Here is a 115,343-nt window from a genome sequence, read left to right as displayed (position 1 = left end):
GCGCCGCGGCCAGCTGGTCGCCGCACTCGCAGTGCTGGGAACCGAACGCGTCGCCGGTCAGGCACTCCGAGTGCAGCCGGACGAGAACGTTGTCGGCACCGATCTCCCCGTACACCAGGGCGACTTGCTCGTCACCGCGGTCGTGGTCCAGGTAGCCGATCGCCTGGAATTTCCCGTACACGGTGGGCAGCGGGGTATTCACAACGCGTTCCGCGCCCGAACGCCGCGGGGACTTCTTGCCGAGGATGCCGATGTTTTCTGTCATGATCTGATTCCTAAGCAGAGACGAAAGGCCGGGAAAAGATGAGTGGTTCGGGCGCGCGTTCGGCGGCATACGGGGTGGTGCCGGCAGACACCACGGAAGACGTACGGATGCGGGGGGCGAGCGTTTCAACTCAGGTCGCAGTCCTTCCCGTCGGCAGCTTCGAACAGCATGGCCCCTTCCTTCCGCTGGCGACCGACACGCTGATCGCCTGTACCGTGGCGCGGGAGATCGCCGCCGCGTACCCGGTGCACCTCCTCCCTCCGGTGACGGTCTCCTGCTCGCACGAGCACGCGGCCTGGCCGGGAACCGTCAGCATCTCCGCCGTGACCCTCCATGCGGTGGTCCGGGACATCGCGGCGTCGCTGCGCCGCTCCGGTGTCGACGCGCTCGTCGTGGTCAATGGGCATGGCGGCAACTATGTGCTGGGCAACGTCGTACAGGAAGCCTCCGCGCGCGGCGAGACGATGGGACTGTTCCCGGCTGCCGAGGACTGGGAGGCGGCGCGGGAGGCGGCGGGAGTGCGCACCTCGCTGCTCACCGACATGCACGCAGGGGAAATCGAGACCTCCATTCTGCTGCACGCTCATCCCGAATTCGTCCGTCCTGGATACGAGTCCGCCGATTTCACCGCGGACGACCGTCGTCATCTGCTCACCGTGGGAATGTCCGCCTACACCGAGTCGGGCGTCATCGGCCGTCCCTCCCTGGGTTCGGCGGAAAAGGGGAAGGAACTGCTGGCGAGCCTCACGGAATCGTTCGGCGCGATTTTCGCGCTGCTCACGTCCGCCGACGGCTCCGAGGACGTACGCGGGTAGCCGCGCAGCCCGCCGTACCAGCGGGCGACGAGGACGACGGCGCCGGGCAGGCTCGCCACGAAGCTGAGCACGCCGTACACGACGGCGACGGCCACTCCGCTGCTCGCGCCGAGCCCGGCGGCGCCGAACGCCCAGGCGGTGACGCCCTCGCGGGGGCCGAAACCGCCGACGTTCAGCGGCAGGCCCATGGCGACCAGGGCGAGGACGGCGAGCGGGAGCAGCACCGCCACGGAGGCGGCGGAGCCGGCGACCCGGGCCGAAACGACGAACATCGCGACGTGCCCGGCGAGGATGATCGCCGAGGACAGGGCCACACCGGGTCCGGCCTGACGGGACAGCAGCCCCTCCCGCAGCTCGCCGAGGCCCCTGCGCAGGGCGCCGCCGCGGCGGGAGGCCGCGCGGTTCATCCGTACGGCGAGGAGCACGGCGAGCGCGCCCGCCGCGGCCAGGGCCGTCGGTACGGCGAAGGTGCGGACGTCGTCACGGACGGGCGACGGCAGGGTCAGCAGCACCGCCGCGCCGAACACGGTCAGGGCGACCTGCCCGGCGACCCGCTCCAGGACGACCGCCTTCACCCCGCGCCGCAGGTCACCGGCGCTCTGCCCGTGCCGGACCGCCCGGTGCACATCGCCGAGAACCCCGCCGGGCAGGGCCGCGTTCAGGAACAGCGCCCGGTAGTAGTCGGCCACCGCGGGACCGAAGGGCAGCCGGATGCGCAGCCCCTTGGCCACCAACTGCCAGCGCCACGCGCTGAACACGGTGGTGACCACGCCGATGCCCAGCGCGACCAGCAGTGTCACCGTGTCGATCCGCCGCAGCCCGTCGAGCAGCACACCGGTACCCAGCCGCCACAGGAGGGCGCCGAGGATGACCACCCCGGCGACGGTGCCGAAGTGGGTCCGCAGAGCACGGGAGTCGAAGCGGCGGGCGGTGCGCTCCGCGGGCCCGGGTACGGAGCGCTCCGCGGCCTCGGGGGCGGTGCGCTCCGCGGCCTCGGGGGCGCCGTCTCCCTCGGGCAGGGAGGCAGCGCGAGGCTCGGACTCGGGGGCAGTGCGCCGCTCGGGCACGGAGACGACGTGCCCCTCGGACTCGGAGGCGGGGCCCTCCGCGGCCTCGGGGGCGCTGTGTCCCTCGGGCAGGGCAGCAGTGCGCTGCTCGGACTCGGGGGCAGTACGCCGCTCGGGCACGGAGACGACGTGCCCCTCGGGCAGGGAGGCAGCGCGACGCTCGGAGACGGGGGCAGTGCGCTGCTCGGACTCGGGGGCAGTACGCCGCTCGGGCACGGAGACGACGTGCCCCGCAGGCTCGGAGACGACCTGTCCCGCGGGCTCCGGGGCAGTGCGCCCCTCGGCCTCGGAGGCGGCGTGCCCCGCAGGCGCGGAGGCGCGTGCATGCGTGGCCTCCGCGACAGGCGGCTCCAGCAGTGCCGTCACGGCCTCCGGGGCCGACACCGCGCCCGCCTGCCCGCTCATGACGCCCCTCCCGCCGGCCGCGGCAGCGCCAGCAGGTCGCTGTGGTGGAGCACCACCTGCAACTCACCGGCCTCGCAGGCGGCCAGGCGTTCGCGCAGATAGCGCTCGGCGGGCTCGCGCAGTTCGGGTCGCTGCTCGACGGCCGCGCCCACCCAGCCCCGCAGCCACTGGGCGGTCAGCGCGGACTCCTCGGGGCCGAGCCGCCACGGGCTCGGATGCACCCGCACCGTCGCCCCACGCTCGGAGAACGCCTCGCAGGCCACCGTGATCGCGTCCGGACCGAGCAGGCCGGTACGGCGCTGGTGGGCGTTGAACGCCTCGGCGATCTCGGCGTCCAGCGAGTCGGACGGGGTGAGTTCGACGCGTCCGGCGACGGACAGCGTGAGCAGGGCCGGGCAGTCCGCCCCGACGCAGGCGGCAGCGAGGGCGTCGATCTCCTCGCGGGTCAGGACGTCCAGCAGGGCCGAGGCCGTCACCAGGGAGGCCCCGGCCAGCGCGTCCGGGGTGAGCAGGGCGACGTCGCCGCGCCGCGTCTCGACCGAGACCCGGCTGCCGTCGGCGCCGGAGCGCGGGGAGGCCGCGGCGGCGAAGTGCAGCAGGTACGGGTCGCGGTCGTGCAGGACCCAGTGCTGGGCGCCGTCGAGGCGGGGCGCGAGCCAGCGGCCCATCGAGCCGGTGCCGCAGCCCAGGTCGTGCACGACGATGCTGCCGGTGCGACCCGGCAGTTCGGCCAGCCTGATCCGCAGCGGGTCCAGCAGGTCCTCCGCCCGGGCGGCGGCGTCGACCGGTTCCCGCAGCTGCAGCCACTCGGGCGCGTAGCGGGCCGGCTCCTCCTGCCCGCCTTCCCGCAGCCGTACGGTGGCCCGCTCGCCGGGGCGGGCGACGGGCCCGGCGCCTGCGATCACGCCGGACGGGTCGTCGGGCCGGGGTGCCGGGCCCGGCACCCGCTCGTCGCTCGGTCCGGGCTGGGCCGGGATCTCTCCGGTCACGGTGCTGGTGTCGCTCATGCCGCCCTCCTCGGTGCCTCGGGCAGCCGGCCGAGGACGCCGGCCAGGCTGCGCGCGGTGGTCGCCCAGCCGTCCAGGGCCGCGCGGCGGCTGCGGGCGGCGCCCTTCAGACGGCGGCGTACGTCGGGTTCGCCGAACCAGCCGCGCAGTTCGGCGGCGAGTGCGGCCGGGTCCTCCGGCGGGACGAGGATGCCGGGGACGCCGCCGTCGGGAGCGCGGCCGACCGCCTCGGGGACACCGCCGACGTCGGTCGCCAGCACCGGGATGCCGCGGGCGAGGGCCTCGGTGATCGCCATGCCGTACGTCTCGGCGTACGAGGTGAGGACCATCAGGTCGGCCGCGGCATAGGCGGCGTCGAGTTCGGCGCCGGCCTGCGGTCCGGCGAGCCGCAGCCGGTCCTGGAGGCCGTGGCGCCGGATCAGCTCGCGCAGATGGGCGACGTACTCGGGGTCATGGGTCAGCCCGCCGACGCAGACGCAGTTCCACGGCAGGTCGGTGACCGTTGCCAGCGCCTCCACCAGCCGGTGCTGGCCCTTGCGCGGGGTGACGGCGGCGACGCACACCAGCTGCGAGACGCCGTCGGTGCCGGGCGCGAGGGGCGCGATGTCGGCGCCGGGGGCGGCGACGTGCACCCGTTCGGGGGCGAGACCGTGGTGGGAGACGAGGCGGCGGACGGCCCAGTCGCTGGTGGCGATGACCGCGGGCACGGCCCGCAGCACCTGCCGCTCGCGGGCGTCGAGGTCGGCGGCCACCGCCGCGTCCAGGCCGGTCTCGTCGCCGAGGGGCAGATGCACCAGCACGGCGATCCGCAGGCGTTCGGCCTCGGGGACGACGACCTCGGGGACGCCGCAGGCGACCAGGCCGTCGAGGAGGACGACGGTGTCGTCCGGCAGGTCCCGCAGGACGCGGGCGAGCACGTCACGGTCGGACCGGCCGGGGCGCGGCCAGTTGCCGGGCACGGAGTGCCGCACGGCCTGCCAGCCGAAGCCGGGCAGGTCGAGGCAGACCCGTCGGTCGTAGGCGTTGCCGCCGCTCGGCGCGGCCGGGTCGTCGACACCGCCCGGCATGACGAAGTGCACGGTGCGCAGGGACATGGGGATGATCCCGAGGTTCTCGGAAGGGGCGGGCTGCTGGGGCACGTAGGCGAGCCGTACCTTCGCCACGGTCGTCTCGGTCACAGACCACGCTCGTAACTCGCCCAGGCGATGTGCGACTCGTGCAGTGTGACGGCGATGTTCTTGAGGCCCTTGGCGCCCTCGCCCAGCGCGCCCTTGTGGATGCGTTCGGCGAGCCGGTCGGCGATGACCTTGGCCAGGAACTCCGTGGACGTGTTGATCCCGGCGAACTCGGGCTCGTCGTCGAGGTTGCGATAGTTCAGCTCGGCGACGACGGCGCCCAGTTCCTGCGTGGCCAGGCCGATGTCCACGACGATGTTGTCCTCGTCCAGCTGTTCACGGCGGAAGGTGGCGTCCACGAGGAACGTGGCGCCGTGCAGTCGCTGCGCGGGCCCGAACACCTCGCCGCGGAAGCTGTGAGCGATCATGATGTGATCGCGGACGGTGATGCTGAACAACGGACGACCCTCCAGGTGCGGCGCGTCTGGTGCCCCCCGCGGTTGCCTGCGAGGGGATGCCGTGTAGTACGGCTCTTCGCTTCCCCGTGTTCAGCCTCCTCTCACTCTTTTCTCAGGTCAGGCCGTTGCCGGTGTAGTTGATGCGATGGCACAGGGCGGGGATCTCGCCGGCGGCGAGCTTCGGCATCAGTTCCGGCAGCTCCTCGAAGGCGCTTTCGCCGGTGACGAGGGCGTCCAGGGCCGGGTCGCCGAGCAGGTCGAGGGCGAGCGCCATCCGTTCGGCGTAGCCGCGGCCGGCACGTGCGGCCGGGGAGACGGTGCCGACCTGGCTGCTGCGCACGGTGAGCCGGCGCGAGTGGAAGGCCTCGCCGAGCGGCAGGGCGACGCGCCGGTCGCCGTACCAGCTCAGCTCGACGACCGTGCCTTCGGCGGCGAGGAGTTCGAGGGAGCGGGTGAGGCCCTGTTCGGTGGCGCTGGCGTGGACGACGAGGTCGCAGTCGCCGAGGGCGTCGCCGGGTGCGGCGAAGTCCACGCCGAGGGCCTCGGCGGTCTTCGCGCGGGCCGGGTCGGCGTCGACCAGCTGGAGCCGTACGCCGGGGAAGCGGGCCAGCAGCGCGGCCACCGAGCAGCCGACCATGCCGCCGCCGACCACCGCGATCCGGTCGCCGATCTGGGGCGCCGCGTCCCAGACGGCGTTCACCGCGGTCTCCACGGTCCCCGCGAGCACGGCCCGCTCGGCGGGCGCCTCCTCGGGTACGACGGTGACGGCGCTCACCGGAACGACGTAACGGCTCTGATGCGGATACAGGCAGAACACCGAGCGCCCGACGAGCTCCCGCGGCCCCGCCTCGACGACGCCCACGTTCAGGTAGCCGTACTTCACCGGCCCGGGGAAGTCGCCTTCCTGGAACGGCGCCCGCATCACCGCGTGTTGGGACTCGGGCACCCCGCCGCGGAAGACCAGGGTCTCCGTGCCGCGGCTGACTCCGGAGTACAGCGTGCGGACCAGTACCTCGCCCTCGGCCGGCTCCGTGAGGGTGACGTCACGGATCTCGCCGTGCCCCGGCGAGCGGAGCCAGAACGCGCGGGCCGAGTGGTTCATCGGCATCCTCCTGAACGATAGGGAAGTTGTTCACGTACCGAGAAGTGCACAGGCCGCGCACAGTACGCGGCGTTGATCGACTCTGTCACTCGGCCGGAGGAATGCGCGGTGGCCCTGAACAACACGTTTGACGCAAGGCTTCAGCAGGAGACCGCCGTGGGAGCGGGCGTCCAGATCCTGCTGCTGGCCCTGCTCGGCACGGCGATCGGCATGGGGCCGGCCGGCTGGCTGACCGGGCTCACCTTCGCGTTCGCCACCTGGGCGGTCCTCTCCCGCGCTCTGCACCGCTCCCGGCTCAGTTCCTTCGGTCCCGCCAACCGGGTCACCCTCGGCCGGGCCACCCTGGTCGGCGGGGTGACCGCGCTGGTCGCGGACTCCTTCGAGAGTTCGCCGCCGGTCACGCTGCTGGTCGGCCTGACCGCGGTCGCGCTCATCCTGGACGGCGTGGACGGCAAGGTGGCCCGCCGCACCGGCACCTCGAGCGCGCTGGGCGCCCGCTTCGACATGGAGGTGGACGCGTTCCTGATCCTGGTGCTGAGCGTGTACGTGTCCATGCAGTTCGGCCCGTGGGTGCTGCTGATCGGCGGCATGCGCTACGGGTTCGTCGCCGCGGCCCGTGTCGCCCCCTGGCTGAACGCCCCGTTGCCGCCGTCCTTCGCGCGCAAGACGGTCGCCGCGCTCCAGGGCATCTGCCTGCTGCTCGCGGGCGCCGATCTGCTGCCGCGGGCGGCCAACCTGGCGGTCGTGCTGCTGGCCCTGGGCTCGCTGGTGTGGTCGTTCGGCCGGGATGTGCTGTGGCTGTGGCGGAACTCGCGTACGACGGTCGCGGAGGTGCCGGCGGAGCACAGGGTGCTGGAGCTGGCAGGGCGCTGAGGGCGCATACGGAAGGGCCCGGACCGTTCGCCGGTCCGGGCCCTTCCGTATGCGGTCAGGACCGTGCGGACCGGCTCCGTACGATCGCGAACGCGGCGGCGGCGAGACCGAGCACGCCGACCACCAGTCCGGCGACGCCGAGGCCACGGGCCGTGGAGTCGCTCGAGTCGGCGGCCTTCGAGGTGCTGCCCGAGCTGCTCTTCGAAGCCTCCGGCGCCGTCTTGTCCCCGCCGGCCGTGAGCTTGAGGACGGGGGCGGGGTTCTCCGGCTCGTCCCCGCCGGCCGACTCCTCGATCCAGCGGGCGACCTTGCCGTCGGAGTAGGTCTGCAGCGTCTTGAACGTCAACTGGTCGGTGTTGTCCGGCAGCTGGCCGAAGGCGACATCGAAGTCCTCGTACTGTCCGGCGCCGATCTTCCCACCGGTCCAGGTGATCGCGGAGACCGCATCGGTGATGGTGCCGTCGTCGGTCTTGACCGGCGTCTTGAGCTTGGTGGTGGTCACCTTGGCGGTCCAGCCGTCCTGCGGGTGGACCAGCACACCGAGCACTGGATGGTCGGTGGGCAGGAAGACCTGCACCTTGGTGGTGGAGGCGGTGTCCTCCTCGTTGGGCACACGGAAGGTGAGCAGGCCGTCCGTGGCTCCCTTGGCGTAGCTCTCCGGGTGGACGGTGACGTGCGCGGAGGCGCCACCGGCCGCGGCAAGCACTCCGGCGGCGGCGAGGGCGGTGACGGCCGCGGCGCGGCGCAGAGTGGTGCGTGTCGAGGTCATGTGCTTGGACATGGGTGAGTGGATCTCCGTACGACTGAGGGGTGTTGATCGGTCAGCTCGGGTACGGGATCGGGGCCGGTGGCCCGCGCCGGCTGACGGCGTGCCGCAGCGTCGGCCGGCGGACCGGCCCGGGGCCGGCGGGGAGACAGAGGGTGCGCCCGGCGGGGTCGGGCAGCGGGGCGACCCGCCACCAGGCGACGAGCCCCGGCACGAACGCGACCGCACGCCGCAGCAGCGCCCACAGCGCGGCCTCGCCGCGCCGCAGCCACCAGGAGGCGACGAGGGCGGCGAGGAGGTGGGCAAGGGTGGCGGGTGTGGCCATCTCGTGCGCGTGGGCCAGGGCGGCCGAGGTGAGCGCGGACACCGTGTGTGCGTGCGCCACGGCGTCGTCGTCCAAGGAGCTCATCGGGATACCGTGCGCGGACACGACCGCGTGCGGATGCGCGACGTCGAAGGCGATGTGCAGACCCGCCTGCGTGGCGAGCATGAGCGCCCCGATCCCCGGCAGGTCCCGCTCCCGACCTCCAAGCAGCCACCCGGTGACGAAGACACCTAGGAATCCGGCGCCGTCCGCCCACACCGGAGGCATGTCACCGGTGGCAAGCCCGTGCCCCGTGGCAGCCAGCAGCACACACACCGCGGCGAACACCGCGGCACGCAGACTCCTCACTGCCGGGGATGCGTTCATGCTGAGGGATCTTCCCACGACCGGCGCATACGTGCGGCGGCGGTGTCGTGTTCAGTCACCCGCCTCTTGGAAGTACCAGGACCGCCCCGGTATGGCGGCGAGGACCAACCAGGGCACTGCATCGAGGAGGGCGCCGCCAGTTGGTTGATCAGCGGACGTGCCCGCCGCTCCGCGGACCTGGAGCAGCGGACACGATCTTCACTGAGCCGAACCACCTGGGCCCGGCCATGTGGTCAAGCGCCCAGTGACAGACACTGCCGGAGCAACGATTCCAGGCGCAGCCGGCCGCCTTCCTCCCGATCGAAGACCTGCAGGGCGTCGAGGCAGGCGAAGACCCATCGGGCTTCCTCTTCGTCACCGCCGGACTCGTAGGCGATGGCCGTCACGATGTCCTCCGCGTCGGCCGGGTCACCCTTGAACTCGTTGTCAATGGCCTGATACCCCGCGGCAAGCGCCGGATCCGTCCGCACACCCGTCGCTTTGACGAAGGCGTGGGCCTCCGACCTGTCAGTAAGCAGGCGGGCCAGACTACTCAGGACCTTGTCGGGGTCACCCAGCTCGCGGTAGAGCCGATGCGCCTGGTCGACGAGCCAAGGCCACCCACGGGTTAGGGCGTGAAGCCGCTCAAGGCGCTCCTCCGTGTTGAACCCTTCGCCCAGGCGTTGTGCCCAGCCCCGCAGGCTGTGTCGGTCGTGGCGGCGCAGTACGACGGGAGCCGCAGGCATCTGCTGATCGCCGGTGAGGAGAGCGCGCCACAGGTCCAGCTGACGGACGTCGGTCACCAGCACGACAGCCCGGGTGACGCCCGGAATGGTGGGCAGCAGGCGGTTCGCGAGTTCGACTGCGTCACGGCAGGTCTCCGGCTTGGCCGGGTAGCGCGCGAAGTCACTGATGATCACCCGTCGTTCACGGGGTTGTCCACCCAGCAGCTCCTGCTTGAAGACGCTAGGCCGGCCGATCGGCGGCAGGGTCCAGCCGTCGATGCGCTCGGTGACCGTACGCAGCGTGTCACCCACGTCCATCACGCCCGTGGCCGGTGTGCCGAGTACGACCCTCGTCTGATTCGTCCGCTCACCGAGCACGTCGTCGAGCTGGGTGATCGTCAGCGGAGCGGAGCGCCCGTCGGGCAGTTCGGGCCGTCCTTCCAGGACGATGCTCTCCTCCAGCTTGCAGTCCCGTTCGGCCCTCAGCAGACGGGCCTCCACCTCGTGGGGGGTGCCGATCATGCGCAGAGCGTTCGGGCCGCGAAGGTGCCACCCCTGGCCATCATGGTTGGGCGCCAGGATGCCAAGTCCCACCATCTCGGAGAGGTAGGCCCTGAATCCCTCGGTGTCGAGCCGTTCGAAGCCCTTCCGCCACCAGGTCTCGCACTCCTCACGTAACTCTGCGTCGCTCAGCCGCATTTCCAGGCCTCGGTGCCGCGCGTGGTACGCCAATACGTTGGCGATCACGTCGTACCGGTGGTCCAGGCTCAGCGTGTCCTTGAAGGCGGCCGAGATGCCCGTCCTGAGGGCGGCGTCCGACTCCACCGTCTCGATGTCGGCGACCGCCACGGTGAAGGGCGGTCCGTCCGCTCCGCGCCGCGCCCGCTTGCGATGCATCACCTCGACCAAGCGGTGTCCGAACATCTGCAGCAGGAAGGGCTGATACGAGCAGAAGCCGAGCACCCGGTTCACGAGGTCCACGTCGTCGAACTCGAAGCCGAGCGCCCGCATCGGCTCCACCAGAAGGTCGGCGGCGAACTGCGGGGCCAGCGGCCCGATGACCTTGGGCGTCTGCGCGAGGTGCCCGAAGGGGCCGTTGCTCGCCAGTTTCGAGAAGCGCTGGACGGAGTGCAGGCCCGCGAAGACGACCTTGGCCCGGTCCTTGGTGTCGGACCCGAGTCCTTTCAGCTTCTTGGTCTGGTCGAATCGCGGGGCGTCCGCCTCGAAGAACTGGTCACATTCGTCGAGCAGAATGAGCAGGCGGCGCCGGGAGTCACCGTCGAGCCACGTTCGGATTCCCGTACGCACCCGTTCGGAGTGGTCCCTCTTGGGCGACTTGCGGCCGCCCTGCTGCCGGCCCAGCACCTGGACATCGGTCAGTTCCCGGTCCAGGACGCTCCACAGTGCCTCCGGACCGAGGGAGCTTCCCTTGCCGATGTTCTCCTGGTCCAGGTTGATGTACACGGACTGGTGGAATCCGGAGCGCTGCTCCATGAAGCGTTCCCCGGCATCGCTGAGCAGTGCCGACTTGCCGAGGCCCCGGCCGCCGAAGATGACCTGGGTGCCGCGCGGGTCGAGGATGCTCTGGCGTTCGGCGTCCCGTCCATAGAACATCTCCCTGCCGATCCGTCCGCGCTTCTCCCTGATGTACGGGTTGACGCCGGAAAACGGCAGGAGGGTCTGCGTGGCTGTGCTGACCTGCCGGTTGCCGCGGGCCGCCAGATAGGCCAGGGCCGCGTCATCTACGACCAGCATCGGCTGCAGGCGGTCGCTTCCCGCGGCGAGTTCCGCGCGGGCCGTCGGGCTCAAGGTGCCGAAATAGAAGACCAAAAGACAGGTCCCGCTGGGGTCTCGTCCTGCGAGACTCATGACCACTTTGGCAGGCGGGCGGCCCCAGACCATGAGCACGCGGAGGGTTCCGCCCTGTTCCTTGATCTGAGAGCCGTAGGCGGGCACCTTGGCTCGCCCGTTGACCTCCACGCCGGTGGCTTCGAAGAAGCGGTACTCACGGCGTTGCTGCGACAGTTCGTCCAGCCAGCGGCCGGTCTTGGCGTCGTATCCCAGGAGCTTGAGCGCCGGGAGCAGCTTGAACCGGGAAATGCTCCCGCGGTCCTTCTGCTCCGTGGCGCCCAGCTCGCGCCAGTCGCTCAGGGCGTCTGCCGCCAGTGCCGCCTCGTCGCTCGACAGGTTCCCGTAGTCGAGGACGTCGACGGTGGGGTGCTTTCCACCCGAGCGGACCAGGTCGACGAGTTCCTGGTCGACTCCCTTGGACAGGCCCTTGGGAACCACGGGGAAGAACTCGATCAGGTGGGACTCGCCGGCCTCGATCTCCGGTACAGGTTCACCGATCTCCAGGAAATAGACGAGGTCTGCCGCGGTCGCGAGCCCTCCCGTGTTCAAGTGCCGCAACACCTGCGCCCGTTCCTCGTCCGTGACGTCCAGGGCGTCGAGCCGCGCCCGGATGCGGGCGGCCGCCTCCTGGCGGTAGGCGGGCAGGTCGGCTCGCACCGTTACCAGAGCCCGACGGACGTCGCTCAGGTCGTGCCGGTCCGGATCATCGAGGCGAGCATAGGCGTCCGCCAGCAGCTCCTGCAGTCGCAGGTCCTGATCGTCCGTCACCGCTCCATCGGCCTGCGCACGATGAACCTCGGCCACGAGGTCTGCGTGCTCCGCGGCCAGGGAGGCACGCCTCGCGGTCTCCCGCTCGTCGGCCTCCGCCCACGTCGGCGCGCCGACCATCGCGCCGTCCTGCCCCGGCAGCGCTCCCTGCTCCGCGAGCTTCATGATGACGCGGGCCGCGCCGAAGGCATCGTGGGCGAACCGTTCGTCGAGGGCCTCCTCCCATCCGCGGTCGACGGCCGTCAGAAGCCGGTCGACCGGAGGCCGCTCGGCGAGCGTGTCACAGACTTTCAGCAGCTCTGCGTCCAGGACGAGTTCCGGGTCGGATGCACGGCGGCCGAGGGCTGCCGAGCGGGCGTCGCCAGACAGGAGGGCAAAGAGTTCCTCCATGGAACTGCGTGCCGCCCACGTGGCCGGCGCAGCCGTCGTGCCGGGCCTCCTGGCGAGCGTTTCGAGTTCCCGCATGACGGTGGCCCGATGACCCAGCACCGCTTGGCGCAGGGCCGAGATCTCCTTGGTGGCTCGGTGGGCGTCGGACCGCTCGGTCCCGCGCGCCCTGTCGACCGTCAGGCACCATTCCCTGGCCAGCGCCACTGCCCGCTCGACGACATGAACCAGGTCCTGCCGTCCCGCTCCCTGCAGCGGCTTACCGCTGGATGAGCGAAGCTTGCGGTCCATGCGGTCGATCTCGCTGTTGACCTCGGACAGCTTCGACAGGCGCTCAGCCTTTCCCCGGGTGTCCGGCAAGGCGTCGCGGTCATCGGTGATCACGGCCTGGAGCATTGATCCGAGCAGCCCGTCATGAGCCAGCCACCGCTTGACAATCTCGGTCGCCCGGGCGAATCGGAGACGCTGCGGAGCGGTGAGCGTGACGCTCTGCTCGCGCAGTGCCTTCAGCCGTGCCTCCGTCTCCGACACGTCGGCGATGACAACGAGCGGGGAGGCGATCATCAAGGCACCGCTGAGCGCACGGTCCGCCACGGCGGCCGCGACCTCGCCGAGCGCGTCCGGCAGCCTGGGCACCATGTCCTTGAGCTGGGCCCCGGCCACATGGTCACCAGTGACCAGGGCGGCGCGCAGCAGGGCGGGCAGCAGAATGAGTTCACTGGCCTCGAAGTCGCGGCCGCCCATAGTGGCCTGCTGGGTGAGCAGCTCCGCGACCAGCCGGGCACAGGGGCCGGTACCGGCGGTGAGCAGAGCTGCTGCACCTGCCATACGGAGGGCGGCCACCTGCGGCTCGGGACGGCCGGCGGCTCGCGCCACATGGTGGGCGAGTCCGAAGCGCCGCTCGGCGATCAGGCGTGCCAGGGCATGCTCGGCCGCTTGCCCGGTGTTCCCGAGGGCCGTCGTGTCTTCTGATGTCTCGCCCGCCTGCTGCCTGCCGATCACGACGCTGGGAGCGCCGGCATCCGTGGCCTGGTGGCTCTGTCGCTCCGCCGCGCCTGGAACCGCGGGGGCGGTCGCAGTGTCCTCGGTCGGTGAAACGGGCTGAGGGATCTTCGCGTCCGTGACGGTGGTGCCGGGTGCGGCGGAGGGCGACGCTTCGTCGACCGCGGCACTCGAGACGCCAGGTTCAGGAACTTCTGCGGGACCCTCGGTGGTGTTGTCGACGGCGTGGCTGCGAGTTTCGGGGCTCACCGCGCCGTGCGCGTCGAAGGGGGCGGCTGCGGACACGGCGTCGTCATCTCGTTCCCTGTCCGCGCCGCACTGGGCAACGGCGGCGCTGTCCGCGGCTGCCCCGTTGGGATACGGGCCGTCGGCCCCGACACTGTCCCTGTTGGTGCCGGGATGCGGCTTGCAGGTCTCTTCCGCCCGGGTCGAGGTGGAGTCGGTTCCTGCCTCAGCCCGGTCGGGCAGGGTGAGTTCGTTCGCCATCACTACCGCGGTGGCACACACGGGCAGCACTCGGACGACCCGTTCCTGAAGGGCCAGGATCTCCGCGGCGGCATCGGCCTGGCGCCCCAGGCGGATGAGTTGGGCCAGCGCGGCGAGCGCACCGCTCTCCTGTGTCTCCGTGTCTCCCCACTCCGGCGTGTGAAGAAGATGCTGGGCGCACTCGCGTACGGCTTCCGCGGCGGTGACGGCGGGGCTGTCCGACGCGCAGCCGATGGAAAGGAGTTCCCGGAGCACCTCCCGGGCGGCGCGGTCACGGTCGCGCATCTCCCTGAGGGCGTCGGCGGCCCGTGTCATGTCCTCAAGGCGGAGTGGCACCGTGGTGACCCCCGCAGCGGCGAAGGCGGAGCGTACGTCACCGAACACGTCCCGGAGCCCGGTCAGGGGTGTGAGGTCGGTCTCGGCGGGTGGGCGGCCGTCCTCGATCGCCGCGGTCACCCGCCGTGCCGCACTCGAGGCCTCGGCGACAGCGGTGGCCAGCCGTCGGCACGCGGTCTCCGGCTCGGTGACGCTCTCTTGCGCGGCCTTCTGCTGGGCGGACACCTCCGGGACACGAATGTCCTGAGCCGACGGCGCGGCGGCCGGCGCACCGGCCGGTTCCTGCTGCTCGTGGTCTCCAAAAGTGAAGCCCGGATGCGCCTCGACGACCGCTCGCGCGGCGGAGCGGATGGCGCCGAGGTGCTGCTCGTCGATCCCCAGTTCGGTCACCGCTCCCAGCCAGTCCTGGTCCGCGGCCCAGGCGAGGACGTGCGCGTCGGCGACCGATGCCTGGCACCAGGCGAACATCGCGGTCAGTACCAGCTTCCTGCCCCACTTGGTCACGGGATCGGAGCCCTGGGCCTCGGGGAGTGCGGCTGCGCCGACGTCGTTCATCACCGTCTGGGTGAGAGCCCGGGCACCGCATGTGCAAGCGTGCTGGCGTGTCTCGCGCCGCAGCCTGCCGAGCACGTCCCGGCACAATGCGTTGCCCGCCCGCCGTGGGGCCGCCATGCGGATGGCCAGGCTGCCGAGGAGATCCTGACGGTCCTTGGGGCGCAGCGAGTTGAAGGCCAGTTCGACCATGCCGGCCGTCAGCTGGTCCAAGGCGGCCCTCGTCGGCTGCCCCAGTGCGTTGAGTGCCGTGGCCAGAGCCTCCAGGCTCTCGACCGACACGCCGGGCGGGGACATCGGTGGCCCCGCGACAACGTGGTAGCGGTCCTGCATGGATGGGCGCCTCCGTTCTGTGGTTGGGTGGTTCGCCGGACACCGGCTGTCCCGCGCGGGAGGTGTACGGCCGTAGGTGAAGCTCTTCGGCTCAGCGACCGCGGATGTGCTCGGTCACGAAGGTGTAGCCGTCGGGCAGTTCCCAGCCGTCCGCCTTGCCCAGCCTGCGGCAGTGGTCGCGGAAGGCGGCTCGCTGAGCCTCGCTCGGCGAGCGGCCGGGAAGCAGGCGACGCAGATGGCCGGGAACGTGCTGCAGTCGCATCGGCTCGGCTGCGAGGCCCGTGGCTCCCCACGGCCGGGTGACGCGCACTCGGGCGGGCCGGTAACCGATGAGCGGGATCCGCCGCTCCCCCGGCCGTGCCGGGAACTGCGGCTGCCCCGTGGCATCGCGGCTGCCGGTGGCCGGCTCGAGCAGTCCCTCGGCAAGCAGATCCGCCGCAGCGCGGTCGAGTGCGGCGGCCTGACTCCGAGGCGGTCGCTGCCCGTAGGCGGCGACGGGCAGGTTGGCTCGGTCGAGCAAGGCATGGCCGTCCGTCGTCAGCAGCCCACAGCGGCGCACCACGCGCATCACCATCTGTCGGGGCGAAAGGCCCGCGGCGGAGTCGCCATGGCGGTCGCTGCCCGGGACGTCTTCTCGGGTGAGTACGAGCGGGTCATAGCAGTGGCCCGTCGTGCGGTCGCCGACCCTCACCCGGTGGTCGAGTGGGATCGTCCTGATGCGAAGCACCTGCCTGCCCCGGGACCAGTGGAGTTCGAGCAGCAGGCCGGGAAAGAAGTCGGCGGGCCAGGTGACTCCCGTGAGGCGGCCGAAGCCGTCGCCCAGCTCGGCGACCACGTGCTGAAGGGCTTCGTTGTCCTCCACCGTGCCGCCGAGGTGGAGGAATTCGAGCCGCACTGTCGACTCGCGTCCGTACGTCTCCCGCAGTTCTTCGGCGACGAGCGGATGCAGGGGGAGGCAGGCATCGATCAGATGAGCCAGGCGCAGGGGCAGCCGCCAGACGACTTCAGGGCCACCACTCCGTACCAGCTCACTCGGCCCGAGGGTCTCATCATCCGCAAGCGGCGCATCAACGGGTTCCAACTCCGGCTCCGGCTCCGGCTCCGGCTCCGGCTCCGGCTCCGGCGAGGATGCCGATGGCGTCGTGGACGCCCATCCCCGGCCGACCGGGATCATCGGGTCGGTCGGCTCCTCCGCGTCACCCGGGAAGTGGGAACGCCAGACGCCTCCTCCTTCGAAGGCGTCGTCGAGTGTGACCCGGGTGCCGTTCGCGAACAGGCCCTGTTCACTGTCCCGCTGGACCACGTCCGCGAGCGTCACGTTCGCCCGGCACACCGCCGCCGCGTAGTCCACGCCCTTGATCAGTTCCCCGGCCCCGGGGAATGCGCGCAGCCGGGGCCCGACGGCCGTGTAGACAGTGACCGGTGCGGCCAGTCCGTAACGACGCCGCGCCGGTACCGCCGCGCGCTCGACCGCCGCTGCGAGGGTTCTGAGATCGTCGCCGCCGAGTGGACCGGTGCCGCGCCAGCACGAGGCCAGCGACTCCCGCGTGATGGCGTACGGGCCCCACATACGCAGCCGCTCGCTGGAGGCGAGCACCCGGCCCACCGTGTCGAGGAGTCGGAGCAGGCCCGCGCGAAGCCCGTCGTCGTCCCCGCCGTCCACCAGCATCGTCAACGACACGGGGACGAATGGACTGAGAAGTTGCGCCCGCGCCGTGGTCAGCAGGTACTCGGCATAGGCCTCAAGGTCGGTGCGCCGGGCCGCTTCCCGGGACGGGTAGCAGGCGTCGACGACCACGTGCCCGTCCTCGTTGATCCATCGCTGGTGGGTCCGTAATCGCTGCAGCTGGGCCGGCGACAGGCTCAGGCCAGGACCGAAGGCGTGCGGGTCCGGGACCAGGAGTTCACGACGCGCCGGGGACTCGCCCGAACCCGGCTCGCCCGGTCCCTCGGCACCCGCAGGTGCACCGGACACCCAAGCCGGTATTTCGCCCAGGTCGCCGATGCCGGGGTGGGCGCCCTCCTTGTAGACGATCTCGGCGTAGAGCGGGTCGGATCCCGTGGCAATGCGCGCCATCGCCCCTACCGGGAGGGCCGGTCCACACTCGCCGAGGGCGACCGTGGGGAAGTCGTCCAGCCGCAGAGGGCTGCGGCCGTACCCTTCGCCACCGAGGTCGTAGCCGAAGTAGACGGCGTTGAAAGCGACGGCGGCGTGCACTGGAGCCCGGCGAACCGCGACGACAGCTTCCAGGTACCGCCGCAATCGATCGCGTTCGATGGCAGGCACAGCCTCGTAGTCCTCCGCCATGGCGGAGGTGAGCAGCGGATGCTCCCCGTAAGGATCCCCCGCGTCTGCGATCAGGCCGCCCAAGCCCGTTTCCTCGGCGTCCGTCGGTCCGCCGCGTGTCCTGACGGCCATTGATGCCCCTGGTTCCCCACCCATGATGCCTCCAGCGCACCCACAGGTTGTTGCTACCACCTGCGACGCCTTACGCAGGCTATGCCCGCCTCGACCTTGATGACCATGCTTTGGTCATATTCGCGAAAATCATCGAATCGCCCGCCGGTGGGCGCCCCAGGCGAGCTTCCACACAACGCAGCCTGTTGCTTGCTCTGCATCGGACGGCCCGCTCGGGCGGCCACTCCCAGTCGGAAGCGTGACCAGATAAGCATGGCAGTGAAAGCATTGTCAAACACATTTACGGATTTGACGAGTGCTGTAGGTTGTTAACTGTCCGCTAGCGAGAGGCCCAGGACTTCCGCCATGCCCCAGCCATCCGCCCAGGTGACCGCCGCCGAGATCTCCCGCATCGCGGGGGTCACGCGCGCCACGGTCAGCAACTGGCGCCGTCGGCACGACGACTTTCCGCAGCCGTCCGGGGGCACGGAAAGCAGCCCGCTGTACGACCTGGACGCTGTGCGCGTCTGGCTCGCCTCACGCGGCCACGCCTCGGCGGCGAGCCCGTCGGAGGAACTGCGTACGACACTCCGCCTGCACGCGCAGACCAGCAACGGCGGCACCTCGGCCCTCCTGCTCCTAGTCCTCGCGGCAGCGGGCCACTCGGCGGACGATCTGACCGCCGCCACGGAGCTGTCGGATGCGGACCTCATCGCCCACGCGGAACTCGACGCGGCGGCTGCCGCAGAGGCCGTACCGGGCGTTGACGCCATCCACTTCAAAGCCGTCGACGCAGCGGTGCTGCGCGCGCTGTACGCCTGCGTACGAGACGAGGGCGGCCAGGCAGCACTGGGGGTGCTCGCAGAGCGGGGGCTGGAGGACAGCGCCGCGTCCGGCGCCTACCAGACGCCCACGCAGCTTGCTGATCTACTCGCACTCCTGATCCCCGGCAACCCGGCCCGCGTCCTCGACCCCGCCTGCGGCAGCGGCACCCTGTTGGCGGCCGCCGCCCGCCGCGGCGCGCGCGACCTGTACGGCCAGGACAGGCTGCCCGTACAGGCCCAGCGCAGCGCGGTGAGTCTGATGCTGACCGCGCCGGAGGCCACGGTCACCGTGCGCGCCGGCGACAGTCTCCGCGCGGATGCCTTCCCCGACCTCGTCGCCGACGCGGTGCTGTGCAACCCGCCGTACGGCGACCGGGACTGGGGCCATGACGAACTGGCTTACGACCCCCGCTGGGCGTACGGCGTACCACCCCGGGCCGAGTCCGAACTGGCATGGGTGCAACACGCGCTCGCCCATCTCACCCCCGGCGGTTACGCGGCGCTGATCCTGCCGCCCGCCACGGCCGGGCGCGCGTCGGGGCGCCGCGTACGAGCAGAGCTTGTACGCAGTGGGGCGCTGCGCGCCGTGATGGCTCTACCGGTCGGCGCGTCGGTGCCGCTGCATGTCGGACTGCAGATCTGGGTTCTGCAACGGCCCGAACCGGGCGGCGTGGAGCGCAAGTCGGTGCTGTTCGTCGACGCGGCGGAGACGGCCGGGACGGGTGCAGGAAGCTCTGATACGGCGGGGCCGCGCACACGGGGTGGCAGTCGCTCCGTTTACCTGGACTGGCCCGCGATCACGGCGCAGGTCTCACGGTCTTGGCAGGCGTTCGCGGAGAACCCCGACGCGTTCGAAGGCGAGCCCGGGCTCTCTCGCATGGTCGGTGTGGTCGACCTTCTGGACGACGTGGTGGATCTGACACCGGCGCGCCTGGTGCGCGCATCTCGGGCGGAGGTCGACCCGGCGGAACTCTCGGCGGAAGTGGACGCCACGCGCCGAAACCTCGTAGGGGCCACCAAGTCCTTTACACGGGTGGCAAGTTACGAGGGTTGGACTTCGGCAGGCGCCGCGGCGCGCGAATGGCGGACAGCGACGGTATCGGACCTCGCGCGAGGCGGCGCGCTGACCCTGCTGCGGACAGTGCCGGAGGGAGCGCGGGGCCGAGTGGAGGACGAAGGCGCAAACCTTGCCGACCGCGTCGTCCTCACGGGCTCGGACATCGCGAACGGATCGGGACCGACGGGAAGCGCGGCCGAGTTGCACGCCGACACGACGCCTGTGATCGCCGTCGGGGATGTGCTCGTACGGGCGGCTGCGAGCGGAAGCGGGCCGATGGCCCGGGTGGCGGCCGAGGCGGAGGCCGGCGCGCTGCTCGGCCCCCAGGTCCATCTCTTCCGACCGGATCCTGCCCGCCTGGACGCCTGGTTCCTGGCCGGATTCCTGAGCGCGGAGGACAACATCGCGGGCGCTTCGACAGGCAGCACCGTTCTGACGGTCAGCCCTGGTCGGCTGCGCGTGCCGCTGCTGCCGCTGGAGGAGCAGCGGCGGTACGGGGAGGCGTTCCGGCGCGTGCATGAACTCCGGGCGGAGGCGCAGCGGGCGACGCGGCTGGCGGAAGAGACGGCGGGGCTGCTGTCGGGCGGGCTGACCGGAGGCCAGCTGCTCCCTTCAAGGGACGCCGACGCAGCAACACACTCACGGGGTGGCGATTCGCCCCATTAGGCACACGGACCTTCACACATCGACCACACTTGGACGCACCCGCGCCGCTGAGCGGCGCGACAGGGGCGGGACACGTTCGGAAGGAACTCGGGGATCGAATTGGACAGCAGCAAGCACACGGAGTTGGCGAACCACGCGTGGTCCGTCGCCGACCTCCTGCGCGGCGACTACAAGCAGTCCGACTACGGCAAGGTCATCCTGCCGTTCACGGTGCTGCGCCGCCTGGAGTGCGTCCTGGAGCCGACGCGCGACGCGGTCGTCGAGACCGTGGCGAGGTTCGAGGGCCAGGACATGGACACCGACCGCTTCCTGCGGCGCGCCTCGGGCCACGCCTTCTACAACAAGAGCGACCTGACGCTGCGCAAGATCGCGGCCGACCCGCAGAACGCGGCGAAGAACCTCCAGATCTACGTCGGCGCCTTCTCCGACAACGCCCGCGAGGTCCTCGACAAGTACGAGTTCAACCAGCAGGTGCGCAAGCTCGACGGCGCGAACCTGCTCTACCAGGTGATCGGCAAGTTCACCGACCTCGACCTGCACCCCGATGTCGTGTCCAACCACAACATGGGTTACGTCTTCGAGGAGTTGATCCGCCGCTTTGCCGAGCAGTCGAACGAGACGGCGGGTGAGCACTTCACCCCGCGCGAGGTCATCAAGCTGATGGTCGAACTTCTCGTCGCACCAGACGGGGATGCACTCACCATGCCTGGCGCCGTCCGCACAGTCCTGGACCCGGCTTGTGGCACGGGCGGCATGCTCAGCGCGATGGATGACCACATCGCAGGCCGGAACGAGCACGCCACGGTCGAGGTGTACGGCCAGGAGCTCAACCCCGAGTCCTGGGCAATCTGCCGCTCCGACCTGATGATCAAGGGGCAGGACCCTGACCACATCGCCTTCGGCAACTCCTTCTCCGACGACGGCCACGCGCGGCGCAAGTTCGACTACATCCTTGCGAACCCGCCGTTCGGCGTGGAGTGGAAGAAGGTCAAGGAAGAGATCGAGTACGAGCACAAGTCGCTCGGCGACGCCGGCCGCTTCGGTGCGGGCCTGCCGCGCATCAACGACGGCTCGCTGCTCTTCCTCCAGCACATGATCTCGAAGATGAAGCCGGTGGACATCAACGGCGGAGGTGGCTCCCGCATCGCCATCGTCTTCAACGGCTCCCCTTTGTTCACGGGCGCGGCCGAGTCGGGCGAGTCCAACATCCGCCGTTGGATCCTGGAGAACGACTGGCTCGAGGCGATCGTCGCGCTCCCGGACCAGCTCTTCTACAACACCGGCATCTCCACGTACTTCTGGATCCTGACCAACCGCAAGGCACCCGACCACAAGGGCAAGGTCGTGCTCCTGGACGCACGCGACTACTGGGTGAAGATGCGCAAGTCGCTGGGCGACAAGCGCAAGGAGCTGGGCGACGGAAAGAACGGCCGCCCGAACCACATCGCCGAGATCACGCGGCTGTACGCGGAGGCCATCCACGTCGCGCAGGACCCCGAGCACCCCCTGCACAACAAGGTGAAGGTCTTCGCCAACGAGGACTTCGGCTACCAGCGCATCACGGTAGAGCGCCCGTTGAAGCTCCGCTTCGAACTGACGGAGGAGACGTTGGCGGCGCTGGCGGAGGCCAAGCCGGTGACAAAGCTGGAGGGGAGCGAGAAGTTCGTCGCCGCACTGCGTCCGCTACTCGAGACGATGTGGCCGACGAAGTCCGAGGCGTTCATCGCCCTCAAGGACGCGGTGGTCGAGGCTGGCCTGACGTGGCCGTCGGGCGCGCCGTTCGCCAAGGCGGTACGGGAGGCGATCGGGGTCCGCGACCCCGAGGGCGAGGTCCAGAAGGTCAAGGGCGCGCCGGAGCCGGACTCGGACCTGCGTGACTACGAGAACGTGCCGCTCGGCGAGGACGTGCAGGAGTACCTGGAGCGGGAGGTACTCCTGCACGTCCCGGACGCATGGATCGACCAAACGAAGACGAAGATCGGCTACGAGATCCCGTTCACGCGGCACTTCTACGTGTACGAGCCGCCGAGGCCGCTGGCGGAGATCGACGCGAACCTGAAGGATCTGGAGGCGGAAATTCAGAAGCTGCTGGGGGAGGTGACGAAGTGAGCGGAAACCGAGTCGCGCCATGGCTCGCAGGTTCTCGATGGCCGACCGCGCCAATCCGTCTCCTAGCACGGCTGGGCTCTGGGCATACTCCGAGTCGGAGTCGCCCTGAATACTGGGAAAATTGCACCATCCCATGGGTCACGTTGGCTGATGTTTGGCAGCTTCGAAACGGGACAACCAGCGTCATCACTGAGACCAAAGAGAAGATCAGCCCATTGGGCGTGGCCAACTCGTCTGCAGTGCAACACCCAGCGGGAACCGTGATCCTTTCTCGCACGGCATCTGTGGGGTTTTCGGCAATCATGGGGCATGAAATGGCCACAAGCCAGGACTTCGCGACGTGGACCTGCGGGCCGCGACTGGATCCCCGATTTTTGCTTCACGCGCTCCGCGGGATGAGACCTGACCTCAAACGCATCGCAACAGGGTCAACCCATAAGACGATCTACATGCCAGACATCGAGCAGCTTAGAGTTCCGCTGCCCCCTCTGGAGGAGCAGCGCCGCATCGCCGACTTCCTCGACGCCGAGACTGCCCGCATCGATCGGATGGCCTTGGCAGCACAGCGAGGACGCGACCTTCTGGCCGAACGTCGCTGGACCACGGTTCACGCTCTCGTGACTGGTGCCGATCGTTCCGTTCCTCATTTCGATCCTAGGCTTGGCTGGGCTGGAAAAATTCCTGCGAATTGGCCAGTAGTGCCACTCAAGTTCGTCGCTAACCTGGGCAGCGGACACACTCCAAGCCGAAGTCGGCCGGATTACTGGCAGAACTGCACAATTCCCTGGGTCTCCCTGTTCGACGTGGGTCGAATGCGAGATCCTCGGCAGACTGCCCTCACTGAGACCGCGCAACAGATCAGCGAATTGGGCATGGCTAACTCCTCAGCCTGCCTTCACCCTGCGGGCACGGTGGTCCTATCCCGCACCGCGTCAGTCGGCTTCTCAACCATCATGGGCGTTGACATGGCCGTGAGTCAGCACTTCGTGACCTGGACATGTGGCGATTCACTGTTGCCGAAGTACCTGCTTCTGCTGCTCCGCGCCATGCGGCAGTACTTTGAGAGCGTCCAGGTAGGCACCACCAACGTCACGGTCTTCATGCCCGACCTCCAGTCGATCAGGATTCCTCTCCCAACGCTCCAGGAGCAGAAAGCGATCGTGGATCGCATTGACGTCACGACTAGCGGGATCGACGCCCTTGCTGATCGGTTCGACCGTCAGATCTCCCTACTCAAGGAACGCCGCCAAGCCCTCATCATCGCAGCCGTAACCGGCCAGTTCGACGTATCCACCGCCAGCGGACGCAACGTCACGGACGGAGTCACCGCGTAGCCATGAGCCCTGTTCACAGTGAGTCCGCCTTCGGTGACGCCATAGTCGCCGCCATGATCGAGCGTGGTTGGCGCGAGGCGCGGCCCGAGGACTACACGGCCGACCTCGGCCTGGACACCAACGAGCTGTTCACCTTCATCGGGGCCACCCAGCCCGACGAGTGGTACGAGCTGGTCACCCTCTACGGCAACGATCACGATGAGGCCCAGCGCGGGTTCGCCCGCCGTCTCGATCAGGCCATTGCCACCGATGGCCTCCTCGACATCCTTCGCAACGGCGTCAAGGACCGCGGAGTCCGCCTCCGCGTCGCCTACTTCAAGCCGAACCTCGTCGCGCACGACTCCGTCCTCGACGGCTACCGCGCCAACCGCCTCACCGTCGTCCGCGAACTTCGCTACGCGACCAAGCAGGCCGACTGGGGCAACGAGCTCGACCTCACGCTCTTCCTCAACGGAATCCCCGTCGCCACGGCCGAGTTGAAGAACCCACTCACCGGCCAAGGCGTGGAAAAAGCCATAGGGCAGTACCGCACCGACCGCGACCCCACCGAGCTGATCTTCACCCGCCGCGTGGTCGCGAACTTCGCCGTCGACCCGGACCTGGTGTTCGTCGCCACCCAGCTCAAAGGCCCGAAGACCCGGTTCCTCCCCTTCAACACCGGCTCCAACGGCCCCGGCCAGCCCGGCGGTTCCGGCAACCCGGCCCCCACCGCCTTCGGCACGTACGCCACCTCCTACCTCTGGGAGCAGGTCTGGCAGCCGGACAACTGGCTGGACCTCCTCCAGCGGTTCGTGCACCTGCACAAGTCGAAGACGCCCGGCGGCGGTACGACCAAAACCCTGATCTTCCCCCGCTTCCATCAGTGGGACGTGGTCAAGAAGCTCACCGCCCACGCCGCCACCCACGGCGCGGGCCACAACTACCTCGTCATGGCCTCGGCTGGCTCCGGCAAGTCGAACACCATCGGCTGGCTCGCCCACCGCCTGAGCGACCTGCACACCCCCACCGACCCCCGCGAACTCGACCCCGAGACCCTCGCGAAGGGGCTCAAGACGGGCGTGCCGGTCTTCGACAAGGTCATCGTCATCACCGACCGCCGCAACCTGGACGCCCAACTCCGCGAAACGATCGGCAGTTTCGAGCAGACCGCCGGCCTGGTCGTGAAGATCGACGAGAAGTACGGCGCGAAGGGCGAACAGCTCGCCCGCGCCCTCTCCCGCGACACCGGGAAGATCGTCACCGTCACGCTGCACTCCTTCCCGGCGCTCCTCGACTACCTCCAGCGCAACCCCACCGAGATCCAGGGCTCGACCTTCGCGATCATCGTGGACGAAGCGCACTCCTCCCAGTCCGGCGACGCCGCCACCGCCGTACGCGCCGCCCTGCGCGACCTCGGCCTGGACTCCGACTCGGACGACGCGGGCGCGACCACCCTCACACTCGACGAGAAGCTGGAGAAGAAGGCGGAGGAACGGTCCCAGGCCGCGAACCTCTCCTACTTCGCGTTCACGGCCACCCCGAAGGCCAAGACCCTCGAACTCTTCGGCACGGCGCAGACCGTGAACGGCGAAGCAGTGCACCGCCCCTTCCACACGTACTCCATGCGCCAGGCCATCGAGGAAGGCTTCATCCTCGACCCGCTGCGCACCTACGTCACGTACAACACGTACTGGAAGCTGGTGAACCAGAACCCGGACGAGAAGGAAGTCGACCCCTCCAAGGCCAACAGCCTGCTCGCCCGGTACGCGCTCACCCATGAGTCGACTGTCGCCCAGCACGCGCAGGTCATCGTCGAGCACTTCGTCTCGCACACCCGCGGGCGGCTCGGCGGGCGCGCCAAGTCCATGGTCGTGACCGCCTCCCGGCAGTCCGCCGTCGACATGGCGCGCGCGATCAAGAGCTACATCAAGGACCGGGACTACGACACCAAGTTCCCCGAACTGGGTGTCCTGGTCGCCTTCTCCGGATCGCTCACCGTCGACGGCGAGGAGACCACCGAGTCGAAGGAGAACGGCGGGCTATCGGAGAGCGCCCTGCCCAAGGCGTTCGCGTACACCCGTGCCGACGACAAGACCGTCCGCGCGGGCGGTGCGGGCCAGCAGGAGTACAAGATCCTGGTCGTCGCGGAGAAGTACCAGACCGGCTTCGACCAGCCGCTCCTCACGACGATGTACGTCAACAAGTCGCTGACCGGGATCTCCGCTGTGCAGACCCTCTCCCGTCTGAACCGGACCGCCGAGCGCAAGACTCAGGCCGACCTGGCCGTCCTGGACTTCGTGAACGACGCCGAGGACATCCAGGAGTCGTTCCGCCCGTACTTCGAGGAGGCGATGACCCTCCCCTCCGACCCGAACCTGCTCTACACCGCACAGAGCCGGGTGATGCGGGCGCCGATCCTGTCCGCGCAGGAGATGGACGAGTTCGCCGCAGCGTACTTCGCCGCCAAGGAGAAGGCCGCCGGCTCGCAGTCCAAGTGGGAGAAGCTGCATGCCGAGCTGTACCGGCTCCTCTCCCCCGCCGTGACCCGCTTCGAGGCCCTTCGCGACAGCGACGACGAGGACGACGTGGAGACGGCGGAGGACTTCCGCGCCGACCTCAACGACTACGTCCGCAAGTACGGCTTCCTCGCCCAGATCGTCCCCTACCGGGACGCCGAGCTGGAGCGGCTGCACCTCTACGGCCGCTACCTGCTCACCCGGCTGCGGGGTCGCACGGACGGCGGTGTGGACATAGGCGAAGTCAACCTCAGCCACCTGCGGGTGGACAAGACCGGCGAGTACGACGTATCCCTCTCCGCCGAGGGGCCGACGACGATGCAGGGCTTCGGCGACGGCTCGGGCGGCGCCAAGGAAGCGGAGAAGTCGCTGCTCTCCGAGTTGATCGAGAAGTTCAACGAGCGCTTCGGCACCGAGTTCACCGAGCAGGACGTCATCCGCCCCTTCGAGGAGGCCATGGCCGAACCGAAGGTGCGGAAGGCGGCTGTCGCCAACAACGACGTGGACAACTTCGGGCTCGTCTTCGACAACGTCTTCGCCGACAAGATGGCCGACCACATCGACACCATCGCCGGCCTCGGCCGCCAGTACTTCGGCCCCGACAAGGGCTTCAAGTCCAGCCTGGACCGCAGCGCCCGCAAGGCCGCGTGGCGGATGATCCGCCGCGAGGAGGGTGTGGACGAGTAGGAAGCATGAGGGCCGTGCCTCTCGCCCGTGGGGCGTGCGGCACGGCCCTTGCCGTGCTTTCGTTCAGAAGGACCGGCCTGCGGCCAGCCCGATGAGCCCGGCCCATGCCTCAACTCCAACGACCAGCACGGGACCGACGGGCCGCTTCGAGTCCCGTACGAGGATGGCCTCCTGGGACGCGGCGACCTCAACGCACTCGCCGCCGTTGCCTGTGCTGTAGCTGCTCTTGATCCAAGCGGCCCTGGGCACAGCTGCGTTGCTGTGCTGCACGCTCATGTCTCTCCCATCAGTTGCTCAATGAACGCCGCCGATTCGCTTGGTGACAGCGCCTGTGATCGGAGGATGCCATAGCGTGCTTCGAGCGTACGGACATACGCAGCGTCGGTGTAAAGGCGACTGTGATCCTGTACTTCGACGTACGCAAGGCGCTGTCCCTTATCGGTGTCGATCAGCGTGAAGGGGCCGCTCAACGCGGCGTTGTCCTCACGCGCGATCGGCATGACCTGCACCTCCACGTTCCTAGACTGGCCGGTGAGCAGGACTTGTTCCAGCGTCTCGCGCATGACTTTCCGTCCACCGATCGACCGTCGCAGTACTGCCTCCTCGACCACGAAGCTCATGAGTGGGGCCGGTCGTCGGCTGAAGACCTCCTGCCTCACCATGCGGGCCTCCAGACGTTGCTCAATCACCTCTTCCTCCAGCAGCGGCCGTTGCATCTGAAAGACGGCCCGCGCATAGTCCTCCGTCTGTAACAGGCCTGGCACGGCGTACACCGCGTAGAGGTTCAGGGCCGCGGCCCTGGCCTCCAATCGGGCCATGTCCCGAAAGAACGGCGGATACTGTGCCCTCGCCACCTCCTCCTTCAGCGCCTTGAGTACTCCCCCGGCGTCGAGCACCTCGTCCGCCAGGTCGATGAACCTCGGCTGTGGAATGCGCCGCCCCTGCTCGAACGAAGCGATCGACTGGGCCGAGTAGCCCACCAGCTTCCCGAACTCCGCCCGCTCCAGCCCCGCCCGGACCCGTAACAGCTTCAACTGCCGCCCGAACGCTGCCACCACGCCCGTCCCCGGCTGATCCTCCGGCCGCATCCCCGCATGCTCGGTGTCGTCCCGCTCGTCCTGCATCGGCCTCACCGTTCTCCCGCCTCAACGCCCCGCCCTGCCCATCGACACGCAGCGCGCCACGTACACGCACAGCCTCATCGCCTCCACCCGACGGCGACGGCGCGTCACCACTGATTACGCTACGCCGTCACGCCCCACCGCGGAGGCACGACCGACAAGACCTCCCCCTCCATTCGCCCCGCCTGGACCCGCATGGGCCGAACTCGCCCTCATACACAGGAGATAGCCTGCAACCCGAACGGTTGATCAAGGGGGGCCTGTGACGTCATCGCCGGAGTCCGCGGAGCACCACACCGACGAAGAGGATGGCTGGGCGGACGAGGATTGGGAAGAGGATGATGAGCCGGTCAGTGAGCAGCGGCAGCGCGTGGATGCCGCCATCGAGCTCGCCGAGAAGGACGCTTCCCGGGGAGTCCCCTTACTCATCGGCATGCTCACGGACTGGGACCTCGACGAGGACGGCTCGCACGAACTGCGTGCCGAGGTGATGAGCCACCTGATGCACATGGAAGGGGCGCCTGCTGGAGCTGCCAACTGGGTGCTTGCCGAAGGTGGAACAACGTACGAACTTGACATCGTGCACGGGTACGCGAGCCACCCGCCGTACAAGAAGGGGCCCCTACTCACTCCTCAGGAGCGCCGCCGACGCAGCATCGAGGCGCTGGAGCTCGTCGTAGCGGCGCAGGGCCTGGCCGAGAACGTGCGATGGGCGGCGATCAGTGAGTACCTGAACCTCGCCGGGTATACGGGATACGTATCGCTGACGGCCCTCGCACCCGATATCGACGTCCGGACAGCGGCGTCCGGGTACTCGTCCGTGCCTGATGAACTCCTCTTCGGACTGTCCACGTACGTCGCTCAGGACAGCTCCCATCCCATGCACCTCCGGATCGACATCGTCGAAAGGCTGTGGGACGACGACCCCCTTGGCGCGGGAACGGCACTCGCCGGTGTCCTTCGCGATCTCACCACCGAAGGCCCCGAGGTGGGGACGCTTCTGCGTGAGCTCTTCCGCGGCGACACGCAGACGTTCCACGCGTTGATAGCGGAACTCGCAGAGAACGAGGACCTGCGCAGTGCGAGGCGCTTCGTTGCCGCGACCCTCGATTCCCTGGACGCCGCGGACCGCCTGCACTCGGCAGGTGGCCTGGGCCGCCAGCTTCACGCCTGGGTGCGGGGCGCGATCGCGGAGCAGTGGGGCACCCGCAGTGACGGCTCTCAAAGTGCTTGCCTCGATGACGACGAGGTTGCCTTTCTGACGGACCTGGCCTCCAGGTATCACGAACTCAGACGCGACATGGGTGCCCCTTCCGGTGAGTCAGCCAGTTGCGACCAGTTGGCCCTCCCTTTCGAAGCCGAGCTGTTCCCACCCGAGTGGCGCATCTTCGACATGGGCCCCGTGCCCGACTTCGCTGTCTGGCAGGACGGCGGTGTCCGAGCCGTTGTACGCGTGAAGCCGACGCCGACGCCGACACCGAACACGCGGTCATGGCAGTTTGCTGTTGCGGACGCTCGGGGCAATGAGCTGTCCGTGTTCACAGGGGAGCTGTGCGAGCGCGAGGACAACCGTTTCACGGTCGACTTCCCGGTCGGACTGCTGGACCGGTCGGAGTGGGCACACCTGTTGCTCCAGGGGCTCAACGCTTTGAGCACGTACGCGGGCGGTTGACGCAGCGCACCGCGTACGCCCACAGCCCCGCCACGTACAACCGCATGGTGACGGCGCGTCACCACTGGTTACGCTCGGCCATCGCGCCGCACTGTGGAGGCATGACCAGCGAGACTCTCCCTCCCCACCACACCACCCAACTCACCAACCCCGCATGCAACTTCTCGATGCTGTTCAGCTCCACCGCGCGCGGTGCACGCCTCGCCCGCCGCCTCGCCGCGCACCGATTCGACGCATGGGGCATCCCGTACGGCAGCGACCCGCACGACGCGCTCACACTGATCGTCGGCGAACTGTGCGCGAACGCCGTCCGCCACGGCCACGTCCCCGGCCGCGACTTCCGCCTTCGGCTGACCCGCGACACCACAGCCGTACGCGTGGAGGTCACCGACACCCGCACCGAACGGCTCCCGTCCGCCCCAGCAGCGTCCGGCGCCCTCAGCGAGGGCGGCCGAGGCCTGCTCCTGGTGACCCACCTCGCTACCCACTGGCACTGGCACCCCCGCCCCGACGGCCCTGGCAAGACGGTCTGGGCCGAGTACGACCTGCCCACCGGAAGCTGACCAGTCGGCCGAACATCCGCGTCCGTTTCGCACCGCATCGACTGGACGCAAGATCTTCACAGCCGTCAGACTTGCCCCCTGACCACGACAGCGCGCTCGTATCCGGGGGGCAACGTGCCGAAGCAGGCGATCTCCGACCGCTACGAGCTCCTGGAGGAGCTCAGCAGCGGTGGCATGGGGGACGTGTGGCGCGGCTACGACAGCGTGCTGGACCGGCCGGTCGCCGTGAAGCTCATCCGGCAGGCGTCGGTCACCTCCCCGCACCTGGCCGAGGAGTTCGCCAAGCGGTTCCGCCGCGAGGCACGCATCACCGCCCGCATCCAGCACCCCGGCGTGCCGCAGGTGTACGACGCGGTCCTCGACGAGTCGTACGAGCGGCTGTTCCTGGTGATGGAGCTCGTCGACGGCGTACCGCTATCCGCCTACATAGGCCGCGACCGGCCGCTGCCTGTCAGCTGGGCGGCGGCCGTGGCCGCGCAGGTGGCGACGGTCCTGTCGCACGCGCACGACGTGCCGGTGATCCACCGCGACCTGAAACCGGGGAACATCCTCGTCGCCCGCGACGGGACCGTGAAGGTCCTCGACTTCGGCATCGCGGCGATCCTGCGTACCGACGTCACCAAGCTGACCGCGACCGGCAGCCCCCTCGGCACGTACCAGTACATGTCGCCGGAGCAGGTCCGTGGCGGACGTATCACGCCGCAGACGGACCTGTACGCCCTCGGCTGTGTCCTGCACGAACTGCTGGGCGGGCGGGTCGTGTTCGAGGCGGACAGCGAGTTCCTGCTGATGTATCAGCACGTCAACGCCGCACCCACTCCCTTGCGTCAGCTGCGGCCGGACGTACCCGAGGAGTTGGAGGAGCTGGTCCTGCACCTGCTGCGCAAAGCTCCCGAGGCGCGGCCCGCCGACACGCAGGAGGTGTACGCGCGACTGCTGCCGTTCCTCCCCAAGCCCGGCGAGAAGTCCGACGCGGCGGAGGCAGGTCCCTCCGGGGCCCCCGATCCGACGGCTCTGTTCCGCCATCCCTACGCGCCCCGGCCGCGCGCCCAGGCCCCGGCGTCCGCCGACCGCACGCCCCCCGTAGCCGTCCCACCACACGGCGCGCCGGTGCCCGTACCCGCCCAGCTGCGCGAGGACATCGAGGAGGCCTACGCCCACTCCGACGCCCTGCTGGAGGAGGAGCGCTTCGCGCAGGCCGCCGAGGTGCTCGGCGAAATCATCGAACCCGCCGCACTCGCGCTCGGCTCGGAGAGCAAGCAGGTCCTGGCGCTGCGTCGGCAGCGGGCCGCGATCCGGCTCCTCGGCGGCGACTACCGGGCCGCCCTGCCCGAGTTCGAGGTCCTCGCCGACGCGTACGCCCGTATCAACGGTCCCACTGGCAAGCATGCCCGCGCCTGCCGAGCACAGGCGGCCCGCTGCCGCGCCGAACTCGGCCAGGTCACCGACGCGCTCGCCACGCTCCAGGGGGTGCTGAACGTCGTACGATCGGTGGATGGCGACGCCAGTGAGGAGGCCCTGGAGTTGCGCAGGGACATCGGCATGCTGCTGCTCGCCCAGGGGAGGGCGGCTGACGCCAGCGAGATTCTGACACCACTTTACGAAGACCTGTGCGTGGTGTTCGGACCCGGGGACGAACTGGCTGCGGAGATCGCCGAGGCGCTGGCGGTCATCCGGCTCGGCCTCGACGGTCAGACGCCCTGACGCCGTTGCAGTCGCCGTGACGTACGAAGATCAGGATGGTTTGCGGGCTGTTCGCCCTCGGCCATGGGAGGGGAAACAGAATCGTGAACGCAAAGGACACCAACGGCGCCACCCCGAGCGTACTCACCCAGGTGCGGCAGGTGGGTACTGCCCTCGCTCAGGTCTACGGCGGCCTCCTCGACGTCGGTGACCTGGCCCAGTACTCAGGGGAGGATTACGACAACCGCCTGCATTCCCGGGCCTTGACCGCACAGGCCGTGCGGATCGTGACCGGTTTCAGTCCGGAGGAAGCGGCCGCCACCGTCATCGACGGACATGCGGACCAGGGCATCGACGCCATTGCCGTCGTCGACGGACCCAACCCACACGTGTACCTCGTTCAGGGAAAGTGGAGTCCGCAGGGCAAGGCCGCCGCCGACCGCAAGGCGGTACTCGAACTCCTCGCCGGCCTACGCCTCATCGACGACGAGGACTTCGTCCCGTTCAATCCGCGTGGCCGACAGCTCGCCGAGTACGCCAAGTCCGTCATGGACCGAGGGCCTGTACCCGTCACTCAGGTCGTCGTTCTAATGCGGCCCGACGAACCGGGAGAGGGATTCCGTCAAGCACTGGTCACGGGCGAGAAGCCGTTCAACAAGTACGGGGAACGGCTCGACCACGAGATCATTCTGGCCCCCAGGATATGGGCATCCATCCGGAAGGACCTCACGCCTGACCCCGTGCAGCTCAGCGCCACGCTCTTCCCCTGGTTCGGAATCAGCTCCCCGTACGAGTCGTACCAGGGGGTCGTCATGGCCGAAGAGATTGCCCAATGGGCCAAGAGCGGATCGAAGCTCTTCAACCTCAACATCCGCAACCCACTGGGCCGCACGCCCATCAACAGCGCCCTGGTCGAAACACTCACCCAGGAACCGGCTCACTTCTGGTACTTCAACAACGGAATCACCGTGCTCTGCGATTTCGTCGAAAAGGCGCAACAGAGCATGCTCGCGCCTCAGCATCGCCCCCTGACCCTCACCCTGCACAACGCCAGTGTCGTGAACGGCGCGCAGACGGTGCGGTCCGTCGCCGAGGCACTGACCGCCGATCCGACCGCGGCCGAGGCGCAGATCGGCGTACGGATCATCGTCACCGGCAAGGCCGAGAAGTTTGCCAAGGAAACCACCAAGGCCACCAACCGGCAGAACAGCGTGGGCGCCCGCGACTTCATCGCTCTCGACCCGGTCCAGGCCGCGATCATGGACGAGATGCGAGCCGAGCTCGGCCTGGAATACAGCGTCCGCCGCAGCGAACTGGACCCGCCCGAAGAATCCGGCTGCTCGGTGGTCGAGGCTGCCTGCGCTCTGGCCTGCGCCCGGACCGACAGTCAGTACGCGGCAAGGATCGCGCTCTCGCTGGAACCCCTCTGGGAGCGGGGCTCGCAGGGTGTCTACGACAGTCTCTTCCGCCCGCAGCCCGGGGTCTATCTCTTGTGGAACGCGGTCCAGGTACTGCGTCAGGTGCGCCGCAGCCTCCTGCAGCTCCGCGGCCGCTACGAGGGGCGCGGCGCGGCTTTGGCGGATCACGGCGTATACCTGCTCACCCATCTGGTGTTCCGACTGCTCGACACCGAGGCCATCGGCGAGCCGGACACCAAGCTGAGCTGGGCCAAGGATGCCGTCGAAACGACGAAAAAGCTCGTCGAGCGGCTGCTGCCGATCACCGTTGCCACGCTCGACGAGCTCTTCACGGAGCGTTCCCAGATCCGGGCGGTGTGCTCCGACGCCGTCCGCTGCCGCGACCTGACCGAACGAGTGGTCGCCGTCATGACCGGGCAGGAAAACGGCCGTACCCCTGACACCTACCGACGGGTCCGTCCTCAGCGCAAGCGCCGTCGGCCCAACGCCGTTCAGGTCCTCGTCGACAAGCAGGTCCTGAGCGATGGAGATCCGCTCGTGCTCAACGCCGCGTACCCGGTGGAAGCCGAGGCGCTGCGGGAGTGGCTCGCCGAGGACGGGCGCCGTGCCCTGGCCTCCTGGGTCAACAACCGCTCCAAGCCGATCCTCTGGGCTGCCGACGGCAAGCAGTACTCGCCCTCCGGACTGATCACCCACATGTGGGAGCTGGCCGAATGGGCTGAGCGGCCCGTCGCGAATCAGGGCACTGCCCGGTGGGTCACCAAGGCAGGCGAGACACTCGCCGATCTGGCGTGGCGGACCCTCAATGATCTGGAGGAGCCGGACGCGGACGAGACCGACGAATAGAGAGAGCAACAAGACATGCCGCACCTCGCCTTCGACATCGGTTTCTGCGCCCAGCTCGGCAAGCTCCAGGGCACGGTCAAGCAGGGCGTCTTCGACGCCTGGGAGAAGTTCGAGCGCCTCAGCCTGGACCAGCTCTTCAAAGACCCGGGACTGAAGCTGGAGTCCCTGAAGCGGGCCAAGGACCCCCACATCCGTACGATCCGCATCGACCAGGGGACGAGGGGGGTCGTCCTCGCTCCCGACAGCGGCGACACCTTCGTACTGCTGCGCGTCATGCCGCACGACAAGGCGATCGACTGGGCCGTCAAGCAGAAGGCGAGCATCAACGCGGTCACCCGGGCCGTGGAGATCCGCGACATCCAAATGCTCGAAGAGCTGACGCCGGCCTACGAGCGGATCGCGCCCGCCCCCGACCTACGACTGTTCGCCAAGTTCTCCGACGGCGACCTGGCGGCGCTCGGCATCGACGAGACCACGCTGCGGCAGGCCCGGGTGCTCACCAGCAAGGAGCAGCTGGAGGTGTTCGCACCGTACTTCCCGCAGGACCAGCGGGAAGTCCTGGAGTACCTCGCGGAGGGCTTCTCCGTGGAGGAGGTCTGGCGCGACGTGGTGTCCATCAACCTCGCCACGGCGACCACCGATCCGGTGGACACCGGCGACTACTCAACCGCCATCCGCCACACCCGCACCCGTATCGCCCTCGTCACCGCCTCCGACGAACTGCGCGGGATCCTCGACAAGCCGTTCACGGCCTGGCGGGTCTTCCTCCACCCCTCGCAGCACAAAGTGGCCTACCGGCCCAGCTACTCCGGTCCCGCCCAGGTCACCGGAGGGCCCGGTACCGGCAAGACCGTCGTCGCGTTGCACCGCGTCAAGCACCTGCTGGCGTATCTGCGCGACGGCGACCGCATCCTGCTGACCACGTACACCAACGCGCTCGTCGCCGCACTGCGCAGCGGGCTCGCGACACTCGTCGAGGACGAGGAGCTGCGCGACCGCGTGGACATCACCACCGTGGACGCACTCGCCGGCCGGATCGTCTCCACCTCGCGCCGTCCGCTACGGAGCGGGGAGGAGGAGGCCCGCTGGGCGCGGGCGGCCGAAGCGACCGGCTTCACGGGGAGAGCCCAGTTCCTCGCCCAGGAGTACAAGCACGTCGTGCTGGCCCAGAACCTGCGGAGCCTGGAGGAGTACGAGGCCGCCGACCGGCGCGGGCGGGGCAGTCGGCTCCCGTCCGCGGACCGGGCCTTGGTGTGGCGCGCGGTCCAGGAGTTCATCGACCAGCTCCGGGCGGACGGCCTGCGCACCTACCTGGGAACGTGCGCGGAGGCAGCCGACCTGCTCCAGCAGAAGGGACCCCTGTATCGGCACGTCGTCGTAGACGAGGCCCAGGACCTGCACCCGGCCCAGTGGCGCCTGCTGCGTGCCGCGGCGCCCACGCGCCCGGACGACCTGTTCATCGCCGGCGACCCCCACCAGCGCATCTACGACACGAAGGTCTCCCTGAAGGCCCTCGGCATCAAGGTCGCGGGGCGCTCCACCAAGATGCGGAAGAACTACCGGTCCACGCACGAGATCCTCAGCTGGTCCACCGCCCTCCTCGTCGGCCGCCCCTTCGAGCTGCTGGAGGACGACGCCCGCAACGAGACCCTCCTCGGCTACCGGTCCGCGCTGCACGGCAACGGCCCCGAGCTGCTCGCGGCGGACTCGGAGGAGGCCGAACTCGACGCCCTCGTCGAGCGTGTGCGTGCCTGGACCACGAACGGCGTCACCGCGGGGGAGATCGGCGTTGCCACCCGCTTCAACAAGGGTGTCGAGAAGGCGATCGCGCGGCTGACCGCCGCCGGTGTCCCGGCGGTGCACCTGCGCGCGGATGTTCCGGAGGACACGGCCGCCGTCCGCGTCGGCACCATGCACTCCGTCAAGGGCCTGGAGTTCCGCTGCGTCGCCGTCACCGGCGTCACCGCCGGCGCCCTGCCGTACCCGAAGGCCGTGACCCCCGTGGAACTGGACCGTGCCCAGCACGAAGCGGACCTCATGTCCGAACGCTGCCTGCTGTTCGTGGCCTGCACACGGGCGCGGGACAGCCTGTATGTTTCCTGGACAGGAACCCCCAGCCCCTTCCTGACGGAAGCGGGCGCCGCGGCCTGACCTCCTGCCCATCCTCATCGGCCGGACGTCGGGGATCCTCACCGTCAGTGGCGTATCGTCACGTTTGCGTCATGAGTGAAAAGCTGTGCGAGCAGCCCGCGCCGATCCGCCGCACTGGCCCCGGCCATGACAGCCGGGCACCGCGTGCCCTATGCATCACCGCATCAAGGTGACTGGGCGGACCGCGAAGGCGCGTACTTGCGATGATGCAGACCGGTGGGCGTCGGGGGCTTCCCTCCTGCGCCCACCGGCCGTCCGGGCCCCGGCTCAGGCGGCCCGGCGTGCCTGGGCGCGGTGGGCGCGGATGATGTCCGCGTACCGGTGTCCGCTGCCCTTGATCGTGCGCACCTGGGTGCGGTAGTCGACGTGGACGAGGCCGAAGCGCTTGGCGTAGCCGTACGCCCACTCGAAGTTGTCCAGCAGCGACCAGGCGAAGTACCCGGCGAGCGGGGCACCCTTGCGGGCCGCAGAGGCGCAGGCGGCGAGGTGCCGCTCCAGGTAGTCCTGGCGCTCCGGGTCGTCGACGGCGCCGTCGGGGCGGACCACGTCCGGGAAGGCCGAGCCGTTCTCGGTGACGTAGATCCTCCGTGCGCCGTACTCCTCGGTGAGACGCAGCAGCAGGGTCTCGATGCCGTTCGCGTCGATCTCCCAGTCCATGCCGGTGCGCGGGACGTCCGGGCGGCGTACGGCACGGACGCGCGGGGCCGGTCCGGCGGGGTCGTCGGCGACGTACGCCGGGAAGTAGTAGTTCAGGCCGAGCCAGTCCAGCGGGGCCGCGATGGTCTCCAGGTCGCCCGGCTGCTCGGGGAGTTCGACGCCGTAGGTCTCGACCATGTCGGCCGGGAAGCCGCGGCCGTGCACCGGGTCGAGCCACCAGCGGTTCACATGGCCGTCGTGCCGGCGGGCGGCCGCCAGGTCCTCTGGGCGGTCGGTGGCGGCGTGCACGGTGGAGAGGTTGTTGACGATGCCGACCTGCGCGTCCGGGGCGGCGGCACGGATCGCCTGTGTGGCGAGGCCGTGGCCGAGGAGCAGGTGGTAGGAGGCGCGTACGGCCGCGGTGAGTTCGGTCCAGCCGGGGGCCATCTTGCCCTCCAGGTGACCGATCCAGGCCGAGCAGGAGGGCTCGTTGAGGGTCGCCCACGACTTCACGCGGTCACCGAGGCGCTCGGCGACGGTCGAGGCGTACTCGGCGAACGCGAGGGCGGTCGCCCGCTCCGGCCAGCCGCCGCGGTCCTGGAGCACCTGCGGCAGGTCCCAGTGGTACAGGGTGACGGACGGGGTGATGCCCGCCTCCAGCAGTGCGTCCACCAACTCGTCGTAGAAGGCGAGGCCCTTGGGGTTCACGGTGCCGTCGCCGGCGGGGATCACCCGCGGCCAGGCGACGGACAACCGGTAGGCGTTGGTGCCGAGTCGCCGCATCAGGCCCAGGTCCTCGCGCCAGCGGTGGTAGTGGTCGCACGCGACGTCGCCGTTGTCGTCGTTCGCGATCTTCCCCGGAGTGTGCGAGAAGGTGTCCCAGATCGACGGTGAACGGCCGTCCTCGGCGACGGCCCCCTCGATCTGGTAGGCCGCTGTGGCCGTGCCCCACAGGAAGTCGTGCGGGAGTGCGGCGAGGTCGATGCGTTCGGACACGGAAGTCCCTTCGGAATACGGGGTGTCGGTCACTTGACGGCGCCCGCCGTCAGACCGGCGACGAGATAGCGCTGGAGGAGGAGGAACCCGGCGACCACCGGCAGGCTCACCACGAGGGAGGCGGCCATGATCTGGTTCCAGTACACGTCGTTGAGGGTCGAGTAGCCCTGGAGGCCGACGGCGAGGGTGCGGGTGGTGTCGTTGGTCATGACGGACGCGAAGAGCACCTCGCCCCACGCGGTCATGAAGGCGTACACGGCGACCGCGACGATGCCGGGGACCGCGGCCGGCACGACGATCCTCAGCAGCGCGCCGAGCGGGCCGCAGCCGTCCACCAGCGCCGCCTCGTCCAGGTCTCGCGGCACCGAGTCGAAGTAGCCGATCAGCATCCAGATCGAGAACGGGAGGGAGAAGGTGAGGTACGTCAGGATCAGGCCGCCGCGGGAGCCGAACAGGGCGATGCCGGTGGCGTTGCCGATGTTGACGTAGATCAGGAAGAGAGGGAGGAGGAAGAGGATGCCGGGGAACATCTGCGTCGACAGCACGGTCACCGTGAAGACCCGCTTGCCGCGGAACTCGTAACGGCTGACGGCGTAGGCGGCGAACACCGCGATGACCACCGAGCAGACGGTCGCCGCGCCCGCCACGATCAGCGAGTTCACGAAGTACTTGGCGAGCGGGACCGTCGACCAGATGTCGATGTACGGCCGGACGGTCAGCCCGCTGGGCAGCCAGCGGAACTTGCCCGTGACGTCCGCGAGCGGTTTGAGCGAGCTGGAGACCATCACGTACACCGGCAGCAGCACGAAGCCGGTGAGCAGGGTGAGGAAGATCCGCCGGGACCACAGGAAGGAACGGGGCGGCGCCATCGGGGAGCTGGGGTCAGACATCGGCGGCCCTCCGTCCGCGCGAGGTGAACAGGAGGTACAGGCCGGTCACGACCAGCAGGAACAGCAGGAGCAGGACGGACATGGCGGATCCGGTGCCGAAGTTCCAGGTGACGAACGAGGCCTGGTAGATGTGCACCGAGATGAGGTCGGCGGCCTCGGGGGCGGCCTTGCCGAACATCACGTACGGCGTGTTGAAGTCGTTGAACGTCCACAGGAACAGGACCAGGACCAGCACCTGGTTGACCGGGCGCAGGGAGGGCAGGGTGATGCGGCGGATCTGCTGCCACATCCCGGCACCGTCCAGCGCGGCCGCCTCGTACAGCTCGCGCGGGATGTTCTGCAGTCCGGCCATCACGATGAGGAAGGCGAACGGCCAGCCCTTCCACACGGACACGGTCAGCAGGGCGTAGAAGCTGTTGTCGCCGATCAGCCAGAAGGAGGGCTTGCCGGTGAGGTGCAGCTGGTCGTGCAGGACGTGGTTCACCAGGCCGTTGTCGTGCTGGAACATGAACACCCAGGTGATGACGGCCGTGTAGACGGGCAGCGCGTACGGCACCAGGAACAGGGCGCGCAGCAGACCGCGGCCGCGGAAGGCGTCCTGCATGAAGACCGCGGCGGCGGTGCCGATCAGCCAGCACAGGCCGACCGACAGCAGGGTGAAGCCGACGGTGACGAGGAACGAGTGCAGCAACGCCTCGCCCACCGGCGCGTCGAAGTCCACGGACAGCTTGTAGTTGCCGAGGCCGGACCAGGGGGCGGTCCCCCAGTCGCGGATGTAGAACTGGGTGAGTTCCTTGAAGCTCATCACGATGCCGATGACCATCGGCACCAGATGGACGAGGAGTTCGAGCAGCAGGGCGGGCAGGAGCAGCAGGTACGGCAGTCCGATGCGACGGATCCGCCCGGCGCGGCGGCGGTTCTCGCGCGCCGCGCCGGGGGAGGTCTCGCGCACCGGCTCCTTCAGAGCGGTGGTGGTCATCGTGCTCAGGCCGCCGGCATCTGCTGCTGGGCCTTCTCCAGCTTGGCCTTGACGGAGTCGGTGGTCACCGCGCGTCCGGCGGCGGCGTCGGCGAACAGCTCCTTGACGGCCGTGCCGACCGTCGTCTCGAACTGCGACTCGGCGGCGACCTGCGGCAGCGCGACCGCGCTGGTGGCGAGGGTGCTCTTCAGCACCGCCGTGGCCGGGGAGTTGAAGGCCGCGTCCGCCTGGGCGGCCTTGACCGGCGGGACGGTGCTGTAGGCCGTGTTGAGGATCTTCTGCTCGCCGTCGCTGGTCATGAACTTCACGAACTTCGTGGCGCCGTCGAGGTTGTGGCTGTTCTTGAAGACCGCGATGTTGATGCCGGCGACCATCGAGTTGGCCTGGGCGCCGGTGCCGGGCGTGCCGGACTGGACGGGCACGGGGGCGATGCCGTAGGCGTCCTCGCTCATGCCCTGGGACTTGAGGTTGGCGGCGGCGGACTGCCACAGCAGCATGGCCTGCTTGCCCTTGGCGAAGTCGCTGACGGACTGGTTCTGCGCGTACTCGGCGTCGCCGGTCGGGATGACCTTGTCCCTGGCCATCAGGTCGACGTACTGCTTGACCGCGTCGACCACCTTGGGGTTGGTGAAGTCCGGCTTGCCGTCGGCGGTGAAGAAGTCGGCGCCGTGCTGCTTGGCGAAGACGAAGACGTGGTGGATGTTCTCCGACACGTTCGAGCCCTCGGCGCCGAGGACCGACTTGCCCTTCGCCCTGATCTTCTTGCCGTCGGCGATCAGCTCGTCCCAGGTGGCCGGGGGCTTGGAGATGCCGGCGTCGGCGAAGATCTGCTTGTTGTAGTAGAGCGCGTACGCCATCGAGTACAGCGGTACGGCGGCCGGGTCCTTGCCCTGGGCACCGGTGGATCCGAGCGCGGAGTCGACGAACCGGTCCCGGCCGCCGATCTTGTCGAAGTTCTTGGCGTCCCACGGCAGCAGTGCGCCGGTCGCCTGCAGGGAGGCGCTCCAGGTGTTGCCGATGTTCAGCACGTCCGGGCCCTGGCCGGAGGTGGTCGCCGTCAGAATCCGGTTGAGCAGGTCGGACCAGGGCACGACCTCCACCTTCACCTTGATCCCGGTCTGCTTCTCGAACTTGTCGAGTTCGGGCTGGAGGACCTTCTTGTCGACGGCGATACTGGCGCCCTGGTTGGAGGCCCAGTAGGTCAGCGTCTTCGGCGAGTCGTCGGACCCGCTGCCGTTCGACGAACCGCCTCCGCAGGCCGTGGCCGCGAGAGCGAGAGACATGGTGACGGCGCCTACGGCCGCGGCTCGGATGCTGCGCATGGCTCCAGGTGTCCCTTTCCGGGAGTCGAGGACCCCGAGGGGCCGCTCGCGGAAGCCGACACCCGTTCGACCCTCGAAGCCCCTCATGGCTTAATTTAGGATGTGAGTTAAACCTCAAGAGAATCGCTCGTCAAGGGATCCGGCAACGGCATCCGCCTCCGGCGAGCCACAAATACGCGCGAACCAGGGAGGTCGGGTGGCAGGGCTGGGCGGCCGTACGGTGCGTGACCTGCGGCGGGAGAGCCGGAGCGCCGTTCTGCAACGGTTGTATTTCGACGGCCCGATGAGCCGGCAGGCACTCGGCCCGGCGACCGGGCTGAGTTCGGGCTCCGTCAGCAACGTCGCGGCCGAACTCCTCACCGACGGCCTGGTGGAGGAGGCGGGCAGCGTCGGCTCCGACGCCGGCCGCCCGCGCAGACTGCTGCGGATACGACCGGACAGCGGCCGGCTCATCGGGGTCGACGTCGGCGAGACCCGGGTACGCGTGGAGCTGTTCGACCTCGGGCTACGTGAACTCGCCCGCGCGGAACGCCCGTTGGGTCCACGTGGATACGACGTCGACGCCGTCGTCGGCCATGTGCACGAGGGCATGGCCGAGGTGCTCCGCACGGCCGCGCTCGCCCCCGACGACCTCCTCGGCGTCGGCATCGGCGTGCCCGGCATCATCGAGGACGCGGGCGACGAGGGCGCCGTCGTCCACGGCCAGACGATCGGCTGGGACGCGGTCCCACTGGAGCGACGGCTCCGCCTGACCGGCCAACTTCCCTCCCACATCCCCTACTTCATCGACAACGGCGCCAAGACCCTGGGCCAGGCCGAGATGTGGTTCGGTGCCGGCCGCGGCGCCCGCAACGCCGTGGTCGTGCTCTTCGGCTCCGGCGTCGGCGCCTGCGTGGTCACCGAGGAGGCCGCCCAGGGACGGGCGGTGGAGTGGGGACATCTGACGGTACGGGTCGGCGGGCGCCGGTGCCGGTGCGGCGCCCGGGGCTGTCTGGAGGCGTACGCGGGCGCGGAGGCGCTGGTGGCACGCTGGCGGGAGGCGGGCGGGCAACCGTCGCCCGGGGCAGGCGAAGAGAGGGCCCTCACCGAACTGCTCGCCGCAGCCCGCCCCTCGAACGACAGCCCGCCCGACCCGGTGGCGGCGGCCGTCCTGGCCGAGACGGCCGAGTACCTGGGCGCGGGCCTGTCCGACCTGATCAACCTCTTCCAGCCCGAACGTGTCCTCATCGGCGGCTGGGCGGGCCTGCAACTCGGCGGCACCTTCCTGGACGAGGTCCGCGCCCACGCCCTCGCACAGGCACTCCGCTTCCCCGCGGGCCGGGTCGGCATCGAACTCGGCCGACTCGGACCGGATGCGGTCACCGTGGGGGCGGCGGTCCTTCCGCTGGCGGCGTTCTTCGCCCGGGGCGGCCAACGGCCGAGGCCCGCGGCGCGGCCGTTGAAGGCACCGGCCTGGCGGGCGACGGTGGACGGACGGCTGGCATGAGGGGCCCTGCGGGGGTTGAGCAGACTTCGCGTTCCGGCCGAGTCGGCACCGGTCGGGGTTCTGCGTCGGCCGGTGTCGATGGGCAGCCCGGTGGGAACCGGTGGAGCGCGCCTCACCGCCGCAGCAAGGCGGCGTCGTACGACCGCCGAGTGAGCAGTTCGCCGCGCCGTCGACCGGCAAACCGCCCGGCGCGCCGCCGGCCCAGCGAGGTCGGCCGCCCCGCCGGCGCCGCCTCGGCCCCAGGGGATGCACGGCATTCCCGGACGACGGCCCCGGGCTGCGGCACCCGTAAGACAGTGCCGAGCGCGCGGCAGCGCGAGTCGGCTGCTTCCAACCGCGTCGCCCGGCACGGCGTGGCGCGAACCCCGCAGGACACCTGTCAGGGCTCCTCCGGCCGGAAGTCCTGTAGCACGTCCCCGCCCGGCTGGACGATTCCATAGCTGTCCGCCGGGACCTCGATCCAGGCGCCGGGCAGGTCGCCGAGGGGTTCCGAGACCACCAGGCGGGTCTCGTCCGAGACGTCTCTCAAGAAGTCGGTCTCCGGGTGCAGGGCGCGTAGGTCCTCCACACTGGCGCTGTAGTACAGCGACCTCGGCGTGCCCTCGCTGGCGTACCGGAAGGCCAGGAGCCGTTCCCCGTCGGCCACCGCGATCGTCATCTGCAGCGGGGCCTTTACCCCGTGCTCCCGGGCGATCCGCTCGACGAAGCCCGTCATACGGGCGACGGCACCGGGCGGGTCCTCCTCCAGTCCGAACGTGAGGGCCAGGTAGAACATCGCCTCGGAGTCCGTGGTGCCCTCGATCGACGCGAAGAGCTCCGGGTCGACGGCGAGGAGAAGAGCCCGGCGGAATGTGTGGAAGCCCGCGATGGAACCGTTGTGCATCCACATCCAGCGGCCGTAACGGAACGGGTGGCAGTTGGTCTGCTGCACTGCCGTACCGGTGGAGGCCCGGACGTGCGCGAAGAACAGGGGGGCGCGGACGTGTCCGGCGATCTCCCGTAGGTTGCGGTTGCTCCAGGCCGGGCCGATGTCGTGGAACACGGCCGGAGTGCGGGCGTGCTCCTCGTACCAGCCGATGCCGAAACCGTCGCCGTTGGTCGTCTCGACGCCCATCCGCGCGTGCAGGCTCTGGTCGATCAGCGAGTGTTTCGGGCGGTACAGGACCTCGTCCATGACCAGAGGAGTTCCCGAGTAGGCAAGCCAGCGGCACATGGTTCACGCCCTTCGCAGGTGATCGCGGTGGCCGACGGTCATGCCGCGTCCGAGCGTGCCCTGGATCTTCTCGAACGGGAGGCCGAGCTGTTCCGCCGTGCCGATGTTGAGCAGGCAGGAGGCCGGTGCGGCGTCCAGGGCCACCAGGGCGGCGATGCGGGCGGGCAGACGGCTCTCCGCACCGAGTCCGGACCGCTCGAAGGTGTTGAGTGTCATCCAGACGATCGTTTCGAACACAGGGGCGTTCGCCTCGGCGAGAGCGGCCACGCCAATCGCGCCCGCGATGTCCTCGGTCATCTTCGCCTCACGCCTTCCGGGCCACGGACCACCGGTGTCCGTCTTCCACCTCACCGGGCTCCGCGAGTGAGCGCATCGCCCGGCGAGGGTGATTTTCCGGCCGTCCGGTGACAGCCCGGGGACCGAGGACCGCCACTGTGTCCTCGGAGCCCGGGGACCGAGGACCGCCACTGTGTCCTCGGTCCCCGGGCGCCTGTCGTTCCGCTGCCGAGGTCGCGGGCCGGCCGGTACCGGCACGAGGGCCGCGTGGTGCGCCCCTCGTGCCGGTGCGGCCCACCGCACCGAGGCAGGACTACCGAGCCGCTGCCGGCTGCGGTGCCGGCGCGTAACCTGCCGGCCGGGTGGTGAACGTGCCCCGCCCCTGGGTCCGGCTGCGCAACCGAGTCGCATAGCCGAACAGCTCGGCCAGCGGCACGGTCGCGGTCAGCACTGCCGAGCCGTTCCGGCTCTCGGACCCGCCGACCCGCCCACGCCGAGCGGCCAGATCACCGAGCACGCCGCCGACCGCCTCCTCCGGCACGGTGACCGTGACCTCGGCCACCGGTTCCAGCATGGCCACCGCGCAGGCCCGCAGCGCCTCGCGCAGTCCCAGCCGGCCGGCGGTCCGGAAGGCCATCTCGGAGGAGTCCTTCACATGGGTGGAGCCGTCGGTCAGCGTGACCCGCAGCCCGGTCACCAGATGCCCGCCCAGCGGCCCCTCGGTCAGGGCGTCCCGGCAGCCGGCCTCCACGGCCCGCACGTACTCCTGGGGCACCCGCCCGCCGACCACGACGGACCGGAACTCGAAGCCGGTGGCGCCGACTTCGGCCCCGAGCGGTTCGACGTCGAGGACGACATGCGCGAACTGCCCTGCCCCGCCGTCCTGTTTGACATGCCGGAAGACCAGCCCGCTCACCCCGCGCACGACGGTCTCCCGGTGCGCGACCCGCGGACGCCCCACGACAACCTCCGGTCCGCCGTCACGGCGGATCTTCTCCACCGCGACCTCCAGATGCAGCTCGCCCATCCCGGACAGCACGGTCTGCCCGGTCTCGTCGTCGGTGCGCACCACCAGCGAGGGGTCCTCCTCCGCCAGCCGCGCGAGCGCGGTCGCCAGCCGCCCGGTGTCGGTGCTGCGGCGCGCCTCGACGGCGACGGACACCACGGGCTCGGCGACCACGGGCGCCTCCAGGAGCAGCGGGGCTCCGGGATCACAGAGTGTCGAGCCGGCCCGCGCCGACTTCAGGCCCGCGAGCGCGACGATGTCACCGGCGACCGCCCGGTCCAGCTGGACGTGCCGGTCCGCCATGACCCGCAGAATCCGCGCCACCCGCTCGGTGCGCCCGGTGCCGGGGTCCCACACGGTGTCTCCCTTCCCGATCGTGCCCGAGTAGACGCGCACACAGGTCAGGCGCCCGATGCCGGCCGCGTTCACCTTGAACGCGAGCGCAGCGAACGGTGCTTCGGGGTCGGCGGGCCGCCGCTGTTCGGTGTCGCCGTGGACACCGCGTACGGCGGGCACGTCCAGCGGCGACGGCAGGTAGGCCACCACCGCGTCCAGCAGCGGTTCGATGCCGCGGTTGCGGTAGGCGGAGCCGCACAGCACGACCACGCCGTCTCCGGTGCGGGTGAGGTCCCGGAGGGCGGCGACCAGGGTCGGCTCGGTCAGAGCGGCCTGCGCGCAGAACTCCTCCAGCGCGGCCGGATGCAGCTCGGCCACCGCCTCCTCCAGCACCCGGCGTCGCCGCAGGGCCTCCTCCGTCAGCGTCTCGGGAACCGGTCCCTCCACCGCCGTACCACCGCCGCCGTCCCAGAGCAGGGAGCGCATGCGCACCAGGTCGACCACACCGGTGAAGCCGTCCTCGGCCCCGATCGGCAACTGGACGACGAGCGGGGCAGGATGCAGCCGTTCCCGGATCGAGGCGACGGCCCGGTCGAGGTCGGCGCCCGCACGGTCCAGCTTGTTGACGAAGGCGATTCTCGGCACGCCGTGCCGGTCGGCCTGCCGCCACACCGACTCGCTCTGCGGCTCGACGCCGGCGACCGCGTCGAAGACGGCGATCGCCCCGTCGAGGACGCGCAGCGAACGTTCGACCTCGTCGGCGAAGTCGACGTGGCCCGGGGTGTCGATGAGGTTGATGCGGTGGCCGTCCCAGCCGCAGCTGACGGCGGCGGCGAAGATGGTGATGCCACGGTCGCGTTCCTGCGGGTCGAAGTCGGTGACGGTGGTGCCGTCGTGGACCTCGCCGCGCTTGTACGTGGTCCCCGTCGCGTACAGGAAGCGCTCGGTGACGGTGGTCTTGCCGGCGTCGACGTGGGCAAGGATGCCGAGGTTGCGGACGGCGGCGAGGGTGCTGAGGTTGGTACGCACGGCCCATGGCCTTTCTGCGGATCAGGAAAAGGGGCAGCGCGATTTCCCGTGCTCAGGAGCAGCCGGACCCGGCCCGGCCGCCCACCACCGGGCGGGTGTGGGCTGTGCCGTGTGAGCTGGTGGTGAACCGGGTCAGAGCGTCGTCACGGGCATCCGGTGCCGGCCGCGCAGCGGGCACCGGACGGACGAGGACACCAGGATCACCTCGGACCGCGACGGGGGGACGACGACGGCGGTACGGTCACGCACGGCCGGCTCCCCTCGGTGTCAGTGGTCACGAAACGCGCGGCCGAGATGTGTCGACGCCGCGCGGTGCAGGGTGAGTCTAGGGAAAGCGATCAGGAACCGCGTACCGATTTTTTTACGCGCCGACCGGTCCCAGCGCCCGGGCAAGCCGCAGCAGCCATTCCTGCGCCGTGCCGCGCACCCACGGATGCGTCTGCTGGAACGCGGCCCAGTCCACGTCCCACCGCACGACCGCGGCCGGGCGCAGAGCGTTCGTCTCCGCACACGCCGCACGGCGGAAGACCGAGCTCAGCAGCCTCGGTGCAAGGGACGCCTCCTCCCCCTCGGCGAGAAGCACCGCGTCGTACAGGTCCTTGCCCTGCGCCCGGCCGTCGTCCCGGCTGTCGGTGTGCAGCCACAGCAACTTCCAGGCCAGGGACAGCTCCCGGCTCGCGGTCCGCACCGCGCTGGGCGCTCCCCCGTCGCCGCGCGGTATCAGGGTCCACACCGGGGGCTCGGGAAGCGGCTCGTCGCGGGCGAAGTCCAACCGCAACTCGCCCGCGGGCGCCCCTTCCCTGCGCCAGGGGATGAGCAGCCGTACCCCTGGCGTGTCGTACTCCGTGTACGTCCACGTGCCGTCCACGCGCGCCTTCTCCGCGTCGAGGAGCACACCCGGGGCCGCCCACGGCCGCTGCGCCACACGTTCGAGCAGGTCCAGGTACGGAGGGCCGGATTCCACGACGTCCTCGTCGGGCAGCCAGTGCAGGCCCTCGGGCGGGAGAACAGGCCGATGTCCGGCGGTGTCGAACTCCTCGTACGTCCACATCTCGTACCCGGCCGCGCCGTCCGCGGCCTCCGGCCACTGCTGCACCGCGTCGAGCGCGTCGACGTACGGATACGGGTCCAGCGGATCGGCCCCGGCGGCGTCCTCCAGGACCACCCAGTCGAGATCGGCGGGCTCGCGTGCCGCGGCTCCCACCCAGGCCGGCATGACCATGCTTCCGCGCAGGACCAGGCTTCCGCTCCAGGGAGCGTCCGCGATCAGACCCAGCACATGATCCAGACCCGCACGCCGGCCCACCGACTCGTCGCTTCGCTCCCCGTTCACGGGGCAGACCGTAGCGTCCACCACCGACAACGGTGTGTGAGGGGCACGTCCGATCCGCGTGGACTGCGCCACAATTCCCTCCCTTAAGGAGGGATGAATGCGTAAAAGTGGTTGTTTGCAGGTGGTTGCACTCCTCCGTAACCAGCTCCAGGGAATCAACGACCAGCGGCATGGGAGAAGCGTTTGATCACGGTACGTAAGCGACGCACCGGGCAGATGGCTACGGCCGGCGCACTCGGCGGCGTACTCGCACTCACGGTGCTCGGCGGTACCAGCAACGCTGCCACCGGCGACAACAACCCCGGGACCCCCCAGAAATCGCAGGCGCCGGCAGCTCAGCCGGCCGCCCAGGACGCTTCCGACGCCCGAATAGAGATCACGCCCGGGGACGGTGCCCACAGGGTCGGGGTCGACGACCCCGTCGTAGTCACCGTCAGCAACGGCAAGCTCACCAAGGTGACCATGACCGCCACCGCGACCGGTGCCGAGATTCCGGGCACCGTGTCCGCGGACGGCATGTCCTGGAAGCCGAACGGCCGGCCGGCGCCGGCTACCCGGTATCAGGTCGCCGCAGAGGCCGTGGACGCCAAGAACCGCCCCGCCAGCGGGAGCGCCACGATCACCACGGTCTCCCCGGCCAACGACTTCATCGGACACGTCTCCCCCCAGAACGGCTCGACCGTCGGCGTGGGCATGCCGGTGACGGTCAACTTCGGCAGGGCGGTCGTCGACAAGGCCGCCGTGGAGTCGGCGATCCAGGTCAGCTCCAGCAGCGGTCAGCGGGTCGTCGGTCACTGGCTCAGCGACAACCGCCTGGACTTCCGCCCCGAGAACTACTGGAAGCCCGGCTCCACCGTCACCGTCGGGCTCAACGCGAACGGCATCCGGAAGACGGTCACGTTCAAGATCGGCCGGAGCCAGATCAGCACCGTCGACGCCAGGACGAAGCAGATGACCGTCGTGCGGGACGGCAAGACGATCAGGACCATCCCGATCTCGTCCGGCAGCCCCGAGCACCCGACGTACAACGGTCAGATGGTCATCTCCGAGAAGTTCAGGCATGTCCATATGAACGGTTCGACCGTCGGCCTCACGGAGAAGGACGGCAAGCCCTCGTACGACATCAAGGCCGTACCGCACGCCATGCGCCTGACCGACTCGGGCACGTTCATCCACGGCAACTACTGGGGTGCCGACTCGGTCTTCGGCAAGGTCAACACCAGCCACGGTTGCGTGGGCCTGAAGGACGTCAGGGGCGGCGGCGACGACAAGCTGCCCGCCGCATGGTTCTTCGACAACTCGATGATCGGTGACGTCGTGATCGTCAAGAACTCCCCGGACAAGACCACGGTGGCCCCGGGCAACGGCCTCGGCGACTGGAACATGCCGTGGACCGAGTGGGTCGCGGGCAGCGCGACCGGCTGACGCCACGCCGCTCCAGGCACTGAATCTGCATGACTTCCGCCAGGCGGCGGCCGACACCATGTCGGCCGCCGCCTGCGGCGTCAGAGCCGATCGCCGACCGTGCCGAGACGACCCGCCTCGGCACACGCCGGCTCCCTCACGCACCGCACCTCGCAGGTCACGATGAGCGAGGAACAAGCGTCGCGGACAGGGTGGGCGGCACCCTGGAGGAGAAGGGGTGACGGCAGGAGAGGAGGCGTGATGCGAACCAGCGACGAGATCTATCACCGGGTCCGCTGGGACCCGCGGTTCGACCCGGCCCGGTTCGTGCTGGGGATCAGCCAGCGCCGGGGTGCCTTCAAACGCGTTCCCCTGACGTCCTTCGTGCCCGGCGGCGACATCCCGTGGCACCGGGTGATGTTCATCGAGGCGGACGGCGAGGTGATCTGGGACCGGGCCACGGGCGTGGACCGCATCGACGCCTCGGGCGCCGGCCGGGGGCCGGCCCCACCAGCGGAACCGAGTTTCGACACGCGCTTCGGCAGGGGCGACCCCGCCGCCGTCCTCGGCGTGGCCCCGACCGCCCGCACGGCGGTGGCCTGGATCCCGCCGGCGGAGCTGTGGCCGCCGATCCAGGACATCCGCCGGGATTACGATCCGCAGATCCACCGCTGGCCGCCGCACGTCAATGTCCTCTTCGGCTTCGTGCCGGAGTCCGACTTCGAGCGGGCCGCCCCACTGCTCGCCGCGGCGATGGGCGAGACGCCGGTGTTCACCGCCCGGCTGGACGGGATGCGCACCTTCCGGCACAGGGCGTACTTCACCGTGTGGCTCGACCCGACAGCAGCCGGCGAGGGCCCGTGGGCCGAGCTGCACCGCGTGCTGCAGCAGCGGTTCCCTCGTTGTCGTGGGCCCAACGAGGACTTCACCCCACATCTGTCCCTGGGCCGGACCCGGGATCCGCGGCGAGTCACCGCCGACTGCGCCACCCGGCTCGACGCCATGACGGCGACAGTCTGGGAGCTCGTTCTGCTCTCACGCAGGGGCACCGGGCCGATGCGGCCACGGGCCACGGTCGCCCTGCGCACGGGCGAGGTCCGCCGGCTGCCCGCACCCGGCCCCGAAGCGCCGGGCCCGGAGGACACGGCATGGCTCTCCGAGATCACCGACAGGTGAGGCCATGGTCAGGTGGGGCAAAGCGCCGCCAGGGATTCAGGTCGCATGGGAGGAGTGGTTGAGCCGCCGTTGACGAGCAGGCAGTGCGGATCCACCCCACCAGTCCGGACTCGCCGCGCAGTTGGTCCTGTCCCTGAGCCACCGTAGTCCCCCGGGTCGGGAGCTGTGGGAACGCCTGGCCGACGGAACAGCGAAGTACCGGAAGAAGCCTGACGGCAGCGGGGGCTGACCCCCGCTCGGCTCGCCGCTCGACGGAACTCCTCGTGGCGGCGTGGCGATTGGGCACCAGCCTGCTGGACGACGGCCACGGGTACGGGCACGGGCACGGGCACGATGCTGTCCCCGTGCTGGTGGCCCTGTCCACACTCGCAGACCTGTGACGGGCGCTTCGGAATGAGTGCAAAGGACAACGGTTCGATTTCTGTACGCGCCAGGGGCTGACACCGGGGTACTGGTGCGCGATAACGTGCGCGCTCGGCCCGATCATCGCACTGTCCAGGGACTTTTATGCCAGATCCTTCCATGCCGCCGGACGACCGGCCGGCGTCGCCCGTGACCTCCCGTGCGACGGCCGAGTCGCGAGCCGGGTCCTTGAGGCGGCGTCTGGTGCTGTCGTCCGTGCTGCCGCCGGGCGTGGTCGCCGTGACCGCTGCGGTGGCCACCGCGCTGGTCCGTGATGGCCACCTGAACCGGGCGGACCAGGGCGCGGTGTTCGGCGGCTTGGTGCTCATCAGCACCATGGCGGCCGGGATCGCGGGCATACGGGCTTCGGCGGAGGCAAGAGCAGTCACCAGGCACTGGGCGGAGCTGTCCCGCGCAGCCGACCGAAACCGTGCCGAGCTGGCCGAGCTGACCCGTACCACAGCCGAGGGCAGGGCCGAACTGGAGTCGCTGTGCCGTCGGTTGCAGGCCGGGGAGCGGCCTGTGCGGCGCCGGTCGGAACTGCCGCCGCAAACCGGCCCGGACGAACTCTCCCGCCTCGGATTCGAGATCGCTGTGGCCCGGCACGAGGCGGAGGCAGCCCTGCTGGAGACCGCCGCCTCTGCGGTCGGTGCGGAACACAACTCCCGGCTGGAGCAGTTCGAGGTGTTCGCCAACCTGGCGCGCCGCCTGGAGTCCCTGGTGCACCGCGAGATCGGCCTGCTGGACGACCTGGAGAACGAGGTCGAGGACCCCGACCTGCTCAAGGGGCTGTTCCGGGTGGACCACCTGTCCACCCGGATCCGCCGCTACGCCGAGAACCTGGCCGTGCTCGGCGGCGCGAACACCCACCGTCAGTGGACCCGCCCCGTCGCCCTGACCGACGTGCTTCGTTCCGCCGTCGCCGAGATCGACCAGTACGCCCGGGTCAAGCTGGTCCCGCCCGTCGAGGGAACGGTCAGCGGCCACGCCGTGGTCGACGTCGTCCATCTGCTGGCCGAGCTGGTGGAGAACGCGACGGTCTTCTCACCGCCCCACACCACCGTGCACGTGCGCGTGGAGCCCGTCGCCGCGGGGGTGGCGATCGAGGTCGAGGACCGGGGCCTGGGCATGTCCCCGGCCGAGCGCAGCCAGATGAACACCGTTTTGAGCGCACCCGACAAGGTCGCCCTCGGCGAGCTGCTGCAAGACGGCCGGATCGGCCTGTACGTGGTCTCCGTCCTGGCTCAGCGGCACGACATCGCCGTGCAGTTGCTGAGCAACGTCTACGGCGGCACTCAGGCCGTCATGGTGCTGCCCGAGGCACTGCTCGGTCCGCAGCCGACAGCTCCCGCGCCGGCGCTCCACACCGTCCCGACCCCTGACGCGGAGCCGCAAGACCCGGTGGAGCCCGAGGCGGCGGACCGGCGGGCGATAGAGACGACCGTAGTTGCGGATCCACGCGTGTCCGATTCCGAACCCGAGCCCGCCCGTGTCCCCTCCGACGGCGAGGACGACCGTCCGCGGCTGCCTCAGCGCCGCCGCCAGGACCACGCCGCCGAACTGCCGCCCCCGGTCCGCGGCGCCGGTGCGTCCGAGGACATCGCACACGACCCGGGCCTGATGGCCGCATTCCAGACCGGACTACGCAGGGCCGACGAAGCGGAGACGCCCTGATGGCCGAGGCCGCCCTGAAGGCCCGGAGTCCGTGCAGCAAAACGTTTCCTTCTGCCGAACAGGAGTACACGATCGTGGCGAGCGAAGACCTTTCCTGGCTGTTGACGGGTCTGGTGAACCGGGTGCCGCACACTCGAAGCGCCTTGTTGCTGTCCTCGGACGGGCTGGTGAAGGCAGCGGAGGGGCTCGACAAGGACGCCGCAGACCAGTTGGCCGCGCTCGCCAGTGGGCTGTACTCGTTGGCGCGCAGCGCGGGACGGCACTTCGACGACGGCGGTGACGTGCGACAGATCGTGACGGAGCTCAGCACCTCGCTGCTGTTCGTCTCGTCCGCCGGGCACGGCGCGGTGCTGGCCGTGCTGGCCGGACGCGATGCGGACGCGGCGGTACTGGGCTACGAGATGGGGATGATGGTGAAGAGCGTGCGCCCGCACCTGGCCACACCGCCCCGGCACCCGGTGGGGTGACCGATGACGCCGGTCCTCCCGGACGGACCGCAGATCGACGAAGCGGCCGGGCGACTGGTCCGTCCCTACACCGTGAGCGACGGCCGGACCAGGGCCACGTCCCACTTCACGCTGGTGACCACGGTGCGGGCCACCGGCGCCCAGACGCAGGGCGCTTTCGGCCTGGAGCATGCGCAGGTGCTGGCGCTGTGCGAACAGCCGGTGAGCGTTGCCGAGGTCGCGGCCCGGATGCAGGTGCCCGCCGCCGTGGTCAAGGTACTGCTGTCCGATCTGGCCGAGGGAGGCGCGGTGGTCGCAGGTGATACGCCCCCGGCGCCCACGGGCCACTGCGCACGACCTGATCGAGACCTCCTGGAAGCGGTACGCGATGGCCTCCTCAAACGACTGTGACCCGCTGCCCGCCGAAGTCCTGCCGGTGGGAGTCAAGGTGCTGATCGCCGGCGGGTTCGGCGTGGGAAAGACCACCTTCGTCAACGCGCTCAGCGAGATCGAGCCGCTGAGCACCGAGGAGATGCTGACCGCCGTCAGCGCGGCCACGGACCGGCTGGAAGGAGTGGAGAACAAGGCCACCACCACGGTGGCCCTGGACTTCGGCCGGATCACGCTCAGTGCGTCCCACGTCCTGTACTTGTTCGGCACGCCCGGGCAGGAGCGCTTCTGGTTCATGTGGGACGAACTCTCCGAGGGAGCGCTCGGGGCAGTGGTTCTCGCCGACACCCGCAGGCTGGAGCACTCCTTCGCGGCGGTGGACTTCTTCGAGCGGCGCGGCATCCCCTTCGTCGTCGCCGTCAACGAGTTCGACGGGGCTCACCGCTACCGCGGGGAGGAGGTGCGGACCGCGCTCGACCTCAGGCAGGAGGTGCCGGTGGTGCTGTGCGACGCCCGCGTCCAGAACTCGGGCATACGCGTGCTGCTCGATCTGATTCAGCATCTGATCACAACAAGGAGTTCCCATGGCAGCGACACCGACCAACCCTCCGTCCGGGCCTGAGTCCGGGATCGCCCTGCGCCATCTGCTCCTGCCTCCGGAGGATCCACAGGTGCGTGCCCGGTCCGAGCGGCTGCGCGAGCTCGGCATCGATGCTCGTCCGGATGCCGAACTCGACGCCTTCGCACGGGAGCTGGCACGCCGTACCGGCGGCTGCTACGCCGGGGTCAACTTCTTCCTCGACGCCGACCGCCAGTACTTCGCAGGGTTGTACAGCGCTGCGCAGGACACCACGGCCCACGTGGGGCCGCCGCTGCTGGAGGATCCGGTGCCCGGCCGCGTCATGCCCCGCGACATCGACATGGGCATCTGCCCGCACGTGGTCAAGCGCCGCCGGGCGCTGGTGCTGGAGGACATCCGGGACTTCCCGAGGTTCGCCGGCAACCCGGTGGTCGACGCGATCGGCGTCCACTCCTACCTGGGCGCACCGCTGATAGACAGCACCGGCGTGGTGCTGGGCACGATCTGCGTGGTCGACCAGGACCCACAGCCGTGGGGGCGCAAGGGGCTGGAAACCATCAAGGCCATGGCTGCCGAACTGGTCGAGCGGCTGGAGGAGTCGGCGCACCGTCGCAGCTGACCGACGCTGCCGGCTCGCACGCGGCCGCCCCGGAGAGTCCCCGGCGCGGCCGTCCAGCACCCGACCGCGGGTCCCGTACGCCTACTCTGCCACGCTCGCAGATTTCGACCAGCTATCGGACCACTCATACAAAAAGCCTGGTCAGAGCACTGACCAGGCCTTGTGAAGAAGAAGTGTCCGAGGGGGGACTTGAACCCCCACGCCCGATAAAGGGCACTAGCACCTCAAGCTAGCGCGTCTGCCATTCCGCCACCCGGACCAGGTGTCTGTCGCCTTGCGGGGGCTGTTCCCCGCGGCGACATGGACAACAATACCAAGGTTTCGGAGTGCGTTTCACCTGCATATCCGTGCGGTCAGCGGTGACCGGGGCGCGACTGTGCGCCCCGGCCGACGGGGTGCACGCGGAGTGACCGGGCGTGCGCGGAGCGGCTGGACGTGGTGGTCAGGGCATCAGCTGGTAGTCGGGGAAGTTCCCGGGCAGCCGCTCGCCGGCCGGGCCACGGGTGACGGCGCGCACGAGCAGTTCACCGCCGACGAACGCGCCACGCCAGGAGGCACCGAACCCGCCGAACAGTTCGTCGCGGTCCCCGCGGGAGCGGGGCGTGCCGTGGCCGACCTTGAAGGCACGGATCTGCGGCGCCAGCCTCTCGAACGTGGCCCTGTCGTCGGTGGAGAGCGTCGCGACCAGGGCGCCGTTGGAGGCGTTCATCGCGGCCAGCAACTCCGCCTCCGTGTCGACCAGGACGATGGTGTCGACCGGGCCGAAGGGTTCCGCGTGGTGGAGCGGGGAGGAGCGGGGCGGGTTGAGCAGGGTGACCGGGTGGACGTAGGCCGAGGTGTCCTGGCCGGGCAGGAAGCGGGCGTCGGCCTCCTTGCCGCGGTACAGGGGGACGGCGCCGCGGTCGACGGCCTCGGTGACCTGGTCGCGCAGGTCCTTGGCCTTGGCCGCGTTGATCACCGGGCCGAAGTCCAGTTCCGGGCAGGGGTCGTCGCTTCGCTCCACCGCCAGGGGGTGGCCGACCCTGACCCTGCGGACCGCCGGCAGGTACGCGGAGAGGAACTGGTCGAAGAGGTCGCGCTGGACCACGAAGCGCGGGTAGGCCGTGCAGCGCTGTTTGCCGTAGTCGAAGAGCTTGGGGACGACCGCGGTGAACGCGTCCCAGTCCGAATGGTTCCAGATGCCCCAGGTGTTCAGGCCCTCCTGCTCCAGTACGTGCCGTTTGCCGAGATCGGTGACGGCCGTGGCGACGGCGGCGCCGGTGTCGCGGCCGCCGACGAAGGAGACGCAGCCGATCTCGGGCGCGCGCACCAGCGCTTGCGAGAGTTCGCCCCCGCTGCCGCTGACCAGGGTGATGGGGATTCCCTCACGGGCGGCGAGCGCGCAGGCGAGGGTCAGGCAGGCGACCCCGCCGTCGGTCGGGGTCTTGGCGATGACGGCGTTGCCCGCGAGTGCCTGGACCAGCAGGGCGTGGGCGAGGACGCTCATCGGGTAGTTCCAGCTCGCGATGTTGGACACCGGGCCGTCCAGCGGTGCCCGGCCGGCGATCATCGGCTCGATGCCGTCCACGTACCAGCGCACCCCGTCGATGGCCCGGTCGACGTCCGCCTGGGCGAGCCGCCACGGCTTGCCGATCTCCCAGACGAGCAGCAGTGCGAGGAGTTCACGGTGGTGCGTGAGCGCGTCGAGGGTGGCGGCGACCCGGGCCCGGCGTTCGGCCGGCGGGATGTGCCGCCAGGCGCGGTGCTGGTCGAGCGAGGCCCGCACGGCCTGCCGGGCGGTGGCCCGGTCCAGCCGGGGCGGACCCGCGATGGGGGTGCCGTCGACCGGGCTGATGGCGGGCAGCGCCCGGCCGTCCGCGTGCCAGGCGGCGTTCCAGAGGTTGAGGACGCGGTCGTCCCGGAACGCCTCGGGCGCGGCGGCAAGGCAGCGCTGCCAGGCCTCGGCCCAGGACGTTCCGGCCTTGAGGGTGAGGGTGGGTGCCATTCGCATACTCCGCTCTCGGTGCACGGTCGAGAGGAAAGGGCCGCGGGACCTTCCGGGGACCCGTGGGCCTTCCTTGGAAGGGTGGTGGCGGGGGCAGGAGGTGCGGGGCCGTCCGGCGCACGGCTCGCACCGTCGTACGCCGGACGTCTTGCGCGGGAGCCGCGGCAGTGCCCGAAGAAGCTACCGACGGGCCGGGGATGCCGACAGTCACCGTGCACCGACTATGAGTGAAGTCACCCGGAGACGATGGCGCCCGCGCGGCCCATGGTCCGGCCCTCGGGTGCGGTGAACCCGGCGATGTAGCCGACGACCGGCTTGGTGACGTGGTCGCGGATGTAGGCGGCCGCGCGTTCCTCCGCGTCGCCGCCGATCTCCCCGATGAGGACGACGAGTTCGGTGTCGGGGTCGTCTTGGAAGGCGGCGAGGCCCGTTGGACTGACCGATCTGCCGGGCGGTCGGCTCGGCCGCCGCCGGGTCCGCGGCGAGCTTCGCACCGCCCACCTTGCCCCGGCCGCCGGTCTTCACCTGCGCCTTGACCACGACGCGGCCGCCGAGCCGGTGCGCCGGCTCACGGGCCTCCTCGGGCGAGTCGGTGACCTCCGCCGAAGGCACCGGGGTGCCGTCGACGTACGCCACGAGCAGGTGGCCGCCCACGCCGCCTTCCGCGCGGAGTCGCCGATGCTGCTCATCGGCGGTCAGGTGGCGCTCGCCCAGCACAAGACGGGGTCCCTGCTGTGGTCGGCGCGTGGGGCTGCAACGGGGCGCATGCCGACCAACTCCGCTCCGCCCAGCGTGTGTTCCCCCTCTACGATCTGCTCACCGATCATCGGAGGGGGAACATCGCACCATGGACAGGGACACGGACACCACGCCCGCGCCCAGAGGCACCGAGGAACCAGGACGCCGGGTCACCAGCCTGGAACTCTTCTTCGACCTCGTCTTCGTCTTCACACTGACCCAGCTCACCGTGCTGCTGGCACACGACCTGTCGTTCGCCACGGCCGCCCGTGTCGCGCTGATCCTGGTCGTGCTGTTCTGGATGTACGGCGCCTACGCCTACCTCACCAACCAGGTGCCGCCCGACCGCCCGTCGCGGCGGCTGCTGCTGATGCTGGGCATGGCCGCGTTCCTGATCTGCGCACTGGCGATCCCCCGGGTCTTCGACGACACCGGCGTGGTCTTCGGACTGGGCTTCCTGCTGGTGGTGATCGTGCACACGGCGCTGTACACACGCAGCCACGGCTGGGACTCCATCTGGTACGGCGTACCGAACGCGCTGGCCGCCCTCTCCGTGACGGCCGCGGGCGGCACCGACGGCCTCGCGGCGGACGGTCTCTGGCTGCTGGCGATCGCCCTGCAGTTCGTGACCCCGTTCGTCGCCGAGCACGGACCGGGCCGCAGGGACGGGCGCAGTGCGGCAACGCTCCGGGTGCAGCTGGGCACCCTGGACCCGGCACACTTCGTGGAACGGCACGGGCTGCTGCTGATCATCGCCTTCGGCGAGTCCGTGATCTCCATCGGCGTCGGCATCGGCGATCTGCCGCTCACGCCGGGCCTGTTCGGCGGGGCGTTCCTGGCGCTGGCCCTCGCCGTCGCGCTGTGGTGGACGTACTTCGTACGCGACGAGGAGGGTGCGGAGGCCGTGTTCCGCGCGACACCGGCACCGCAGCGGTGGCGCCTGGCCATGAACGCGTACTACTACGCGTTCCTGCCCATGCTGCTGGGCATCGCCTTCCTCGCGGCCGGCGTGAAGAAGACCCTCGGCCACCTCACCGAACACCCGCACTGGGGCCCGGCGCTGGCCCTGGCGGGCGGTGTGGCCCTGTTCCTGGCCGGCGACGCGGCCTTCCGCGCCACCCTGAAGCTCCGCCCGATCCGCTTCCGCGCCGCCGCGTCCCCACTCGCCCTGCTGACGTCCCTGCCGGCCGCCCTTCTCCCGGCCTACGCCGGACTACTGCTCCTGGTAGGGGTGTTGACGGCGATGCTGGCGGTGGAGGCACGTTGCCGGACGGCGACGGGCGAAGCCGCATCGCCTGCTCCGGATCCGACTCGGATCGCACGGTGAGCCACCCGCGGCCGCCGGCACCGCCTGGAGCTGGACGCCCCCTACCGCCGGTGCGCGGGGCGATGCCCCTGGGCCGCCGTGTCCAGGAAGATCCAGTGGTCGTCCGGCAGGCCGGCGGGCGCCGGTGGGGGTACCGGGCGGGTTTCCTCGTGCCAGGCGGAGCCCACGGCGGCCGTGGCGATGCCACGCCAGAAGCGGGCGGCGCCGCTGTTGGCCTGCTGGAAGGCGATGGCCCATGCTCCCGGGCGGGAGCGCAGGAGCTGGAGAGCGGCCTGCCGGCCGACGCCGCGCCTGCGCAGGGCCCGTACGACGAAGAACGCGGAGATCGAGGTAGAGCCCTCGGGCAGGCGACGGGTCAGGACGAAACCGCCCGGGGCCGTTCCGTACCGGATCAGCAGGGCCTCCCGCTCCGGATCGTCGAAGAACTGCGGCAGGCCGCGGAACCCGAACCTCCCGTCGGCCGCCGGGAGATGGCCGAGGAACTCCGACATGTCGTGACGGTACAGCTGGGTCAACTGCTCGATGACGGGCCGCAGTTCGGCAGTCGCGTGGAGGAGTGTGACGGGCGCGGAGTCCGTGGTCGGTCCCATCCGGGGATTTTCGCACGCGCCGCCGACTGCGCTCAGGACGCATTCTGTTCGTGGTACGAGCGGCGGGTGTGCTCCGTGTGTTCGCGCATCAGGTGGGTGGCGCGCTGTTCGTCGCGGGCGGTGATCGCAGTTATCAGCTCGCGGTGTTCGATCCAGGACTGCTTTCCGCGCTGCCCGGCCACCGGCGTGTAGTACCAGCGGACCCGGCGGTCGACCTGGCCGGCCAGTTCGGCGAGGACGGTGTTGCCCGCCAGTTCCATCACCTTGGTGTGGAAGGCCGAGTTGAGGGCGACCGCGCGGTCCACGTCCTCGGCCGCGACCGCCTTCTCACCCTCGGCGCACAGCTCCTGCAGTGCTTCGATGCCCGCCTTGTCGGCGTTCTGGGCGGCCAGTCGGGCCGCCTCCGCCTCCAGGAGGGCGCGGACCGTCAGGAGTTGGTCGGCCTCGTTCCGGGTGGGCTCGTGGACGAACGCGCCCTGTGCGGGACGCAGGTCGACCCAGCCCTCGGTGTTGAGCCGCTGCAGCGCCTCGCGGACCGGCTGACGGGAGACACCCAGGTGTCCGGCGAGCTCGCTCTCCACGAGGTGCCGGCCGGGCCGCAGGGCGCGGGTGGTGATCAGCTCCAGCAGTGCCTCGTAGACACGGTCGCGCAACGGGCCGGGCCGTTCCAGCTTGGGTACGGCTCCCTGCGGCAGTCCGGTCGGCAACATCGCGGTCCCCTCCAGGCTGTTTGCAGTACACGATGGACTGCCCACCATGAATTGTCTTTCGTCTACAGTCCGCGGTGCACAAAAGCCAGGAGGAGTGGGAGTCGAGCGGGTCACACCGCCCCGTGCGCCCCAGCGGACGGCGTCACGGGCACCGTACGACCTGCCCCGCGTACGACAGGTTGCCGCCGAAGCCGAACAGCAGCGCCGGGTCGCCGCTGCGGACGGCACCCTGCTCGAGCAGCTTGGACAGGGCGAGCGGGATGCTGGCGGCGGACGTGTTACCCGATTCGGTGACGTCGCGCGCGATCACCGCGTTGACGGCGCCGAGCTTCTCCGCGAGCGGCTCGATGATGCGCAGATTGGCCTGGTGCAGCACGACCGCCGCGAGGTCGGCGGGTGCGACACCGGCCTTCTCGCAGGCGCGCCGGGCGATGGGCGGCAGCTGGGTGGTGGCCCAGCGGTAGACGCTCTGCCCCTCCTGCGCGAACCGCGGCGGCGTGCCCTCGATGCGCACCGCGTTGCCCATCTCCGGCACCGATCCCCACAGCACCGGCCCGATCCCCGCCTCCTGACCCGGTGCGCACGCCTCGACCACGGCCGCCCCGGCCCCGTCGCCGACCAGGACGCAGGTGGTGCGGTCGCTCCAGTCCGTGATCTCGGACATCTTGTCGGCGCCGATCACCAGCGCCCGGGTCGCGGCGCCCGCTCGTACCGTGTGGTCGGCGGTGGCCAGCGCGTGGGTGAAGCCGGCGCAGACGACATTGACGTCCATCGCGGCCGGCTGCGGGATACCGAGCCGGGCGGCCACCCGGGCGGCGGTGTTCGGGGAACGGTCGATCGCGGTGGACGTGGCCACCAGCACCAGGTCGATGTCCTGGGCCGTGAGCCCCGCAGCGGCCAGGGCCTTGGCGGCGGCGTGCGCGGCGAGTTCGTCGACCGGTTCGTCCGGGCCCGCGATGTGCCGGGTCCGGATGCCCACACGGCTGCGGATCCACTCGTCACTGGTGTCGACCATGCTCGCCAGGTCCTCGTTGGTGAGTACCTTCGCGGGCTGGTAGTGGCCGATGGCGGCGATGCGCGAGCCGTGCATGTCGGGGATTCCCCTCGTTGCCGTGGGTAGCGGGATCCACCAGTCTGATCAGTGACTCACGAGTACGACGGCAGGTGAAGCCACAGGAATCGGGCGCCCGAGTTGTCGGCTTCCCTCAGACACTCGGACACCCGAGCACTCTCCCCGTGAACGGCTGTGTCACCTTCTGGACCAGCTCGTACACCCCGTGCGCGAACCGGCGGTGCTGCTGGGCGGGGCGGCCGGCGGCTTCGCACGGCCCGGCGAGCTGGGCGTCCCGCTCACCTTCGCCGAGTGGATCAAGGAGTACGAGGCGCCGCCGACCGAGTCGGCCTGTGTGTACTGCGGGGAGCTGCATCGAGGTGTGCCCGACGGGGGCGCTGTCGTTCAAGTCGGAGTTCGACCTGCGGGCGGCGGGTACCTGGGACGAGTCGAAGCAGTCGCAGACGACCACGGTGTGCGCGTACTGCGGAGTGGGCTGCAACCTCACGCTCCATGTGCAGGACAATGAGATCGGGAAGGCCACCTCACCGCACGACAACCCGGTGACCCACGGCAATCTCTGCATCAAGGGCCGTTTCGGCTACCAGCACGTACAGAACCGGGGCTGATCAGAACATGGGACGAGTCACGGAACGACGCAAGGTCCTCCGCATCCGGGACGGCGCGGTCTCGACCCGGCCGGACACTCTCGTCGCCGAGGAACCCCTGGAGATCCGGCTGAACGGGAAGCCGCTCGCGATCACCATGCGGACCCCGGGCGACGACTTCGCGCTGGCGGCCGGGTTCCTGGTGAGCGAGGGGGTGCTGGCCGCCGCGTCCGACCTGCAGAACATCGTCTACTGCGCCGGCGCGACCGTGGACGGCTCGAACACCTACAACGTGGTCGACGTGCGGACCGCCCCGGACGTCGCCCTGCCCGACTTCACCCTGGAACGGAACGTCTACACCTCGTCCTCGTGCGGGCTGTGCGGCAAGGCCAGCCTGGACGCCGTGCGCACGACCGCGCGCTGGCCGATCGCCGACACTCCCCCGGTCCGGGTCACCCCCGAGCTGCTGGCGAGCCTGCCCGACCGGCTGCGGGCGGCCCAGCGGGTGTTCGACCGGACCGGGGGGCTGCACGCGGCCGCCCTGTTCACCGAGGACGGCGAGCTGCTGGACATACGGGAGGACGTGGGCCGGCACAACGCGGTCGACAAGCTGGTCGGGCGGGCGCTGCAGAACGACGGTCTGCCCCTGTCGCGGACGGTCCTGCTGGTCTCGGGCCGGGCCTCGTTCGAGCTGGCGCAGAAGGCGGTGATGGCGGGGATCCCGGTGCTGGCGGCGGTGTCGGCACCCTCGTCGCTGGCGGTGGACCTGGCCGCCGAGACGGGTCTGACCCTCGTGGGTTTCCTGCGGGGCACCTCGATGAACGTGTACGCGGGCGAGGACCGCGTCGCCCTGCGGGCCGCGGCCGCCCAGGGCTGACCGGTTCCCGCGGCACGGCGGCGGGGCCCCGGACGGCGGGGAGCGCCCCCTGCGCCGCAGGGGCCCCGCCTCAGCCGGCCGCCTCCGCGTGCGCCTGGGCGGCGGTGACGACGCCGGCGATCAGCGGTGAGCGTCGGCGCGCCTCCCAGGCCAGCAGCACCTCGTCGGGCTCCGCGTCCGAGACCGGCACGTAGGTGATGTCCGGACGGGAGTACTGCAGGGCGACGGACTCCGGTACGAGCGTGATGCCGGCTCCGCTCGCCACGCACTCGAACTTCTCCTCGATCGTGCGGATCGGCACGTCGTCGGGGCCCGGGTGGGCGTAGCTGAGCCTCGGCTCGTCCGCCAGGTCGGCGAGGAACAGCTCCTGCTTGTCGGCGAGCCGGTGGTCGGCGGGCAGCATCGCCACGCGTGCCTCGCCGTACAGCGGCAGGACGGGGGCGGGCTGCTGGTGTGAGGGATCAGCGGGGCGTGAGGCGCACCTGGGCGGCGGTCACGACCGTGCCGAGCCTCGGGAAGTCGAGCCTGACCGAGGCGTCGTGCTCGGCGGTGGTGAACGCGGCCATGGCGTCCTCGACGAAGACGAGGTCGTAGCCGAGGTCGGCGGCGGCGCGGGCGGTGGACTCGACGCCGAGGTTGGTGGCGATGCCGCCGAACAGCAAGGTGCGGATGCCGCGTTCACGCAGCCGCTCGTCCAGGTCCGTGCCCTGGAAGCCGCCGATGGTGCGTTTGACGATCTCCAGGTCGCCGTCCCTGGACAGCCCGGCCGCCAGCCCGCTGCCGGGCGGCTGTTCGGCGACGGCGGGGCGTTCGACCCGGATCAGCACGACGAGTGCGCCTGCGGCACGGAAGGCGGCCGCCAACTCCTCGGCGGTGGCGAGCACTTCGGTGCCCTTGCGGGGTTCCAGGGGCAGCGCGACGATGCGGTCCATCAGGTCGACGAGGACGAGGGCGGTGCGCTGCGGATCGAGCACGGGAGCTGCGGTCATGACGGAACGTTAGCCGCCATCAGCCGTCCGTGCCGGAAATCCGGATCAACAGGCCCATGAACTGATCGCGTTCTGCCGTCGACAGCGGGGCGAGCAGTTCGTCGTTGGCCTCGCGGGCGGCCTCCTCGCAGCGGGTGAGCAGGCGGGTGCCGTCGTCGGTGAGGGACACGGCGTTCTTGCGCCGGTCCTTGGGGTCGGGGGCGCGTACGACGAGGCCGGCGGACTGCAGGTCGTTGAGGACGCCGACCAGGTCCTTGGGATCGAGGCCCACACTGCGGCCGAGGTCGGCCTGGGCGACGGGGGCGAGGTCGCGGACGGCGGAGAGCACCACGTGGTGCCACATCTTCATGCCCTCGGCCGCGAGGGCGTCGGCGACCAGGGAGCGGCCGCGGGCGGCGGCCCGGCCGAGGAGCCAGCTGGGCAGGGCGCGGATCGCGGGGAGGGGGGCTTCGGCCATACGTGCACCCTACCGAAGAATCATTGGACTTCCCAACGATCCCTCGCTATCGTTGGGCCTTCCAATGAATTCATGGGTGTTCCCAACGACCACCCCGGCTCCTGGAGGTTGCGATGCGTCGCGTCCGGTACGAGTCCACCGGCAGCCCTCTGTTCCTGGAGGAGGCACCCGTCCCCGAGCCCGGCCCCGGGGAACTGCTGGTGCGCTGCGAGGCGGTCGGCGTCACCCTGCCCATCGTCCGCAAGGTCACCGAGGCCGCCGAACCGGTCCCGCTGGGCGGCGAGATCGCCGGTGAGGTGACCGCGGTGGGCGAGGGCGTGACCCGCTTCCGCCCCGGCGACCGGGTCACCGGGCTGTGCTTCGGCCACGGGTACGCCGACTTCGCCCTGCTGCACGAGGCCATGGCCTCCGCCATACCCGACGGCGCCACCTGCGTCGACGCGGTCGCGCTGGTGCGCAGCGGACTGGTGGCGCTCGGCGCACTGGAATCGGCGCGCCCGGTACGGGGGGAGGCGGTACTGGTCACGGCCGCGGCGAGCGGGGTCGGGCATCTCGCGGTGCAACTGGCACGGGCACGGGGTGCGGGCCGGGTGGTGGGCGCCGTGTCCGACCCGGCCAAGGCGGACTTCGTCCGCGCGCTGGGCGCGGACGACTGCGTCCGGTACGGCGACGACAGCTGGGGCGAGCCTGTCGGCTGCGTGCTCGACGCGGTCGGCGGTGATCTGCTCACCCCCGCCCTCGCCGCACTCGCCCCGCACGGCCGGCTGGTCGCCTACAGCTCGGGCGGCGGCACGATCCAGGCCTACGACCTGCTGGTCGGCGCCAAGTCGGTGATCGGCTTCCAGATGGCGCTGATCGCCCGCGGCCGGCCGGAGCTGTACGAGCAGTGGCGGCAGGAGCTGTGGCAGCTGTTCACCGGCGGCACCGTGAAGCCCGCCGTGCACGGCGAGTTCGCCCTGGAGGACGCGGCGAAGGCGCACCAGGTGATCGAATCGCGGAGCAACCTCGGCAAGGTGGTGCTGCGGCCGTGAGTCCACTGAAGTAGCTGCACGCTTCTTGTGAGGCACCCGAGGCCCCAACTACCGTCTGATACGCGCATGTTGGACGTCGGATGTCCGGATGTCCAGATGTCTCGACGCATGAAGGGCAGGTCGCGCCATGCCGTCAGGAATCCGCACCCGTCTGAGAAACTGCCTGGCCGCCGCCCTCACGGCGGCCGCGCTGCTGGTGCTGCCGCACCCGGCACACGCCCAACCCGCTGCAGATCCGCCCGAGTTCGAGCAGCAGGTCCTCTTCAAGGCGGCGCAGGACCCCGGCTACGCCTGCTTCCGGATACCGGCGATCGTGCGGACGACCGACGGCACGCTGCTGGCGTTCGCCGAGGGCCGGGTCCTCAACTGCGGGGACGCGGCCGACATCGACCTGGTGGTCAAGCGCTCCACCGACGGCGGCCGCACCTGGGGCCCGCTGCAGGTGGTCAACGAGGGCGCGGGCGACACCCACGGCAACCCGGCGCCGATCGTGGACCGCGACACCGGCCGCATCTGGCTCGCGGAGACGTACAACACCGGCCGCAAGGACAGCGCCAGCTGCTCGGTGCCCTGTGACCGCAGCCCGCATCTGCAGTACAGCGACGACGACGGGAAGACCTGGTCCGAGCCGCGTGATCTGAGCCCCGAGATCCTGCCCGCCGACTGGAACTCCTGGTACGCGACCGGCCCCGTGCACGGCATCCAGCTCACCCGCGGCCGCTATGCCGGCCGGCTGGTCTTCGGCGTCAACACCGAGACGTGGGACGGCAGCCGGGTCAGCGCCAACCACGCCGCGCTCATCGTCAGCGACGACCACGGCGGCCACTGGCGGATCGGCGCCACCGACACCTGGCCGATCGCCGCCGACGGCACCTTCCGGCAGAAGCCCTCCGAGCTCACCCTCGCCGAACGCACGGACGGCTCGGTCCTGGTCAGCGGCCGGGAGCAGGACGGCACCGACCTCGGCCACCGCACCCAGGCCGTCAGCCGGGACGGCGGCGGCAGCTTCGCCGCGCCCTTCCGCGACCTCCCGGACCTCTACACCCCGCAGGTGCAGGGCTCGATGCTGCGCGTCGGCGACCGCATCCTGCTGGCCTGCCCCGCCGACCCCGACCGGCGCCGCACGATGACGGTCCGCTCCTCCTACGACGGCGGCCGCACCTGGGACAGTGTGGACCGCGGCACGGTCGTCACCACGGACTGGTCCGGATACTCCGACCTGGTGCGCGTCGACCACGACACGCTGGGCCTGCTGTACGAGGGCGGGGCGGTCGACGCGCGCGACGAGATCCGCTTCGCCCGCTTCACCGAGGACTGGCTCGCCCCGCGCCGCGGCCCCGACCCGCACACCGCCGATCTCGCCCCACGCGCCCGCCCGGCCGCGGTGCTCGGCGACGCCGAGGAGACCGACGGCGTGTTCGACGGCGCGCTGGAGTTCGACGGCACCGACGACGCCGTACGCCTGCCGTACCGCTCCGGGCTTCCACTCGGCTCCGGCGACTTCACCGCGTCCCTGTGGTTCCGGTACACGGCCACGACCGGCGAGCAGCCGCTGCTCTGGATGGGTGGCATCGGCACCACCCAGCCGCAGGTCTGGGTGCGCGGCGAGCCCGCCAACCACCGTGTGCAGGGGCTGATCACCGTACGCAACGGTGCGGCGGCTCCGCAGACCGCCTTCGTACGCACGGACACCGCGTACAACGACGGTCAGTGGCACCACGCCGTCCTCAGGCGCGGCGGAGGCCGGCTGTCACTGTCCGTCGACGGCACGCAGTCCGCCGTGGCCGACGTGCCGGGTTCGGTCAGCCGCAACTCGCCGTTCGGCGTGCACATCGGTCAGCGCATGGACAGCCGGGCCTTCTTCGCCGGAGCGATCGACGAGGTCCACGTCTGGAACCGTGCCCTGACCGACGAGGAGCTGTCCGACCCGAAGGTGCTGCGGTCACCGAAGGACACGGTCCTGTGGCTGCCCCTCGACCGCGTGAGCGGAGGAGACTCCTGACTCCTGGGACCCCTGGGCGGGATCCTCCAGATCGTGGGAGCGCCGCTTGGCGATGACCGCGCACACCATCAGCTGCATCTGGTGGAAGAGCATCAGCGGCAGCACGGCCAGGGAGGCGTGGGCGCCGAACAGGACGCTCGCCATCGGCAGCCCGGCGGCGAGGGACTTCTTCGATCCGGCGAACTGGATGGCGATCCGGTCCTCCCGGCCGAAGCCGAGCGCCCGGCCGCCGTACCAGGTCAGGACCAGCATGACGGCCAGCAGGGCGGCTTCGACGCCGAGCAGCGCGGCCAGCCGGACGGGGCTGACCTGGTGCCAGATGCCCCGGGTCATGCCCTCGCTGAACGCGGTGTAGACGACCAGCAGGATCGAGCCGCGGTCGACCAGACCGAGGCTCTTCTTGTGCCGGGCGACGAACCCCCCGATCCAGGGGCGCATCACCTGCCCGGCGAGGAACGGCACCAGCAGCTGGAGCACGATCTTCACCACGGAGTCCGCGGAGAACCCGCCGCCGTCGTTGCCCAGCAGCCCGGCCGCCAGCAGCGGGGTGACGAGGATGCCGACCAGCGAGGAGAACGAGCCCGCGCAGATGGCGGCAGGCACGTTTCCGCGGGCGATCGAGGTGAACGCGATCGACGACTGGATCGTGGACGGCACCAGGGTGAGGAAGAGCAGCCCCTGGTACAGCGGCTGGGTCAGCACCACCGGCACCAGTCCGCGTGCGGCCACACCGAGCACCGGGAAGATGACAAAGGTGCAGGCCAGGACGGTGACGTGGAGCCGCCAGTGGCGCAGGCCGTCCAGCGCCTCACGGGTGGAGAGCCGGGCGCCGTAGAGGAAGAACAGGAAGGCGATCGCGGCCGTGGACGCCCCGGAGGCCACGTCGGCGCCGGTGCCCCGGGCCGGGAGGAGCGCGGCGAGGCCCACCGTGCCGAGCAGCAGCACGATGTACGGGTCGATCGGCATCCAGCTCGGCCAGCGCAGGCGTTTCACGGTGCTCCACTTGCAGGTCGTCACGTACGTGCAGGAGCCCGGAGGGCCCCTCTCCATCGTCCTCTCCCGGGCACCGATCGGGAATCCCGCATACCACTCTGACTGCCATCGTCATCTGTGATAATCGGCGCTACGCTTCCCACGTGTACGACCCCACCCAGCTGCGCACGTTCCTGGCGGTGGCGCAGACGCTCAGCTTCACGCAGGCCGCCCGGCGGCTCGGGCTGCGCCAGTCCACGGTCAGCCAGCACGTGCGCCGGCTGGAGGAGGCCACCGGCCGCCAGCTGTTCTCCCGGGACACCCACTCCGTGGATCTGACCGAGGACGGCGAGGCGATGCTGGGCTTCGCCCGCCGGCTGCTGGAGGTGCACGAGCAGGCCGCGGCCTTCTTCACCGGCACCCGGGTGCGGGGCCGGCTGCGCTTCGGCGCCTCGGAGGACTTCGTCCTCACCCGGCTGCCGGAGATCCTGGAGGGCTTCCGCCACGACCACCCGGAGGTCGACCTGGAGCTGACGGTGGAGCTGTCCGGCACCCTGCACGAACGGCTGGCGGCGGGGAAGCTCGACCTGGTGCTGGCCAAGCGGCGCCCACAGGATCCGCGCGGCGAGCTGGTGTGGCGCGACGACCTGGTGTGGATCGGCTCCGAACACGTCCGTCTGGAGCCCGACCGGCCGGTTCCGCTGATCGTGTATCCGCCGCCCGGCCTCACCCGCGCCCGCGCCCTGGAGGCGCTGGAGGAACAGGGGCGCGACTGGCGGATCGCGTGCACCAGCGGCAGTCTCAACGGCCTGATCGCCGCCGCCCGCGCGGGGCTCGGCGTCATGGCCCACTCCCGGCGGCTGATCCCGCCGGGGCTGTTCCGCGTACCGGACCGTTCGGGCCTGCCGGAGCTGGGCAAGGTGGACTTCGTCCTGGTGCACGGCCGGCGGCGGGGCGCGGCCGACGCCGCGGCGGACGCGCTGGCGGCGGCGGTCCTGGCGGGCGGGGACCGGCTGCACCGGGGCCGGACCGGCGGGCGCTGACACGTCGGCCGCCCGGCCCGGTGCGCTGATCCTGGCCCTGGTCAGGACACCCGCGGCACAGCAGACCGGAGTGACGGAATCCGCCTCCGGGACGCTGAAGCAGAAGACGACGGTGCCCCGCACCCGAGTCCTCCGGCGGCGGCGATGGGCCGTAACCGGGTCGTACAGATTCGGTGGAGATTACGGCGCCGAAACTTACTGAACCGTAAGTATTCTGTCCGACCCTTCCGTATGTGAGCGTATTTTCCGGGCACCGACCGTGGCGTTGGTGAGCATTGGTCGATTTCGCACCCCCTCCCGCCTCGACTGTGGGTGGGGTAGCTTTCACGGCGCTGTGCGGAGCGTCATAGACACGGGGAGCGAGGGTTTGCGCGAGTTCACCACCCCTCCGTTGGCGTCGGCGCCGCCGGTGGGCGGCCTGGCCGATGCCGTCTTCGAGCATGCCCGGACCGACCCCCTGCACATCGCGCTGGGCCGCAAGGACGAGTCGGGCCAGTGGCGGGACGTGACCTCCGCCGAGTTCCGCGACGAGGTCCTCGCCCTGGCCAAGGGGCTTCTCGCCCGTGGAGTCCGGTTCGGCGACCGGGTCGCGATCATGTCCCGCACCCGCTACGAGTGGACCCTGTTCGATTTCGCGCTGTGGACGATCGGCGCCCAGGTGGTCCCGGTCTACCCGACGTCCTCGGCCGAGCAGTGCTTCTGGATGCTGTACGACGCCGAGGTGTCGGCGGCGGTCGTGGAGCACGAGGACCAGGCGATGACCATCGCCACGGTCATCGACCGGCTCCCGCAGCTGCGCGACCTGTGGCAGCTGGACGCGGGCTGTGTACAGGAGCTGTACGACGCCGGCGCGCATCTGGACGACGAGGTGGTGCACCGGCACCGGCAGGCGGTCACCCCGGACTCCGTCGCCACGATCATCTACACCTCGGGCACCACCGGTCGCCCCAAGGGCTGTGTCCTGTCGCACGGGAACTTCATGTACGAAGCGGACACGATGATCGAGCGGTGGCAGCCGGTCTTCCACACCAAGAAGGACAACGAGGCGTCCACGCTGCTGTTCCTGCCGCTGGCGCACGTCTTCGGCCGGATGGTGGAGGTCGCGGCGTTCCGCGGACGGGTCCGCTTCGGGCACCAGCCGCAGCTGCACGCGGCCGCGCTGCTGCCGGACCTGGCCGCGTTCCGGCCGACGTTCATCCTCGCGGTGCCGTACATCTTCGAGAAGGTGTTCAACGCGGCCCGGCGCAAGGCGGAGAAGGACGGCAAGTCGGGTCCGTTCGAGAAGGCGGTCGAGATCGCCGTCAAGTACGCGGATGCCGTCGAGGCCAAGGCCTGGGGCACCGGTCCGGGGCCCTCGGCGGCCCTCAGGATGCAGCACCAGCTCTTCGACAAGCTCGTGTACGCGAAGGTCCGGGCGGCGATGGGCGGGCGGATCCGCAACGCGATGTCCGGCGGCTCGGCGATGGACCGCCGGCTGGGGCTGTTCTTCGCGGGCGCGGGTGTGCAGATCTACGAGGGTTACGGGCTGACCGAGTCGACGGCGGCGGCCACCGCGAACCCGCCCGAGCGCACCCGCTACGGCACCGTCGGTCAGGCCATCCCGGGCGTCACCGTGCACATCGCGGACGACGGGGAGATCTGGCTGCACGGCGGCAACATCTTCCAGGGCTACCTCAACAACCAGAAGGCCAGCGACGAGACCCTGCACGACGGCTGGCTCGCCACCGGCGACCTCGGCTCACTCGACGAGGACGGCTATCTGACCATCACCGGCCGCAAGAAGGAGATCCTGGTGACCTCCGGCGGCAAGAGCGTCTCCCCCGGTGTCCTGGAGGAGCGGGTCCGCGACCATCCGCTGGTCAACCAGTGCATCGTCGTCGGCAACGACCGCCCCTACATCGCCGCCCTGGTCACGCTCGACCAGGAGGCCGTGGAGCACTGGCTGCAGATGCGCAACAAGCCGAAGCTGACGCCCGCCCAGCTGGTGCGGGACGCGGACCTGGAGACGGAGGTGCGACGGGCGGTGGTCGCCGCCAACACCCTCGTCTCGCAGGCCGAGTCCATCCGTACCTTCCGCATACTGGCGCAGCCGTTCACCGAGGAACACGGCCTGCTGACACCGTCGCTGAAGCTGAAGCGGAAGGCGATCGAGAAGGCGTACGAGAGCGAGGTCGAGGCCCTCTACCGGGCCTGACCCCAGGTCAGCTGATCGTCACCTTGAAGATCTTGTCGGATCCGTCCGCCGCTCCCCCGTTGTTGTCGCAGTTGGTGGTGGACAGCCACAGCTGGTCGGCGCCGGGCACCTTGGTGACGGTGCGCAGCCGGCCGTAGGTCCCGACGTAGTAGGCGGTCGGGGTGCCGACCTTCTCGGTGTCCCCGCTGATCGGGATGCGCCACAGCCGTTCACCGCGCAGGGACGCCATGTAGACGACGTTGCGGACGATGGCGATGCCGCTGGGCGAGGCCTCGGAGACGTTCCAGGTGGCCTTGGGGTTGGTCATTCCGGCGACGGAGCAGTTGCCTTCGCAGGTCGGCCAGCCGTAGTTGGCGCCGGGCTTGATGAGGTTCAGCTCGTCCTTGGAGCTGTTGCCGAACTCGGCCTCCCACAGGCGCCCGTTGCGGTCGAAGGCGAGGCCCTGCGGATTGCGGTGGCCCAGGGAGTAGACGTAGTTGCCGAAGGGGTTGCCGGGGGCCGGCCTGCCGTCGGTCGTCATGCGCAGGATCTTGCCGTTGAGGGAGTTCTTGTCCTGTGCGAGGTCGGGCGTCTGGGCCTCGCCGGTGGAGACGTACAGATAGCCGTCGGGGCCGAAGGCGAGGCGGCCGCCGTTGTGGTAGCGGTTCTTCTTGATGCCCTGGAGCAGCACCTTGTAGTCGGTGAGCGTGGTGCCGTCGTAGGTCATGCGGACGACGCGGTTGCCTTCGGACGCGGTGTGCATGAAGTAGACGTAGTGGTCGGTGTCCCACCTGGGATCGACGGCGACCCCGAGCAGCCCGCCCTCGCCGTTGGTGGTGACGGCGTTCGGGACGGTGCCCACCTGGGTCCTGGTGCCGTCCTTGGTGACCTTCCAGACCCGGAAGTCGTCCCGCTCGGTGACCAGCGCGGTCTTGCCGTCGGGCATCCAGTAGGTGCCCCACGGGATCGTCCAGCCCGTCGACAGCGTGGCGACCGAGGAGGGGACACCGCCGTCGGTGGCGCAGGCCTTGGTGGTGAAAGTGACGGTGTTGCTCGGCTGCGAGACGTTCCCGGCCGCGTCGCGGGCGACGACGTTCAGGGAGTACGGGCTGTTGCAGGCGAGACCGGTGAGGGTGGTCGACGTACCGCCGGTGACGGTCTTGTAGACGGTGGTGTCGCTGCGGACGTCGTAGGCGGTGACGGCACGGTCGTCCGTCGACGCGCCCCAGCTGAGGTCGGCCGTGTTCGCAGTGATGCCGGCCGCGGACAGGGTGCCGGGCGTGGTCGGCGGTGTGCCGTCGGAGCTGGGCTTCGTCGTGCAGTCGACCACGGGGCTGGCCGGGGAGGTGTTGCCGGCCGCGTCCCGGGCGATGACGGTCAGGTTGTAGGTGGTGTCGGGGGTGAGCCCGGTCAGTGCCTTGCTGGTCGCGCTCCCGGGCGCCTCGCTGATCTTGTTGCCGTGCTCGTAGATGTCGTACGCCGCCACGCCGACGTTGTCGGTGGACGCGCCCCAGCCGAGGGTGAGGCCGCTCTCGCCGATGTCGGAGCAGCCTGGCCGGCCGGGGCGGGTCGGGGCCTGGGTGTCGGTCGCCGCGCCGACGCCGATGCGGTCCAGGTTGGGACCGCCGTCGGCGGAGGTGGCGGTCGCGCGGATCGTGTTGGACCCGGCCGTGAGCGGCACGTCGACGGTTCTGGTGGCCCAGGTGTTCCAGTCGGCGGTGGCCGGGAAGGAGACCGCGGGCGCGGCGACCGTGCCGCCGACGGAGATGTCCATCGGGCGGTCGGCGGAGGTGCCGTTGGCGTAGCGGAGGGTGACCGCCGCGGTGCCCGAAGCGGCCGCGTTCACCGTGAACTCCACGTAGGAGCCCTTGACGTTGGTGTAGTCGACGAAGCCGGTGCCCGAGTAGCCGGTGTGGTTGGTGGCCACGGTGCCCTGGGAGATCCGGGCGTCCTCGGCCTGGTAGTCGGTGGCCGCGAGGGCGGTGCCCTGGCTCAGGCCGGCCAGGGGCAGTGCGAGGGCCGCGGCCAGGCCGTACGGCAGAACTCTTCTGAGACTCATGGGTGTTCCCCTCAGCCTGTATAGGTGGAGTCGGCCGGCGTCACCCGGATCAGCCGGGTCTCGCCCGGGCGCAGGGTCGCGCTGTAGGAGTCGGCGAACACACCCTTGTGGGAGCCGGACCAGAGGTCGGTGACGTCGCCGGGGCCGGTGAAGCCGACCTGGGACCAGTTCACAGCGACCGTGGCGTTGCCGGAAGTTCCGGTGTTGAACAGCGCCACCACATGGTCACCGTTGTTCTCGCGTTTGCTCCACACCTGTTTGACACCGCTGTTCACCAGGCGTTTCGCGGCCACGCCGTCCTGGTCGACGCCGATCAGCCGGTCATTGGTGAGCATCGCCTTGTCGACGGGGTCGAGGTGGGTGAGGTCGGTGCCGAGCAGCAGGGGCGCGCCCGCCATCGCCCACAGGGTGAAGTGCGAGCGCCGCTGGTCGGCGGTGAGCCCCACCTGGTCGCCGTTGCCGATCTCCAGGGAGTCCAGGTCGTTCCAGCCGCCGGGTCCGGCGTACGGCTGCCAGTCGGCGGCCGAGGTGAAGCGGGCGGAGACGTGGGACCAGTCGGTGAGCGGATAGCCGCTGCCGTGGGAACCGGGTCCGCAGTAGCACTCCACGTCGCCCTGGGTGCGCCAGCTGTTGGCCAGCTGCCGCCACGTGGATGCGTTCGCGATCGGCAGGTTGTTGGAGAGGGCGAAGGTGATGGGCCGCCCGGTCGCGCGCAGCGCCTTGTCCCAGGCCCGGACGTCGGGGATGTCCTGGCTGCCCACGCCGTCGATCTTCAGGTAGTCGACTCCCCAGGACGCGAACTGCTTCGCCCACGAGTTCACGAACTCCTGTGCGCCCGGCTTGGAGTGGTCGATGTAGTACATGTTCTTGCAGTTGTAGTTCTTCTCCGTTTTCGAGGTGTCCGCGATGTCCTTCGCGTGGTACGGCGTGCCCTCGATCGGGGTGTTCCTGGTGACGGCGTTCTTCGCGATGCCGGGAGTGACGTAGAAGCCGAACTTCAGGCCCTTGGAGTGGATGTGGTCGGCGAGCGCCTTGATCCCGCCGGGGAACTTGTCGCTGTCGACGGCCCAGCGGCCGTAGGAGTCGACGACGAAGCCGTCGGAGTCGCACTTCTGCCAGAAGTCGTCGAGGTTGACGTACACGAACCCGTGGTTCTTCAGGCCGCTCGACGCGAGCGCGTCGGCCTGGGCTCTGATCTTCGCCTCGGTCGGCAGGCGGCGCACGAAGCTCCAGCTGCTCCAGCCCATGGCGGGGCGGAGGGACTGGCCGTTGTCCGACTTGGTGCTGAAGGCCGACGGTGTCGCGTACGAGGTGCCGATCCACGCCTCGTCGATCCGCAGCCGCTTGTAGCGGGTCGAGTCGGAGAAGGCCGCCCAGGTGGTGTCGACCTCCAGGCGGACGTAGCGGGCGTCGGCCGCGGTGAGGTCAATGCCCTGTATTCCGCGGCGACTTGGCAGCCGACCGGTCCTGACCGGGCTCCCCCAGGTCGAGCCGTCGTCGCTGAGGTACACCTTGTAGTCCTTGATCCGTGCCGACTGCTCGGTGTCCGAGCGTGCGTAGGCGACGGAGTCCTCGCGCTGGTTGAGTCCGATGTACTGGACCTTCCTGGCCGAGCCGAGGTCGAAGGTGAGGCTGACGGGCAGGGTCTTGCCGTTGTCCCAGTAGGTGAGGTGGTCTCCGTCGGCCGCGGCGGCGCCGGTGTGACCGCTCGCCGAGGCGCTCGCGGTCACCCTGACGCCGGTGAGGATGCCCTGACGGCCGGCGCAGGTGACCTTGAAGACGGTGTCGTACGGGTCCCAGTCACCGAGCCCGGTCAGCGTCAGCACACCGCCGGACTGTGACCAGGAAACCGGCTTGCCCGTACGGAGGTTGGTGACGGACGCGATGCGGTAACCGTTGTCACGGATGCGCAGCGTGCTGGTGCTGGGCGGGGTGAGGACGTGGATGTACTGGCGGTTCGGGTCCGTCCTGCCGATCGTGGTCACGCCGTGGGCGCCGTCGTTCCAGAAGCCCGGCTTGAGGCCGCCGTACATGTAGCCGCCGCCCTCCGTGCCGTGCAGGGACTCCCAGATGGGGTCGAGGTAGCTGCTCGCGAAGTTGTTGAAGGCGGCCTGGTTGGCCGGGAACTTGCCGTTGACCTGGGCGGTCTCGGCCATCAGGGCCTTGACCGAGGAGCCGGCGTTGGTGACGAGTCGGCCGAGGGTGAGCCCACGGTCGACCGACGGGTCGGAGCCGTCGTACCACCAGGCACCGGTCGACGGCAGCTTGAAGTCGGCCTCGGTCAACCGGGGTTGGGCCGTGTAGACGGCCTGTGGGTAGTCGTAGGCGGGCGTCATCCCCGTCTTCTGCTCATTGCTGATCATGTCCATGATCGGCGTGTCTTCGTTGTTGTTGCTGAGCGTGTAGTTCGGGCGCTTCTGGTAGATCTGCGCGTAGAGGTTGTGGCTCTCCCAGTACGCGTTGTCGTTGTCGATCCAGAAGCCTCCGAGGTCGGGATAGCGGTCCATGACCTCGAAGAAGTTGTCGTAGCTGAACTGCCCGAATCCGTCGCGGGTGGTCAGGTCGACGTTCTTGCCCTTGTAGGCGGAGTAGGCGGCCGAGTCGAGCCACTCGTGGCCGCCCTCCGCGTGCCACTGGGGATCGTCGGTCATGTAGAGGATGACCTTCATGCCCTTGGCCTTGGCGGCCGTGATCAGCTCACCGAGGAAGTCCCGCTCGGTCGAGCAGGAACCGGGGATCTTCGACGGCCAGGGGCGGGCGTAACCCAGCCGGCTGTGGAACGTGGCCAGGACGAGGTACTGCGTGTGCAGTTTGCGGGCTTCGTTCACCCAGTAGTCCGGGGTCCAGCCGCCGCTGGTGACGTCGTTCTCCCAGGCGCCGCAGCTGGTGTGGGCGGGGGCGGTGCGCAGACCCCAGTGCAGGAAGAGGCCGCCGACCGAGGCCCGGAGGAAGTCCTGGCGGGGGTTCTCCACATCGAGGGGCCTGGCCGCCGTACCGCCGCAGTTCTCGGTGGACCCGGTAGACGAGATGCGCAGGGTGCCGCCGGAGGTGGTGCGGCTGTCCGTCAGGCAGTAGCCGGTGACGTTCTGGAAGCCGGCGTCGTACGGGGAACCGGTACCGCGCTGGGCGGTGAGGCGCGTGAAGCGTATGTCGCTCGCCGCATCGGCGATGACCGCGGGACGGCCGTCGTCGGCGGCGAACTTCACGGAGCTGTCGGTGAACCGCACATGGTCGGCGTTGTGCAGGTACCAGCCGTAGGCCGGCCGGGTGCCGATGCTCTTGGGGTTGTAGTCGTCCGGGTCGTTGCCCGGCACCGCGGTGGACATGGTGCCGTGGCCGCCGGGCACGGTGATGTCGACGTGGTTGAAGGTGATGCCGCTGATCCGGTGGCCGGTCTCGCCCCACAGGGTCGGGCTGAAGGAGGGGCTGTTGCCGGTGGCCGTGATGTCGTCGTACGTCACGTCGCTGATCGAGCCGACACCCGGGCTGTTGCCGCAGCGCTTGCGGGTGCCGATCTTCTGCATGATCGGCGAGTGGACGTTCCGCATGGTGATGTCGCGGTAGTGGACGTCGGAGATTCTCGCGCCGTCCATGGACACCATGCCGAGGCCGGACTTGTCGGCGCCGTCGATACGGATCTTCTCGAACCGGTAGTCCGAGAAGTCGCCGCAGGTCTCGGAGCCGAACATCAGGGCGTTGCAGCACCGCGCGGAGAGGTACGAACCGCTCACCCGGACGTGGCCGTTGGGGAGCTTGGCGCCGAGGGCGTAGTCGCTCTTGAAGACGAGCGCGTCGTCGTTGGCCCTGATGTTCGCGCCGGTGACCGTGACGTCGGTCGTGGAGATGATGTTCCAGCCGTCGCGGTCGCCCGCGGTGTCGATGGTCAGGTGGTCCGACGTCACGTTCTTGCACCCGTTGACGAGGGCGGCGAAGTGGCCGCCCCGGCGCAGGGTGAGGCCGTCACCGATCCGCAGTCCGTCGCAGCGGGTCAGCGAGAGGATCTTGTCGGCCTCGCCCGGCTTCGGGTTGCCGGTGATCAGGTTGCCGGCGCCGTCGATGACCCCGCCGCCGACGAAGCCGATGTTGGTGAGCCGGTCGCCGTAGATCATCGCGTTGTGGAAGTGGCTGTGCCCGTAGTCCTGGTACCTGTCGTAGGGGTTGGACTCGGGCGGATCGTAGGTGTCCGCCGAGGAGCCCTGGATCGTGGCGCCCGTGTCGACCTGGAGCGTCACGTTGCTCTTCATGTGGATGGTGTTCTTGGACCTGTAGGTGCCGGCCGGGAAGCGGACCGTGCCGCCGCCGGCCGAACTCGCGGCGTTGACGGCTTTGTTGACGGCGGGGGTGTCGTTGCTGGAACCGTCGCCCTTGGCGCCGTAGTCGCGCACGTCGAAGACGGCGGCGGCGCGGGGCGCGGGCTCGGGGGCCGCGAGGGCGGCGGGGTGGGTGAGGCCGAGGACGACGGCGACGACGAACAGGACGATCGCGGCCGCACCTCTGCCGCCCGGCGCGGCGCCGAGCACCGCTCTCCTGAAGGTGCTCATGACTCTATTCACCTCGCAGTTGCTCGTTCATGATCAGGAAGGCGCCCAGGCCGTGGAAGTCGTTGACGGCCCGGGTACGGGCGGCGTAGTACGCGTAGTCGCCGACGTTGGTGCCGACGGAGATGTCGGCGAGGCTGGTGCGGCCGTCGGCGCCGACCGAGATCTTCGCCAGCACGCCCTCGTAGCCGCGCCGGGCGACAGCCGCGTAGCGGGGGTCGAGATACCCCTGCTGGACACCGCGCGAGAGGGCGTAGGTGAACATGCTGGAGCAGGACGTCTCGGTCCAGTCGTCGCTCCTGCTCCCCTTGTCCATGACCTGGAACCAGCGGCCGCTCGCCGGGTCCTGGTACCGCTCCAGGCCTGCCGCCAGCCGCCGGAGGATGCCGAGGAGCTGGGGCCGCCGGGAGTGGTTCGCCGGGATCGCGTCGAGGACACCGACGATCGCCATCGCGTACCAGCCGACCGCGCGGCACCAGTGCTCAGGGGCGAGCCCGGTCCGCGGGTCGGCCCAGCTCGCGATCCTCGACTCGTCGTACGCGTGCTTCAACAGGCCGTTGCCGGCCTGGAGATGGCCGCCGTAGACGGCGAGCTGCCTGGCTGCCTCGTCGTTCGTGTACGCGCTGTCGCCGAACTCCCGGCCGTACTCGACGAGGAACGGGGTCACCATGTAGACGCCGTCCGCCCAGAGCTGGTGGGCGCGGCTGCTGTTGTCCGCGTGCCAGAAACCGCCGTCGCCGGTGCGCGGGTAGGTGGCGAGGCGGTCGCGGATCTTCTTCGCCGCCTTGCGGTAGCGGTCCTGGCCGGTCTCGTGGTGCAGGATCACCAGGAGGCGGCCGGCCTGCATGCTGTCCAGGTTGTCGAAGGACTGGCCGATGGAGCCGTCGCTCTTCACGAAGCGGTCGACGTAGCTCTTGATGTAGGTGAGGTAGCGCGCTTCGTGGGTGCGCCGGTAGGTGAGGTACTGGCCGTACAGGTACAGGCCGACCGGGTACGACCAGCCGCCGATACCGGTCGGCGTGTAGCGGGCCATGGTGGAGTCGACCACGGCCGTGGACCAGTCGGGGGCGGCGGCCGGCCGGGGCAGGGCGGGAGCCGGGGCGGCGGCGGCCGGGGGCACGGCCGCGGGGAGCGCGGCCAGGCCGGCGGCGGCGAGCGCGAGTGCCGTCAGGGCCGCGCGCAGGCGTCGGCGTCTCATGTTCCTTCCTCTCCCTGAACTTCTCGCTGGACTTCTCGCTGGACTTCTCGCAGGGCTTCTCGCAGGGCTTCTCGCTGAACGTGTCGCCGGTCTTCTCGCGGGGCTTCGCGGTAGGCGTACGCGAGCCGCCTGGGCGCGCGCACGAGATCGCGTACGAGGGAGTGGTCCGGGGCGTGCCTGCAGGCCGGGTCGGTGCGGGCGGGGTCGCCGGTGAGGGCGTGGGCCTGGCAGCGGCAGCCGCCGTGGTCGGTGGTGCGCAGGGCGCAGTCGCGGCAGGGCTCGGGCATCCAGGACTCGCCCCGGAAGGCGTTGAAGGCCTTCGACTCCCGCCAGATCCGGTCCAGTCGGTGCTCCAGGACGTTCGGCGGGTCCAGACCCGGCAGGCTGATCGCGGCCGGGCAGGGCAGAACCGTGCCGTCGGGGGCGACGGTCAGCGAGATGCGCCCCCAGCCGCCCATGCACGGTTTCGGGGTGGCATCCAGCAGATCGGGCGCCACCCAGACCAACTCCGGTGTGCCGTCCAGCCGTTCGCGCCAACGGGTGACGGTCGAGCGGGCCCGTTCGACCTGGCCGGGGGTGGGGAGCAGAGCGGCCCGGTTGCGCAGCGCCCAGCCGTGGTACTGGGTGTGGGCCAGTTCGAGCCGGTCCGCGCCCCAGTCCACGGCGAGCCGGATCAGCCCGTCCAGGGCGTCGAGGTTGCCGCGGTGCAGGACGGCGTTGATGCCGAGCGGCAGTCCCGCCTCGCGGACCAGCCGGGCCGCGCGCTCCTTCACCGCGAACGCCTTTACGCCCGCGATGCGTTCGGCGGCGCCCGGGTCCGCGTGCTGCACGGACAGCTGCACACTGCGCAGCCCGGACTCGACCAGCCCGGCCAGTCGCCGCTCGCCCAGGCCCACTCCGCTGGTGACGAGCTGGGTGTACAGGCCCGCCGCGTCCGCGGCCGCCACCAGCTCGGGCAGGTCTCGGCGCAGCAGCGGCTCGCCGCCGGACAGATGGGTGTGGACGACCCCGAGGTCACCCGCCTGCCGGAACACCCCGGCCCACTGCTCCGTGGTCAACTCCACTGACCGACCGACCAGTTCGACGGGGTTGGAACAATATCCGCAGCGCAGCGGGCAGGCGTGGGTGAGTTCGGCGAGCAGGGCCCAGGGCGGAGCGACGGCCGTCATGTCAGCCAGCCCTCCTTGCGCAACCCGGCCAGGAAGTCCGGGACTTCGACGGCGACGGGTGCGCCCGGGTACTCGGCGGACAGTTCGGCGACGATGCCGGCCACGGTCCGGCTGCCGTCGCAGCGCCCGAGGACGGCGCCCGCGCGGCCGTGCAGGACGACCACCCGTTCCGGCACCAGCAACAGATCCGTGTCCCGCACCGGGTCGTACCGCAGCAGGACGCCCCGGGCGAGGGCGGGGCGCCAGGCGGCCGTGTTCCGGCGGGTCGCGGGAAGCGGCTGGACGGCCGCGGGAGGCGACCGGCGCGCCGCGGGACGCGAGGAGTTCACGAGGTGCCCCCGTCCACCGCGTCCAGCAGCGCCCACAGCACCTCGCACTTGAAGGTGAGCGCGGCCACCGCCCGTTCCTGCTCCGCACGGGTGCGGGCGGTGGCGAGGACCAGGGCGAGGGCCTCCTCCCCGTCGCGGGCGCCCTGGGTGACACGGGTGCGGAAGTAGGCGAGACCGGCCGGGTCGATCCACGGATAGTGACGTTCGAAGGCGGCGATGCGGGTGCGCATCAGGTCCGGCGCGGACAGCTCGGTCAGGGAGGCGGCGACGGCGTCCAGCGTGGGGCGCAGCCGGCAGAAGGTGACGTAGGCCTCGACCGCGAACCGCACGCCGGCCGGCACCCGGGAGGCGTCCCACAGCTCCTCGCGGGAGAGGCCGGCCGCCTCGCCGAGCCGCAGCCAGCGTTCGATGCCTCCCTCGCTCCCCGGGCCGCCGTCCCCCGTGCCGTCGTGGTCGCGGATGCGGCGCAGCCAGCGGCGGCGCTGCTCGGGCCGGTCGAGCCCGGCCAGGATCAGGGCGTCCTTGACGGGGATGTGCCGCTGGTAGTGGAAGCGTGCGGCGATCCAGCGGCGCAGTTCGGCGGGGGTCAGTTCGCCGCGGTGCATCCGCAGGTTGAAGGGGTGCCGGTCGTGGTAGCGGGCCGCGGTGACGGCCCGCAGCCGCTCGGTGAACTCGGCGGCCGGCCAGAGAGCACCGGAGGGCGGGGCGGTGCCGGGGACGTCGGTACGGGGGACGGCCGGGGCGTCCCGGAGGGGCGGAACGGTCGTACTCATGAGGCTTGCGGCAGCTCGGGGGCGCGGCGGTCGGCGAGCGCGTAGGCGGTCACTTCGAGCGCGGTTTCCACAATCCGGTAGCCCGGGCTCCGCCAGACCCTGTCATCCGATGTCTCCGGGTCCTGGGGGGCCGTACGGGGGGTCGTGGGCAGGGTTTTGTTCATGTGCGCGTACCCGCTTTCCTGAGGGTGGGGGATCTCAGAGGGCAGACAGCGGCCATGGTCAGAGGGCCGTTCACATGCTTGCACCGGGTTCAGCGACACGTCCGGTGGCGCGATACAGAGTCCCGGGATGAAGGGCCGCGGTCAATGGTCCGAACCGATAACGTCGGATGCGTTTCCGGCCAATCCGGGGTTCCGCGGACTGACTCACCGGTCAGTCGGCACGGATTCCGCGGTCAGGAATGCAGGTCGGCCCGTGATCGTTGACGATGGGAGTACCACCTGTCGACAACCGAAGGATCAAGAAGCTCGTGAGCAGCAAGGTCCCCCCGATCATCCTCAACAACGGCGTCGAGATGCCCCAGCTGGGCTACGGCGTCTGGCAGGTGCCGGACGACGAGGCCGAGCGGGCCGTCGCCACGGCACTCGAGGCCGGGTACCGCAGCATCGACACAGCCGCGATCTACGGCAACGAAGAGGGCACCGGCAAGGCCATCGCCGCGTCCGGCCTGCCCCGCGAGGACATCTTCGTCACCACCAAGCTCTGGAACAGCGACCAGGGGTACGACTCCACGCTGCGCGCGTTCGACGTGTCGCTGGAGAAGCTGGGTCTCGACTATCTGGACCTGTACCTGATCCACTGGCCGCTGCCGTCCCGGGACAAGTACCTCGACACCTACAAGGCGTTCGAGAAGCTCTACGCCGAAGGCCGGGTCAAGGCGATCGGCGTCTCCAACTTCCTCCCCGAGCACCTGCAGCGGCTGATCGCGGAGACCTCGGTCATCCCGGCGGTCAACCAGATCGAACTGCACCCGCACCTGCAGCAGCGCGCGGCGCGCTCGTTCCACTCGGAGCAGGGCGTCAGGACCGAGGCCTGGTCGCCGCTCGGCCAGGGCAAGGGCCTGCTGGAGGTGCCGGCCGTCGTCGCCATCGGCCAGAAGCACAACCGCACACCGGCCCAGGTCGTGCTGCGCTGGCACATCCAGCTGGGCAACGTCGTGATCCCGAAGTCCGTGACGCCGTCGCGGATCAAGGAGAACATCGAGGTGTTCGACTTCAGCCTGGACGACGAGGACCTCGCGGCGATCAGCGCCCTGAACGAGGACCGCCGCCTCGGCCCGGACCCGGCCACCTTCGACATGGGCTGACACCCGCCCGCCGAACGGCCGTTCGCCCTGCTGCTCAGCGGGGCGGACGGCCGTTCGCGTGAACTCCCCGGCAGGAGCGAGCCGTTCGGACACCGGCGCGGAAGCGGTCGGCCCACCGGACGGGTCAGCCCACGTGCACGACCGTGTGCACGTCCGTGTGCACGACCTCGAACTCCTCCAGGCCGACGACGTCCACATGCGCCTTGGCGACACCTTCGTGCCGGGCCGCCGCCTGGTCGGCCCGCGAGGCCACCATCGATTCGCGGTCGACGAAGAGGGCGCCGACCTGGCCCGTGCCGCGCTCCCGGTCGACGAGCAGGCCGGCCGCGGCCAGGCCCGACAGCGCCTCCAGGCGCGGAGCCACGGTCGACAGGAACGTGTCGGTGACCAGGTCGATGTCCGCGGGGTCGAACTCCACCCGCGTGATGCGCAGGCCGCCGCCCATGCGTGGTGGCTGGAGGGGGTGGTACACCACCGCCTCGAAGTTCTCCACCGTCAGCGTGCCGGCGAACGGCCCGAGCATGGCCTGCCTGCGCGACCGCATGACCTCGTCGCTGTTGTGCCGCGCCTCGGCCGTGCCCCACCAGCTCACGCCCAGCAGCTTGCCGAGGTCCCGGTCCACGAAGACCCCTGCTCCGCAGTAGCCCGGACGTTCCTGGAGCAGCTCGCGCCCTTCCGTGTTCAGCGCCTTGATGGCCGTGTCGATCCTCGCGGGGTCGCCGGTCACATAGATGGTGCGTACGAACATGACGATTCGCCTCCCAGTTCGACATGACCAGTGTTGCCCGGGGGGCAATTCACTGCATCCGGTGGCGAAGTCGCCGCAAACGGCCCAGCCTGCGCGACTTCCCCGCAGGGGCTTGACGAGGACATGCGGGAGGGGCCACCTTGTACGGCACCCGGTAAGGAAACTTTCCTAACAGAAGGGTCCCCCACAGTGCGTCTTCGAACACTGACCCTCGCCGCGGCCTCCGGGGCCGCCCTCCTCGCCGCCGGAGTGCTGCCCGCCAACGCCTCGGGCAACCCGGCACCCGCCTCCGCCCAGGAGGGCTCGGTGAGCGCGGCCGACCTGCTGGCCAAGGTGACGTCCTGTTCGCAGATCTCGAACGGCAAGTACAAGACCGACGACGAGACCTCGGCGACGGTCCCCGTGTGCGGCAAGAACGGCGCGGTGTTCTGGAAGGCCGACATGGACATCGACTGCGACGGCCAGCGCACCACCAACTGCAACGAGAACCGCGACCCCTGGTACCAGGACGACACCGCCTTCCACCAGTCCGACGGCAAGCCGCTGAAGGCGGAGTCCCTGCCGTACGTCGTGGTGCCCAGCTCCAGCAGCATCTGGAACTACTCCGGCGCGGGCATCAAGGGCGGCGGTGTCGTCGCCGTCATCTACAACAACAAGGTCGAGTACGCCGTCGTCGGCGACACCGGCCCCACGAAGATCATCGGCGAGGCCTCGTACGCCACCGCCAAGGCGCTCGGCATCGACCCCGACCCGGCCACCGGCGGGGCCGACTCCGGCGTGACCTACATCCTGTTCAAGAACTCCAAGGTCTCCCCCATCGAGAGCCACAGCGCGGCCGTCTCCCTCGGGGACCAGCTGGCCAAGCAGTTCCTCGCGAACAACTGATGCCGCCAGTACGTCAGTTGGGCTGTCCCAGCGGACGTACGACCACGGTGTTGACGTCGACCCCGGCCGGCTGCCGGATCGCCCAGACCACCGAGTCGGCGATCTGGTCCGCGGTCAGGAGATGCCCCGGGGGCAGGCTGCCGAGCCCGTCCCAGAACGGGGTCTCCACCCGGCCGGGGGCGACCAGCGTGACGCCCACACCGAACTCCGTGACCTGGCGCCGGGTGTTCTCGGCGAGCCCGGTGACGGCCCACTTGGTGGCGCCGTAGAGGTTGCCCGGCGTGTTCACGAACCCGGCGACACTGCCGATGAGGACGATCCGGCCGCCCGTCTCCTTCAGCGCGTCGACGGAGGCACGGACGAGCAGGGCGGGGCCGAGGACGTTGGTGAGGACCATCTCGGTCCATCCCGACGGGTCGCCGTCGGCGACGGAGTCATGGGTGGCGGAGCCGGCGTTGGCGACGACGGCGTCCAGCCGGCCGTACGCCTTGAGCGTGCGGTCGACCGCGTCCCGCACGTCGTCGAAGGCCGACGCGCTGCCGGGGACCGTCAGCAGTTCGTCGGGGCTGCCCAGGCTGTCGGCGAAGTCCCGCAGCCGCTGCTCCCCGCGGCCGGTGACCGTCACCCGGTACCCGGCGTCGAGCAGCTGCCGGGCGACGGCGGCGCCGATACCGCTGCCGCCACCGGTGATGAGCGCGACCGGAGCGTCGTTCATGGTTTCCCCCTGTGTCTCGGTGAAGGCCCGCAGTCCATCACTTCGAGCGTTCTCCAAGTCAAGTCCCGTCACAGGTAAGGCAGTACGGCACCGAGGGGAGGTGGCGGCGGGCGCTCAGACCGGCCGTACCGCCGTGTGGACCGTGTACGCGCCCAGGACGAACACGTCCGGCCTGCGGTGCACGCTCGCCGGATCGGCCGGGTCGAGCAGGCGGTCCAGGGTGGCCAGATCCTCTGCGTCCAGGCTCCCGTCGGCCGCTTCGCGCAGCCGGGTCAGGGAGGCGGCGACATAGTCGCGGGCCCGGTCGGTCGCCGGGGCCGGGAGGTCGAGCAGGAAGCTGCGGGTGCGGGTGTGCTTCAGACCGACGGAGGTCAGCAGGGCCGACCAGTCCTCGGTCACGGCCACCGAGCCGGGCAGGTCGGCCCGCATCCGCGCGAACCACTCCGCCTGCACCACGTCCAGCCGCTCCTGGAGTCCGGGGCGCCCGATGCCGAAGTCACGGGGCAGGAAGCGGGAGGGGAGGCCGCCTTCGAGGAGGGCCAGGGTGCCGCCGGGGGCCACCCGGGCAGCGAACGCGGCGAGCGCGGCCCGCTGGTCGCCGAGGTGGTGCAGGCTGCGGCTGGCCCACAGCAGATCGGCCGGGTACTCCAACTCGTCGAGCACACCCGGGAGTTCCCCGGCGAGGATGTCGAACCGGTCCGCCACGCCCTGTCGTACGGCGCGGTCACGGGCCTGCTCCAGCAGCGGCCCGGTGCTGTCGACGGCCACGATCCGGGCTCCGGGAAAGGCCTCGGCGAACAGGCAGGCGACGACACCCGGGCCGCTGCCCGCGTCGACGATCAGCCCCGGCTCGGTCACCTCCTTCGCCAGCCAGGCCATGGCCCGCTCGTAGACGGGGGTGAACAGCTCCGCCTGCGTCTCGAGGTGCGGAGCCATCTCGGCCCAGTCGATGTCGGTGTCGTGTGCGTGCCCGTGCCCGTGCCGGTGGTCGCGGTCGTGCTCGTGGTGGTCGTGCGCCATGGTGCCCAGCCTCTCGTCGGTGTGCGGTCAGCGTGCGGCGGCACACCGGCCGAGGGCCAGCGGTGTTGCCGCTCCGGCAAAAACCGGATGCGTCCCGGCAAAGGGTCCGGTGACGCCGGGCCGCTGGACGACGGGCCGTCCCGGTGGCGGGGACGATCCGCCGGGGCCCGTCCCGCAGGACCAGCCCCGGCGGTCGCTCACCCGGTCAGGACAGCGGCGGGTAGGCGTTCTGCATCAGCTGCTGGAACTGTGCGCGCAGCCCCATGCCCCCGTCGACTCCGCTGATCGCGGCGATGCGGTCCAGCCAGACGCCGGTGGGCTGGTTGGAGACGCGGCTGCCGCCCGGTTCGGCTGCGGCCTTCGCCGCCCCCGCTGCCGCCGTCGTCGACGTTGCAGGTGACGCCGTCGAGGGTGAACGTGGTGGGTACGGCGTTGGTGCCGCTGCAGGAGCCGTTGAAGCCGAAGCTGACCGAACCGCCGGTGGCCAGCGTGCCGTTATAGGTCTCGTTGTTCGCGGTGACGGCCGTGCCGCTCTGGGTGATCCTGGCGTTCCAGCCGCTGGTCACCTGCTGGTTTCCGGCGTACGACCACTTCAGCCTCCTCGCCCCGGCGGCCGGAGTGGCCCGCCGCAGGTCGCGGTGATCATCGTAGGGGCTCTGCCGCAGTAAATCCGGCATTACTGCGGCCGTTGCGAACGCGTCTCCGCGATCGAGCATCCGCCCGAATGCGGTTCTGCTGTGCGGACTTTGCTTACCTGGGTCATGCCCCCAGGTCCTCCGTCACGGGCAAGCACTCGGCGAGCAGGTCGACGACGTCGCGCCAGGCGCGCTGCGCGTGCCGTGGGTGGTAGCCGACGCCGGGGGGTGCGGGGTGGTCGACCGGCGGGTGGTGGAAGGCGTGCAAGGCGCCGCCGTAGACCGCGAGGCGCCAGTCGACGCCCGCGGCCTGCATCTCAGCGGTGAACGCGTTCCGTTGCGCGGGCGGCATGATCGGGTCTTCCGACCCGACCCCGGCCCACACCGGGCAGCGGATGCGCGCCGCCTCGCCCGGTCGGCCCGTGGTCAGTGCGTTGACTGTCCCGATCGCGCGCAGGCTGACGCCATCACGCCCGAGTTCCAGCCCGATGGCGCCCCCGGTGCCGTAGCCGACGGCGGCGATCCGGTCGGGGTCGGTCCGCGGTTCGGTGCGCAACACGTCGAGCGCCGCATGGCCGATGCCCCGCATCCGGTCGGGATCAGCGAGCAGTGGCGTGCAACGGGCCAGCATCTCCTCGGGGTCACCCAGATAACGCCCGCCGTGAAGGTCGAAGGCCAGCGCTACATATCCCAGTTCGGCGAGAGCATCGGCCCGGCGGCGCTCGACGTCGCTGAGCCCCATGCCCTCTGGTCCGAGCAGCACCGCAGGCCGGCGGTCGACACCGGCCGGGAGCGCGAGGTGCCCGATCATCGTCAAACCGTCGGCCGGGTACTCGACCGTACGCGTCGCAATCGTCGTCATGAGACTGGACTGTAGTGATCGTCGAGCCCCGGTCCGGCCGCTGTTCTGCCGCTGGCAGAACAGCGCGGGTGTCCCTCTGGAATACGGCGAGGGCTCACAAGAACCGTCACAATCCCCGTTCCCACGACAGCACTGTCGGATCACCTGCCCAGGCCACGGTGTTGGAGGCTGACCCTCGCGGCAGGATTCTGGCGTATGCCGGGCCCGCTCCCGTGAAGGGCGTCACCAGCTGGTTCACCTCACCGTTCAGGCGGCCTGGCCGAGACCGGCGGCGATCGGATCGATCTCCCATCCCTCCTCCAGCAGCTGCCGCACGATCTCCGCGATGTCCAGGGCGTTCGTCGCCGCGGTCACCCGCCGGCGCAGCGGCGCGTCCGAGAGGTGGCGCAGCAACTGGACAGTGCGGATCACGCGGCCGACCTCACGGAAGGCGGCATAAGACTCCGCAATGACCTGGGTCGTCGTTCAGCACCGTGTGCGTTTCAGGTGACGGATGCTCAGCGATGGCTGGGCCCGCCGGTCAGTCGATGCCTTCGATGATGCGGAAGTCGCGCTCGTAGCCGTCGGGGAGGGCCACCAGCGCCTTCTGGTATGCCTCGCTCTCGTATGCCGCGACCGCCTGTTCAAAGCTGTCGAACTCGATCAGAACGGCGCGTTGCGTGATTCCGGCCTCGTGGGCGACGACTCGACTGCCACGGGACAGGAGGCGCCCGCCCGCAGCCCGGACAGCCGGACCCGCCAGCTCGTCGTAGGCAGTCAGCCCCTCAGGGTCGGAAATGGCGGGGTAGACACTGACCCAGTAGCCCTTGGCCATGGAAACCTCCTGTGTTCGGCCGGACACGTCTGACTTCGAATTGACATTCAGATCGATCGATCCCGGCATGCGCAGGTTAGGACTTGATGTGCGGTCGAGGGAAAGACCGGTACGAGATAGACTCAGAACGGATCGTTATCAATCGGCAGGGAGGGCACGTGGCGCCGGATACGGTGAGCCTGCGGTACTTCCTGGTGCTGGCGCAGGAGTTGAACTTCACCCGCGCGGCCGCACGGATCGGTATCGCACAGCCCGCACTCAGCGCCCGGATGCGCCGATTGGAGGCGGAACTCGGTACAGCCCTGCTGGTCCGCAACACGCGTAACGTCGTATTGACCACGGCCGGTGCGGCTTTGGCGGAGTCCGCGCCGCCCGCGCTGGCGGCGCTGGACCGGGCGTGGGACACCGCCCGGAGCGCGGCGGCCGGTGAACTGGGCACGCTGCGCATCGGATACAGCCTCAGCGCCGGGGCCGAGACGGCACCGGCCCTGGTGGACAGGCTGATTCGCGGCAACAGCGGACTCGAGGTCGGCGCGGTCCCGATGGCGACACCGGAGATCTCCCCCGCGGTCGCAGACGGCCGCATCGATGCCGGGATCACCCGCGGTGAACAACCGGGCCGTGGCGTGCGCCGGTTCCTGCTGCGGCGTGAGCGCGCCGGGGTCCAGCTGGCGCAGCACCATCCGCTGGCCGAACGCCCGGAGATCGAGATCGCCGACGCGGCCGCGTATCCGCTGCGACTCCCGGACCGTGCGGCCAACCCCGTGATCCACGATCAGCTGTCCGCACTGTTCCGAGACACCCGACCACCCCCCCGATTCCACACGCTCGCAGTCTCTTTCGACATGTCTCAGCGCGACCTGCGCGACGGGGTCACCCTCGCCCCGGCCGGAGAAGCCGCGGCCACGGCACAACCGGCCGGTCTCACCTGGCGGCCGCTGCGGGGCGCGCCCAGCCTGACGTTCCACCTGGTCCTCCCACGCGAGCAGTCACCACTGCACCGCCGCATCCGTGCCGTCGCCAAAACCCTGGCGCACGAGCTGCACTGGCTGCCGGACTGACGCGCAAGAGGTCGAGCGAGACGGACGTCTGCGGTGGCGAGGCGGCAGGATGCCGAACGGCTAGCGGCGCCGGGACCGCTCCGTTCGAACGGGCAGGCGCTCCCGGCGGCGACGCGTCAGGTGGGGCGGTCGTAGGGGAACTGCGCCCGCGGACGCCCGTTCGTGCCCGCGGTGTGCGCGCGGGTGCCTGCGCCGACCGCGGCCAGGCCCTGGAGGACGTCGTCGTGGGAGACCGGCAGGAGTTCCTCGAAACGGCCTCGGCGCAGCGCGGCCAGCCGTGCCTCCCGGGCGACCATCGCGATGCCGGCTCCCGACATGCCGTCCGACCGTCGCGCGTACTCCGGGATGCGGTCCGCCACCGCGCCCTGCGGCAGGTAGAGCGCGAACAGGGCCGCCCGCCCCGCCTCATCGGGCAGCGGTACCTCGATGTGCAGGCCGAGCCGGCCGGGCCGCAGCAACGCGGGGTCGATGCGCTCGTGGTTGTTGGTGGCGCCGACGACCGTGACATGACCCAGGTCCTCCAGCCCGTCCAGTTCCGCGAGAAGCTGGTTGACCACCCGGTTGGCCGCACCGCCGTCCCCGCCGCCGCTGTTGCGCCGGGGCGCCAGGGCGTCGACCTCGTCGAAGAAGAGGATGCTCGGGGCGAGGTTCCGGGCCCGTTGGAACAGGTCGCGCACCGCGCGCTCCGACTCGCCGAACCACTTGTCGAGCAGCTCCGGCCCGCGTACGGACAGGAAGCGGCTGCCGCACTCGTGGGCGAGCGCGCGGGCGAGCAGTGTCTTGCCGGTGCCGGGCGGGCCGTGGAACAGCACGCCCCGCTCCACGCGCACCCCGGCTTCCGCGAACAGCGCCGGGTTGCGCAGCGGGAGGATCAGGCGTTCGCGCAACTGGGTGACCGTGTCGTCGAGACCGACCACGTCGGCGAACCCGGTCGTCGGCAGTTCCGGGACGACGCCACCGATCACGGACGGGGTGACCAGGGTCAGGGCGGCCGTCCAGTCCGCCTCCTGGATGCGCAGGGCGCAGACCGGTTCGAGCGCCCCGCCGGGCGAGGCGGTCCCCTCCGTCTCGTACGCGGCCTCCGGGTCCTCGGACTCGGAGCCGTGCGCCGCGTCCTCGTGCTCCAGCATGTCCAGCGGGAAGGCCCGGCGCAGCGCGACGCGGCCCGCCTCGTGGCACAGGGCCGCCAGGTCGGCACCCACGAACCCCGACGTACGAGCCGCCAGGTCCCGCAGCAGGGCGGTCCGTGCCGTCTCGTCGTCGGCGGCGAGGGAGAGGTCCCGGGTGTGGATCGCCAGGATCGCGCGGCGGTCCTCCTCGGAGGGAAGGGGCATCCGAATGCCCTGGCCGAGCCGGCCCAGGCGGCGGATCGCGGCGTCCACGTCGTCCGGGCGGCCGGTCGTGGCGATGATCACCGGCCGGTCCGGCCGGTCCAGCAGTTCGTGCAGCAGCCCCAGCAGGGAGCCGCCCACGACGGGGGTGTCACGGGCCGGCGCCAGGTAGTCGACGTCCTCCAGGACGACCAGGCGGGTCCGTTCGCCGTCGGCGACCGGACGGAACGCGTCGCGCAGCTCGGCTTCCGCCTCCTCCCGCTGCTGGGTGACGAGCGCCGATCCGCGCAGCATGACCGTCTCCACGCCGTCCTGGGCGCACCGCATGCTCACCGCGCGCGCCAGTGTCGTCTTGCCCGTGCCCGGCGGACCGTGCAACAGGATGCCCGCCGGGGCGTACACGCCGAGGCGGCGCAGTTCCTCGGCCCGTCTGAGCGGCACCTCGATCTCCCGGCGCAGCAGCGCCACCACGTCGTCGATGCCGCCGAGGTCCTCGTAACCGGGCCAGACGGCGCGCAGCGCGGGGGAACGCTGGACGGTGACCCGCAGCAGGGGATCGACGGCGGCGACGGGGACCTCCGTGCCCTCGGCGACGACACGGTCCACGACGTACTCCCCGTACCCGTCGGCGCCGTCTCCGGCCGCGCCCAGCGGGCGGTGGCAGAAACGCAGGCCCGGATAGAGCGGATAGCGTCCGGCGGCGAGAAAGTCACGCAGTTCGGGACCGGAGGCCGTGCTGCCGCGCAGCAGGTTCAGCCGCACCTCGTCGGCGGTGGGGACAGGCCCGTGTTCCGGATCGACCCGGACCTCGGTCCCGGCGGCGCAGCCGAGCGCCCCGCGTTGCCAGCGGTCGAGGGCGATCTCGGGCTCCGGGCCGAAGCGGTCGGCGAGGTCCCATACGACACGGCAGTAGATGGCGGCGTCGGGCGTGGCCACCCGCAGCAGGTCGCCGGCCGCCGAGCCCGGCGCGTTGGTGAAGCAGTGGCCGTGGATGACCTCGTCGTCCGTGAGTGCCCGGACCGTGACGCCACCGTTCACCGTTCCTCCCCCGTTCGTCGTGCGGCGGACGTCCGCCCGGAGACATGGACGGAGACGATCCCGCCGGAGCCCACGACGTCCCACAGGCCGCCCAGCCCCGGGTCCGCCGCGCCGCTCAACGCATCGGCGAGCCGGGCCCCTTCGTCGAGCATGAGCCCCGCGGGCTCGTCACGGATCCGCAGGGCACGGCGTGCGCACTTTCGTCCCCAGGCCTGGATGCTGTGCCCGCGGGTGAACGGATCGGCGACGACGGCGACGGCGGACGCGTCCAGGTCGGTCCAGGTCGTGAGCGTGTGCTGGTCCTGCTCGGAGAGGAACACGCCCATGTGCGGGTGGCTGTGGACCCAGCCGAGCACCGTCGCCACGCAGTCGCCCAGCGGGGTGCTCCGCACGGTCTTCAGGGTGTCGTGCACCCCTTCGATCACGCCGGTGTCGAACGAACAGCGCGTCGGGGTGGAGACCTGCTGCGGCGGGAAGACCGCGGCGGTGATCTCGACCAGGCCCTCCGACCGCCTGCCGACCAGCACGCCGCCGCGCTCGGTGGGGAACCGGGCGAAGTACGCGAGCAGGGTGTTGCCCCATGCCCGGTCCAGGGCTATGTCGTCTCCGGGGTTTCCGCGGATCAGTGACCTCGGCATCATCCGTCCCTGCGCCGGTGGCGGTGAGTGTGGCTCGGTCACGCCGCGCACGGCTCCGCTCCTACGAGTACCAGGGGCAGCGGGCCGCCCGACCGGCGGTAACGGTCCAGGACGGCGTCGCGCACGGCCTCCGCCGTCTCGGTGGGGAGCACACCGTCGACCAGCCCGATGCGCAGCGCCTTGCCGCGTTCGTCGAACACACCGATCTGGTCGTCGAGTCCGTCCTTGGTGACGTCGACCACCACGGGGCGGAACTCGGGGTCGAGCGCCCGCCAGCTCGCCGAGGTGGCGTGGTCGGTGGCCGACAGGAACACCGACAGACCGGGATGGGTGTGCAGCCAGGTGATGTTCACGACGTCGTGGTGGTCGGGGCCGAGGGAGTCCAGTGCGTCCCGTACCCGTTCGACCTCCAGGACGGAGAACTCGCACCGGACCGAGCTCGCCCAGGTCTGCTGCGGCAGGACGACGCCGACGATCGTCCACAGTCCTTCGTCCGTCCGCGCGGTGAGGGCGACACCGCCCTGTTCCCTGCGGTGGTCGGCGGGTTCGCTGAGTGCGTCCGCGAGGTTGCGCCAGAGTTCGGCGTCGATGCCGACCTCCGGGGCCCGCGGTTTCTTCGGGGCCGGTCCGGTGTCCTCGTCCCCGCCCTGTTCCTCGGCCGTGTCCACCGGGTCCGCCGGGGCCGGCGTGACCGCTGTGTCCACCGGGTCCACCGGGTCCACCGGGTCCACCGGGTCCGGCATGCCCGCTGTGTCCAGCGGGTCCGACGTGTTCAGCGGCCCCGTGGATCCGGCGCCGGGTGTCGGGGCCGCGTCCGGGTCCACGTCCCCTGCCGGATCGTCGGGGCCCGTCCCGGTGGCGGTACCGGCCGCCGCCGGGTCCTGGCCGGCCGGCGCGGCGCTGACGTCCGCCTCCTTCCCCGGGCTGCCCGACGGGTTCTCCCCCGGCGGGTCCGCTGCCGCTTCCGCGGCAGGTGACGGCTCGCCACGGGATGTGCCGTCCGGGACAGCCGTCGAGTCGCCGGTGGAGTCGCCGTCGGCCTCTACCGGGCGGCCGGACTCCGCGTCCTGCACCGCGCTGTCGGACTCCGCGTCCCGGCCGTGCCGGACCGCATGGAGCAGGACACCGGCCTGGGCGAGTGCGACCACCGGGATGACGGCCCAGACACCCGCGGAGTCCCCGCTCCGCAGCAGGGCCACCGACACGGCGGTCAGTGCCGCGCAGGGCAGCACCGCCGCGAACAGGGCCGCACTCATGTCGGGGCCGGCGGGGCGGACGGACGGACGGCTGGTGAGCCACTCGGAGGAGCCGAGCCAGGCGGCGGCCGTCGCGGCGAGCCCGACCACCGCCGCCCGGCGGCCGCTCGGCACCGCCCAGCCGACGGACAGGAGGTAGAGGACGAGGAAGAAGGCGGGGCCGACCAGGGCGAGGGGCAGGGCTAGGCGCAGACTCGGCGCCCGGTGTTCAACGTGCCGGACTGTCATGATTCTCCGTGTTCAGAAGCTGCTTGACGTATTCGAGGGCGGCGCCAAGCGTGCGGCTCGACAGCTGGGCGTCGGACCAGGCGTCCGTGTACGTGAACCAGCACACGTGGGGCAGCCGCAGGCCGAGCCACGGGCACCACGCGGCATCGCCCTTCGGTGGCCAGATGTTCACGTGCCGGATCTGCGCATTCGCCGGGGCGGTGATCCAGACCGTGGGCAGCCGCTGGTGCAACATGCCCACGTCCATGACGAGTTGGTAGTCCTGCCGGATCCGGGAACCGCCGCCGACGACGCCTCTCACCCGGGCGCTGACGGCGCGCACATCGGGCAGCCCGACCGCCGGGTACGGCGAGAGCAGCGTCCGCCATCGCGCCATCAGCAGCGCGCTCTGCCGGGTCTCGCGGGCCAGGACGCCGATGCCGGGGAAGTCGGTTCGCAGAGCCGACACTTCCGCTTCGGTGACGGGCATCAGCGCGCCCGGCTCTGCATGTTGGTGTCGGCGAGAACCTGGCGGGCGGCCTCCAGGAAGTTCGACAGGGAGCGGTTCTCCTGGGGGATGTGCTGCCAGGCCGAACCCGTGGTCCCCCAGCACAGGGTCGGCCGCCGGTCCCCGGTGAAGGGACAGGCCTCCCTGGGCCGGAAGATGTTGACGTGCTGGATCTCGGCGTCCGAGGGGGAGAAGATCCAGACGACCGGCAACTCGTCGCGCAACCGGCCCACATCGACCAGCAGCCGGTAGTCCTGGGGCCGTGCGCGCAGGGACATGTTCGCGGAACCGAGAATTCCGCGCAGCGTCACCGCGACACTGGTGACCCAGTTGTCCCGGTCCGTCACCAGGGGTTCGAGGTCGAAGAACTGGGCCTTCGCCTGGAGGAACTCATGCGGTGCAACAGCCACGGCCTCACTCCTTGTCACTCGTGCCGAGCAGCGGGTCGCCCAGGTGGGCCGGACACTCCGCCGGGTCCCGTTCGCCGGCCAAGTGGCCGCTGAAGGAGACCTCTGTGCCGTCCCAGACGTGGAAGCGCCGGACCCGGTCCGCCGCCCCGGCCAGCGTCGCGATGAGCGCCGCCGCCTGGGCGGCGCCGACGACCGCCGCGCTGGTGACGAGGGCCTGGACGGGTATGCCGTCGACCACGTCCGTGCAGGACCGGCGGACGGGATCGTCGGCTATGGAGGTGCCGAGCCAGCACACGAGGCACATGCTCGACGTGCCCGGGTCGCACACGTGTACGCGGCCGATCACGCCGTCCACCGCTCCGTTGACGAGGGGCACCTTGTGCCGCTCGGCCAGCACGTTCAGCGTCCACCGCGTCTGCTGGTTGTCCGGGCAGGACAGCACCGCCGTCGCCGCGGCCAGCTCCTCCTCCACCCGGGCACGTGACCGGGCGACCTCGGCCAGCCGTGCGCGGAGCTCCGGCGGGCCGCCGAGCGCGGCCGTGTCGACGGCGGCCGGCGCTCCGAGGAGTTCGGGACCGATCACCGTCGCCAGGGCCTCGACCTCCAGTTCCGGGTCGATCTCCCGCAGTCGCGCGGCGGTGCGCTCGGCCTTGGGGGCTCCGATGTCGCTGTCCCTGAAGAGGATCTGCCGGTTGAGGTTGTGCAGCTCGACCCTGTCGTCCATGTCGACGACGGTCAGGTGTGCCACGGCGCCGCTCGCGGCCAGCACCCCGGCCGCCCAGCCGCCGAGCGCTCCGGCGCCGCACACCAGGACCCGGGCGTCACGGCGCGGCAACTGCTGCCAGGACTCGGGCAGTCCACCCCCGTCCTCCGGGACCACGCCCTCCAGCGGAGACCAGAAGCAGACCGGTGCACGCCGGGGCGGCCGCCGAGCGGGTACGACGACCAGGGGTGTGCGGGTCCGGCCCGGTTCCCGCACCATGACGGACGCCAGCACGTGGTCCTCGTCGACCACCGCCGTCACCCTGGGCCGCACGGGCAGCCCGTCCAGCTGAACCGAGAAGTCGCCGAGCCGCTCCGCCTCCGCCACCTGCTCCAGCACACCGTGCAGATCGGGCTGCGGATTGCCGTTGCGCATGAGGTGTTCCGCCGCCGCGCCGGCGCCCGGGGCATGCAGCATGAGCCGCTCCTCCGCCCACTGGGACACGACGGCGGGGCCGGCCACCAGTGCGCCGAGCTCGACCAGTGCCGCCTGCGCCAGCAGTCCCCCGCACACGGCGCCCAGCGCAGCGGTCAGCAGGCCGGACTCGTCCTTCGCGTCCGGCATGGCATCGGGTCCCACCCTGACGGCCGCGGGCAGCACCTGCCCCCACACGTCCACCGCGCCCCAGGCCGCGACCGTCTCCGTCTCGGCTGCCCGTGGCACGGCCAGAGCCAGCTCGCGGCCGTCCGGGGGCCGGTTGTCGCCGAGCACGCGCACCGACCGGTTCGTCTCCTGGGCGCGCAGGGCGAGGGCCTGATCGAGCGGCTGGTCCAGATCGTCGCGGCAGAGCAGGAACTGGTCGGCGATGTCCCGCTCCGTCACGGGCCGGTCCATCCCGACGAGTCGGATGTGTCCGTGCCGGCTCCCGGCGCCCATCATGGCCAGACACTGCAGCAGATGGGTCAGGGCCGGTCCGGTGCCGAGCACGGCGATCCGCGCGTCGGCGACCAGCTCCTGCACCAGGAGTCCGCTCTGCCGGGCGTAGCGCTCAACGGGCATGGCGGACCTCTGCCGTGCCACCGCCGACGACACCGTCGCCGGGCAGTCCCACGGACAGCACGGTGTTGGCGTATTCCTCCACCGGCCGGTCGTCGACCACCTGCCCGTTCTTGTCCCGCACGCTGAAGCGGCTGCCCGCCGCGATGAACCCGCTGTCGTCGACCGCCTGACGCACGGTCTGGCCCGGCTGGATGGTGACGTCCTGGCGTGCGTTGGAGATCGCGTTGCGCAGGGTAACCGTCGTCGTGCTCATGGTGATCTCTTTCTCTTCGTGGAGATCGGCGTCGAGGCGCGAAGACATGGAGAGAACACGTGTTGATGGGCCATCGGATGCCGTGCCCACGGCTCTCGTCGCGCACGCGGACGCGAACGCGACGGAATAGGTGTTCCCCCGTCGAAGAATCCCCCCGGATTCGGCCAGACCCCCCTGTCACCCCTCGGGTCGTCAAGTATGAACCGGGGTCAGGGTTTCGTGAAGACAATGCGAAAAAAACAGCAGCATATTCCGCCCCCGGCCTCCCCGGATCGACTATTCATTCGACGATGTGACGCGAGTGACGCGGGATTGGGACAGGTGTTCCAAAAGGGGGAGCTGAATTCTTCGATCCGCGAAAGCACATCTCCCACAACAGTTTCATCCGGTTCGTCGTTCACCGGGTACGACAACCGTCCGTACGCCGACCACCCCCGAGGAGCCCGCGTTGGAGCTCGCCGTCAACGTGCTGAATGCCCAGTCGATGATCACCGCCTTCGGGCTGGCCGGCATCCTGGCGATCGTGTTCGCCGAGACCGGACTGCTCGTCGGCTTTTTCCTGCCCGGCGATTCACTGCTGTTCCTGGCCGGGGTGGGCGCCTCCGGAGCGGCGGACCAGGTCTTCGACCGACCCGGCTTCCACCTGTCCCTGCCGGGGCTGCTGGTCGGTGCGCCCCTGTGCGCGATCGCCGGGGCCCAGCTCGGGCACCTGCTGGGCGCACGGCTCGGGCCGAAGCTGTTCACCCGGCCGGACTCACGGCTGTTCAGGCAGGAGTACGTCGACAAGGCGGAGGCCTATTTCACCCGCTACGGCGCGGGCAAGGCGGTCGTACTGGCACGGTTCATGCCCATCGTGCGTACGTTCCTCAATCCCGTCGCCGGGGTCCTGGGTATGCGGGCGGGCGCATTCCTGCTGTGGAACGTGGTCGGCGGCGTCGTGTGGACGACCGGGGTGATCCTGCTCGGCTACCGGCTCGGTGACTCCCTCAAGGGCAGCATCGACTCGTACCTGCTGCCCGCGATCGGGCTGATCATCGCGCTGTCGCTGCTGCCCGTGCTGGTCGAGGTGGTCCGCTCCCGCCGAGCGGCCGGCCGGTGACGTCGGCTCTCGCAGGGTCGCCACGCCGCTCCGCGGAGAGGCCGTCCCGCTCGCCCCGGGCTACGCTGCCGGCGGGGGCTGTCGTGGACCACGGAGTCAGCCATGCCGAAGCCCGAGCTGTCGAGGAACCGGTCGTCTCTCAGGCACAAGCTCCGCTATGCCGTACGGCACCCCGGGCGTATGCCTCCCTATCTGCGCCGCGCCGCGCGGGACACCTGGCTGGGCTTGCGCCACCGTGACCACGTCGCGTACTACCGCGCCGTCATGGCCTCCGACACCGCGCGGAGCCCCGAGCGTGCCGTCGGCAGCGCCACGGCGGCCCGCTGGCTGACGCTCGGGCAGATGCAGTTCGACTACCTGGTCGAACACGGCCTGAAGCCGCAGGACCGCATGCTGGAGATCGGCTGCGGGAACCTCCGCGCGGGGTGGCGGTTCATCGACTACCTCGATCCCGGCCACTACTACGGCATCGACATCTCGCCGGACATCCTCCTGAATGCGCAGCGCACCCTCGTCCACCGTGGCCTGCAGGGCCGCCTCGCCCACCTGGCCCTCGTCGAGAACCTGACGCTCGACTTCCTGCCCCCGGGCCGGTTCACCGTGGTGCACGCCCACAGCGTGTTCTCGCACTCGCCGCCGGAGGTGATCGACGAGTGCCTGGCCAACGTCGGGCGGGTGCTGGCCCCGGGCGGCTTCTTCGACTTCACCTACGACCGCACGGAGGGTCCCGAGCACCAGGTGCTCCACGAGGACTTCTACTACCGCACCGAGACTCTCCTCGCGCTGGCCGAGCGGCACGGCCTGACGGCTCGTTTCATGGACGACTGGGAGCGGCGTCCGCACGGCCAGTCGAAGATCCGGGTCACGCACGCGGCGGCAGAGTAGGCGTCCGGCGACGCGAATCGATCTGCACGGGGTTCGCCAGGCTTGACAAGCACAGGCTTGACAAGCAGATGCATCAGAGCTGGTGAGAGCCCAGTAAGAGGAGTCGCCGACAGCCCTCGGGCGCTGCCGTCGGCGGTGTCGGCCAGGCACACTGGCTGCGCCGACCCGCCCGGAGGAAGCCCCGCCCATGGACAGCACACGACAGCGGCTCGCGATCCTGCACCCCCGTCGCAGCCTGGGCACCGTGTTCGCCCTCTCCTTCGCCTGCGTCACCGCTGCCACCACCCTGCTCGGCGGCTTCGTCAGCTACAGCGTGGCGGCGCGGATGGTGCGGGTCGACCAGGACGACGTCTTCCGCGGCGTGGTGGGAGACCTTCACCAGCAGGTCGTCCAGCAGCCTCTGTCGCCGTCGGACTACTTCAGCGTCAGCCCCGACCGCGACAGCCCCCGCGACGACCTTTCGCGCCGCATCCGCACCGACGTGCAGGTCCTCGGTGCCGCGGGCCGCGTCGAGGAACGCGGCTACCCGGCGCTGAAGGTCCGCGCCGCCGACCGGGCCGCCGCCTCGCAGTCCAGGGCCGGCCACACCGTCTACTACAGGACCGAGATCGAGGGTGACCGCTATCGGGTCGCCACCGTCGCACTCGGCGGCGGCCGGGGCGCCGTTCAGGTGGCGCAGCAGTACAGCGACACCGAGGACCTGCTCCGGGAGCTCAAGGAGCGCACCGTCGAGCTGAGCGCCGTCGTCATCGTGGTGGCCGGCCTGGCGGGCTGGTGGCTGGCGCGCAGGATCGCCGGGCGGCTGGTGCGGCTGACCCGGGTCGCCGAGGACGTGGCGCGCACCGGCCGGCTGGACACCGAGGTCCCGGTCGCCGGGCAGGACGAGGTCGGCAGGCTCGGGCGGGCGTTCGACGGCATGCTCGGCCGGCTCGCCGCCTCGGAGGAGATCCAGCGTCGCCTCGTCCAGGACGCCGGGCACGAACTGCGCACGCCGCTGACCTCGCTGCAGGCCAACGCGGCACTTCTGGACCGCATCGACCGGCTGCCGCCGCAGGCGAAGGCGGACCTGATCGCGGACATGAAGAGCGAGACCCGCGAACTGGTCAACCTGGTCAACGAGCTGGTCGAGCTGGCCGCCGGTGACCGGGATGCGGAGCAGCTCACGGAGGTGACCCTGGGCGCCGTGGCCGAGGACGCGGCCGCACTCGCCCGGCGCCGTACCGGCCGGGAGATCGTCGTCGACGCCGACGACGCCGTCGTACGGGTCCGGCCGTCCGCGGTGCAGCGGGCACTGTCCAACCTGCTGGAGAACGCGGCCAAGTTCGACCGGGACGGCACCGAGCCGATAGAAGTCGTCATCACGGGCACGCGCGTGGAGGTGCGCGACCGCGGGCCGGGCCTGGCCGACGCCGACCTGCCCCGTGTCTTCGACCGCTTCTACCGCGCCGACAGCGCCCGCAGCCTGCCCGGCTCCGGACTGGGTCTGGCGATCGTGCACGCCGTCGCCCTCACCCACGGCGGAACGGCCTTCGCCCACAACCGCCCCGGCGGCGGCGCCGTCATCGGCTTCACCGCCGCCCCGCCCGCCCTCGGCGAACACCCTCGTACGGCACCGGCGGCCGACTCCGCCACCACGCACCGCTGACCGGCAGAACCGGCCCGGCCGCCCTCGGCGCACCCCGCGCCGGGGCGCCTGTGCGACGGACACCCGGCGGACACCGGTGGTGACGGGACGGGGGCGCGGCCGCGCCGATCGTCGTCAGCCGCGGGGCGGCCCCGGATTCCAGGACCGGTACGGCGCGGCTCCTGACGCGGACTGCCGGTGCGGCATCGCCGTGGGTGCCGGGCGGTGGGTGCGCAGCAGTGCCTCGAACCCGTCCCGCAGTTCCCGTGCCTTGTCGGGCCGGGCGGTGTAGGCGACGACGGATCCGTCGACGCACTGTGTCGTCACCACGGCGCCGGTGCTCGGATCCGCCTGCCCCGGCCACACTCCGCCGAGGGCGGTGGCGGGTACCCACCCCGGCTCGGACTCCGGGCCGCCCGCACGCCGACGGCGCAGCACCTTGCGCCGGTAGCCCGGGATCAGCAGACCGGGGAGCGTCACCACGACGAGGAGGAGGAACACGATGCTCCCCACCGCCCCGGCCGCCCACCGGACCAGCGCGAGGAACGCCCCGTAGCAGGCCGAGACGATGAACACCCAGAGGCAGCCCACCTGGACGGCGTGCGGCGCACCAGCCTTGTCCGACAGGCTGTAGAGGCCGACCGAAGCGAGCAGCACCGAGGCCGTGACCCATCCGGCCGTGTCGCCGAGGAGCGCTTCGGCGACACGGGGGGCGAGCCGGTCGCGCCTGACGACGAAACCGTGGTCATGGAATTGAACGCATACACGTCCCCCGGGTGTGGCTCTGACACCGGCGATCTCACGCATGCCGCTCGCCCTGGCCGGGACGTCCGCCGCTCAACTGCCCCCTGGCCTGCGGCTGTCCATCAGTTGCCGCCGCCTGCCCGGGAGTTGCCGCCTGCTTCCGGTACGAACGCACGCCGAACCGCGGGTCGGGGCGACGGCGGTCCTGGTCGGGCAGGGCCGCCAGCCGCTCGGCGAAACCGTCGACGCGCGGGTCGCCGGGCGGCAGCGCGGTGAACCAGCCACGCCGCAGGTCGGCGATGGTGGAGCGGGGGCTGCGGCCCTGTCCGAGGCCTGCGAAGTCGGCCTGTCCGGCGGGCTGCAGCCCGTGCTCGGCCGCGTGGGCGGTGAGGACGTCGGCGGCGTCCTGGGCGGGGCGGCGGGGGCGCGGGGCGAGGACGGTGTCGATGTCGCTGCCGACGTCGTGCGCGGCGGCCTTGTCGACGGTGGTGACGTAGACCCCGCCGGGCCGCAGCACGCGGGCGCACTCGGCGACGACGGCGCGGACGTCTGCGGGGTCGGACAGCAGGTGCAGCAGCCAGATGCTGGTGACCGCGTCGAAGGTGGCGTCGGCGAAGGGCAGCCGGCGGGTGTCGGTCAGCAGGACCGCGCCGGGCAGTCGGGCCGCGGCCGTACGGACCATGTTGGGGGCGAGGTCCGCGCCCGCCACCCGCATCCCCGGGCGGGAGGCGGCCAGGCGCCGGGTGACGATGCCGGTGCCGCAGGCGACGTCGAGGAGACGGCCGGGCCGGTCGGGGATCAGGCCGAGGACGGCGTGTGCGGCGGCTTCGGCGCGCGGCTCGCCGCCGCGGGACGCGTCGTAGGCGCCGGCTTCCTTGTCATAGTCGAGCACACCGCTCAGTGTGGCCCGTGACCTGGGGCGATGTCCTCCACCCTGTGGGCGAGTTCGAAGTCCTTCCCGGTGACGGCGCCGCCCGCGCTGTGGGTGTTCACGCTGAGGGAGACGGTGTTGTAGCCGAGGGTCAGGTCGGAGTGGTGGTCCAGCTCGTCCTGGATCCGGGCGATGTGCACGACCAGCGCCGTGGCAGCGAAGTGCGAGCCCAGCCGGTAGGTGCGGGTGAGCCGGTCGCCCTCCACCGACCAGCCGGGCAGCTGGGCCAGCCGGTCCTCGATCTCCTTCTGCGACAGCGGTTCGACGGCCATGACCGGTCTCCCTTCGGGGCGGGCTGGTACGCGTTCAGCCTGCCACGTTCAGCCGCGCACGCGCTCCGCGGCGAGGTCGTCCGCCAGCGCGGCGATGCGGGCTCGGCCCTCGATCCGCTCGACCCAGGCGTGCGGCAGGCCGACGTCGCCGTGCCGGGCGCCGAGCAGGTTGCCGCAGATCGAACCGGTGGAGTCGCTGTCACCCGAGTGGTTGACGGACAGCAGCAGGGCGTCCTTCACCCGGGGCTGCGCCAGGGCGCAGTACACGCCGAGGGCGAGGGCCTCCTCGGCGACCCAGCCCGCACCCGGTGACTCGACCTTCTCGGCGCTCGGCGCCCCGTCCGCGGCCAGGTCGAGGGCCTCGCGCAGGGCCGCCGAGGTCTCCTCGTGGCCGGGGTGGCGCGCCAGCAGCCGCAGGGTACGCAGCACAGCGCCCTCCAGGGAGTCCCCCGCGACGAGGTGGGCCACGATCGCGGCCAGGGCGCCCGCCGCGTAGTAGCCGGTGGGGTGGCCGTGGGTGATCTGGGCGCCGCGGGCGGCCATGGCGAAGGCCGCGTCGGCCGGGTTGACCAGGCCAAAGGGAGCGGAGCGCATCACCGCGCCGCAGACCTTGGAGTCCGGGTTGACCTCCCCCGGCCTGCCGCCGAGCGGGAGCTGGGGGTCGGGCGCGTACATCTGGGCGACTCCGGACAGGCAGGCGTTGCCGGGGGCGCGGCTGGGGGTGCCCCCTCTGGGGGAGTACAGCCAGGCCTCGGCGAGCAGGCCGCCGGCGGGCTGTGGTCCGGCCTCCTCGGGGCCCGCCTTCGACTGGGTCTGCAGCCACCGCTCGTACGCCTGGCGCAGCAGCAGCGCTCAGGCGCCGCCGATCCCCTTCTCCCGTTCCCGGGCGTGGGCCCGGACGAGGGCCTCGACGGTGAACAGGGTCATCTGCGTGTCGTCGCTGATCCGGCCGACCACCCCGTGCGCACCGGGGACGAGGCCGGTCACCCCGCGCTCGCCGTGGGAGACGCGGATCCGGTCGAGGGAGGCGAACTCGACGGGGAAGCCGAGGGCGTCACCGACAACTCCGCCGAGCAGACAGCCACGGACCCTGGACCGGTGGACCGCCTCGGCCTCCCAGGACGGCTTTCACGGCTGGTTCATGCGGGTGCACCTCGACTCCGGTGCCCGGCTGCGGCCGGCCGGCCGGCTCCTCGACTACGGTCGTGCGTATGACCATTGTCGCGACCGGCCCGAACGCATCCGCCGCCACCCCCGCCGACAGGACCGACAAGGCCGACAAGGGCATCGGCCCGCTGCTGCGCGCCTGGCGGGAGCGGCGCAGGATCTCGCAGCTGGAGCTGGCGCTGCGCGCCGACTCCTCCGCCCGGCACATCAGCTTCATCGAGACCGGCCGCTCCCGGCCCAGCGAGGAGATGGTGCTGCGGCTGGCCGAGCACCTGGACGTGCCGGTGCGTGAGCGCAACGCCCTGCTGCTGGCGGCCGGTTACGCCCCGCACTACCCGGAGACCCCACTGGACGACCCGGCGCTGGACGCGCTGCGCGACGGCATGGAGCGCCTCATCCAGGGGTACGAGCCGTATCCGGCGCTGGTGGTGGACGCCGGGTACACCGTGGTGGCCGCCAACCGGGGCATCACGATGCTGCTGGAGGGCGTCCCCGAGAAGCTGCTGACGCCCGCGCCGAACGCGATGCGGCTGACCCTGCACCCGGAGGGACTCGCGCCCCGCATCCGCAACCTGCGCGAGTGGCGCGGACATCTGCTGGCGCAGATGGAGCGGGAGATCGCCCTGCACCGCTCGGACCAACTGCGCGCCCTGTACGAGGAGGTGGCGGCCTACCCGGTGCCCGAGGACGCGCCCGGGGACGAACCCGCCGAGCCGGTGCCGTACTTCGCGCTGCCGATGCAGATCGAGCACGACGGCCGGATCCTGTCCTTCGTGTCGTCCATCTCCACCTTCAACACGCCCATGGACGTCACGGTCGCCGAACTCGCCATCGAGACGTTCCTGCCCGCGGACCCGGCGACCACCAAGTACCTTCACACACTGGCTGGTTGACAAACTCTCCCGGGGCCGGCTCCCCTCGACCGCGTGTGCGAAACGCCGTCGTCTGACAGACTGCCCGCGTACTTCGGCGCGTAGGGGAGGGCGTGGCGTGAGTGAGCGGCGGGCTGCGCCCACCGTGGGCCAGGTGGTGCTCGGCAAGCGGTTGCAGGAGCTGCGGGAGGCGGCCGGCCTCAGCCGTGAGGAGGCCGCCCGGGTGCTCCGGGTGGCGTCGGCGACCGTACGGCGGATGGAGATGGCCGACGTCTCGCTGAAGATCCCGTACGTGCAGGTGCTGCTGACCACCTACGGGGTGCCCGAGGAGGAGTCGGCCGCGTTCGTGCGGCTGGCCGAGGAGGCGAACCAGCCGGGCTGGTGGCAGCGCTTCCACGACGTGCTGCCCGACTGGTTCAGCCTGTACGTGAGCCTGGAGGGCGCCGCCCGGATCATCCGCTCCTACGAGCCGCACTTCGTGCCCGGCCTGCTGCAGACCGAGGAGTACGCGCGCGAGGTGATGGAGGCCGGGACGATAGGGCAGACCGGCCCGGAGACGATCGAGCGGCATGTGTCGCTGCGCATGGAGCGGCAGCGGCTGCTGGAGCGGGCCGATCCGCCCCATCTGTGGGTGATCATGGACGAGACGGTGCTGCGGCGTCCGGTGAGCGTCCGGCCCGAGGTGATGCGCGACCAGCTGGACCGGCTGCTGGAGTACACCGAACGGGACCGGGTCACCCTGCAGCTCGCCGAGTTCGCGGCCGGCCCGCACCCGGGGACGTATGCCCCGTTCACGCTGTTCCGGTTCGCCGAGCCGGAACTGCCGGACATGGTGTTCACCGAGTACCTGACCGGCGCCCTGTACCTGGACTCGCGCCGCGAGGTCTCGGCCCATCTGGAGGTGCTGGACCACATGACGGCCCGGGCCGCCTCCGCGCAGCGCACGAGGAAGCTGCTCCGGGAGTACCGCGAGAACTTCTGACGCCCCTGCGAACCCTGCGACACCCCTGTGACCAGCTGAGGAGAGCACCGCATGACCGGACCGGACGCCGCGCCGCCCCCCGCGATCGACACCAGCAGGCCGCATCCGGCGCGGGTGTACGACTGGTGGCTGGGCGGCAAGGACAACTACCCGGTGGACGAGGAGCTGGCCCGGAAGATCCTGGCCGCGGACGGCACGGCGGTGCGCGGGGCGCGCGCCAACCGCCGGTTCATGCACCGCGCCGTGCGGGCGGCGGCCGAGGCCGGGATCCGGCAGTTCCTGGACATCGGTACCGGCATCCCCACCGAGCCCAATCTGCACCAGGTGGCGCAGGGAGCGGCCCCGGAGTCCCGGGTGGTGTACGCGGACAACGACCCGATCGTGCTGCGGCACGCCGAGGCGCTGCTGCGCGGCTCCGCCGAGGGCAGCACGCAGTACATCCACGCCGACGTCCGGGACCCCGGGACGATCCTGCGGCGGGCCGGGGAGAGCCTCGACCTCGACCGGCCGGTGGCGCTGTCCCTGATCGCGCTGACCCACTACCTGGGCGACGGGGCGGATGCCGGTGACGACGTGTACGACCTGGTCGAACGCTATGTCGCACGGCTCGCGCCGGGCAGCTTCCTGATTCTGTCCCAGGTCACGCAGGACCTCAGCCCGGACGGGGTGGCCCGGGCCGCCGAGCTGTTCCGCAGGAGCGGCACGCCCTTCCACCCGCGCACGCTGCCCGAGTTCCGGCGGTTCTTCGACGGTCTGGAACTCCTCGGTCCGGGCGTGATCCCCGTGCACGGGTGGCGCCCGGAGCCGGAGGACGTGGCGGCGCAGGCGGAGGGCGTGGTGCCGGTGTACGCGGGGGTGGCCCGCAAGCCCTGACCCGGACGGGTGACCGCCCGCGCCGGGTGACCCGTACGGCGGTCTGAACAGGTGAGTGTCCCTGCCCGCCCCTAGGTTCTGAACCATGGGGTGAGCAAGGGAGCACACGTGACGGACACGCGGACACCACCGGAGGAGCCCGGCGCGGCGCTGCTGAGCGCCGGGCGGTTCTTCCGGCCCGGCACGCCCGCCTCCGACCTGCACAGCGTCACGCTCACCGGCGGCCGGGAGGGGGACGCCTTCTACCGGGACCGGTGGAGCCACGACAAGGTGGTGAACTCCACTCACGGGGTGAACTGCACCGGCTCCTGCCGTTGGAAGGTCTACGTCAAGGACGGGATCATCACCTGGGAGACCCAGGAGACGGACTACCCGTCGGTGGGCCCGGACCGCCCCGAGTACGAGCCGCGCGGCTGCCCGCGCGGCGCCGCGTTCTCCTGGTACACCTACTCCCCCACCCGGGTGCGCCACCCGTACGTCCGGGGCGTGCTGCTGGAGCTGTACCGGGAGGCGAAGCAGCGGCTCGGCGACCCGGTGCTGGCGTGGGCGGACCTGCAGAACGACCCCGAGCGGCGCGGCCGTTACCAGCGGGCCCGCGGCAAGGGCGGTCTGGTGCGGGCGAGTTGGGACGAGGCCGTGGAGATCGTCGCGGCCGCCCAGGTGCACACCATCAAGACGTACGGGCCCGACCGCATCGCCGGGTTCTCGCCGATCCCGGCGATGTCGATGGTGTCGCACGCGGCCGGCGCCCGCTACCACTCGCTGATCGGCGCGTCGATGCTGTCGTTCTACGACTGGTACGCGGACCTTCCGGTGGCCTCCCCGCAGGTCTTCGGCGACCAGACGGACGTGCCGGAGTCGGGCGACTGGTGGGACGCCGCCTATCTGATGATGTGGGGCTCGAACGTGCCGGTGACGCGGACCCCGGACGCGCACTGGATGGCGGAGGCCCGCTACCGCGGCCAGAAGGTCGTGGTGGTGGCGCCCGACTACGCGGACAACGCCAAGTTCGCCGACGAGTGGCTGCACCCGCACCCCGGCACCGACGGCGCGCTGGCGCTCGCCATGGGGCATGTGATCCTCAAGGAGTTCTTCGTCGACCGGGAGACACCGTTCTTCGCGGACTACGTACGGAAGTTCACCGACCTGCCGTTCCTGGTGACGCTGCGCGAGCGGGACGGGGCACACGTACCGGACAAGTTCCTGCGCGCCGCCGATCTCGGGCAGGACGGCGAGGGCGCGGAGTGGAAGACGGTCGTCCTGGACCGGACGAGCGGCCGCGCGGTCGTCCCGAACGGCTCCCTGGGCTTTCGCTGGACCGAGTCGGGCAAGGGCAGCTGGAACCTCGAACTGGGTACTGTGCAGCCGGAGCTGAGCCTGTACGGCCATGAGGCCGCGGTCAACGTCGAGGTGCTGCTGCCGCGGTTCGACACCGAGGGCGGGGAGCACGGCCAGGGGCGCGGGGACGTACTGCGGCGCAGTGTGCCGGCGACGCGGCTGGGCGGTTCGGGCGGCCCGCTGGTGACGACCGTCCACGATCTCCTGCTGGCGCAGTACGGTGTGTGGCGGCCCGGCATGCAGGGCGACTGGCCCGCCTCCTACGAGGACGCCCGCTCCCCGGCGACGCCCGCCTGGCAGGAGCGGCACACCTCCGTCCCGGCCGCCCAGTGCGTGAAGATCGCCCGTGAGTTCGCGCGCACCGCCGAGCGGTCCCGGGGCCGCTGCATGATCCTCATGGGTGCCGGCACCAACCACTGGTTCCACTCCGAGACGATCTACCGTGCCTTCCTCGCCCTGCTCCAGCTCACCGGCTGCCAGGGCCGCAACGGCGGCGGCTGGGCGCACTACGTCGGTCAGGAGAAGTGCCGGCCGGTGACCGGCTGGGCGACGCTGGCCGCCGCCTCCGACTGGGCGCGGCCGCCGCGGCAGATGATCGGTACCGCGTACTGGTTCCTCAACACGGACCAGTGGCGCTACGACCGCTTCGGCGCCGATGTGCTGGCGTCGCCGCTCGGCGAGGGCAGGTTCGCGGGGATGACGGCGGCCGACTGCCTCGCCCTGTCGGCCCGCGCCGGCTGGATGCCGTCGTACCCGACCTTCGACCGCAACCCGCTCGATCTGGGCGAGGTGTTCGGCGACCCGGTGGCGCGGGCGGTGGCCGAACTCCGGGCGGGCACGCTCAGGTTCGCCTGCGAGGACCCGGACGCGCCGGAGAACTGGCCGCGTGTGCTCACCCTGTGGCGGGCCAACCTGCTGGGCTCGTCCGCGAAGGGCGCCGAGTACTTCACCCGGCATCTGCTCGGCACCCAGTCCTCGTTGCGCGCCGAGCAGGCCGCGCCCGGCGAACGGCCCCGGGACGTGGTCTGGCGGGAGGAGGCACCCGAGGGCAAGCTCGACCTGCTGCTGTCGCTGGACTTCCGGCAGACCTCCTCCACCCTGCTGTCGGACGTGGTGCTGCCGGCGGCCACCTGGTACGAGAAGCACGATCTGTCCTCCACCGACATGCACCCCTACGTGCACTCCTTCACCCCGGCCGTGGACCCGCCCTGGCAGGCGCGCACCGACTTCGACGCGTTCAAGGCGCTCGCCGAGAAGCTGAGCGAGCTGGCCGTGGACCATCTGGGCGTCCGCAAGGACCTGGTGGCCACCCCGCTCCAGCACGACACCCCGGGAGAGACCGCCCAGCCCGGCGGGGTGGTCCTGGACTGGAAGCGCGGGGACTGCGACCCCGAGCCCGGGAGGACGCTGCCCAACCTGACCGTCGTGGAGCGCGACTACCCGGCGGTGGGAGCCAAGTTCGGCGCGCTCGGCCCACTGGTGGAGCAACTCGGGCTGCCCGTCAAGGGGATCGCCCTGCGGCCCGACGAAGAGGTGGCACGTCTGCGGGAGTTGAACGGCCCGGTGCACGGCGGACCGGCCGACGGCCGCCCGTCCCTGGACACGGCGGTGAAGGCGGCCAACACCGTCCTGGCCCTGTCCGGCACCACCAACGGGCGCCTGGCCACGCAGGGTTTCCACACGCTGGAGCAGCGCACGGGCCAGAAGATGGCGCATCTGGCCGCCGAGCACGAGGGCAAGCGGGTCACGTACGCCGACACGCAGGCGGCACCGGTGCCGGTGATCACCTCGCCGGAGTGGTCGGGCAGTGAGTCCGGGGGCCGCCGGTACACCGCGTTCACGCTGAACACCGAGCACGGCAAGCCGTGGCACACCCTCACCGGGCGCCAGCACTTCTTCCTCGACCACGACTGGATCCACGAACTCGGCGAGGGGCTGCCGGTGTACCGGCCGCCGCTGGACATGAACCGGCTGTTCGGCGAACCCCGGCTCGGGCCCCACGGGCAGCGGGAGGTGACGGTCCGCTACCTCACCCCGCACAACAAGTGGTCGATCCACTCCGAGTACCAGGACAACCTGTTCATGCTGGCCCTCTCCCGGGGCGGCCAGAACATCTGGATGTCGCCGCAGGACGCGGAGGCCATCGGGGTCGAGGACAACGACTGGATCGAGGCGGTCAACCGCAACGGCGTGGTCGTGGCCCGCGCGGTCGTCTCGCACCGGATGCCGGCCGGCACCGTCTACATGCACCACGCGCAGGAGCGCACCGTGAACGTACCGAAGACGGAGACCACCGGGATGCGCGGCGGCATCCACAACACGCTCACCCGGCTGATCCTCAAGCCGTCCCATCTGATCGGCGGCTACGCCCAGCTGTCCTGGGCCTTCAACTACCTGGGCCCGACGGGCAACCAGCGCGACGAGGTGACGGTGGTGCGTCGCCGCAGCCAGGAGGTCGAGTACTGATGCGCCCGATGGCCCAGATCGCGATGGTGATGAACCTCGACAAGTGCATCGGCTGTCACACCTGTTCGGTCACCTGCAAACAGGCGTGGACCAACCGCCGGGGCATGGAGTACGTCTGGTTCAACAACGTCGAGACCCGGCCCGGCCAGGGCTATCCGCGCCGCTACGAGGACCAGGAGAAGTGGCGCGGCGGCTGGGAGCTGAACCGGCGCGGAGCCCTGAAACTCAAGGCGGGCGGCCGGCTGCACAAGCTCGCCGGCATCTTCTCCAACCCCAGGCTGCCGGAGATCAAGGACTACTACGAGCCCTGGACGTACGACTACCGCAACCTCACCGACGCCCCGCTCGGCGAGGACTTCCCGGTCGCCCGGCCGGTGTCGTCCCTCGACGGCAAGCCGATGAAGATCGAGTGGTCCTCGAACTGGGACGACAACCTGGCGGGCGCCCCGGCCCACGGCGACCTCGACCCGATGGTGGAGCGGGTGCGCCAACAGGCCTCGGACAAGGTGAAGTTCGCGTTCGAGCAGACCTTCATGTTCTATCTGCCGCGGATCTGCGAGCACTGCCTGAACCCGTCGTGCGTGGCCTCCTGCCCGTCGGGGGCGATGTACAAGCGGGCCGAGGACGGCATCGTGCTGGTCGACCAGGACCAGTGCCGGGGCTGGCGGATGTGCGTGACCGGATGCCCGTACAAGAAGGTGTACTTCAACCACGCCACCGGCAAGGCCGAGAAGTGCACGCTGTGCTACCCGCGGATCGAGGCCGGGCTGCCGACGGTCTGTTCCGAGACCTGCGTGGGCCGGCTGCGCTACCTGGGAGTGATCCTCTACGACGCCGACCGGGTGACCGCTGCCGCGTCCGTGCGGGAGGAGAAGGAGCTGTACGAGGCCCAGCTGGGCGTCTTCCTCGACCCGGAGGACCCCGCGGTGCGGCAGGCCTGCGAGGAGGCGGGCATCCCGCACGACTGGACCGAGGCCGCCCGCCGCTCCCCCGCACACGCGCTGATCAGCAGGTACCGGGTGGCGCTGCCGCTGCATCCCGAGTACCGGACGATGCCGATGGTCTGGTACATCCCGCCGCTGTCGCCGGTGGTGGACGCGCTGGCCGAGACCGGGCACGACGGCGAGGACGCGCAGAACCTGTTCGGCGCGATCGACACGCTGCGCATCCCGCTGGAGTACCTGGCGGAGATGTTCACGGCGGGCGACACCCGGCCGGTGCGGGCCTCGCTGGAGCGGCTCGCGGCGATGCGCTCCCACATGCGCGCGCTCAACCTCGGCGAGCAGCCCGACCCGGCGATCGCCTCCACCGTCGGGATGGAGCCGCACGAGATCGAGGAGATGTACCGGCTGCTCGCGATCGCCAAGTACGAGGACCGGTACGTCATCCCGACCGCGGCCGTCGGCGACGCCCGCCGGCTGGAGGAGTCGGCGCTGCCGGGGGGATGCAGCCTCGACTACGAAGGCGGGCCGGGCATGGGCGGCGACGGCCCCTTCGGCCAGGACTCCGGCCGCAGACAGCTGCCGCTGGTGTCCGTCGAGAACTTCCATCTGCTGCGCAGGCGGCAGACCTCGGACCACGCGGACGACGCCTAGGAGACCCTGATGCCCTCGGACGCGGTGCTGTACCAGGCGGCGGCGCTCTGCCTCACCTACCCGGACGACGACTTCTTCGCCCGGCTGCCGCTGCTGCGCGAAGCCGCCCCGCAGCTGCGCGCGTTCACCGACCATGCGGCCGTCACCGAACCGCAGGAGCTGGCCATGCACTATGTGCAGGTCTTCGACTTCAGGAACCGGCACAGCCTGTACCTGAGCTGGTGGCTGGACGGCGACACCCGGCGGCGGGGCATGTCCCTGGTCCGCTTCAAGGACGTCTACCGGCAGCACGGGCTGGAGTTCAGCGGCGAGGAGCTGCCGGACTTCCTGCCCGCGGTGCTGGAGTTCACCGCCCGTACCGGCAACACCGATCTGCTGACCGGACACCGTGACGCCCTGGAACAGCTGCGGTCCCGGCTGACCGACCACGGCACACCGTACGCGGCCGTCCTGGACGCCGTGTGCGCCGCTCTGCCGACCGCACACACCGGGGTGCGCTCATGACCACACTCCTGTGGGGCGCCCTGCCCTACATCGCCTTCGCCCTGCTGGTCGCCGGCCTCGTCTGGCGCTACCGCTACGACAAGTTCGGCTGGACCACGCGCTCGTCGCAGGTGTACGAGTCGAAGCTGCTGAACATCGCCTCGCCCTGCTTCCACTACGGCATCCTGTTCGTGCTGGCCGGGCATCTGATCGGGCTGTTCGTGCCCGCGTCCTGGACACGTGCGCTCGGCGTCGGCGAGCACACGTACCACCTGTTCTCGCTGTACGGCGGCACGGCGGCCGGAGCGCTGACGGTCGTCGGGATCCTGTTGCTGGTCTACCGTCGGCGGACCCGGTCCCCCGTGTTCCGGGCCACCACGGTCAACGACAAGATCATGTACGTGGTCCTGCTCGGGGCGATCGTCCTGGGCATGGTCGCCAAGCTCGCCCACACCTCCGGCGACGGCTACGACTACCGCGAGACGATCGCCCCCTGGGCGCGCAGTCTGTTCACGCTCCAGCCGAAGACCCACCTGATGGAGAGCGTGCCGGTGCTGTACCGGGTGCACGCGGTCGTCGGCATGCTGCTGATCGCGTTCGTGCCCTACAGCCGCCTGGTGCACATGTTCAGCGCACCGGTGCAGTACCTGTTCCGGCCGTACGTCGTCTACCGGACACGGGACCCGAGGCAGCTGGGACCGCGACCGGAGCGGCGGGGCTGGGAGCGGCTGGGCGGTTAGGCCGCCCCGCCCTTCTGCTCCCGCTCCTCGTCGACGATCTCCGCGTCCACCACCGCCTCCTCGTCGGGCGGTTCGGTCTGTTCCCCGGCCGAAGCACCGGAGGCCGAGGGCTGGGCCTGGCTGTACATGGCCTGGCCCATCTTCTGGCTGACCGTGGCGAGCTTTTCGACTCCCGTGCGCAGGACGGCGGTCTCGGCGTTCTGCTCCAGCAGGGTCTTCAGCTCGGCGGCCGCAGCCTCGACCTCGGTGCGGGTGTCGGCGGGCACGCGGTCCTCGTTGTCACGGATGAACTTCTCGGTCTGGTAGACGAGTTGCTCGGCCTGGTTGCGGGTCTCGGCGGCCTCCTTGCGCTGCCGGTCCTCCTCGGCGTACTGCTCGGCCTCCCGCATCATGCGGTCGATGTCGTCCTTGGGGAGGGCGGAACCACCGGTGACGGTCATCTTCTGTTCCCGTCCGGTCGCGAGGTCCTTCGCAGAGACGTGCATGATGCCGTTGGCGTCGATGTCGAAGGCGACCTCGATCTGCGGAACGCCGCGCGGGGCGGGCGGCAGGCCGGTGAGGTCGAAGACGCCGAGCTTCTTGTTGTACGCGGCGATCTCGCGTTCGCCCTGGTAGACCTGGATGCCGACCGAGGGCTGGTTGTCGGTGGCGGTGGTGAAGATCTCCGAACGGCGGGTCGGGATGGTGGTGTTCCGCTCGATCAGCTTGGTCATGATGCCGCCCTTGGTCTCGATGCCCAGGGACAGCGGGGTGACGTCCAGGAGGAGGACGTCCTTGACGTCGCCGCGGAGCACGCCCGCCTGGAGGGTGGCGCCGACCGCCACCACCTCGTCGGGGTTGACGCCCTTGTGCGGGTCCTTGCCGGTCAGCTCCTTGACCAGATCGGTGACCGCGGGCATCCGGGTCGAGCCGCCGACGAGGATGACGTGGTCGATGGCGGAGAGCTTCACGCCGGCGTCCTTGACCGCCTGGTGGAAGGGGGTCTTGCAGCGGTCCAGCAGGTCCGCGGTCAGCTCCTGGAACTGGGCCCGGGTCAGCTTCTCCTCCAGGTGCAGCGGGCCCTCGGCGGAGGCGGTGATGTAGGGCAGGTTGATCGAGGACTCGGAGGACGAGGACAGCTCGATCTTGGCCTTCTCGGCGGCCTCGCGCAGCCGTTGCACCGCCATCCTGTCGTTGCCGAGGTCGATGCCGTACTGCCCCTTGAACCGCTTGACCAGGTGGTCGACGACCCGCTGGTCCCAGTCGTCGCCGCCGAGGTGGGTGTCGCCGTTGGTGGCCTTCACCTCGATGACGCCGTCGCCGATGTCCAGCAGGGACACGTCGAAGGTGCCGCCGCCCAGGTCGAAGACGAGGACGGTCTGCTCCTCGCCGCGGTCCAGGCCGTAGGCGAGGGCGGCGGCCGTGGGCTCGTTGATGATCCTGAGCACCTTCAGGCCGGCGATCTCCCCGGCCTCCTTGGTCGCCTGCCGCTGGGCGTCGTCGAAGTACGCGGGCACGGTGATCACCGCGTCCGAGACGTCCTCGCCGAGGTAGGCCTCCGCGTCCCGCTTGAGCTTCTGCAGCACCCGCGCCGACAGCTCCTGGGCGCGCAGCCGGGCACCGTCCACCGTGCCCTGCTCGGGGAAGCGCCAGCCGGCGTCGCCCATGTGCCGCTTCACCGAGCGGGCCGTGCGGTCCACGTTCGTCACGGCCTGCCGTTTGGCGACCTCACCGACCAGTACCTCGCCGTTCTTCGCGAACGCCACCACGGAGGGGGTGGTCCGGGCGCCCTCCGCGTTGGTGACGACGGTGGGCTCGCCGCCCTCCAGGACGGCCACCACCGAGTTCGTCGTCCCGAGATCGATCCCGACCGCACGTGCCATGGTCCGTCCCCTTCCGTCAGGGCGCCTCGCACCCTTCCAGCACAAAACGCGCGTACGGCGCTGTCAATGTACGAATACCCGGAAACGGCGATGCCGCGCCCCTGCGCGGGAGCGCGGCACCGTGGCGGTCGTACGACGGTCAGGCCAGCTCGGCCGTCAGGGTGATGGTCGTACCGGTCAGGGCCTGGCTGACCGGGCAGTTCTTCTTGGCGTCCTCGGCCGCCGAGGCGAAGCCCTCCGCGTCCAGGCCCGGCACCTCGCCGCGGACGGTGAGGTGGATGCCGGTGATGCCCTCGCCGGGCTGGAAGGTGACGTCGGCCTTGGTCTCCAGGCGGGTGGGCGGGGTGCCGGCGCCGGCGAGGCCGTGCGAGAGGGCCATCGAGAAGCAGCTGGAATGGGCGGCGGCGATCAGCTCCTCGGGGCTGGTCTTGCCGTTGGCCTTCTCGGCGCGCGACGGCCACGACACCGGCTGCTGGCCGATGCCGGAGGAGTCGAAGGTGACGAGGCCGGTGCCCTCGATCAGGTTGCCTTCCCAGACCGTGTGTGCGGTGCGCGTGGTAGCCACGGTGGTTCCTTTCGCATGTGGTCCCGTGTCCAAGTCCTGCGCACCCATCCGATCACATCCGGGCTCACTGCACCCTGAAGACCGGGCCACGCGGGGTGAACGGAAGGCGACCGCCCTCCGGGATCAGATAGGCGTGCTCGCGCCGCACCCGCAGGACGTCGCACCAGCCGTCGGTGATGACCAGCACCGGCGCGCCGGGCGGGAAGTCCGGTGCGCGGTGCAGCAGGTCGATGCCGGGCTGCAGAACGGTGCCGCCGCGCCCGTGCACCCGTACCCGGCCGGCGATCTCGGTGACCGGCACATAGCCCGCGTCGTGCGGGGCGGCGTCGCAGAACACCACGCGGGCGGCCGGTACGTCGCGGGCCCCGGCGTACGAGGCGATCGCGCCGAGGGCCTTGCCGAGCAGGGTGCGGTCCATCGAACCGGAGGTGTCGAGGACGACGCCGAAGGTACAGCGGGCGATCTCCTCCGGCGGGAAGTGGCGGCCCGCGCGCGGGATGCCGGGGGTGGCGGACTGGCGGCGCGAGGGACGGGCGTAGGTGCGCACGGCCTGCGGGCTCGGCACGAACTCGTCG

90 protein-coding genes, 1 tRNA gene and 7 pseudogenes (2 of these 98 running past the window's edge) are annotated in these 115,343 nt (G+C 70.6%); 39 read left to right on the top strand and 59 right to left on the bottom strand.

Annotation, left to right across the window (positions count from 1 at the left end; genetic code table 11):
- Nucleotides 1-265, bottom strand: partial view of a GTP cyclohydrolase II gene (gene ribA, locus AC07DS_RS25840; RefSeq protein WP_145884785.1) — the 5' portion only. Its footprint begins 395 nt before the window's first position; only the first 265 of its 660 coding nucleotides appear in the window; the start codon lies at nt 263-265; its stop codon lies beyond the left edge, outside the window.
- Nucleotides 266-303: 38 nt separating this feature from the next.
- Here ribA and AC07DS_RS25835 point away from each other — a divergent pair, with 38 nt between their 5' ends.
- Nucleotides 304-1,080 carry a creatininase family protein gene (locus AC07DS_RS25835; protein ID WP_145884783.1) on the top strand — a complete coding sequence of 259 codons (777 nt, stop codon included), beginning with the start codon at nt 304-306 and terminating at the stop codon, nt 1,078-1,080.
- Nucleotides 1,081-1,133: 53 nt separating this feature from the next.
- On the opposite strand, the pseudogene AC07DS_RS25830 reads toward AC07DS_RS25835, so the two are convergent.
- The 5 genes and pseudogenes from AC07DS_RS25830 to AC07DS_RS25810 all read right to left on the bottom strand — a co-directional run.
- Nucleotides 1,134-2,552 (bottom strand): annotated as a pseudogene (locus AC07DS_RS25830) (lysylphosphatidylglycerol synthase transmembrane domain-containing protein); the annotation flags it as partial.
- A complete protein-coding gene (locus AC07DS_RS25825) occupies nt 2,549-3,559 on the bottom strand; it encodes a methyltransferase domain-containing protein (RefSeq protein ID WP_479148899.1) in 1,011 nt (336 codons plus the stop codon). The gene AC07DS_RS25825 and the pseudogene AC07DS_RS25830, both read right to left, overlap by 4 nt.
- Nucleotides 3,556-4,737 carry a glycosyltransferase family 4 protein gene (locus tag AC07DS_RS25820; protein ID WP_479148897.1) on the bottom strand — a complete coding sequence of 394 codons (1,182 nt, stop codon included), beginning with the start codon at nt 4,735-4,737 and terminating at the stop codon, nt 3,556-3,558. Before AC07DS_RS25820 ends, AC07DS_RS25825 begins: the two co-directional genes overlap by 4 nt.
- Entirely contained in the window at nt 4,734-5,132 is a 399-nt protein-coding gene (locus AC07DS_RS25815) for a 6-pyruvoyl trahydropterin synthase family protein (RefSeq protein ID WP_479148895.1), read from the bottom strand. The genes AC07DS_RS25820 and AC07DS_RS25815 overlap by 4 nt, the downstream gene beginning before the upstream one ends.
- 112 nt (nt 5,133-5,244) lie before the next feature.
- The gene (locus tag AC07DS_RS25810; protein WP_479148893.1) at nt 5,245-6,234 is read right to left on the bottom strand and encodes a zinc-dependent alcohol dehydrogenase; all 990 of its coding nucleotides are present in this window, start codon (nt 6,232-6,234) and stop codon (nt 5,245-5,247) included.
- Nucleotides 6,235-6,342: 108 nt separating this feature from the next.
- Between AC07DS_RS25810 and AC07DS_RS25805 the strand changes: the two genes are divergently transcribed.
- Complete coding sequence (locus AC07DS_RS25805; RefSeq protein WP_479148891.1) at nt 6,343-7,107, top strand: CDP-alcohol phosphatidyltransferase family protein; 765 nt, start codon at nt 6,343-6,345, stop codon at nt 7,105-7,107.
- Nucleotides 7,108-7,162: 55 nt separating this feature from the next.
- On the opposite strand, the gene AC07DS_RS25800 is transcribed toward AC07DS_RS25805, so the two are convergent.
- The 4 genes from AC07DS_RS25800 to AC07DS_RS25785 form a co-directional block, all read right to left on the bottom strand.
- On the bottom strand, nt 7,163-7,876 hold the full coding sequence (locus tag AC07DS_RS25800; protein ID WP_479149005.1) for a YcnI family protein: 714 nt from the start codon (nt 7,874-7,876) through the stop codon (nt 7,163-7,165).
- Nucleotides 7,877-7,928: 52 nt separating this feature from the next.
- Nucleotides 7,929-8,564: a hypothetical protein gene (locus AC07DS_RS25795; RefSeq protein WP_479148889.1), complete on the bottom strand. Its 636-nt coding sequence runs from the start codon at nt 8,562-8,564 to the stop codon at nt 7,929-7,931.
- Between the two features lie 233 nt (nt 8,565-8,797).
- Nucleotides 8,798-14,983 carry a hypothetical protein gene (locus AC07DS_RS25790; protein ID WP_479148887.1) on the bottom strand — a complete coding sequence of 2,062 codons (6,186 nt, stop codon included), beginning with the start codon at nt 14,981-14,983 and terminating at the stop codon, nt 8,798-8,800.
- Nucleotides 14,984-15,074: 91 nt separating this feature from the next.
- Nucleotides 15,075-17,402: a hypothetical protein gene (locus AC07DS_RS25785; protein ID WP_479148885.1), complete on the bottom strand. Its 2,328-nt coding sequence runs from the start codon at nt 17,400-17,402 to the stop codon at nt 15,075-15,077.
- A gap of 345 nt (nt 17,403-17,747) precedes the next feature.
- Here AC07DS_RS25785 and AC07DS_RS25780 point away from each other — a divergent pair, with 345 nt between their 5' ends.
- The 4 genes from AC07DS_RS25780 (at nt 17,748) to AC07DS_RS25765 (ending at nt 26,553) form a co-directional block, all read left to right on the top strand.
- The gene (locus tag AC07DS_RS25780) at nt 17,748-19,928 is read left to right on the top strand and encodes an N-6 DNA methylase (protein ID WP_479148883.1); all 2,181 of its coding nucleotides are present in this window, start codon (nt 17,748-17,750) and stop codon (nt 19,926-19,928) included.
- 99 nt (nt 19,929-20,027) lie between these two features.
- Nucleotides 20,028-22,037, top strand: a complete 2,010-nt coding sequence (locus AC07DS_RS25775; RefSeq protein ID WP_479148881.1) for a type I restriction-modification system subunit M — start codon at nt 20,028-20,030, stop codon at nt 22,035-22,037.
- A complete protein-coding gene (locus AC07DS_RS25770) occupies nt 22,034-23,371 on the top strand; it encodes a restriction endonuclease subunit S (RefSeq protein WP_479148879.1) in 1,338 nt (445 codons plus the stop codon). Before AC07DS_RS25775 ends, AC07DS_RS25770 begins: the two co-directional genes overlap by 4 nt.
- 2 nt (nt 23,372-23,373) lie before the next feature.
- Nucleotides 23,374-26,553, top strand: coding sequence for a type I restriction endonuclease subunit R (locus AC07DS_RS25765; protein WP_479148877.1), 3,180 nt, complete (start codon nt 23,374-23,376; stop codon nt 26,551-26,553).
- 63 nt (nt 26,554-26,616) lie between these two features.
- Here the strand turns inward: AC07DS_RS25765 and AC07DS_RS25760 are convergent, their stop codons facing one another.
- On the bottom strand, nt 26,617-26,829 hold the full coding sequence (locus AC07DS_RS25760; protein ID WP_479148875.1) for a DUF397 domain-containing protein: 213 nt from the start codon (nt 26,827-26,829) through the stop codon (nt 26,617-26,619).
- The gene (locus AC07DS_RS25755) at nt 26,826-27,677 is read right to left on the bottom strand and encodes a helix-turn-helix domain-containing protein (protein ID WP_479148873.1); all 852 of its coding nucleotides are present in this window, start codon (nt 27,675-27,677) and stop codon (nt 26,826-26,828) included. The genes AC07DS_RS25760 and AC07DS_RS25755 overlap by 4 nt, the downstream gene beginning before the upstream one ends.
- Nucleotides 27,678-27,936: 259 nt before the next feature.
- Between AC07DS_RS25755 and AC07DS_RS25750 the strand changes: the two genes are divergently transcribed.
- From AC07DS_RS25750 to AC07DS_RS25730, 5 genes are all read left to right on the top strand, one after another.
- Nucleotides 27,937-29,346, top strand: a complete 1,410-nt coding sequence (locus tag AC07DS_RS25750) for a hypothetical protein (RefSeq protein ID WP_479148871.1) — start codon at nt 27,937-27,939, stop codon at nt 29,344-29,346.
- 101 nt (nt 29,347-29,447) lie between these two features.
- On the top strand, nt 29,448-29,909 hold the full coding sequence (locus tag AC07DS_RS25745; RefSeq protein ID WP_479148869.1) for an ATP-binding protein: 462 nt from the start codon (nt 29,448-29,450) through the stop codon (nt 29,907-29,909).
- 114 nt (nt 29,910-30,023) lie between these two features.
- A complete protein-coding gene (locus tag AC07DS_RS25740) occupies nt 30,024-31,613 on the top strand; it encodes a serine/threonine-protein kinase (RefSeq protein ID WP_479148866.1) in 1,590 nt (529 codons plus the stop codon).
- Between the two features lie 83 nt (nt 31,614-31,696).
- Entirely contained in the window at nt 31,697-33,856 is a 2,160-nt protein-coding gene (locus tag AC07DS_RS25735) for an AIPR family protein (RefSeq protein ID WP_479148864.1), read from the top strand.
- Between the two features lie 15 nt (nt 33,857-33,871).
- Nucleotides 33,872-36,007 carry a UvrD-helicase domain-containing protein gene (locus AC07DS_RS25730; protein ID WP_479148862.1) on the top strand — a complete coding sequence of 712 codons (2,136 nt, stop codon included), beginning with the start codon at nt 33,872-33,874 and terminating at the stop codon, nt 36,005-36,007.
- A 267-nt stretch (nt 36,008-36,274) separates the two neighbouring features.
- Here the strand turns inward: AC07DS_RS25730 and AC07DS_RS25725 are convergent, their stop codons facing one another.
- Genes AC07DS_RS25725 through AC07DS_RS25710 form a run of 4 tightly spaced genes read right to left on the bottom strand, consistent with a single transcriptional unit; the run spans nt 36,275 to nt 40,830 of the window.
- Entirely contained in the window at nt 36,275-37,639 is a 1,365-nt protein-coding gene (locus tag AC07DS_RS25725) for a GH1 family beta-glucosidase (protein WP_479148860.1), read from the bottom strand.
- 29 nt (nt 37,640-37,668) lie between these two features.
- Nucleotides 37,669-38,508, bottom strand: coding sequence for a carbohydrate ABC transporter permease (locus AC07DS_RS25720; RefSeq protein ID WP_479149004.1), 840 nt, complete (start codon nt 38,506-38,508; stop codon nt 37,669-37,671).
- A 13-nt stretch (nt 38,509-38,521) separates the two neighbouring features.
- The gene (locus tag AC07DS_RS25715; RefSeq protein WP_479148858.1) at nt 38,522-39,508 is read right to left on the bottom strand and encodes a carbohydrate ABC transporter permease; all 987 of its coding nucleotides are present in this window, start codon (nt 39,506-39,508) and stop codon (nt 38,522-38,524) included.
- Between the two features lie 5 nt (nt 39,509-39,513).
- Nucleotides 39,514-40,830, bottom strand: coding sequence for an ABC transporter substrate-binding protein (locus AC07DS_RS25710; RefSeq protein WP_479148856.1), 1,317 nt, complete (start codon nt 40,828-40,830; stop codon nt 39,514-39,516).
- Nucleotides 40,831-41,026: 196 nt separating this feature from the next.
- Between AC07DS_RS25710 and AC07DS_RS25705 the strand changes: the two genes are divergently transcribed.
- Nucleotides 41,027-42,316 carry an ROK family transcriptional regulator gene (locus AC07DS_RS25705; RefSeq protein WP_479148854.1) on the top strand — a complete coding sequence of 430 codons (1,290 nt, stop codon included), beginning with the start codon at nt 41,027-41,029 and terminating at the stop codon, nt 42,314-42,316.
- Between the two features lie 379 nt (nt 42,317-42,695).
- On the opposite strand, the gene AC07DS_RS25700 is transcribed toward AC07DS_RS25705, so the two are convergent.
- The 4 genes from AC07DS_RS25700 to AC07DS_RS25685 all read right to left on the bottom strand — a co-directional run bounded on the left by AC07DS_RS25700 (nt 42,696) and on the right by AC07DS_RS25685 (nt 47,509).
- Nucleotides 42,696-43,529, bottom strand: coding sequence for a class II glutamine amidotransferase (locus AC07DS_RS25700; protein WP_479148852.1), 834 nt, complete (start codon nt 43,527-43,529; stop codon nt 42,696-42,698).
- 3 nt (nt 43,530-43,532) lie between these two features.
- On the bottom strand, nt 43,533-43,826 hold the full coding sequence (locus AC07DS_RS25695; protein ID WP_479148850.1) for a carboxymuconolactone decarboxylase family protein: 294 nt from the start codon (nt 43,824-43,826) through the stop codon (nt 43,533-43,535).
- 292 nt (nt 43,827-44,118) lie between these two features.
- Nucleotides 44,119-46,176, bottom strand: a complete 2,058-nt coding sequence (gene fusA, locus AC07DS_RS25690; RefSeq protein ID WP_479148848.1) for an elongation factor G — start codon at nt 46,174-46,176, stop codon at nt 44,119-44,121.
- Nucleotides 46,177-46,537: 361 nt separating this feature from the next.
- Nucleotides 46,538-47,509: a nucleotidyl transferase AbiEii/AbiGii toxin family protein gene (locus tag AC07DS_RS25685; protein ID WP_479148846.1), complete on the bottom strand. Its 972-nt coding sequence runs from the start codon at nt 47,507-47,509 to the stop codon at nt 46,538-46,540.
- A gap of 216 nt (nt 47,510-47,725) precedes the next feature.
- Between AC07DS_RS25685 and AC07DS_RS25680 the strand changes: the two genes are divergently transcribed.
- From AC07DS_RS25680 to AC07DS_RS25650, 7 genes and pseudogenes are all read left to right on the top strand, one after another.
- A complete protein-coding gene (locus AC07DS_RS25680) occupies nt 47,726-48,934 on the top strand; it encodes a L,D-transpeptidase (protein WP_479149002.1) in 1,209 nt (402 codons plus the stop codon).
- 240 nt (nt 48,935-49,174) lie between these two features.
- Nucleotides 49,175-50,011 (top strand): annotated as a pseudogene (locus AC07DS_RS25675) (RNA repair domain-containing protein); the annotation flags it as partial.
- A gap of 684 nt (nt 50,012-50,695) precedes the next feature.
- Complete coding sequence (locus AC07DS_RS25670) at nt 50,696-52,165, top strand: sensor histidine kinase (protein ID WP_479148844.1); 1,470 nt, start codon at nt 50,696-50,698, stop codon at nt 52,163-52,165.
- A gap of 74 nt (nt 52,166-52,239) precedes the next feature.
- Complete coding sequence (locus tag AC07DS_RS25665; RefSeq protein ID WP_106960650.1) at nt 52,240-52,632, top strand: roadblock/LC7 domain-containing protein; 393 nt, start codon at nt 52,240-52,242, stop codon at nt 52,630-52,632.
- A gap of 3 nt (nt 52,633-52,635) precedes the next feature.
- Nucleotides 52,636-53,022 (top strand): DUF742 domain-containing protein, encoded by a 387-nt coding sequence (locus AC07DS_RS25660; RefSeq protein WP_479148842.1) that lies wholly within the window; start codon nt 52,636-52,638, stop codon nt 53,020-53,022.
- On the top strand, nt 53,000-53,623 hold the full coding sequence (locus tag AC07DS_RS25655) for a GTP-binding protein (RefSeq protein WP_479148840.1): 624 nt from the start codon (nt 53,000-53,002) through the stop codon (nt 53,621-53,623). The genes AC07DS_RS25660 and AC07DS_RS25655 overlap by 23 nt, the downstream gene beginning before the upstream one ends.
- The gene (locus AC07DS_RS25650) at nt 53,586-54,200 is read left to right on the top strand and encodes a GAF domain-containing protein (protein WP_479148838.1); all 615 of its coding nucleotides are present in this window, start codon (nt 53,586-53,588) and stop codon (nt 54,198-54,200) included. The genes AC07DS_RS25655 and AC07DS_RS25650 overlap by 38 nt, the downstream gene beginning before the upstream one ends.
- 174 nt (nt 54,201-54,374) lie before the next feature.
- Here the strand turns inward: AC07DS_RS25650 and AC07DS_RS25645 are convergent.
- The 4 genes and pseudogenes from AC07DS_RS25645 to AC07DS_RS25630 all read right to left on the bottom strand — a co-directional run.
- Nucleotides 54,375-54,459, bottom strand: a tRNA-Leu gene (locus AC07DS_RS25645).
- 183 nt (nt 54,460-54,642) lie between these two features.
- Nucleotides 54,643-56,184 (bottom strand): aldehyde dehydrogenase family protein, encoded by a 1,542-nt coding sequence (locus tag AC07DS_RS25640; RefSeq protein WP_479148836.1) that lies wholly within the window; start codon nt 56,182-56,184, stop codon nt 54,643-54,645.
- 236 nt (nt 56,185-56,420) lie between these two features.
- Nucleotides 56,421-56,609, bottom strand: a pseudogene (locus AC07DS_RS25635) (succinate--CoA ligase subunit alpha); the annotation flags it as partial.
- A gap of 16 nt (nt 56,610-56,625) precedes the next feature.
- Nucleotides 56,626-56,838 (bottom strand): annotated as a pseudogene (locus AC07DS_RS25630) (ATP-grasp domain-containing protein); the annotation flags it as partial.
- 193 nt (nt 56,839-57,031) lie between these two features.
- Here AC07DS_RS25630 and AC07DS_RS25625 point away from each other — a divergent pair.
- Nucleotides 57,032-58,249 carry a low temperature requirement protein A gene (locus AC07DS_RS25625; protein WP_479148834.1) on the top strand — a complete coding sequence of 406 codons (1,218 nt, stop codon included), beginning with the start codon at nt 57,032-57,034 and terminating at the stop codon, nt 58,247-58,249.
- A 41-nt stretch (nt 58,250-58,290) separates the two neighbouring features.
- Here AC07DS_RS25625 and AC07DS_RS25620 read toward each other — a convergent pair whose 3' ends face one another.
- From AC07DS_RS25620 to AC07DS_RS25610, 3 genes are all read right to left on the bottom strand, one after another.
- Nucleotides 58,291-58,839, bottom strand: coding sequence for a GNAT family N-acetyltransferase (locus AC07DS_RS25620; protein WP_479148832.1), 549 nt, complete (start codon nt 58,837-58,839; stop codon nt 58,291-58,293).
- 32 nt (nt 58,840-58,871) lie between these two features.
- Nucleotides 58,872-59,549 carry a GntR family transcriptional regulator gene (locus tag AC07DS_RS25615; RefSeq protein WP_479148831.1) on the bottom strand — a complete coding sequence of 226 codons (678 nt, stop codon included), beginning with the start codon at nt 59,547-59,549 and terminating at the stop codon, nt 58,872-58,874.
- A 142-nt stretch (nt 59,550-59,691) separates the two neighbouring features.
- Complete coding sequence (locus AC07DS_RS25610; protein WP_145884742.1) at nt 59,692-60,639, bottom strand: beta-ketoacyl-ACP synthase III; 948 nt, start codon at nt 60,637-60,639, stop codon at nt 59,692-59,694.
- A gap of 283 nt (nt 60,640-60,922) precedes the next feature.
- On the opposite strand from AC07DS_RS25610, the pseudogene AC07DS_RS25605 reads away from it, so the two are divergent.
- Both AC07DS_RS25605 and fdhD read left to right on the top strand, forming a co-directional pair.
- A pseudogene (locus AC07DS_RS25605) lies at nt 60,923-61,229 on the top strand (4Fe-4S binding protein); the annotation flags it as partial.
- 7 nt (nt 61,230-61,236) lie between these two features.
- Nucleotides 61,237-62,085 (top strand): formate dehydrogenase accessory sulfurtransferase FdhD, encoded by an 849-nt coding sequence (fdhD, locus tag AC07DS_RS25600; protein WP_479148828.1) that lies wholly within the window; start codon nt 61,237-61,239, stop codon nt 62,083-62,085.
- 70 nt (nt 62,086-62,155) lie between these two features.
- Here the strand turns inward: fdhD and AC07DS_RS25595 are convergent, their stop codons facing one another.
- The 3 genes from AC07DS_RS25595 to AC07DS_RS25585 are packed head-to-tail and all read right to left on the bottom strand — an operon-like array spanning nt 62,156 to nt 63,531.
- Entirely contained in the window at nt 62,156-62,512 is a 357-nt protein-coding gene (locus AC07DS_RS25595) for a LysR substrate-binding domain-containing protein (protein ID WP_479149001.1), read from the bottom strand.
- A 34-nt stretch (nt 62,513-62,546) separates the two neighbouring features.
- Entirely contained in the window at nt 62,547-63,074 is a 528-nt protein-coding gene (locus AC07DS_RS25590) for an isochorismatase family protein (protein WP_479148826.1), read from the bottom strand.
- Nucleotides 63,075-63,093: 19 nt separating this feature from the next.
- Nucleotides 63,094-63,531, bottom strand: coding sequence for a MarR family winged helix-turn-helix transcriptional regulator (locus tag AC07DS_RS25585; protein WP_479148824.1), 438 nt, complete (start codon nt 63,529-63,531; stop codon nt 63,094-63,096).
- 113 nt (nt 63,532-63,644) lie between these two features.
- Between AC07DS_RS25585 and AC07DS_RS25580 the strand changes: the two genes are divergently transcribed.
- On the top strand, nt 63,645-64,562 hold the full coding sequence (locus AC07DS_RS25580) for a quinone oxidoreductase family protein (protein ID WP_479148823.1): 918 nt from the start codon (nt 63,645-63,647) through the stop codon (nt 64,560-64,562).
- A 127-nt stretch (nt 64,563-64,689) separates the two neighbouring features.
- On the top strand, nt 64,690-66,564 hold the full coding sequence (locus tag AC07DS_RS25575; RefSeq protein WP_479148821.1) for an exo-alpha-sialidase: 1,875 nt from the start codon (nt 64,690-64,692) through the stop codon (nt 66,562-66,564).
- Here AC07DS_RS25575 and AC07DS_RS25570 read toward each other — a convergent pair.
- The gene (locus AC07DS_RS25570) at nt 66,505-67,557 is read right to left on the bottom strand and encodes a bile acid:sodium symporter family protein (protein WP_479148999.1); all 1,053 of its coding nucleotides are present in this window, start codon (nt 67,555-67,557) and stop codon (nt 66,505-66,507) included. The genes AC07DS_RS25575 and AC07DS_RS25570 overlap by 60 nt on opposite strands.
- Before the next feature lie 143 nt (nt 67,558-67,700).
- Between AC07DS_RS25570 and AC07DS_RS25565 the strand changes: the two genes are divergently transcribed.
- The gene (locus tag AC07DS_RS25565; protein WP_479148820.1) at nt 67,701-68,579 is read left to right on the top strand and encodes a LysR substrate-binding domain-containing protein; all 879 of its coding nucleotides are present in this window, start codon (nt 67,701-67,703) and stop codon (nt 68,577-68,579) included.
- A gap of 367 nt (nt 68,580-68,946) precedes the next feature.
- The gene (locus AC07DS_RS25560; protein ID WP_479148816.1) at nt 68,947-70,773 is read left to right on the top strand and encodes an AMP-dependent synthetase/ligase; all 1,827 of its coding nucleotides are present in this window, start codon (nt 68,947-68,949) and stop codon (nt 70,771-70,773) included.
- A 7-nt stretch (nt 70,774-70,780) separates the two neighbouring features.
- Here AC07DS_RS25560 and AC07DS_RS25555 read toward each other — a convergent pair whose 3' ends face one another.
- From AC07DS_RS25555 to pqqA, 7 genes are read right to left on the bottom strand one after another with little or no spacing between them, the layout of a single operon-like run.
- Complete coding sequence (locus AC07DS_RS25555; protein WP_479148815.1) at nt 70,781-72,811, bottom strand: PQQ-dependent sugar dehydrogenase; 2,031 nt, start codon at nt 72,809-72,811, stop codon at nt 70,781-70,783.
- 11 nt (nt 72,812-72,822) lie between these two features.
- Entirely contained in the window at nt 72,823-77,352 is a 4,530-nt protein-coding gene (locus AC07DS_RS25550; protein WP_479148813.1) for a glycosyl hydrolase family 28 protein, read from the bottom strand.
- A 4-nt stretch (nt 77,353-77,356) separates the two neighbouring features.
- Nucleotides 77,357-78,547 carry a glycoside hydrolase family 88/105 protein gene (locus tag AC07DS_RS25545; RefSeq protein WP_479148811.1) on the bottom strand — a complete coding sequence of 397 codons (1,191 nt, stop codon included), beginning with the start codon at nt 78,545-78,547 and terminating at the stop codon, nt 77,357-77,359.
- Nucleotides 78,544-79,716 carry a pyrroloquinoline quinone biosynthesis protein PqqE gene (pqqE, locus tag AC07DS_RS25540; RefSeq protein WP_479148809.1) on the bottom strand — a complete coding sequence of 391 codons (1,173 nt, stop codon included), beginning with the start codon at nt 79,714-79,716 and terminating at the stop codon, nt 78,544-78,546. The genes AC07DS_RS25545 and pqqE overlap by 4 nt, the downstream gene beginning before the upstream one ends.
- The gene (gene pqqD / locus AC07DS_RS25535) at nt 79,713-80,045 is read right to left on the bottom strand and encodes a pyrroloquinoline quinone biosynthesis peptide chaperone PqqD (protein ID WP_479148808.1); all 333 of its coding nucleotides are present in this window, start codon (nt 80,043-80,045) and stop codon (nt 79,713-79,715) included. The genes pqqE and pqqD overlap by 4 nt, the downstream gene beginning before the upstream one ends.
- Nucleotides 80,042-80,818 carry a pyrroloquinoline-quinone synthase PqqC gene (gene pqqC / locus AC07DS_RS25530; RefSeq protein WP_479148806.1) on the bottom strand — a complete coding sequence of 259 codons (777 nt, stop codon included), beginning with the start codon at nt 80,816-80,818 and terminating at the stop codon, nt 80,042-80,044. Before pqqC ends, pqqD begins: the two co-directional genes overlap by 4 nt.
- On the bottom strand, nt 80,815-80,982 hold the full coding sequence (gene pqqA, locus AC07DS_RS25525) for a pyrroloquinoline quinone precursor peptide PqqA (RefSeq protein ID WP_479148804.1): 168 nt from the start codon (nt 80,980-80,982) through the stop codon (nt 80,815-80,817). The genes pqqC and pqqA overlap by 4 nt, the downstream gene beginning before the upstream one ends.
- 308 nt (nt 80,983-81,290) lie before the next feature.
- On the opposite strand from pqqA, the gene AC07DS_RS25520 reads away from it, so the two are divergent.
- Nucleotides 81,291-82,127 carry an aldo/keto reductase gene (locus AC07DS_RS25520; protein ID WP_479148802.1) on the top strand — a complete coding sequence of 279 codons (837 nt, stop codon included), beginning with the start codon at nt 81,291-81,293 and terminating at the stop codon, nt 82,125-82,127.
- Nucleotides 82,128-82,251: 124 nt separating this feature from the next.
- On the opposite strand, the gene AC07DS_RS25515 is transcribed toward AC07DS_RS25520, so the two are convergent.
- Nucleotides 82,252-82,875, bottom strand: a complete 624-nt coding sequence (locus AC07DS_RS25515; RefSeq protein ID WP_479148800.1) for a hypothetical protein — start codon at nt 82,873-82,875, stop codon at nt 82,252-82,254.
- Nucleotides 82,876-83,064: 189 nt separating this feature from the next.
- Here AC07DS_RS25515 and AC07DS_RS25510 point away from each other — a divergent pair, with 189 nt between their 5' ends.
- A complete protein-coding gene (locus tag AC07DS_RS25510; protein ID WP_145884713.1) occupies nt 83,065-83,760 on the top strand; it encodes a glycoside hydrolase family 75 protein in 696 nt (231 codons plus the stop codon).
- Nucleotides 83,761-83,773: 13 nt separating this feature from the next.
- Here AC07DS_RS25510 and AC07DS_RS25505 read toward each other — a convergent pair whose 3' ends face one another.
- From AC07DS_RS25505 to AC07DS_RS25480, 6 genes and pseudogenes are all read right to left on the bottom strand, one after another.
- Nucleotides 83,774-84,475 (bottom strand): SDR family oxidoreductase, encoded by a 702-nt coding sequence (locus tag AC07DS_RS25505; RefSeq protein ID WP_479148798.1) that lies wholly within the window; start codon nt 84,473-84,475, stop codon nt 83,774-83,776.
- Between the two features lie 114 nt (nt 84,476-84,589).
- Nucleotides 84,590-85,495: a class I SAM-dependent methyltransferase gene (locus AC07DS_RS25500; protein WP_479148796.1), complete on the bottom strand. Its 906-nt coding sequence runs from the start codon at nt 85,493-85,495 to the stop codon at nt 84,590-84,592.
- 229 nt (nt 85,496-85,724) lie between these two features.
- Nucleotides 85,725-86,172: pseudogene (locus AC07DS_RS25495) on the bottom strand (cellulose binding domain-containing protein); the annotation flags it as partial.
- Between the two features lie 82 nt (nt 86,173-86,254).
- Entirely contained in the window at nt 86,255-86,992 is a 738-nt protein-coding gene (locus tag AC07DS_RS25490) for a dienelactone hydrolase family protein (protein WP_479148794.1), read from the bottom strand.
- Between the two features lie 246 nt (nt 86,993-87,238).
- On the bottom strand, nt 87,239-87,442 hold the full coding sequence (locus tag AC07DS_RS25485; protein ID WP_479148998.1) for a Tn3 family transposase: 204 nt from the start codon (nt 87,440-87,442) through the stop codon (nt 87,239-87,241).
- A gap of 70 nt (nt 87,443-87,512) precedes the next feature.
- The gene (locus AC07DS_RS25480) at nt 87,513-87,806 is read right to left on the bottom strand and encodes a DUF1330 domain-containing protein (RefSeq protein ID WP_479148792.1); all 294 of its coding nucleotides are present in this window, start codon (nt 87,804-87,806) and stop codon (nt 87,513-87,515) included.
- 158 nt (nt 87,807-87,964) lie between these two features.
- Between AC07DS_RS25480 and AC07DS_RS25475 the strand changes: the two genes are divergently transcribed.
- Entirely contained in the window at nt 87,965-88,867 is a 903-nt protein-coding gene (locus AC07DS_RS25475) for a LysR family transcriptional regulator (protein WP_479148791.1), read from the top strand.
- A 116-nt stretch (nt 88,868-88,983) separates the two neighbouring features.
- Here the strand turns inward: AC07DS_RS25475 and AC07DS_RS25470 are convergent, their stop codons facing one another.
- The 7 genes from AC07DS_RS25470 to AC07DS_RS25440 are packed head-to-tail and all read right to left on the bottom strand — an operon-like array spanning nt 88,984 to nt 96,270.
- Nucleotides 88,984-91,236: an AAA family ATPase gene (locus AC07DS_RS25470; RefSeq protein WP_479148789.1), complete on the bottom strand. Its 2,253-nt coding sequence runs from the start codon at nt 91,234-91,236 to the stop codon at nt 88,984-88,986.
- Nucleotides 91,233-91,916 carry a Mov34/MPN/PAD-1 family protein gene (locus AC07DS_RS25465; RefSeq protein WP_479148786.1) on the bottom strand — a complete coding sequence of 228 codons (684 nt, stop codon included), beginning with the start codon at nt 91,914-91,916 and terminating at the stop codon, nt 91,233-91,235. Before AC07DS_RS25465 ends, AC07DS_RS25470 begins: the two co-directional genes overlap by 4 nt.
- Nucleotides 91,913-93,358 (bottom strand): MPN domain-containing protein, encoded by a 1,446-nt coding sequence (locus AC07DS_RS25460; protein ID WP_479148784.1) that lies wholly within the window; start codon nt 93,356-93,358, stop codon nt 91,913-91,915. Before AC07DS_RS25460 ends, AC07DS_RS25465 begins: the two co-directional genes overlap by 4 nt.
- A complete protein-coding gene (locus tag AC07DS_RS25455; protein ID WP_479148783.1) occupies nt 93,339-93,806 on the bottom strand; it encodes a hypothetical protein in 468 nt (155 codons plus the stop codon). The genes AC07DS_RS25460 and AC07DS_RS25455 overlap by 20 nt, the downstream gene beginning before the upstream one ends.
- A gap of 20 nt (nt 93,807-93,826) precedes the next feature.
- Nucleotides 93,827-94,255, bottom strand: coding sequence for a hypothetical protein (locus AC07DS_RS25450; RefSeq protein WP_479148781.1), 429 nt, complete (start codon nt 94,253-94,255; stop codon nt 93,827-93,829).
- A gap of 4 nt (nt 94,256-94,259) precedes the next feature.
- Complete coding sequence (locus tag AC07DS_RS25445) at nt 94,260-96,017, bottom strand: ThiF family adenylyltransferase (RefSeq protein ID WP_479148779.1); 1,758 nt, start codon at nt 96,015-96,017, stop codon at nt 94,260-94,262.
- Entirely contained in the window at nt 96,007-96,270 is a 264-nt protein-coding gene (locus AC07DS_RS25440; protein WP_145884703.1) for a hypothetical protein, read from the bottom strand. Before AC07DS_RS25440 ends, AC07DS_RS25445 begins: the two co-directional genes overlap by 11 nt.
- Before the next feature lie 448 nt (nt 96,271-96,718).
- On the opposite strand from AC07DS_RS25440, the gene AC07DS_RS25435 reads away from it, so the two are divergent.
- The 3 genes from AC07DS_RS25435 to AC07DS_RS25425 all read left to right on the top strand — a co-directional run bounded on the left by AC07DS_RS25435 (nt 96,719) and on the right by AC07DS_RS25425 (nt 99,899).
- A complete protein-coding gene (locus AC07DS_RS25435; protein WP_479148777.1) occupies nt 96,719-97,369 on the top strand; it encodes a DedA family protein in 651 nt (216 codons plus the stop codon).
- A gap of 102 nt (nt 97,370-97,471) precedes the next feature.
- Entirely contained in the window at nt 97,472-98,254 is a 783-nt protein-coding gene (locus AC07DS_RS25430; RefSeq protein WP_479148775.1) for a class I SAM-dependent methyltransferase, read from the top strand.
- A 187-nt stretch (nt 98,255-98,441) separates the two neighbouring features.
- On the top strand, nt 98,442-99,899 hold the full coding sequence (locus tag AC07DS_RS25425; protein ID WP_479148773.1) for a sensor histidine kinase: 1,458 nt from the start codon (nt 98,442-98,444) through the stop codon (nt 99,897-99,899).
- A gap of 114 nt (nt 99,900-100,013) precedes the next feature.
- Here AC07DS_RS25425 and AC07DS_RS25420 read toward each other — a convergent pair whose 3' ends face one another.
- The 4 genes and pseudogenes from AC07DS_RS25420 to AC07DS_RS25405 form a co-directional block, all read right to left on the bottom strand.
- Nucleotides 100,014-100,685 carry a hypothetical protein gene (locus AC07DS_RS25420; RefSeq protein ID WP_479148771.1) on the bottom strand — a complete coding sequence of 224 codons (672 nt, stop codon included), beginning with the start codon at nt 100,683-100,685 and terminating at the stop codon, nt 100,014-100,016.
- A complete protein-coding gene (locus AC07DS_RS25415; protein WP_479148769.1) occupies nt 100,678-101,514 on the bottom strand; it encodes a class I SAM-dependent methyltransferase in 837 nt (278 codons plus the stop codon). Before AC07DS_RS25415 ends, AC07DS_RS25420 begins: the two co-directional genes overlap by 8 nt.
- A 5-nt stretch (nt 101,515-101,519) precedes the next feature.
- On the bottom strand, nt 101,520-101,825 hold the full coding sequence (locus AC07DS_RS25410; RefSeq protein WP_479148767.1) for a 4a-hydroxytetrahydrobiopterin dehydratase: 306 nt from the start codon (nt 101,823-101,825) through the stop codon (nt 101,520-101,522).
- A gap of 48 nt (nt 101,826-101,873) precedes the next feature.
- Nucleotides 101,874-102,902: pseudogene (locus AC07DS_RS25405) on the bottom strand (ADP-ribosylglycohydrolase family protein).
- 134 nt (nt 102,903-103,036) lie between these two features.
- Here AC07DS_RS25405 and AC07DS_RS25400 point away from each other — a divergent pair.
- From AC07DS_RS25400 to narI, 7 genes are all read left to right on the top strand, one after another.
- A complete protein-coding gene (locus tag AC07DS_RS25400) occupies nt 103,037-103,885 on the top strand; it encodes a helix-turn-helix domain-containing protein (RefSeq protein WP_479148765.1) in 849 nt (282 codons plus the stop codon).
- Nucleotides 103,886-103,982: 97 nt separating this feature from the next.
- Nucleotides 103,983-104,846: a helix-turn-helix domain-containing protein gene (locus AC07DS_RS25395; protein WP_479148763.1), complete on the top strand. Its 864-nt coding sequence runs from the start codon at nt 103,983-103,985 to the stop codon at nt 104,844-104,846.
- A gap of 51 nt (nt 104,847-104,897) precedes the next feature.
- Complete coding sequence (locus tag AC07DS_RS25390) at nt 104,898-105,719, top strand: SAM-dependent methyltransferase (RefSeq protein WP_479148761.1); 822 nt, start codon at nt 104,898-104,900, stop codon at nt 105,717-105,719.
- Nucleotides 105,720-105,827: 108 nt separating this feature from the next.
- On the top strand, nt 105,828-109,523 hold the full coding sequence (locus AC07DS_RS25385; protein ID WP_479148759.1) for a nitrate reductase subunit alpha: 3,696 nt from the start codon (nt 105,828-105,830) through the stop codon (nt 109,521-109,523).
- Complete coding sequence (narH, locus tag AC07DS_RS25380) at nt 109,523-111,118, top strand: nitrate reductase subunit beta (RefSeq protein ID WP_479148757.1); 1,596 nt, start codon at nt 109,523-109,525, stop codon at nt 111,116-111,118. The genes AC07DS_RS25385 and narH overlap by 1 nt, the downstream gene beginning before the upstream one ends.
- 9 nt (nt 111,119-111,127) lie before the next feature.
- Entirely contained in the window at nt 111,128-111,622 is a 495-nt protein-coding gene (gene narJ, locus AC07DS_RS25375; RefSeq protein WP_479148755.1) for a nitrate reductase molybdenum cofactor assembly chaperone, read from the top strand.
- Nucleotides 111,619-112,341, top strand: a complete 723-nt coding sequence (narI, locus tag AC07DS_RS25370) for a respiratory nitrate reductase subunit gamma (RefSeq protein WP_479148753.1) — start codon at nt 111,619-111,621, stop codon at nt 112,339-112,341. The genes narJ and narI overlap by 4 nt, the downstream gene beginning before the upstream one ends.
- On the opposite strand, the gene dnaK is transcribed toward narI, so the two are convergent.
- From dnaK to AC07DS_RS25355, 3 genes are all read right to left on the bottom strand, one after another.
- Nucleotides 112,338-114,203 carry a molecular chaperone DnaK gene (gene dnaK, locus AC07DS_RS25365; RefSeq protein WP_479148751.1) on the bottom strand — a complete coding sequence of 622 codons (1,866 nt, stop codon included), beginning with the start codon at nt 114,201-114,203 and terminating at the stop codon, nt 112,338-112,340. The genes narI and dnaK overlap by 4 nt on opposite strands.
- 139 nt (nt 114,204-114,342) lie before the next feature.
- Nucleotides 114,343-114,768 (bottom strand): OsmC family protein, encoded by a 426-nt coding sequence (locus AC07DS_RS25360; protein WP_145884688.1) that lies wholly within the window; start codon nt 114,766-114,768, stop codon nt 114,343-114,345.
- A gap of 64 nt (nt 114,769-114,832) precedes the next feature.
- Nucleotides 114,833-115,343, bottom strand: the 3' end of a protein-coding gene (locus AC07DS_RS25355; protein ID WP_479148749.1) for a vWA domain-containing protein. Its footprint extends 1,292 nt past the window's final position; only the last 511 of its 1,803 coding nucleotides appear in the window; its start codon lies off the right edge, out of view; its stop codon occupies nt 114,833-114,835.

The organism is Streptomyces sp. NPDC044064 (assembly GCF_056434245.1).
Note: the sequence above shows the minus strand (reverse complement) of the source record. Positions and strands in the feature narration are given on the sequence as shown.

Excerpts from the sequence above, each read along its gene's own strand:
- AC07DS_RS25460 (WP_479148784.1), bottom strand. The coding sequence starts at position 93,358 with ATGACAGTCCGGCACGTTGAACACCGGGCGCCGAGTCTGCGCCTAGCC.
- AC07DS_RS25545 (WP_479148811.1), bottom strand. The coding sequence starts at position 78,547 with ATGAGACGCCGACGCCTGCGCGCGGCCCTGACGGCACTCGCGCTCGCC.
- AC07DS_RS25445 (WP_479148779.1), bottom strand. The coding sequence starts at position 96,017 with ATGCCCGTTGAGCGCTACGCCCGGCAGAGCGGACTCCTGGTGCAGGAG.
- AC07DS_RS25420 (WP_479148771.1), bottom strand. The coding sequence starts at position 100,685 with ATGCGTGAGATCGCCGGTGTCAGAGCCACACCCGGGGGACGTGTATGC.
- AC07DS_RS25810 (WP_479148893.1), bottom strand. The coding sequence starts at position 6,234 with ATGAACCACTCGGCCCGCGCGTTCTGGCTCCGCTCGCCGGGGCACGGC.
- AC07DS_RS25625 (WP_479148834.1), top strand. The coding sequence starts at position 57,032 with ATGGACAGGGACACGGACACCACGCCCGCGCCCAGAGGCACCGAGGAA.
- pqqE (WP_479148809.1), bottom strand. The coding sequence starts at position 79,716 with ATGACGGCCGTCGCTCCGCCCTGGGCCCTGCTCGCCGAACTCACCCAC.
- AC07DS_RS25515 (WP_479148800.1), bottom strand. The coding sequence starts at position 82,875 with ATGTTCGTACGCACCATCTATGTGACCGGCGACCCCGCGAGGATCGAC.
- AC07DS_RS25480 (WP_479148792.1), bottom strand. The coding sequence starts at position 87,806 with ATGGCCAAGGGCTACTGGGTCAGTGTCTACCCCGCCATTTCCGACCCT.
- AC07DS_RS25700 (WP_479148852.1), bottom strand. The coding sequence starts at position 43,529 with ATGTGCCGCTGGCTTGCCTACTCGGGAACTCCTCTGGTCATGGACGAG.
- narI (WP_479148753.1), top strand. The coding sequence starts at position 111,619 with ATGACCACACTCCTGTGGGGCGCCCTGCCCTACATCGCCTTCGCCCTG.
- AC07DS_RS25650 (WP_479148838.1), top strand. The coding sequence starts at position 53,586 with ATGGCAGCGACACCGACCAACCCTCCGTCCGGGCCTGAGTCCGGGATC.
- AC07DS_RS25490 (WP_479148794.1), bottom strand. The coding sequence starts at position 86,992 with ATGACGACGATTGCGACGCGTACGGTCGAGTACCCGGCCGACGGTTTG.
- AC07DS_RS25745 (WP_479148869.1), top strand. The coding sequence starts at position 29,448 with ATGACCAGCGAGACTCTCCCTCCCCACCACACCACCCAACTCACCAAC.
- AC07DS_RS25800 (WP_479149005.1), bottom strand. The coding sequence starts at position 7,876 with ATGACCTCGACACGCACCACTCTGCGCCGCGCCGCGGCCGTCACCGCC.
- AC07DS_RS25660 (WP_479148842.1), top strand. The coding sequence starts at position 52,636 with ATGACGCCGGTCCTCCCGGACGGACCGCAGATCGACGAAGCGGCCGGG.
- AC07DS_RS25795 (WP_479148889.1), bottom strand. The coding sequence starts at position 8,564 with ATGAACGCATCCCCGGCAGTGAGGAGTCTGCGTGCCGCGGTGTTCGCC.
- narJ (WP_479148755.1), top strand. The coding sequence starts at position 111,128 with ATGCCCTCGGACGCGGTGCTGTACCAGGCGGCGGCGCTCTGCCTCACC.
- AC07DS_RS25640 (WP_479148836.1), bottom strand. The coding sequence starts at position 56,184 with ATGGCACCCACCCTCACCCTCAAGGCCGGAACGTCCTGGGCCGAGGCC.
- AC07DS_RS25790 (WP_479148887.1), bottom strand. The coding sequence starts at position 14,983 with ATGCAGGACCGCTACCACGTTGTCGCGGGGCCACCGATGTCCCCGCCC.
- AC07DS_RS25425 (WP_479148773.1), top strand. The coding sequence starts at position 98,442 with ATGGACAGCACACGACAGCGGCTCGCGATCCTGCACCCCCGTCGCAGC.
- AC07DS_RS25695 (WP_479148850.1), bottom strand. The coding sequence starts at position 43,826 with ATGACCGAGGACATCGCGGGCGCGATTGGCGTGGCCGCTCTCGCCGAG.
- AC07DS_RS25680 (WP_479149002.1), top strand. The coding sequence starts at position 47,726 with ATGGCTACGGCCGGCGCACTCGGCGGCGTACTCGCACTCACGGTGCTC.
- AC07DS_RS25410 (WP_479148767.1), bottom strand. The coding sequence starts at position 101,825 with ATGGCCGTCGAACCGCTGTCGCAGAAGGAGATCGAGGACCGGCTGGCC.
- fdhD (WP_479148828.1), top strand. The coding sequence starts at position 61,237 with ATGGGACGAGTCACGGAACGACGCAAGGTCCTCCGCATCCGGGACGGC.
- narH (WP_479148757.1), top strand. The coding sequence starts at position 109,523 with ATGCGCCCGATGGCCCAGATCGCGATGGTGATGAACCTCGACAAGTGC.
- AC07DS_RS25585 (WP_479148824.1), bottom strand. The coding sequence starts at position 63,531 with ATGGCCGAAGCCCCCCTCCCCGCGATCCGCGCCCTGCCCAGCTGGCTC.
- AC07DS_RS25710 (WP_479148856.1), bottom strand. The coding sequence starts at position 40,830 with ATGCGCAGCATCCGAGCCGCGGCCGTAGGCGCCGTCACCATGTCTCTC.
- AC07DS_RS25755 (WP_479148873.1), bottom strand. The coding sequence starts at position 27,677 with ATGCAGGACGAGCGGGACGACACCGAGCATGCGGGGATGCGGCCGGAG.
- AC07DS_RS25760 (WP_479148875.1), bottom strand. The coding sequence starts at position 26,829 with ATGAGCGTGCAGCACAGCAACGCAGCTGTGCCCAGGGCCGCTTGGATC.
- AC07DS_RS25390 (WP_479148761.1), top strand. The coding sequence starts at position 104,898 with ATGACCGGACCGGACGCCGCGCCGCCCCCCGCGATCGACACCAGCAGG.
- AC07DS_RS25440 (WP_145884703.1), bottom strand. The coding sequence starts at position 96,270 with ATGAGCACGACGACGGTTACCCTGCGCAACGCGATCTCCAACGCACGC.
- AC07DS_RS25400 (WP_479148765.1), top strand. The coding sequence starts at position 103,037 with ATGACCATTGTCGCGACCGGCCCGAACGCATCCGCCGCCACCCCCGCC.
- AC07DS_RS25835 (WP_145884783.1), top strand. The coding sequence starts at position 304 with ATGAGTGGTTCGGGCGCGCGTTCGGCGGCATACGGGGTGGTGCCGGCA.
- AC07DS_RS25620 (WP_479148832.1), bottom strand. The coding sequence starts at position 58,839 with ATGGGACCGACCACGGACTCCGCGCCCGTCACACTCCTCCACGCGACT.
- AC07DS_RS25610 (WP_145884742.1), bottom strand. The coding sequence starts at position 60,639 with ATGCACGGCTCGCGCATCGCCGCCATCGGCCACTACCAGCCCGCGAAG.
- AC07DS_RS25785 (WP_479148885.1), bottom strand. The coding sequence starts at position 17,402 with ATGGCCGTCAGGACACGCGGCGGACCGACGGACGCCGAGGAAACGGGC.
- AC07DS_RS25550 (WP_479148813.1), bottom strand. The coding sequence starts at position 77,352 with ATGAGCACCTTCAGGAGAGCGGTGCTCGGCGCCGCGCCGGGCGGCAGA.
- AC07DS_RS25720 (WP_479149004.1), bottom strand. The coding sequence starts at position 38,508 with ATGGCGCCGCCCCGTTCCTTCCTGTGGTCCCGGCGGATCTTCCTCACC.
- AC07DS_RS25615 (WP_479148831.1), bottom strand. The coding sequence starts at position 59,549 with ATGTTGCCGACCGGACTGCCGCAGGGAGCCGTACCCAAGCTGGAACGG.
- AC07DS_RS25500 (WP_479148796.1), bottom strand. The coding sequence starts at position 85,495 with ATGGCGCACGACCACCACGAGCACGACCGCGACCACCGGCACGGGCAC.
- pqqC (WP_479148806.1), bottom strand. The coding sequence starts at position 80,818 with ATGAGTACGACCGTTCCGCCCCTCCGGGACGCCCCGGCCGTCCCCCGT.
- AC07DS_RS25780 (WP_479148883.1), top strand. The coding sequence starts at position 17,748 with ATGCCCCAGCCATCCGCCCAGGTGACCGCCGCCGAGATCTCCCGCATC.
- AC07DS_RS25655 (WP_479148840.1), top strand. The coding sequence starts at position 53,000 with ATGGCCTCCTCAAACGACTGTGACCCGCTGCCCGCCGAAGTCCTGCCG.
- AC07DS_RS25505 (WP_479148798.1), bottom strand. The coding sequence starts at position 84,475 with ATGAACGACGCTCCGGTCGCGCTCATCACCGGTGGCGGCAGCGGTATC.
- AC07DS_RS25580 (WP_479148823.1), top strand. The coding sequence starts at position 63,645 with ATGCGTCGCGTCCGGTACGAGTCCACCGGCAGCCCTCTGTTCCTGGAG.
- AC07DS_RS25555 (WP_479148815.1), bottom strand. The coding sequence starts at position 72,811 with ATGAGTCTCAGAAGAGTTCTGCCGTACGGCCTGGCCGCGGCCCTCGCA.
- AC07DS_RS25575 (WP_479148821.1), top strand. The coding sequence starts at position 64,690 with ATGCCGTCAGGAATCCGCACCCGTCTGAGAAACTGCCTGGCCGCCGCC.
- dnaK (WP_479148751.1), bottom strand. The coding sequence starts at position 114,203 with ATGGCACGTGCGGTCGGGATCGATCTCGGGACGACGAACTCGGTGGTG.
- AC07DS_RS25430 (WP_479148775.1), top strand. The coding sequence starts at position 97,472 with ATGCCGAAGCCCGAGCTGTCGAGGAACCGGTCGTCTCTCAGGCACAAG.
- AC07DS_RS25590 (WP_479148826.1), bottom strand. The coding sequence starts at position 63,074 with ATGACCGCAGCTCCCGTGCTCGATCCGCAGCGCACCGCCCTCGTCCTC.
- AC07DS_RS25765 (WP_479148877.1), top strand. The coding sequence starts at position 23,374 with ATGAGCCCTGTTCACAGTGAGTCCGCCTTCGGTGACGCCATAGTCGCC.
- AC07DS_RS25715 (WP_479148858.1), bottom strand. The coding sequence starts at position 39,508 with ATGACCACCACCGCTCTGAAGGAGCCGGTGCGCGAGACCTCCCCCGGC.
- AC07DS_RS25825 (WP_479148899.1), bottom strand. The coding sequence starts at position 3,559 with ATGAGCGACACCAGCACCGTGACCGGAGAGATCCCGGCCCAGCCCGGA.
- AC07DS_RS25730 (WP_479148862.1), top strand. The coding sequence starts at position 33,872 with ATGCCGCACCTCGCCTTCGACATCGGTTTCTGCGCCCAGCTCGGCAAG.
- pqqA (WP_479148804.1), bottom strand. The coding sequence starts at position 80,982 with ATGAACAAAACCCTGCCCACGACCCCCCGTACGGCCCCCCAGGACCCG.